The following is a 112536-nucleotide window of genomic DNA, read 5'->3' as shown; positions in this document are numbered from 1 at the left end:
CGCGGTGGAGGACATCTGGTTCGGCATGTTGGCGGGAATCTTCATGATGTGCCCGGTGATGTCGTCTGGGATCGCGACCCCGCTGGCACGGGCGACCGCGATCGCCTCCTGAACCGCGCGGGCGACGACATCCCTGGTGCCATCGACTTCCAGCATCGGTCCGTAGGAAATGCCGGCCACGGCGGACAGCGCGTTGAAGGCGCAGTTGATGATCAGCTTGCTCCACAGCGTGACTTCGATGTCGTGCGATATCGTAACGCCGACGCCGGCGGCTTGCAGCGTTTGCGCCAGCGCTTCGCTGGCTGCCGAGGCGCCGATCGCAAGATCGCCGCCGCCGTGATGCCGGACATGGCCGGGACCGGCCATCTCGCTGCCGACATAGACGACGACGGGAATTACGGCGTGGCCGGTGATGGCGGCGAGGCGCGGCGCGTTGTCGACGCCGTTCTGCAGGCTGAGCACGGAGGTTTCCGGCCGCAAGCGACCGGCCAGCGACCGGCCGGCCTGCTCGGTATCGGCCGACTTGACGCACACCAGCACCAGATCCGGGGAGGCGAGGGCGCCAGCGTCGGTTGCGGCTTTGGCGGGCAAATGTCCCTTGAACGCCTTGGTGTCGAGCAGCAGGCCGTTCGCGTTGATGGCGTCGACATGCGGCTGCCGGCCGATGAACGTCACCTCATGTCCGGCCCGCAGCAGCAATCCTCCATAATAGCAACCGACCGCTCCGGCGCCGACGACCGCGACTTGCATGCTGTTCCTAGCCCTTGAAGGTGGGCTGGAGTGGATGCACGTAATCCTTAAAACTGTCAAAGCCCTTCCACACCGGTTCGGGCGCCTCATATCCGGCGCGCGGCGCGTAAACCGAGGGATCGTTGAGCTGCATGTCCGGGATGTAGCGCGGACAATTCGGAAAGATCACGCGCGCGGCGACCCGGACGATCAGCTGCGCGCCGACGGTGCTGGCGAGCAGCGGATCTGCGCGGCTGACGGTTGCCGTGCCGTTGACACGCAGGCGCTGCGGCCTGCCATGCATGGCGATGAACAACAGGCCGACATCGGCGTTCACCAGAATATTGCCGAGGCTCTTGAACATGCCATTGCCGTCGTAATCGGGGAAAGCGAGTTCGGACGGCCCGGTGACGGCTACGAAGCCCGGCATGCCGCCCTTGAACGAGCAATCGGGCCGGCCCTCGGCGTCGGCGGTTGCCAGGAAGAAGTACGGCTGGTTCTCGATGAACACCCGGTCATCAGGTGTGAATTCCTCGCGGGAAAATTCCTCCAGACGGTCGGAAATCCGGCGGCTGTCGAACTGATCCTGCAGCCGGCGATTGCCCTCGTGAAACATGACGGTATCGGTCATCGCTTGCCTCCTCGGTCACAGGGCGGTCGGACAGGTGCTTACAGCAGCTTTGCCAGCACCGCGACCAGCTCGGCCTGCCGGTGCACGCCGGTCTTGGCGAAGATGCTCTTGAGCTGGCTCCGCGCGGTCTCCTTTCCGATCCCGAATTGATCGGCGACGTTTTCCAGGGACTCGCCGAGCGCCAGCTGGGTCGCGAGCCTGGCTTCCGCCTGGGTCAGGTGAAACACCGTTCGCAAGTTCGTTGCCGGCGTTGGAGACCGGCTATCGGGATCGATCAGAATGACCATGGCCTGGCAATCGGCCAGTGCATTGGCGGTCGAATTCGAGAGTCTCGCCGGGTACGCAAGCAGCGGCCGGCCGGTCGCACGAGGCAACGCGACCGGCGCGGAAAGTCCGCCGGTCGGACGCCACAGCAAATTGTGAAGGGCGCGGTTCAGGGCCGTCGTCGCCCGCGTATCTCTTGCGGTCAGCTGGCCGTTTACGATCCTGATATCATCCACCAGAAGGCGTTCGGCCGACGCATTGGCCTTGAATACATGGCCATGGCGGTTGATCAGGACCACCGCCGTGCCGCTCATTTCAAAAGCTTCCAGCGCGCCGGCGGCGGCGGAAGCGCTGAGCGCGCGGGCGATCGCGGCGCCGGTCGAAAGCCGGCTCGAGATCCGCGCCAGTTCGTCCTTTTCGTCCGCCGAAAAGGGTCCCTGATCGATCGTTCGCTGCAGCGCCACGGCCCAAAGGTCATCGCCGCAAGCAACCTTGATACCGGCATACCAGCGCAGGCCGTGCGGTGCGAGGAACTCCTGGTAGTAGGGATGTTTGGCGATCTCATCGGCGCTGTGGCCGTCGAAATCGTCGGCGACCCCGCGCTGCGTCAGGGTCGGGACGGTGCGCATTCGCTCATCCTGCGAGTGCCAACCGTCCCGGAAATAGTCTTCCATCACTCTGGAAACGTTTTCGGTATAGGGGACATTCGGGAGGGCATCGCCCGACAGGGGCAGCATGACGGCCCCAAAGCTCCCGGTGGCCGAGGCCACGGAAGTCAGCGCCTGGACCCAACGCGTAGGATCAAGGCCGGCTTCGGCAAATTCCTGTTCGGCGGGGCCGAAATTCCACGCTGGCAAGGGTTCTCCCGGTCGCAAGCTAGAATCTGAAGCTGCTCAGAAATACGCCGGGGTCACTGGGAAGGCAACAACCAGCCCAAATTTGCGGCGCTAACCTTACCCCGAGCGGATGCCTAGGCGCTACCCAGGATGTCGGACAGCGCGGACAACAACCGGTCGGTTTGCCCGTCGGTGCCGACGGTGATCCGCAGATAGTCTGATATCCGGGGCGCTGCAAAATGGCGGACGATGACCGCGCGCTGGCGCAGCGCCGCGGCCAACGCCGCGCCCTGATGCGCCGGATGACGCGCGAACACGAAGTTGGCGGAGGACGGCAGCACGTCGAAGCCAAGCCGTGCCAAGCCTTGGGTAAGCCGCTCGCGGCCTTCGATCACGCTTGCGCGGCTCTTCTGAAACCAGGCTTCGTCCTCCAGTGCGGCGATGGCGCCGGCCTGGGCGGGGCGGCCGAGTGGATAGGAGTTGAAGCTGTCCTTTACCCGCGTCAGCGCCTCGATCAGGCCGGCGTCGCCGATCGCATAGCCGACGCGCAAGCCCGCGAGCGCCCGCGATTTCGACATGGTTTGAACGACCAGCAGGTTCGGGTGCGAAGCGACCAGCGGGATCGCAGTCTCGGCGCCGAAATCGACATAGGCCTCGTCGATCACAACGGGCGCGTCGGGATGTTGCTCCAGCAAGGAAGCGATCTCGGCCCGCGACAGCGCCACTCCGGTCGGCGCATTAGGATTGGGCACGATGATCGCGCCGGCGGTGCGGCGATAATCGGCGAGCCGGATCCGCATGGCCTCATCGAGCGGCACGGCCTCATAGGCGATGCCGAACAGGCGGCAATAGACCGGGTAGAAGCTGTAGGTGATGTCGGGGAATAGCAGCGGCGCATCGTGCTTCAGGAGGGCAGCGAAGGCGTGGGCCAGCACCTCGTCCGAGCCGTTGCCGACGAACACCTGCTCGGGGCGCACCTTGTGGTAGGCGGCGAGGGCCGCGCACAGCGCGGACGCCTGCGGGTCAGGATAGAGGCGCAAGCTATCGGCGGCCTCGCGATGGATTGCCTCCAGCACGCGCGGGGAAGGGCCCAGCGGGCTTTCATTGGTGTTGAGCTTGACCAGATCCGCGATGCGGGGCTGTTCGCCCGGCACATAGGGTTTCAGGTCGTGCGTCAGGCGGCTCCAGAAACGGCTCATTTATTCTCCAGCGAGCAGAGAGCGAGTAGGTCGGATTAGCGAAGCGTAATCCGCCATCTTGGATAATCCAAAAACGGCGGATTACGCTATCGCTAATCCGTCCCACAGCGTCAGGCTCACTTCAAATTGGCGAACATTATCTTGACTGCGAGGATCTGTTCGTACTGCGCCTTGGTCACCTGAACGCGTGCCTTGCCACCCGACACGGCGTTGAGTTCTTTGTCGGAAAGCGCATCGGTCTGAGCGGTCTGGGCGTTATCGACTTTCATGGCATTCCTCCCTCTGGCAGGTGGGGCGCGACCACCGCGACCCTTTCTGTGATCTGGAGCATGTCTCGCGCCGAACGCGAGTTCCGTGACTCACATCACGCCTGAGCTTTTGAGGTTTGAACCTGATGACGATCTCCAGCGATGTCGTCATTCCGGGATGGTCCGCAGGACCAGACCTCAGGGGCGCAATTGCGCCCCGGGGAATCTCGAGATTCCGGGTTCGATGCTTTGCATCGCCCCGGAATGACGCTATCAACTGCGCACCGCGACCGCCTCGAACCGCCGCTTCGGGTGGACGAGCAGCTCCGCGGTCTCGACAATCCGCATTTCCTCCGTCCCGCGCGCCGCGGTGCGCTCCAGCACGGCTGATATGGCCGACGCCGCGTGGCCGAGCGCTTCCGGTGTGGCTTTGTTCTGAACGCGCGCGGAGGTGAACAGCGCGGCGAACAGGTCGCCGGTGCCGTTCGGGCTGATGGGAACTTTCGGCGTGCGCACGCGCCAGGCGTTTGACGGCTCGATGGCGAGGGTCTCGATCTCGCCGTCAGGCGTATCAGACAATTCGGCCGACGTGACGACGACCGTCGATGGACCGTGCGCCATCAGCGCGCGCGCTGCTTCGATCATTTGATCCGACGTGGAGGCCTTCGCCCCGCACAGCCATTCGAACTCGAAATGATTGGGGGTGATGATGTCGGCGAGGCCGCACAGCCGGTCGCGCACCAGCGGCGGGATGTCGGCTTTCACGAACAGGCCGCGGTCGCGATCGCCGAGCACGGGATCGCAGACATAGCAGAGGGCCGGGTTGCGGGCCTTGGCGCGCGCGACGAAGTCGGCGACGACAGCGGCATTGTCAGCCGAGCCGAGATAGCCGGACAGGATCATCTGACAGGTGTCGACCGCCCCGCGCTCCTCGATCCCGAGCAGGAGATCGGCGACCAATTGCGCCTCCAGCACCCGGCCGCGGATGGTTGGATAGCCCGGCCGGTTGCTCAGCAACGTCGTCGGCACCGCAATGACGTCGATGCCATGCATCTGCATCGGAAACACCGCGGCAGAGTTGCCGACATGGCCGTAAGCGACCTGGGACTGGATGGAGATGACGGTCATGGCATTGAATGTAGCCCGGATGAAGCGCAGCGCAATCCGGGATTGCGCAGGGTGGAGACGGTCCCCACGTCATTGCGAGGCATCGGGCGCGCATTCGCGCGATCCGGTGGCTCGCAATGACGGCGCATATACGTCCGCCTTCTCGCGGCGCGAAGCGTCCGAGGTTTGGTAGCCGGACCCTCCGTAACAGAGGAGAGCGCAGCGAAAGCCGGGTCAGCGCGCCGCGCTGCCGCATGCGTTCGCGCCGGCGTAAAATTTGGTCAAAAGACCGGCTCGCCGATCGCCACCTCGCTGCGCGGGCCGAGGACGATCACGCTGCCTCCGGCGTCCTTTGCGCCGAGGATCAGCAGTTCGGATGTGAAGCCCGCGATGTTCTTCGCACCCAGATTGCAGACGCAGACGACCAGCGAGCCGAGCAGGGCTGCGGGCTCATAGTTCGTGATCTGCGCGCTCGACCACATGATCCTGTCAGCGCCGACGTCGACGCCGACCTTGAAGGAGGGATTGCGCGCGCGGGGGAACGGCTGGATATCCACGACCTTGCCGATCCGGATGTCGAGACGGGCGAAATCGTCGTAAGTGGCCGGGGCTTTCAGAGGGGACATGTCTTGCGTATGGCACATTAGCGATGTCATCGGAAGTGAGTTGCGCAGGCAACCGACCGATGGACGTCTCGCGCAAGGCGGTGAGGCGCGGCGGATTAGCCGAAGACGTAATCCGCCGTTTTCGTATGAGCCCAGACGGCGGATTACGCCTTCGGCTCAATCCGCCCTCCAGGTTTCTTCGAAATTCTGATCGACACGGAGCCGCGGCGCATGTCAGTGATCCCTGACGATCTGAGAAATGCGCGCCGCTGGACGAAACCCTCATCGGGGTCTGCTGTAATACAGCCGTCCTGCAGCACATCGTCGAGGAATACGCGGACATCATAACCGTCCGCGATCAGCGCCAAATGATTGCGGTAGCCCGGATCGAACATCACTGACGATACACGGCCGAGGAAATGCTGTTGTACACAGCGGCGGAGTTCAAATGCGTCCGCGGTCATCACGCGTTGCTCCGAATCGATGCGTGATGCTGGCTGAATAATGCTGTAGCCGCGGAATTGTTCCTCAATAGAGGTTGCACACGGACCGGTTCTGCGGAAAATTGCAGACGATCTCGCAACTCGCGATATCTGTCACGGGCGCCGGTAAACAATGACCACCAACATTTCCATCTTCGACGGCCATAACGATGTCCTGCTGCGTCTTTACAAGTCGGCTTCCGGCGACGTGGTGTCCGATTTCCTTGATGGCGAAGACGCCGGCCATATCGACCTGAAAAAGGCCAGGGCAGGAACTTTCGTCGGCGGTCTGTTCGCGATGTACTCGCCATCGCCAGGCAACTTTGCGTCGCTCAGCAAGCAGATGACGGGCGGACAGTATGCGGTGCCGCTTCCTGATCCGCTTCCCATCGAAGAGGCACGGAAATCCGTCGCCGGTGAGCTGGCGATCCTGATGCGGGTTGTCAGGGGATCGCAGGGCGCCGTGGCGCTTTGCAAGACGACCGCCGAGATCCATTCGGCGATCGAGCGCGGAGCGCTGGCGGTGGTGCTTCATCTGGAAGGCGCCGAAGCCATCGACGGTGATCTGCATTTTCTGGAGGTGCTGTACGCGGCGGGCCTGCGCTCGCTGGGACCGGTCTGGAGCCGTAACAACATTTTTGGTCATGGCGTCCCGTTCCAGTTTCCCGGCGGGCCGGATATCGGCGACGGCCTGACCGCTGCCGGCGAAAAGCTCGTTGGCGCCTGCAACGAAATGAAGATCCTCGTCGACCTCTCGCACATCACCGAAAAGGGCTTTTGGGATGTCGCGCGCCTCTCCAAAGCGCCGCTGGTCGCGACGCACTCCAACGCGCATGCGTTGTGCCCTTCGCCGAGAAACCTTACCGACCGGCAATTGGCAGCGATCCGCGATTCCGCCGGCATGGTCGGTCTCAACTTCGCGACCTGCTTTCTTCGCCCTGACGGCAGCATGATCGCGGATACGGATGTCGAACTGATGGTGCGTCAGCTCGACTATCTCATCGACAAGCTCGGCGAGGACCACGTCGGATTTGGATCGGATTTCGACGGCGCAACCGTGCCGGCGAAAATCGGCTCGGCGGCCGGGCTGCCCGTGCTCATCGGGGCTCTCCGGCAAAGCGGATACTCCGAGCCGCTGTTGAAGAAGCTGGGCTCGACCAATTGGCTCAATCTGCTCGAACGCACGATTGGCTGAAACCGGGAGCCGTCGCTCTCCTGGCGACCACGCCTGCCGCCCGCGGCGAGCTTCGGCTGACACGTCTCTCTTTGCGCTCGCGCGTTCCTCGGAAAATTCGGGGTACTCCGAAAGAGTAGCTGTTGTTCGCGCAGTTTTGGAATGCGGACCTGCTTCAGGCGCGCGAACTTCACTTCTGGGGCGGACCCGTGTTTCCAGAGCCAGCCCTTGGCGAACCGCCCCACGATCCGTTATTCGAGATCGGGGTGATAAAATCCCTGTGCAGGGCGGTTGGTCTGTTGGCGCCATTGAACAACACGGTAACGCCCGTGTTGCTATGGCTCACTTCGACAACGATCCCAGTCTGCCCGGCCAGTTCCGGGCATCGAGCGGCTCCGAGTTCACTCATCTTAAAACGAGTGCCGGCGACCAATCTGGTGGTTTCCTGATCCATCCCTGAAGCTATTCAATAGTGAAAAGGTCTTTCCGGCTAAAATGCAATGATGCCAACTGGTTATAATAATTAATTGCGCGACTCAGGCAGCGGCTAATTTAAGTACGTTCCAGGTTCGGTCGTCTGTCCGATATCCGACATTACGGGGGCAGCTGCCACTTTTTCCCGGGAATCCGTATGAAGCGAGCGACCTCGAAACCGGGAAACCCGGGGCGTGTACGGCGCTAATTAATATTGGTCGCAGGCTGCGTTCTTTTGGTTCAAAGGGCGGCCTCAGCCAGCGCTTCTGACCGGTTGCCGCAGGATCGTCTTGAGCTTTTCCGGCGGCGTCCGGCGTGCATCGCTCAGATAGATCTCGTGATGAGGCCCTGCAAACGTCATCCCCATCGCAGGCATGATCTCGTGGTGAAGCCTGGCGAGCACCGGGCCTTCGTCGTCATAGCTGCCGACATGCAGCGTCTGCAGGCATCGCCCTTCGTCCAACGGCTCGAGGCGCAGCGAGACGGGAGGCTCTCCGAGCTTGTCCCGCGACCTTGCAAGGGCAGCCTCGTACAGGGGCCGCTCGACGAAGTCGGGCACCATGATCATCATCGTCCATTGCCACAGATGCTTCCGCCGCCCGACAAAATCGTCGGGATTGTCGGCCCACCAAAGGCCTTCGAGCGGCGGAACCACGTAGTCTTTTCCCGATGTGCTCTTGCTGGCAAATTTCATCGCGTAGCTCAGCGAATACAGCCACTCGATGGCGCGCTGATAGGCTGGATCACGATTGGGGTCGCCTTCGCCGTTGATCTTGACGAATTGCATGGCAGGCATGTTGATGGTGGCAAAGCTGCCTTTAGGCGCGCTGTAGAATGTTGCGAGCTGCTTCTTGAAATCGATCTTGTCCACGTTCGTCACGGTTCGCTGGATGCTGCGCTGTGCCGCGTTCCGGTCCAATCCGCCTGCGGTGGCGCGATCCGCCGCTTGAGACACGTAGCGGCGGATTGCGCACCGCGAATCCGCCGTGCAGGCTGGGAATGGTTGGCAGGCATGTCGCCAACGTCAAGCGCGACGTGGTGCGCTAGCAGGCGAGGGCGCCTCTCATCCGAGAGGCGGCGCATTGCATCATGCTTCGTCTTTGGGCACGTATTTGCCCGCGATGCATTTGTATCTCTGTAGTTTCCATTGGTGATACGGACCCTTGGCGAGCCAATCGGCAATGCCGATTTGCGCATTGACCATACAGGCGGTCATGGTGATGCCCGACTGCTCACTGTTGGTGACGACTTTCTCCAGGCATAGCTGGCCGTTGCAGAGAACGGCGACAAGAGTAACGAGCATGGCGTCCTTCGTTGATAGGAAATTCCCGGTCAACTAACTCCATGCAGGCTTCATGCCATGATTCTGCATGTTCCGTACGCAGCCAAAGGCTTTCCCGGTAGTACTACGGGCGCGCGAAACCAAACGCCGTAAGCGCGCTATTCGGTGGGAGATTAGCGCAACGGGTCCGTCAAATGCGCGGCCCGATAACAGGCTCCGGCGTAATGCGCCGCTTTAGAAAAATACGTAACGGCAGATTACGCCTACGGCTCACGGGCTGCGAGGCGACCATGGCCATGACACTGACGGTTGCGGTTTTTTGGCTTGCGGCCGCACCGGGGGCGCTGCCGGCTTTTGCGACTGGGCGACATTGGCTGATTGCCGCGGACGCGGCAGTGGTGTTCCGGGCATCACCTTTGGCTCTTCAGGGATCATCTTTGGCTCTTCGGACATCGCCTTTGGCTCTTCGGGCAGCGCATTTAACTCTGAAGCGCTGGCGATGATGCGGGCGAGTTGTTGCTGGCTTGCGTTGACGCGATCGGTCAGCGTCTGGCTTTCGCGCGCCATCTGGATCTGGCTCGCTCTGAGCTGGTCGATGACAGCGTTGTTGCGCGCTATTTCTTCCCGGCCCGCCGCGAGCTGGCTCGTGAGATTTTCATTGTCGCGGACCAATTGTTCTTGCCTCACCTTGAGGTGTTCGAGTGATTGCCTCAAGGCCGCGAGATCGCGCGCCATCGGTTGGAGTTGCTGCTCCAATCCGGCGGACGCGGCAACAGCAGCCGGTGCGGCGTCTTTCGGCGCAGCGGCTTCCGGTGCCGCCTGTGCCAAAGCTATCGGAGCTGAGGGGGCCGTCATCGCCGTATCAGGGGAGGATGACCACCACCAGGCGACGACACCAATGCATGCTGCCAACAGGCAACCGGCGACAGCCACATGGCGCCAATCCGCCAATCGAGGCTTCGCTGCTGGCGGGGCGCTCGACGTCTTCATGCTGGGCGGCGGGGCCGAAGCACTAAATCCCGCTTCGCGCGCCAGGTTCGAAAGCTGCTCCTCCAGGCTCGCGATCTGCCCTTCGGCGAGCCTGTCGCTCATTGTGGAATTCATTTGGTGCTCCGTATCAAATGCAATGGCACCCGCCTGAAAGTGGATCCGCACATCTGCGTTTTAACGCAGCCGAGGAGGCGGAACTATGTTCACGGCCGGAGAACTACGGAAGGAACTCTGACCCTTTGCGCGCGCTGCATTCATCGCCAGCTCGCGTAGCCCGCCGCGAAAGTTCCAGCGAACCTTCACGGCGTCTCGTGCGACCAACGCGCGGTTCAGCATTCCATGATCACCATCATCACATTCTTGTATCACGTTTTTGTGCGTCGCACCATTGAACCATTGCAGCGCAATAAACGACTACTAGATCCGCATTCCAAGCCATCGAAGGAGAATTGCCGTGAAGAAGATTACCCTGTCCGTCGCTGCCGCCGCCATGTTCGCGATCACGGCCGCTGGCGGCGCTGTCGCAGCCGAGTTGCCGTCTTATGAACGGTCAGGCTTGCCGGTCTCGGCCGTGCAGCTTCAGGTGCTCGGCGTTGAGGGCGTCCAGGAAGCGTCACCCGTTGCCACATCGGTCACGGCAGTTCAGCTCAGCGTCCTGACACCGCGGAGCAAGATCACGACCGCCCAAGGCCGCACCGAAACCGTCGGCCGCGCCATTCAGTGAGGACAAATGCTTGATCGGCGCTTCAACTGGCGCCGATGCACGAGCACCTTGTCGCGTTTGCAAGAAGCCCGCGATGTCGTCGCGGGCTTTTTTCGTGATGAGGGCGTACAAATGCGAAGCAACGTGTTGTTAGGAATTGACCCGCACTGATTTGCGCGACTCCGATTCGTTCCTTGCGAACAAACTGGAGTCGGATGGAGAACAAAGCCGCCTTGGCTGATCCATGCTGCGTAGGGGCTGGGCAGTAGGGCGCCTTTGTTGTGGCGATCATGACAACGATAGTCCATGCGTCCGCGATCTCGCGGCGTGAAGCGTCCGAGTTTTGCGACTTGCTGACCTCCTGAAGCGAGGAGGGCAGGAAAAGCCGGGTGCGCGCTGCACCCGCGGTCTCGTGCTAGAAACAACTAAGTGTACAAGATCGCTTCCCTTGCCGCGATCAATCGTTGCAGCCATCATGTCGAAACCAGTGCCGACGGCTGGGCCGATGATATCAGGCTCTCCGACATTGAGCCTGACTTCCTCTGTACCGCCTGCGGCAAGCGCGCGGCGCGGAAGTGGGACCGGTGTTTTCGCAGGCCATCCCCTTGTCAGATCGAACAGCGCCGGGATCGCTGCGGCGAACAACAACCAAATAACGGGCTAGTAACTTTGGTCGACTCGAAATGTGGCCCAGACAATCAGAGGTAAAGTAGCACGCGCCAGAATGAGCTTCGGGCAAATGCAGTGCTTGGCCGGCGCGAGAATGACAATCGTCATGCGCATTATGACCGAGGTTCGGGCCGAATGACTCACGTCCCAAAGCCTCTACGTCATTCTCCGATTTCAGGGGTTTTCGATGTGGGGTTGCGGTGGTAGTAATTCGGCGCTCACTCAGCGCCAAGGAAACGCCATGCCAGCTCAAAGTCGTTACCAGTCGTACCTAAGCGATCAGAGCAGGTTTTTTGATGAACTGATTACCGAGACTGGGACTCATACAAATCTGACGCGTGGGACCAGACGCGACGCTTTGAGGTTTCAGAACTATTCAAGTTGGTGCAGCCCAAGACCGTGGTCGACATCGGATGCGGCGTTGGCTTCCATGATCGTGAAATGGCGAACTATCCATTTGTCGATAGCGTCGATGCGATTGATCCATCAGCCGCGAGTGTAGAGAAGGCGAACGAACATTACCCGCACCCGAAAGTAACTCGATGGGTCAGTGGTTTTGATGAACTCTCATCGAGCAAGAACATGGAACGATGTAGTTTTGTCGTCTCCCGATGGATGGGTGTTTTCACTCTACGAGTGGCAGGAATTGATCCTGCCGGTTGAACGATGGGGCCTTCAAGAGCGTAGCTTCGGCGTAGAAAGGGACGGCAGAATTGTCGCGGTCGTGCCGCTCCAATACTCGAACACATGGAAGGTCACTGCTTCATCCGGCTGGGGCGGGAGCGGTCCGGTGTTGGTGCCAGGATTGTCTAGAGACGAGGAGAACGCGGTACTCTGCGAGGTAATCAATCAGATTTGCGCGAGTGCTCGCCACGATCACGCCGAGCGTATTTCCATGAGCATAAGCCCGATTACGAAGCGCTCCCTAACGAACCAGACTGGTGTGAGCCCGACATACAAGTTCGGCTTTGCCGAGACGTCCACCGACGCGATGGTTGTTGACCTTAGCCAAACCGAAGATCAGCTTTGGCTAGGTCTATCGCAGATTGCGCGCAGGAAAATCCGCAAAGCAAAGAGCGAAGGTTACTCCGCTGAACTTCTTGACTGGGTAAAGAACATCGACCCCTACTACGATATTCACTGCGAAACCTATTTCCGAACCGGCGTTGAACCACACCCCAAAGCGTATTTTGAAGGGATGGCACTCAAGATATCACCTCTCGGTTTTAACTTCTTGTTGGGCGGCAAAGCACCAAATGGAAGCGTGGTGGCCTTCCATAACTCTGCGAAGATGCCGCACTCTGCTGTTTACCACACCGGATGCTCGCGCACCGCTCACCAAAACTCTGGCGTCAACTATCTCCTGTTTTGGGAGGCTATGCTCCAAGCAAAGCGGCTCGGCTGCGAATGGTACGAGGTCGGCGAAATCTTCTCCGGATCGACGGATAAGAAAAGCCGGGGTCTTACGGAAATAAAAACCAAATTCGGCGGAGTCCCTCGGCGGTACTTCAAGGGCCACACCGAGCGATTGGAGCCCTTCTTCCTCTTCGATGAAAAATATGATTCTCAGACGTTCGAAGAATACGCCTTTATCGACGACGACCAGTTTCGTTGACACGACCAACCAGCTTCTACAGACAACGCTCGGGCCAATAATCGAGAATGAAAAGAACATTGCCAAGTCGGGTCGCGGCACGAAGAAAATGGGAACGATGTTTGCGCCCATTACGCATTCCGAATTTATCGAAGATTATTTCTGACCGCGGGCAATGATCGGATCGATGCCGGCGTCGCGCAGCTTCTTGGCCTCGCCGTGATCGATGCGCGCCTGCTTCAGCGACTTCGCCGGATAAGCGCCTGGTCCCATCTTGCGCAGCCGCTTGTAAATGCGGAAGCGGTACCGGCTACGGCTTCGCCTCAGCGCGGATCAGTCGGCGTCGGCGATCTGCCGCTCATAGTCGGAGGCATTGGATTTATCCGTCATGACCTGCGGACAGCGGAAGCAGGCCGCTTTGCCTTCCTGACGAAACCAGCGGCAGGTGGATCTGATCTGGCAGGCAGGCAGCGCGTTGACCACCACAGGGGTGCCCGCAACGATGCGTTCGGCCAGGCTGCACGCGTTGCCTTTGAAGTGCTTGCAGCCGCCGCTGGCGCCGGCGCACGGCGCCGCAATTCTGAAAAGTTGCGTGGGCTTGGCTGACCCTGCCAGCGCCAGCAGCTTTTCGGAAACCGGCAGGGTCTCGGTGAGATAGCCGACCCTGTGTTCTTCAGGCGTGCCTGTCATGACGCCAAAGACGCGCGCGCCATCAGCGGTTGCCTGGGCACTCGGGCAGTCGATTTCTTGGCTGGATCCTCGGGACATCAAACGACCCTCCGGTTCGCGGCTGGTGCCGATCGATCGCCTCACCCGCAGTTGGGATGCAGCGGGAAGCGCAATCCGCGGCTCTGCCTTGAACGCTCAGTCTCGCAAATGCTTATCTGAAAAGCCTTCGAGACGGCGTCCGGCGCGTCGCGCGCCAAACGCCATCCCGCATATGAAATCAACTAACTTGTCAGCTTGGTGGTGGTCGTCTTCGGCCCAACGGCGCCTGTCGTGGTCGTGCCGGTGCCCTTGGGATCGATGCGCCTAATCATGCCGCCTGCGACGGCTTCGAGTTGATCCGGGTTGAGCTGAACCGGCGCTTCGACCTTCTTGTCGGCGGACTTCTTGGAGTTCGTATCAGACTTTTTCATCTGCGCTTCTCCTCTGCCGAGACGAAGCGACCATCCGCTTCGACTGTGGAAGGATGCTATCACGGACTGGCTGGTTTACCAGCACCGCACAGCGGTGCTGCTGTGTGACCACATCACAGCGCGGCGCGAGCAGACGCGGAGCTTCGGCCCCGCGCCTTCGCTGCTTGCTTGTCTGCGAGGCCCAAGTGCTTTTCACTGTTTCATAACAGCGGTTATTTCAGAACAGCCATGGCAACCATGGCTCCGAGCATGAAGGACGTGTTCAACAGGCACGCCGCAGCGAAAACCTTGGTCGTCGTATCCATCCCGCCAGCGACCGAGTCCAGTTCGTCCATCGTCAGTTCAGTCGACGTTTCATTCGAATTTGCGCGTTCCATGTTGTCATCTCCTGTTGCCGTTCCGATGCACCATTGCATCGGCATGGACAGGACGATGACCGATCAACGAAGTCCGCGCTGTTACGCGGGGAACAGCGACGCGGTAGCTTCTTGCATGATGAGCGCGCACAACGACTAAGCAACGTGTTGTTAGGAATTGGTCCGCGCCGATTTGCGCGATTCCGATTCGTTCTTTGCGAACAAACTGGAGTCGGATGGAGAACAAAGCTGCGGTGCGGCGTGCTTCTCTGCGACGGTGTCTCAAGCGTCGGAGCTTACGTCTTTTCATGAACTGCGGCGGACAAGCCGCCTCCAAATCCTGCGCTCTATGAGACTTGCGACTCCCGTCCGGAGGTGATCAGTTTGGCCCGAGACAGGCGGGAGGCTGATATGAAACGAATTCTTTTGGCGGTTTTGTTGCTCGGGGGCTTTTTGGCGGCGCCGGCGCTGGCGCAAACCAAGGTTGGCGACTGGGAGGTCGAGAAGCGCAGCGGAGACGATCATTGCAATGCGGCCCGCGCCTATACCGACAAGGACGATGACAACAGCGACTACGTGATCGTGCTGAGCTACTCCAAGGAGGCGATCGTGGTGGCCGTGATCTACGACGGCTGGGAGTGGGACAAGGTCGGCAAGATCCTGCGGGCCGATGTCGGCACCGACGACAAGGACATCATGAAGAAGGCGAAATGGGAGGTGGTCGACAAGACCGCCGTCCGCGGCACGTTCGAATTCCAGCAATCGATCCTGGATACGCTCGCCAAGGCAAAACTGCTGACGATCGATTTCGAGGACGACGAGGACAACAGCGTCGAAATCAAGATCCCTCGCATGGGCGAGGCGCTGGCGGCGCTGAAGTTTTGCGAGGAGAACAAGAAGTAGCGGGCGGGGCCAGGCAAGCGGCTGGAGAAGGCGATGAAGGCGGGGAAGGTTTCGTAGCGCCATACACTCGGTGTCGTCCCGGGCTTGACCCGGGACCCATAGCCACCGGCGGCAATTGTTTTTCACGAGCGTCGTTATCTTTCTTTTTTATCAATGAGGGCCGCGGAGTATGGGTCCCGGCGTTCGCCGGGACGACGTGGATATAGTTTCGCGATCTCGCGGCGCATTGCGCCCGAGGTTTGCTAAAGAACTTCCCGCCCCCGAAATGAGAGGGCGCAGGGAAGGCCGGGTGCGCGCTGCACCCGCGGTCTCGTGTGCGATTGTGCAAACAAAGCTGCACACGAGCATACAGGGCAGCGGGGAACACCCAGCCTTCCCTGCGCAATGGCTTTACGGCTTATAACGCGCTCTCCCCGGTGAGACGGACTCTATTGCCACCGTCGCCCCTCGGAAGCGTTAGCTCCCGAAAGACTTGACGCCGTTACGGGCGCCAGGACCACACGCTTTCGCCGTACGCTTCAGTCACGACCGTCAATCGCAACTGTTACGTCCACCGCGACCCGCCCCTCGTCATGACGACGGCCGACGCCCCTCTGAGTGGGACGGGATAACGCAAATTCGTAGAGATGATTTGCCCGACGAGGAAAGCGGAATTTTGCCCGTCGGGTTAATTTGTCGCACTCGCATGTCGTCCCGGCCGAGTGCGCAATTGCGCACGGGGGCCGGGACCCATAGCCACCGTCGGCTGTTGTTTTGCGTGCCGGTCATTATCTTCTTTCCGAGCAATACAGGCCGCGGCGTATGGGTCCCGGCCCCCCGTGCGCAATTGCGCACTAGGCCGGGACGACAACTGAAACGCTGCGCTCCAAACCGCCCTACGGGTGCACTTGCTGCAATCCGAACAAGTGAATGAAGCCTTCGGCTACGGAGCAGCGGCAGCTATTGCACGGACGCGCGGCGGTGCCATTTCACGATCCGTCTGGCCACGAGGATGGCCGCAGCTGCATAGGCGACGCTTACGGCCATGAATGCGAAGGAGGGGAGCTGGAGTGCTCTCATGTGCACCAGAACAAGGGGAAAATAGAATGCGGCGCTCATGAGGACGAGGGCCGCCCAATGCGACATGAACCCGATTGCCCGGGAAATCCCCATGAAAAAGAACGGCATCAGAAACATGCCGACCGCGATCCCGCTTCCGATCGCCTGCCAAAGCGGCGGGGCCGGACGGGGGCCGAGATAGCTGGTCTGGCAAGCCATGAGGATGCCCCAGGCAATTGATGCTCCAGCCGCGGCGGCAATGAACGCGGGCTCATCGTTGCCAAGGAAAACCTTCGCAACGCGCATGGCAATCGATTTCCTGCGAGGTTCTGACATTGGTCGTGGCAAGCCCCTGTTCGAGATTGTCTCTACCGGCCGCAATCTGCCTTGAACCCGTGTTTCCCGGTGTGATGCCCCGCACAGTTCGTGGATTCATCCCGAAGCGAAATTCGAGGGACACTCGACGGCGGAGTACGCTCCGCTAATCCGCCCGACGAGCTACGGCGCATTCCGATGTCGTCCCGGCGTAGGCCGGGACCCATAACCACCGGCCGCAATTGTTTTTACGCGCTGATCGTTATCTTTCTTTCCAACAACATTGGCCGCGGCGTATGGGTCCCGGCCTTCGCCGGGACGACAACGGAAACGCTGCGCTCCAATCCGCCTTAGGGTCCACGGACCATTCACGTGATTCAAATCACGGAAATTGAATCGCCGTGGTCTCATCCTGACCCGATAAATCGAAGGATGATCCTTCTTTCTTATCCAACGGAGCAGAACATGAAGACGCGGAACGATGAACTCGGCGGCCAGGGCACGGTGGAATTGTCGGTTGCCGACCTCGACCAGGTGAGCGGCGGACGGCGGGCGATCGAAGGCGAGATCCAGTACCTGAATTGGGTCAAACAGTTTTATTCGCCATGGGCGAACATCAACTTCGGCGGCGGCCGGACGATGGTCGCCTAGAGTTGCGCTGTCGGGGCTGGAGCGGCCTCGTCACAAGATGACGTCATGCCGGGACGCGCCCCGGCATGACGAGATGGGATTGGACGCGCGCCTGTCAGCAAGCGTAGCCCGGATGAGCCAACGGGTCGCGCGAATGCGCGCCCGATGACTGGCTCCGCGACATCCGGGACCATTTCTGCACCGCCCCGGATATCGCTTTGCTCATCCGGGCTACGCTCGTTCATCGCGTTCGCGTCGCTAACCGTCAGCCATCACGCGAACAGCCCGGCGCCGGCCGGTTTCTGCCACGAAGTTCGGATATCAACGATTCGGTCAAACCGGCGCCCCTCAACCCCGCTTTGGTTTGACTGGCCCGGCGTGTGGTGGGACGCAGCGTTGCGCGTCGGGCCACCTGATCATGGAAATGCGGCGGCGGCGAACCCGATTCAAGTAACGCGTAGGGCGGATTGGAGCGAAGCGTAATCCGCCGCCTTAGCTTGATCCGAAAACGGCGGATTGCGCCTTCCGCCTTCGCTCTTCGAGCTACGGCGGACAGGTCGGCTTCAATCCGCCCTATGGGCCTCGCCAGTGTGGGGCCGGTGCACGAATGAGCGAAGCTTCGCCGCGAGCGTTAGGCCGCTTCAGTTGGTGGCCTCTTCAGGCAGTAGCTGCGACAAGGAGCGACACCAACGAACCCACGCCACAGACTGCCAAAATTGCCTCATACGAATAGTTCGACAATTCGGAAATAACACGCTCGGTCATGGCACACCTCACGCACTGTGATGATGACAGGCTATCGAAGGTGGGGAGAAAGGGCTGTCACCCAGGCGCAACACCGAGGGGTTTTCGGTCTGGTCGCGAACTGCGATCTCGTGCCGATGGTGCGCAGGCGGGTCACAGTGTGATGTTACTCACAGCGCCCGTCCCGGGCTCGCTCTAGTTGAGAGCACGGTCTGGATGATCCCGACCCCAACCAAACTGGAGGCTCGTCATGCAGACCCACTCTTCACATATGAACACGATGCCTGCTCTTACTGACAACGAACTCGACGCGGTGTCTGGCGGCTTTGTGTATATCGCCGTCATTGTAGGCTCGTTTGCTGTTGGAACGGGGATTCGGATGGGCCTCGACAAGATCACCGAGGGTGCGGAGGGCACGCTGAAGGGTCTCAGCATAAAGCCCAAGGGCGGAAAATAAGAGCATCGCGCTAAGAGCGCTGCTCTAGCCCCGCCCTAGCCGGCGGGGCTTTTCCTTTGTGACGCACGTCACGGTAAGCCTGATCGCCGCCCGGCATACTCGCTCCAGTTCAACGGCGCACAGCGCCACACAACACGGAGCGGGACAATGAAGGCCGAGCAGGTTCAAGCGAGCGACAAAATCTCCGACGAAGCACTGGATAACGTCACCGGAGGACGCAAATCCGGCGAAGGGCAGAAGGACTTCCTCGTAGTGAAGCTGAAAGAGGTCTTTGTGACGAGCTATAGCCTTTGATTTCAAGGCCGCCGGTTCACGCCGGCGGGGCTTTCATTGTCGATAATCTTTGAGCGCGGTAGGGCGCATTAGCGAAGCGTAATCCGCCGCCTTTGAGAATCCGATACGGCGGACTACGCTTCGCTCCAATCCACCCTACGAGCTCTGCGGCGGATTGCGCCCTCGGCTACCCTTTTTCAAGCACTGCTGAGACGCGAAAAGCATCTCGACAGAAAGCGACTGCCCGTAATCAATCCCTAGGCTCACGACTTCGTGCCCAAGCGCGTGAGCTTGGTACAAGCAAGTCGTTGAATCCATGCCGCCGCTATGAAGTACGAGAATTTTTTTCATCTAAATCTTCGCCCAAAACACGTGGGGACAGCCAAAGGCTGTCCCCACTATACTCTGCCGTCTAGTTCATTCTACCGCAAATGTAAGCTGGCTTGCCTGCGTTACCGCTTGATTGCGGAAAGCAATTATCAGCTGCACCCCGTCGTGCTCCCACACGTATCGCACTTCATGCACGTCCCGTTGCGGACGAGCGTGAAATTCCCACACTCCGAGCACATCTCGCCTTCGTAGCCGCGCGCCTTGGCTTCGGCGCGGCGTTCGGCTTTGGTCACGGTGGGCTGGGCGGCTTGCGCTGCGCCGGCCTTGCTCCATTGCAGGGCTTCCAGCTTTTCGGTCGGCGACAGGTCGTGCTGGGCTTCCTGCTTCAGGGCGACGGCGCCTTCGACGGCGTCGGCTGCGCGGGAGGTGGCGCCGTGGGCGGCGAGCGAGGTGACGCGGGAGCCGCCTGTCGGCGCCGATTCCGCGCCGGAGGAGACGGCGGTCGAGCCGCCGCGCATCACGACCAGATTATCCGTGCGCGAGCGGGTGAGGCCCTTGGACAGATATTTGGTGGCCTGGTGGTGGCCCTGGCTGCCGTCCGGCTCCTTGCCTTCCTCGACGCCCTTGCCGAGCGCGTCGAAATTCGACTCGGAGGGATCGACATGGGCGAGGTCGAAGCGGCTCATGTAGCTGACTGCGAGTTCCCGGAACACATAGTCGAGGATCGAGGTCGCGTACTTGATGCTGTCGTTGCCCTGCACCGGACCCGCCGGCTCGAAGCGGGTGAAGGTGAAGGCGTCGACATATTCTTCCAGCGGCACGCCATATTGCAGGCCGAGCGAGACCGCGATCGCAAAGTTGTTGATGAAGGAGCGCAGCGCCGCGCCTTCCTTGTGCATGTCGATGAAGATCTCGCCGATCCGGCCGTCGTCATATTCGCCGGTGCGGAGATAGACCTTGTGCCCGCCGACAACCGCCTTCTGGGTGTAGCCCTTGCGGCGATCCGGCATCTTCTCGCGCTCGCGCATCACGACGATACGCTCGACCAGTTTCTCGACGATCTTTTCCGAGACCTGCGCGGTGCGCGCGGCCATCGGCTTGTCGTAATACGCGTCGGTCGCATCATCCTCGTCGTCATCATCGCTGATGAGCTGCGAGTTCAGCGGCTGCGAAAGCTTCGAGCCGTCGCGGTAGAGCGCGTTGGCCTTCAGCGCCAGTTTCCAGGACAGCAGGTACGCGGACTTGCAATCCTCGACGGTGGCGTCGTTCGGCATGTTGATGGTTTTTGAGATCGCACCCGAGATGAAGGGCTGCGAGGCCGCCATCATGCGGATGTGGCTCTCGACCGACAGATAGCGTTTTCCAATTTTGCCGCAGGGGTTGGCGCAGTCGAACACCGGATAGTGCTCGGCCTTCAGGTGTGGAGCTCCCTCGACCGTCATCGCGCCGCAGATGTGCACGTTGGCGGCTTCGATCTCACGTTTTGTAAACCCGACGGCGGCGAGGAGATCAAAACCGGGGGCGGCGATCACTTCCGGCGCGAGCTTCAGCGTCTCGCGCAGGAATTCTTCACCAAAGGTCCACTTGTTGAAGGCGAACTTGATGTCGAACGCGGTCGGCAGCGCGGCTTCCACCTTGGCCAGGGCTTCGTCGGTAAAACCCTTGGCCTTCAGGGTGGAGACGTTGACGCCGGGCGCATTGGAGAGCGAGCCGTGGCCGACGGCGTAGGCCTCGATCTCGGCGATATCAGCTTCGCGGTAGCCGAGCGTGCGCAGCGCCACGGGGACGGCCTGGTTGATGATCTTCCAGTAGCCGCCGCCGGCGAGCTTCTTGAATTTCACCAGCGCGAAATCAGGCTCGATGCCTGTGGTGTCGCAATCCATCACGAGGCCGATGGTGCCGGTCGGCGCCACCACTGTGGTCTGCGCGTTGCGGTAGCCGTGGGCTTCGCCCAGCTGCAGCGCGAGGTCCCAGGCGGCCTTGGCGTGCTCGACGATGTCGGTCTGCGGCACGCTGGCGTAATCCAGCGGCACGGGGTTGACGGCGAGCGCCTCGTAGCCACGGCTTTCGCCATGGGCGGCGCGGCGGTGGTTGCGGATCACGCGCAGCATGTGGGCTGCGTTCTTCTTGTAGCCGGGGAAGGGGCCCAATTCCTTGGCCATCTCGGCCGAGGTCGCATAGGACACGCCGGTCATAACAGCGGTCAGCGCGCCGCACAGCGCGCGGCCTTCCTTCGAGTCGTAAGGCAGGCCCATGGTCATCAGGAGGCCGCCGATGTTGGCAAAGCCGAGGCCGAGCGTGCGGAACTCGTAGGAGAGTTCGGCGATCGCCTTCGACGGGAACTGGGCCATCATCACGGAGATTTCGAGCACGACGGTCCAGAGCCGGCAGAGATGCTCATACGCCTCGACGTCGAAGCGTTTTGTCGTGGTCGAGTAGAACGTGATCAGGTTCGCGGACGCCAGATTGCAGGCGGTGTCGTCCAGGAACATGTATTCCGAGCACGGATTGGAGGCGCGGATGTCGCCGGACGCCTTGCAGGTGTGCCAGTCGTTCATGGTGGTGTTGAAGTGCAGGCCGGGATCGGCCGACGCCCAGGCGGCGTGACCGATTTTTTCCCAGAGGTCGCGCGCCTTCAGCGTCTTCGTCACCTTCTTGCTGGTGCGGCCGATCAGGTTCCAGTCGCCGTCGGTTTCGACCGCGCGGAGGAAATCGTCCTTCAGCGAGACCGAGTTGTTGGAGTTCTGGCCTGATACCGTGAGGTAGGCTTCCGAATCCCAGTCGGTGTCGTAGGTCGGGAAGTCGATGTCCTTGTAGCCCTGCTTGGCGAACTGGATCACCCGCTTGATGACGTTGTCGGACACCAGTGCGCGGCGCGCGAGCTTGATCTCGCGGCGGAGCGCAGGGTTCTTCTCGGGATCGAAGCAGTCGTCGCCGGAGCCTTCGCAATTGACGCAGGCCTTGAGCACGGCTTTCAGGTGCTTCTGGTTGATCTTGGAGCCGGTGACCAGCGCCGCAACCTTCTGCTCCTCCTTCACCTTCCAGTCGATATAGGTCTCGATATCGGGGTGATCGGCGTCGACCACGACCATCTTGGCCGCGCGGCGCGTGGTGCCGCCGGACTTGATCGCGCCCGCCGCACGGTCGCCGATCTTGAGGAAGCTCATCAGGCCGGATGAGCGGCCGCCGCCGGACAGGCGCTCGCCTTCGCCGCGCAGGCGCGAGAAGTTCGAGCCGGTGCCGGAGCCGTATTTGAACAGCCGGGCTTCGCGGACCCAGAGGTCCATGATGCCGCCCTCGTTGACGAGGTCGTCATCGACGCCCTGGATGAAGCAGGCGTGCGGCTGCGGATGCTCGTAGGCCGATTTTGATTTTGTGAGTTTGCCGGTCTTCCAGTCCACATAGTAGTGGCCCTGGCCGGGGCCATCGACGCCGTAAGCCCAATGCAGGCCGGTGTTGAACCACTGCGGGGAGTTCGGCGCGACCATCTGTTTTGCGAGCATGAAGCGCAGCTCGTCGAAGAACGCCTGGGCGTCTTCTTCGCTCGAGAAGTAGCTGCCCTTCCAGCCCCAATAGGTCCAGCAGCCGGCGAGGCGGTCGAACACCTGCTTTGCCGAGAGTTCGCTGACGAAGCGCTCGTTCTCGGGGAGGAGGGCCAGCGCCTCGGTGTCGGGCACCGAGCGCCACAGCCAGGACGGCACGGTCTCTTCCTCGACCTTCTTCAGGCGCGCGGCGACGCCGGCCTTACGAAAGTACTTCTGCGCCAGGACGTCGGAGGCGACCTGCGACCAGAACTGCGGCACCTCGACGTTTTCCAGCCGGAACACGATCGAACCATCGGGATTGCGGATCTCCGATGTCGTTAATCTGAAATCAATCCCTGCGTAGGGTGACTGGCCTTGAGTCGTGTTGCGCCGTTCGATTCGCATGGTCGTGCCCCGTCTTCTTCTGACCGGTCCGCATTGTCGCGGGTTCCGGAATGTTATCCTTGAGCGGACCTCCCGAACCATGGCTGCGTCGGGACTATAAGAATAGCCCTGGCAACCCTGATCCCTTGATCCGCAGCTCAACCGGTGAACCCGGTCTGTCTCTCTGGCATTTCCTGGCTCCCGATCCGGGCCTTCCAGGTCATGCAATCAACGCCCCAACGCTTCACTTGCCGCGTCACTTTGGGCCTGTTCCGGCCCTCTTTTTTCGGGCCTTGCGGCCCCGTTTTCGCGCCCCGAACTACCCCCTTTTTTGAGGGCAAAAAGTCCTCACCCGCAGCCTTAACTGACGGGCGGAGTGGTCGTTTCGGAACCCTTTTGGGATGACCGGCGGGGACCCAAAACACACTCGCGCCGAACAGGAAGAAAGCTAGGCCAAGTCCGTTACGCCCGTCAAGGACTAGTACGAGTTCCTGAATCAAATACTAAATATGGTGGAAAGAGGGGGATAACAGGGGGTGATCTCGCGCCTGTGATCGGCCCAAGTATCAGTGAGTCCTCACAGATTCGACAAGGAAAAAAAAGTTGCCGGCCTGTGGAGTGGAGGCTTCTCCCGGCTGTTCACAGGACAAGTATTTATTCGCCTCTTCCGGGCCTTCCGGGATTGCGCTTTGGAGACTCACGTAAGGCTACGGAGAACTCCACCCTGGCATGCCGGCGAGCCGATGGTAGCTAGCCCCGATAAGGGCCAAAGTCGCCGCCGATTCCCTCCGGCTGATTCTTGAGCCGATTCCCTTTTCTCCGATTCTTTTTCGGTCCTTGCCGGTCGTTCATGACAGAGCCTGTGCCACCAGCTGCGCGTGCGCGTATCGCACCCGCCGGCCTTATGTTCCTCGCCATCACCTCGGTGGGGTGGGGCTTTAACTGGCCGGTCACAAAATTCCTGCTCGGCGAACTGCCGCCGCTGACCCTGCGCGGCGTCACGGGGGTGATCGGGGCCTTGCTGCTGGCGGCGCTGGCGCTGCTGCGGGGGCAGACTCTGCGGGTCGACCGGGCGCTGTGGCCGCGGCTGATGCTGGCTGCACTGCTCAATGTCACGGGGTGGATGGTGCTGATGGGGCTGGCGCTGCTGTGGCTGCCGGCCAGCGAAACCGCGCTGATCGCCTATACGATGCCGGTCTGGGCTTCGCTGTTGGCCTGGCCGGTGCTGGGCGAGCGGCCCACTTTATTGCGCACGGTCTCGCTGGTGATGGCGTTCGCAGGCTTGGCTGCCATCATGGGCGGCAATGGGGTAACGGCCTCCGCCGCCAAACTGCCGGGGATCGTGATGGCGCTGGCCGGCTCGATGGGGTTTGCGCTCGGCACGGTGCTGGCCAAGAAACTGCCGCTCGACATGCCGCCGATCCCGGCCGCCGCCTGGCAGATCGGGCTCGGCTGTTTTCCGGTCGCCATCGTCGGCCTCGCCATCGAGACCACGGATCTGGGCAAGGTCAGCCAGATCGGCTGGTGGCTGCTGATCTATTCCACCGTGATCCAGTTCTGCATCGCCTATGTGAGCTGGTTCGCCGCGCTGTCGCGGCTGCCGGCCTCGGTCGCCGCGATCGGCACCATGGCGGTGCCGGTCATCGGCGTGGTGGCCTCGGCGGCAGCCCTTGGCGAGCCGCTGGGCCCGGTCCAGGTCGTGGCGCTGCTGTTCACGCTGGCGGGCGTGGTGCTGGCGACGCGGTCGTAACGGCTTAGCAGCCTCGTATCACTTGTCTCTCACTTCTCGCGGCTCCACGGGAAGAGATTGGCCGGGAAATCCGCGGCGTAGCGGTGTCCTTTGCGCAGGTGAGGTTCTTCCTCCTGTGGAGGATTGGGATCCGGCTCCACCACTTTCCGGTACAGATGCCAGGTGGCGTGACCGAGCAACGGCAGAACGACGGCTAGTCCAACGAACAGCGGCAGCGAACCGATCACCAGCAGCGCCGCGACGATCAGACCCCACGCGGCCATCGCAACCGGATTTTTCATCACCGCCCAGATCGAGGTCCGGATCGCGTCTATCGCCGTCGCATGCCGGTCGAGCATCAACGGAAACGATACGACGCTGACGCACAGGGCCACGACCGCGAACACAAAACCGACGCCGCACCCGACGATGATGAGCGACCATCCTTCCGCCGTCGTCAGCACGCGCGTTGCGAAGTCAGGGATGCTCGCGGCCGGCGCGTGGCCGAAGATCGAAACGTAGATGGCGTTAGCGACGCCGATCCAGGCTCCGAACAGGACGAGCAGGAGTATGCCGAGTTCGATCATGGCGCCGAAAGCCGGCGCGCGCAGCACGTGAAGCGCTTTCGATACGTCGACTTCCTCGCCGCGCTCGCGGCGGCGGCTGAGCTCGTACAGGCCAATCGCGGCAAAAGGTCCAAGCAAGGCAAACCCGGCTGCCAGCGGAAACAGCAGAGGCAGCACCGAATAGCCAAGCACCATCCTGAACAGGGCAAGACCGAGAACGGGATAGATCACGCACACGACGACCGCGTGGCTTGGCATTGCCTTGAAGTCTTCCCAGCCCAGGCGCAGCGCCTCGTGCAGGTCGGATAGTCCGATTTTTCGGATCGGATATGAGGCGGCGTCCCCGAATACGTGCCGTCCAACTCTTGCGATGTTGTCGGAATACAGAGTGGCCATCGACGCACCTCCCGTGCTGAAAGTCGCGGCGCTGAAACGACGCGGTTTCCAGCCACGCGTGTCCGCCGCAAAGTGCGAGAAACGCGATCGAGCCGAGTACGGTAAACCCGAGTTCAACGAAGAGGAGCTTAGCCGGACGAAACTTGTCGCGACCTGCAGAGCCAGATTAACGCGATTGCGGTTAGGCAGCGCTCACGGTTCGGTGAAGTGTGCACGTTGGCAGTCATTTGGTGCGTTGCGTGCAAACGATTGTGCCGGCTGACGCGCGCTTGGCTGCGGCAGCCGTTTGGCGCACTCCGACGAGGTAGTCCTCTATTGATCTATTGACGCGCGGCTGGACAGGTATCATCTTAATTTCTGACGCCCCGGATCTGATGGTTAGCGGTCGTAACGTGTGCTCCGTGCCACGTTTGGATGTCGCGACCGGTCATATGGGCGAGGCAAGACACACTGCGATGGCGCATGTGAAGTCGGCCATCGAGATAGTGTGAGCTGCGCCCTTTAATCCCGTCTCCGTTGCCTTGAATGGCAAGGAGGGCTGAAGGATGGTTGTCGCACTCATACTGCTTCTGGTCGCAGTCGGCTCGGTGCTGTTTCACATCTACAGCCCGTGGTGGTGGACGCCGATCGCCACCAACTGGAGCTACATCGACCACACCATCAGCATCACCTTCTGGATCACCGGAGCGGTGTTCTTCGCGGTCATCGCGTTCATGGCCTATTGCGTCTTCCGCTTTCATCACAAGGAGGGAAGGCGGGCAGCCTACAATCCCGAAAACAAGAAGCTCGAATGGTGGCTCACCATCGGGACTGCGGTCGGCGTCGGAGCCATGTTGGCGCCGGGCCTCGTCGTCTGGCATCAGTTCGTCACGGTTCCGGCTGACGCCACCGAGATCGAGGTCATGGGCCAGCAGTGGCAATGGAGCTTCCGCCTGCCGGGGAAGGATGGCCGGATGGGCACAACCAATGTCCGCAACATCAGTCCCGAAAACCCGATGGGCTTGAATCGCGACGATCCGAATGGACAAGACGACGTCGTGATCGAAAGCGGCGACTTGCACCTTCCGATCGGGAAGCCGGTCAAGGTTTTGCTCCGCTCCCTCGATGTCCTGCACAATTTCTATGTGCCCGAATTCCGGGCCAAGATGGATATGGTTCCTGGCATGGTCACCTATTTCTGGATGACCCCGATCCGTACCGGAACGTTTGATGTGCTCTGCGCCGAGCTATGCGGCGTGGCGCACGCGCAGATGCGGGCCAAGGTCATCGTCCAGGAGGTGAGCGAATATCACGCCTGGCTGGAGACGCAGAAGACGTTTGCAGAACTGTCAGGCCGAAAGGCCGTGACGAAGGCGACGTACAAATCCGGCGGCAACTAACAAAGCGCCGCCGCGAAGATTGATCGGGCGCGTGAACTCATCGCCCCCGATGGAAACGACCAAGGAGGGTTTTCTATGGTCGACGTCCCATATGACGCACGCGCAGACGCGCCGCCTGCCGAAGTGCCGGAGGTTGAGCTTTATCACCCCAGAAGCTGGTGGACGCAGTACGTCTTTTCGCAGGACGCCAAAGTCATCGCCATCCAGTACTCGCTGACGGCGTCCGCAATCGGGCTGGTAGCCCTGGTACTGTCGTGGCTGATGCGACTGCAGCTGGGATTTCCCGGCACGTTTTCCTTTATCGATGCAAGCCAGTACCTCCAGTTCATCACCATGCACGGCATGATCATGGTGATCTATCTGCTCACGGCATTGTTCCTGGGCGGTTTCGGCAACTACCTCATCCCGCTGATGGTCGGCGCCCGGGACATGGTTTTCCCCTATGTGAACATGCTGAGCTACTGGATCTACCTGCTCGCAGTCCTGGTGTTGGCGTCGACCTTCTTCGTGCCTGGCGGGCCCACCGGCGCCGGCTGGACGCTCTACCCACCGCAGGCGGTTCTCTCCGGCACCCCCGGGCAGGATTGGGGCATCGTTCTCATGCTGGTCTCGCTGATCCTGTTCATCATCGGCTTCACCATGGGCGGGCTGAATTATGTGGTGACGGTGCTGCAGGCGCGTACACGCGGCATGACGTTGATGCGGATGCCGTTGACGGTGTGGGGCATTTTCACCGCCACCGTGATGGCGCTGCTGGCCTTCCCGGCGCTGTTCGTCGCCTCGGTCATGATGCTGTTCGACCGTCTGCTGGGAACCAGCTTCTTCATGCCCGCACTCGTCGAGATGGGCCAGCAGATGAAGTATGGCGGGGGCAGCCCGATCCTGTTCCAGCACCTTTTCTGGTTCTTCGGTCATCCGGAAGTCTACATCGTCGCCTTGCCGGCCTTCGGCATCGTTTCCGATCTGATCAGCACCCACGCGCGAAAGAACATCTTCGGCTATCGCATGATGGTTTGGGCGATCGTGGGAATCGGCGCTCTCAGCTTCGTCGTATGGGCGCACCACATGTATGTGAGCGGCATGCACCCGAAATTCGGGTTCTTCTTCGCCACCACGACGCTCATCATCGCCATCCCGACCGCCATCAAGGTCTACAACTGGGTGCTGACCCTGTGGCGCGGCGACATTCATCTCACCGTTCCGATGCTGTTCGCCCTCGGCTTCATCATCACGTTCGTGAACGGCGGGCTCACGGGCCTCTTCCTCGGCAACGTCGTCGTGGACGTTCCGCTTTCGGATACCATGTTCGTCGTCGCGCATTTCCACATGGTGATGGGCGTGGCGCCGATCATGGTCGTGCTGGGCGCGATCTATCATTGGTACCCCAAGGTCACCGGGCGGATGCTCGATGACTGGATGGGCAAGTTTCATTTCTGGGTGACGTTCCTTGGCGCCTATCTGATCTTCTTCCCCATGCATTACATTGGACTGCTCGGCGTTCCGCGCCGGTATCACGACATCGGCGATACGTCGTTTATCCCGGCATCGACCCATACGTTGAATGCCTTCATCACCGTCATGGCGTTGATCGTGGGCTTCGCCCAGATGGTGTTCCTGTTCAATCTTGTCTGGAGCCTGTTCAAGGGCAGGCCGTCGGGCGGCAATCCATGGCGGGCGACAACATTGGAGTGGCAGACGCCGGAAACCCCGCCCGGCCACGGCAACTGGGGCAAGGAGCTCCCGGTGGTCTACCGATGGGCGTATGACTACAGCGTGCCCGGTGCTGCGGAGGACTTCATTCCGCAGAACCAGCCGCGGGCGACGCCGGCCCTGCAGGGAGCTGCTCCGTGAGCGCCATCATCCTGTTCATGGCGGTGATAACGGTCATCGTCGGATGGTGGCTCTCGCAGCAACGGCTGACAGCCAAACCCTGGCTGGAAGAAGGTTCGATCGATGATTTCCCGGGCACGGGTGCAGTGACCTTGCCGGCAGCCAAGATCGGACTGGGCGTGTTTCTCGCTGTCGCCGGCTCGCTGTTCGCACTCTTCATCAGCGCTTACTCGATGCGCATGAACATGGCGGACTGGCGCACGATGCCCGTGCCTTCGCTGCTGTGGTTCAACACGGGCGTCCTGGTCCTGAGCAGTATTGCGTTGCAATGGGCACACGTCGCCGCGCACCGGAACAATATGGACGGTGTGATCGTCGGCCTCTGCGCAGGCGGCGCGTCCGCGGTTACATTCCTGATTGGGCAACTGCTGGCGTGGCAACAGCTGCGCGCAGCGGGTTATTTCGTCGCGTCCAATCCAGCCAATTCCTTCTTCTACATGATGACCGCGGCGCACGGGCTGCACCTGATGGGCGGTCTGGTGGCGCTCGGCAGAGCGACTGCCAGGGTGTGGCGCGGCGCCGAGATGGCCCAGGTGCGCCTGAGCGTGGAGCTCTGCACGATCTACTGGCACTTCCTGCTGTTGGTGTGGCTGGTCTTGCTTGGTCTGCTGACGGGCTGGACGGACGATTTCGTCGACATCTGTCGCCGGTTGCTCACCTAGGAGAGACTAGATGGCAGAAACTGTGCTGACAAACCCTGGAGAATCGCCCGCGCAGACCGCCGGCTTGCGGGGCATTGCCGACGACTGGTCCTCGGATCAGCGCGCGTTCAAGAATGTCTCTTGGGGGAAGGCCATGATGTGGATCTTCCTCCTGAGCGACACCTTTATCTTCAGCTGTTTTTTGCTGTCCTACATGACCGCGCGAATGTCCACGACGGTGCCGTGGCCGAATCCGAGCGAGGTGTTCGCTCTCGAGATCGCGGGGCACCATATCCCGCTCATCCTGATCGCCATCATGACCTTCGTCCTGATCTCCAGCAGCGGTACCATGGCGATGGCCGTCAATTTCGGTTACCGCCGCGATCGCGTCAAAACCGCCGTCTTGATGCTGGTCACAGCGGCACTTGGCGCAACGTTCGTCGGAATGCAGGCCTTCGAATGGACCAAGCTGATCATGGAGGGCGTACGGCCCTGGGAAAACCCCTGGGGCGCGGCGCAGTTCGGCTCGAGCTTCTTCATGATCACCGGCTTCCACGGCACTCACGTGACGTTCGGTGTGATTTTCCTGATCGCCATCGCGCGAAAGGTCTGGCGGGGAGACTTCGACGTCGAAAGGCGCGGCTTCTTCACGAGCAGAAAGGGACACTACGAGATCGTCGAAATCATGGGCCTCTACTGGCACTTCGTCGATCTGGTGTGGGTGTTCATCTTTGCCTTCTTTTATCTTTGGTGAGGTCGGCGCATGACAAACGTGGCGGTACATCTGGAAGCCCAGCAACCTTCGCTGCACGCGCATGTGCATGACGTGCCCGCATCAGGAGCCACGCACGCAAAGGGCCAGCAGCACCCGATCAAGCTCTATCTCGTGGTCTGGGGATGGCTGTTCGTCCTCAGCGCCTGCTCCTATCTCGTCGACTACTTTCACTTCCAGGGCTATCTCAGATGGTCGCTGATCCTGCTGTTCATGGTGTTGAAGGCCGGCTTGATCGTCGCCGTCTTCATGCACATGGCCTGGGAGCGGCTGGCGTTGAGCTATGCCATCCTGCTGCCGCCGGTGCTGGTGTTGGTGTTCGTGGCGATCATGGTGTTCGAATCCGACTATACGCACCTCATCCGGGTCTCGTTCTTCGCGCCTGCGACGTAGGCGCCGTTGCCTCGTGCCAAATGGAGGATGGCCATGACCACATATGTCATGCTTGCAAACTGGACCGAGCAAGGCATTCTGAAGGTGAAGGACTCGCCCAGCCGTCTGGACGCAGCAAAGAAAGCGCTCAAGGATATGAGCGGCGAGTTCAAATTCTTTTTCCTTACCATGGGCGACTTTGACATCGTCGCGATCTACGAAGCTCCTGATGACGCCGTGGCGGCGCGTTTCAGCCTGCAGCTGGGCCTGCAGGGAAACATCCGGACGCGCACGCTGAAAGCGTTTCCCGAAACGGCCTATCGGGAAATCATCAAATCGCTGGGCTAGACGGCACAACGGTATGCTCGTGAATTTTTCAGAGCTGGTTTTGCAAAGGGATCTTTCAGGACGATCGCATCGGTTTTTACGACGCAGACGTCGCCATGTCGCCGGCAAGAGGAGGCATTAATCTCATGCAGATCAATCGTTCGATTCTCCTTCGCGGGAGCTACGCCAGCATCGGGGACTATGTCGCGCTGACGAAACCGCGCGTTATGTCGCTGGTCGTCTTTACCGCACTGGTTGGTCTTATGGTCGCGCCAGGCGACATCGATCCCTTCGCCGGTGCCGTTGCTCTTCTTTGCATAGCCGCCGGGGCTGGCGCCGCAGGTGCGCTCAATATGTGGTACGACGCCGACATCGATGCGGTGATGGCGCGTACCGCCATGCGTCCGATTCCCAGCGGCCGTGTATCGCGCCCGGAAGCATTGGTTTTCGGATTGACGCTTGGAATGTGCGCCATCCTGGCCCTCGGCACTTTGCTGAACATGGCCGCGGCTGCGCTGCTGGCTTTCACAATTTTCTTCTATGTCGTCGTCTACACGATGTGGCTCAAACGCCGAACACCGCAGAATATCGTCATTGGCGGTGCGGCTGGTGCACTCCCTCCGGTGATCGGCTGGGTTGCGGCCACGGGAAGTGTCGGGCTCGAACCGCTCATCCTGTTCCTGATCATCTTCCTGTGGACGCCACCCCACTTCTGGGCATTGTCGCTCAATCTTGCCGGAGAATATGCCAGAGCCGGGGTGCCGATGTTGCCGGTCGTAGCCGGCAAGGCCGAAACAAAGCGCCAGATTCTTCTTTATAGCGTTGTTCTGGCTCCGATCTCGCTGACACCCTGGGCGCTGGGGTTTGCGGGCGCCATCTATGGCGCGGCTGCAGCGATGCTTGGCGCGATCATGATTTTTCTCTCATGGCAACTACGTCGGAGCGACGACGGCAAGGAAAGGCGGCCCGCTCGTCGCCTGTTCGTGTTTTCGATGCTCTATCTGGTCCTTCTTTTTGGTGTGTTGTTGATGAATGCTGTACCCTCCGCTCAGTCCCACTAGCCAACGCTGATCGAACAAAAAGGCCCCGGATCGCTCCGGGGCCTTTGGGTCATTTGAAGGACTGCAATCCGCACTTCACTGGTTCGACTTTGATGCCGCGGCGCGGCGCTGTTCATTGTTTGCAAGTGCACCCGTGGCGAGGCTAGAAACCGGACCCCGACACCAACAGAATTGCACCGATCACCATAAGGAGAATGCCCGGACAGTTCGTTCCCAGCCCCAGGAATCGGAGGCTGCGCCGTGGCGGCTCCAGAGTGCCGCGAACCGGCCGGGAGGAGTCCGGGCCGCTGAGCGATCCCCGCCAAATAGCGGTGCGTGCCATGTACAGCATTCCGCCGAGAACGAGCAGCGCGCCAAGTCCCATCAGGAACATTTTCGCCTCTCAGTTCATGGTTGCCACGTACAACAGAACCAGGATTCAAGCGCCAGGTGGTAGGATTCGTTCCGGGCTACGCGCTAATGAGTCCGCGCGGTTCTGCTTCACTCTGAACCGATAAGGCCTCTAGTCCAGCGCCTGGCGGATCATTTTTGCCAGCTGCGACTTGCGATAGGGTTTGCTCAGCAGCAAGACGCCGGGGTCGAGCCGCCCCTGGTGCACGATCGCGTTGTCGGTATATCCAGAGGTATACAGCACTCTTATACCGGGCCGGTGTTTGACGACTTCGTCGGCGAGCTGCCTGCCGGACATGCCGTTGGGCAGGATCACGTCGGTGAACAAAAGGTCGAACGGCAATCCGTTTTTCACGGCCTGCAGCGCCGAAGGGCCGTCCGATGTATCGAGGGTCTGGTAGCCGAGGGTCTGCAACTGCGTGGTGACGAAGTTGCGCACCAGATCATCGTCCTCCACCACCAGGATGGTTTCGGCGCCGCCGACCAGTGGCGCGGCCGCAACCACGGCCGCCGGCGCCTGGCTGCGGGCGGGCGGCAGATAAAGCTTGATCGTGGTGCCGTGGCCTTCCTCGCTGTAGATCCGGATGTGGCCGCCGGACTGCTTGACGAAGCCGTAGACCATGCTCATGCCGAGGCCGGTACCCTTGCCGACTTCCTTGGTGGTGAAGAACGGCTCGAACACCTTGTCCTGGATCTCCTTGGACATGCCGGTGCCGCTGTCGCTGACCGCCAGCATTACGTACGGGCCGGGCAGCACGTCGGGATTGGCCTGCGCATAGGCCTCGTCGAGCACGACGTTGCGGGTCTCCAGCAACAGCTTGCCGCCTTCGGGCATCGCATCGCGGGCATTGATCGCCATGTTGAGCAGCGAGTTCGCCAGCTGCGAGGGATCGATATGCGCGGCCGCAACCTCCGGCTCGAGGATCGAGTCGATCTCGATGTGTTCGCCGAGGGTAGGGCGCAGCAGCTTGGCGATGTCGAGGACGGTGCCGTTGACGTCGATATTGCGCGGCTGAAGCGGTTGCCGGCGCGCGAACGCCAAAAGATGCTGGATCAGCTCGATGCAGCGTTCCGCTGCCACGTCGATCAGCTCGGCGGTTTTCCGCAGCGCCGGCTGGTCCTCGAGTGCGCCGACCAGCCTTTCGGTGGTGCCGGTGATGACGGTCAGCATGTTGTTGAAATCGTGGGCGACGCCGCCGGTCAGTTTGCCGATGGCGTCGAGTTTTTGCGATTGCTGCAGCTTGCGCTCGATTTCGCGCGTCGCGGTGATGTCATGATAGAGCAAAGCCGCGCCGCTGATGGCGCGCGATGCGTCGCGCAGCGGCCGGCCGCTGATGACGAGGTGAACCGGCGCGTTGCCGCTCTTGGGCCGCACCACGATTTCGGTGGCGTCGAACTCCTCGCCGCGCAACGCACGCGCCGCCGGCATCTCCCGGGTGGGCAGCGGCGTGACGCCGTCGGCACGAAAGACGGTGCTCAGCTGCCGCAGCAGTTCCACGGTCATGCCCGGACGGTAGCGCAGCATCTTTTCCGCAGCCGGGTTGGAGAGCAGCACGCGGCCCTTGGTGTCGATGACAAGCACCGCCTCGGCCATGCTGTGAAAGGTGCTCTGCATCACTTCGGTCGAATGCCGGAGTTCCTCGTGGGCCGTGACCAGGTGCCCGGTGCGTTCCGCGACCGCGGCCTCCAGCGCCTCGTTGGTGGCCTTGGTTGCAGTGAGGGAGTCTTGCAACTCACGACGTGACCTGCCGGTCGAGCGCGTGAGGACGGTCGCAAGGATCAGGATCAGCAGCACGCAAGCCAGGTCAACCGCCAGCAGGAAGCCGCCGTTGGCTTCGGACTGGGTACGCCGGAGCGTGAGACGCCTTCGCTCTTCGGCGACGGTCTTTGCCAGATTTTCGCCGATCGTCTCCGTCGCCTTGCGGTCCTCGTCATTGGCCAGCAATGCGGCGATTCTCGTCTGGTCGCCCGCATTCTTGAGCCTGATCAACTCGCCACCCGTCACAATCTGGCGAGCCACCTGGGCCTTGGCTTCCTCGAGCAGCTGGGTTTGGCCGGGATTGCCCTCGATGGTCTTGATCAGGTCATCGAAGGCCGGCAGGATTGCGTCACTGGACTCGTTATATTCCTTCACGAAGTCCGGGTTGCCGGTGAGCGCAAAGCCGCGTGCAGCACTTTCGGCGCGGCGCAACAGCGGCCGGATGTCCGAGATCCTCTTCAGCACTTCCAGGGCATGGTCGACGGCAGCCGTATCGGCCCGCGACTTCAGGTCGAGACCAATGGAGGCAGCACCGATAAGGATGAGGATCGCGAGGCCGATTCCAAGGATGATACGCTGCGAGAGCATTGACGCTTTTATTTTCATCTTTTCGAGAGGCGCGCAGACTGTACCGGTTTCGTGAGGCATTCGCGGACGCTGGTCAACAGCGCGTTGGGCGTGAACGGCTTGCGCAGGCAGCATGCCGCGCCGAGTTCGATGGTCAACCGCAGCAAATCGGGCGCCCGGTCGGTATTGGCGAAGGCGTAGCCCGACATCGCAATGATCGGAACCTCGGGCCGGCGCTCGTGGAACGTCCGAATTGATTCAAACCCGTGCATGTGCGGCATGAAGACGTCGATCAGCATCACGTCGAAATCGGACGCTTCGAGCGCCTGCATCCCGGCCTCACCACCATCGGCAATGGTGACCTCGAAACCCTGGCTGTGCAGACAAACTTCGATGGCAACGCAAACCATCGGGTCGTCATCGACCACGAGAACGCGCGGCACGAGGATTCCTTTTGCTCAGGCTGCAGTCGGCGACTCGCAAAACCCCTGACGAGGATTAAGTCGGAACGTTGACTAGTCGTCTGTATGATAGAGTGCATATAAGATTTGCCTAGAGGCGAATTCGGTAGTCTGTGTCAGAACTAGAACAAATGCGTCCCCGGTTCCGGATCTAACCCGCCGTGTCCATACATCGCCCAGCGGGTGGTCCGCGAATGTCACCGCTCGGCCTCATCGTCCTGTCGATCGCCTCGGTGGGCTGGGGCCTCAACTTCCCGATCATGAAACATCTGCTGACCGAATGGCCGCCGCTGTCGTCGCGCGGCCTGTGCGGCATCGTCGGCGCTGCAGCCCTCGCGTTGATCGCGCTGGCGCGGCAGGAGACGCTCCGCGTTCCCAGGGGAATGTGGCTGCGGCTGTTGCTGGTTTCCGCGTTGTCGCTCGGCGGCTGGGTTGCGTTCATGGGGCTCGCATTGCTGTGGCTGAGTGCCAGCGAGGCTGCGGTGCTCGGCATCTCGATCCCGGTCTGGGTGGCGTTTCTGGCGTGGCCGATCCTCGGCGAACGGCTGTCGCTGCTGCGTGCCCTTTCCTTGACGGTCGCGCTGGCCGGCATTGCGGTGCTGATCGGCGGCAATGGCTTCGACGCCAGCGTCGAGAAGCTGCCGGGAATCCTGTGTGCCCTGGCGGGCGCCGTTTGCGTCGGGCTCGGCACCGTTCTGACCAAGCATTTTCCGCTTGCGATGCCGCCGCTGCCACTGGCCGCCTGGCAGATCGGCCTCGGCTGCCTGCCGATCGCGATCATCGGGCTCGCCGTCGAACAGCCGCAACTGGCGGCGCTCTCCGGGATCGGCTGGGCCTCGATGGTCTACATCACGCTGATCCAGTTTTGCCTGTGCTACGTCTGCTGGTTCGCAGCGCTGGAGCGGCTGCCGGCGGCGACCGCGTCGATCGGCACCCTGCTGGTACCGGTGGTCGGCGTGGTGGCGGCGGCGGCCATGCTGAATGAGCCGTTGGGCCTGCGCGAGGTCGCAGCCCTGGTGATCACGCTCGGCGGCGTCGCGGTGGCGCTACGCGCATGAAAAGAGCGGCGCATCGGAATGCGCCGCTCTCCCAATTCAGGTTAACTGGGCTCGCGTTACGGGCAGGGATGCCGCTGCCCGTCATAGCCGAGATAGGTTTGCGACCGGACATCGTAGGAGCGATATTTCGCCCTGCAGGAAGCAACCGTGTCGCCGCCGGGGACCACCGCCACCACGCCGTCATCGGCATATTCGTCGCCGTAGTAGTAGGGATCGTTGTAGTAGCCGTAGCTGCTGCCGTAGTAGCCAAGCCCGCTGCCGATAACGGCGCCGGCTGCGAAACCGGGGTAGAAACCGCCGTGGCGATGGCGATGATGATGGCGATAGCCGCCGCCTTGATAGACGCCGCCACCGCCGCTAAACCTCGGGCCGGGGGCCACACCGCCGCCGATGACGCCGCCGCCACCGCCGCCACGAATGCCGCCTGCCATCGGTGGGGGCGCACCGCCACCGCCGCGGAAGCCGCCGCCACCGCCACCAATCACCGCTCCGCCGCCGCCACCGCGGAAACCACCGCCGCCGCCACCGATAGCCGCTCCGCCGCCACCACCACCACCGATTGCGGCTCCGCCGCCACCGCCGCGGCCGCCACCACCGCCTCCGCCGCCACCCCCGGCGCTAGGCGGGGCTTGCGCGAAGCTTGGGTTGGGCAGCACGGTCGGTGCAACGAGTGCCGCGATCGCTGCGGCAGAACATAAAACTTTCAAACTGATCATTGTCGGCTCCATCTCCGGGATACGGACCTAACCATTTCAGGAGAAAGGCGTTCCCGAGCCAGCGCACGGATCGTGCGCAGCGCTGAACCTGTCAGGCAGGAACTGTATGCCAAATGAACGGATCGTTCTGATTCCGCGACAATTGGACGCCAAAAACGGGCGCAAAGACGGACACGCCACGATCTGGCCAAGGTCCGGCGGGGTCTGCCGTAATTGGCGATCGCGTCTGGACAATCGGGCGCGCCGATGGCATCACCGGCTCAGCCTTCTCGAACCGGCCGAGCCCTCATGAAGCTGTTTCTGCTCAAAATATTCACCTGGTGGAACGGCCAGACCTTCGGCACCCAGTTGTGGACGTGGCGCTTCGGCGAACTGGTCGGCCAGGACGAGCAGGGCAACACCTATTATCGCACCAAGGGCGGCAAGATCGATCCGACGCTCGGCTTCCAGCGGCGCTGGGTGGTCTACAACGGCTATGCCGAAGCGACGAGGGTGCCGCCGTCATGGCACGGCTGGCTGCATCACACCGTCGATGTCGCCCCGACCGAAGAGACGTACACCCCGCGCGAGTGGGAAAAGCCGCACCAGCCGAACCTGACCGGCACATCGGCTGCCTACCGTCCATCCGGCTCGACGCTGGCGAGCGGCCGCCGTCCGAAGGCGACCGGCGACTACCAGCCCTGGACGCCGGGAAGCTGATAGACAGCTGATCCACCGTTATGTTGAGCGCGGACGACCATGCGGCATGGCACGCGTCGTGAGCGTGGATGCGTCGTTCGCCTGTGAATAACGGGAACAGCGGGGACACCGGCTGCTGCGTGCTTGCGCACTTTCCCCGTTCGCCGTTCAATGAACCCATCTTACGGAGATGGGAAACCATCGCGTACGGTTCGGGCTCCAGTTCGCGACTGTCCCGATGAGCAGCGGCACCCGATCAGGATACGGCTGGGAGATAGGCCCCCGGTGCAGAGGTTCTGAAATCGCCCGTCAATGTGGCGCCGCCGTAGGAAAGGAAAGGCCGTCTGGGCAACCAGGCGGCCTTTTTCTTTTTGCATGACTGATGAAGCTAGCTTTCCGCTCAATGAGGCTGCTGGCAGGCGATGAGGCCGCGGCGTCAGGGCTCGGTCGTTCGAAAAGGTGACTCGTCCGCGAGCTTCCTGGTCAAGGCGCGCAGGCGCGGCATTGCCTTGTCCGTATCGATTCCCACGCCACGCGCGAGCCGTTCGGCTACAAATGCCGTCACGTCCGCTTGGGTCAAACGACCGAGCAGCAAATAAGGCGTGTCTGGTACGATCATGACATCGACCGCTGCCAGTGCATTCGTCATCTGTGCCACGCAATCGTCGAACCAAGGTTGATGTTGCTTCTCGGGAGGATGGTGGTTGCGCTCGTAAGCGGCTTGAAGTCCCTTGTCGCACGCGCCCATCATGATCGCCGCAACCTTCAGGACGGCCCGTCGGTCGGATCCCGCAGCGGGCGTTAATGCGCGGTCGCGACCGAAGGTCTCATCGAGATGGTCGACGATAGCACTGCTATCGACCAGCACGTCGCCATCATCGAGCACCAGCGCCGGGATGCGACCGAGTGGATTGGAGGCTCGCACCTCGGCGCGATCATTGAAGCCGGAGATTGGCAGCTGCTCGTACGGTATCCCGTAAGCCCTGAGCGTGATGGCCACGCGGCGGGTGAATGGCGAGCGATTAACCCCGATGAGCATCATTTTTCCGGCCGTCCGTTACGTCATCCTTGCGGCGGCGCGGCCGATCATTTCGCCGCGGCGGAGCTGCGCCGTCGCCATCCGCTCCTTCATCAGCGCGAGGATTTCCGGCGGCGCGGTGTCGGGCGAGCCTGAGTTGAACGGCGGCGCCGGGTTATATTCGAGCCGGAGCTGGATCGCTTCCGCGGTCCGCCGGTCGACCAGCAGCGACACCAGCGTCAGCGCGAAATCGATCCCTGCGGTGACGCCGCCGCCGGTGACGCGGTTGCGGTCGACGCAGACGCGGGTCCTGGTCGGCGTCGCACCGAACGCGGAGAGAAAATCCATCGCGGTCCAGTGCGTCGCCGCGCGATATCCCTTCAGCAGGCCGGCCGCACCCAGCACCAACGATCCCGTGCAGACCGAGGTGATGTATTTGGCGCCCTCGGCCTGCTTGCGCAGGAATGCCAGCATCTCCTCGTCATTGACCATGTCGTCGGTGCCGAAACCGCCGGGCACGCAGATGACGTCGAGCTGCGGGCAATCCGCAAAGGTCACCGTCGGCGTGATCGTCAGGACGGAGTCGCTGGGCACAGGCTCGGTGCGCTTCCAGATCAGATGCACCTGTGCGCCCGGCACGCTGGAGAACACCTGCAGCGGCCCTGTGAAATCGAGCTGGGTCACCTTTGGAAACAACACGAGACCGATCTGAAGCGGCGCCGACATGAGGACCTCCCTGATTTCACTTGACCCGTGCATCCTGACATGGTGGCTTGTTGTCAGAAATGCCATATTTCCCTCATTTAAGGACATAACCTCAAATGATCGGTGTGCTGATCTTTCCGGACTTTCAGTTGCTCGATGCCGCGGGGCCGATTTCGGTGTTCGAAATCGCCGCGCGCTTCGCAGGTGCGGCGCCTGCGATCAGGACTTTGGCGGCGACGCCGGGTCCGGTGCGCAGCACCTCCGGCGTCGAGATGCTGGCGCGTGGCTTCAAACCTTCCAACGCGATCACGACCTTGATCGTGGCGGGCGGCGAGGGCGTGCGAACGGCGGCGATCTGTCCAAAGACGCTGGCTTTCGTGCGTGCGTTGGCCAGGCGCGGCGTCCGCGTCGCCAGCGTTTGCTCCGGCGCTTACGTTCTGGCGGAGGCCGGCCTGCTCGACGGACGCCGCGCCACCACGCATTGGCAGCGCACGCGGCACTTCGTGTCGGCCTATCCGAAAGTGAAGCTGGAAGCCGATCGGATCTACACACGCGACGGCAATGTCTGGACCTCTGCGGGGATATCAGCGGGCATCGATCTGGCGCTCGCGATGGTCGTCGAGGATTACGGTGACGAGATCGCGCAGCGAACCGCAAAGCAGCTCGTGCTGTACCACCGCCGCAGCGGCGGCCAGTCGCAATTCTCGTCGCTGCTGGAATTGAAGTCGCCGACCGGACGGTTCGGACCGTTGCTGGCCTGGGCGCGCGAACATCTCGATGCGCCGCTCACGGTGGAGGACATGGCCGAGCAGGCCGGCATGAGTTCGCGGCATTTCACCCGCGCTTTCATTGCCGAGACCGGCACCACGCCCTCAAAGGCGGTCGAGCGGTTGCGGATCGAGGTGGCGCGGCAGCGCGTGCAGTCGTCCAGCGAGGCGATTGAACGCGTTGCCGAGACCACCGGCTTTCGCGATCCGGAGCGGATGCGCCGCGCCTTCATCCGCGCCTTCGGCCAGCCGCCGCAATCGCTGCGGCGTGCGGCACGCGCGGGGTGATCTTGTCGCTCTCCCGACAAGGGCGCGTCGCGGTACCGGACGTCAGGTTCATCCCGGCGGGCAGAAATTTTTGAAAGCCTCGCACTGAACCGCCCTGCACCTCGTGCCGTCGAAAGGGTATGCGGGCCATGACGGTTTCGCAAAAACCGGACAATGGAGATTCAGATGTCGGTGAAATCGAGACTCTTCGCGGCCGCTTCCGTTGCGTTCCTGGCAATGGGTGCGATGGGAACGACCAGCGCCAACGCGTTCATTTTCCTGGATACGCATTGCGCGCCGGGGCAGTGGGGTTGTGGAGTCACCTACACTCCCCAGGAGCAGAATCGTGCGCGACCGACTGCCGGTCGCCGTGACAGCAGCCCGGCCTACATGAAATACAACGATCCCCGCTACAACGACGCCATGTTGAATGCTGGTGGCGGTGGCGGTGGCGGTGGCGGTGGCGGTGGTGGCGGCGGTGGTCGCTAAGTCAAACTGACCTTTGCAGATTGGATTTGGCTCCGTCGGGGTGACCCGGCGGCGCCTGCCACGTCAGCGGCGTCACACGGCGCGAGCGGAATAGACGCCCCTATCTGCGGAAATCCAGGCGTCCCTCCGGAAAGCGGCCGTCGATCCGCCTGTCGTCCACGATTCTGCCGATCCAGGGACGAGTGATCGTCGGGCTGGTGAGGTTGATGTACTTTCCGACCAGCCGCTGCGGGCCTTGGCGCTTGGCATCGATCAATCCTTTGCGTGCGCCGGAATCCCAGTCGAAATAGAGATAGACGCGATCTGCTACCATTCTCGCTTCGCCTTGCCCCTGTTTCCATTTGTTGGCGGAATCGCAGGCGATGGTGGGATCGGCGCCGCCGTTCCAGCGGCTCGACCAACGGCCTTCGATTGTGCCGGACCGGCTGGTGCCGTCAGCCGTGCCCCAGCTCGCCGCGTTCACATCATCCGCGGATCCTTCCAGTGTCGCGCTGCCGGCGAACTGCGCCACGTCAGCGTCGTTGGGATCGGGGACGTCCATGACGCCGAATGGATTTCGCTTCGCCTGGTTTTCCGAATTCATTGGATACTCCATTGCAACAGCGAGGCCTTCACCGACAGGCGCGGGTTCGCGGTTGCAGTGTTGTCTCGCAGATTGAAGACTCCGCCGACACCCGATTCCCGAGGGATAGCGCGCGATGCGGCGTGGCAGCCGGTTCTTGCGCTCTCCGCTAATGCGGCGCGTCGGGATGCCAGCCGAGCACGGCAAGCATGACGAAAAATCCAACGACATAGGCGACCGCGATCGGCCAGCCCTGGGTGATCCATCGCCCGACAGATTTTGCCTCCGGGTACATGTTCGCCAGGGCGACGCCTGCGGACGAGCCGAACCACATCATCGATCCTCCGAAGCCGACGGCGTAGGCGAGATAGCCCCAATCATAACCGCCCTGTTTCAGCGCGAGCGCGGTCAGCGGAATATTGTCGAACACCGCGGAGACGAAGCCGAGTCCGAGCGTCGTCGGCCACGAGGCGGCGGGGAGTTTCTCGACCGGCATCATCGATGCCGCCGTCACCAGCGCCAGCAGGAAGATGGTGCCCTTGAAGGTTTCGGGCATCACCGACCAGTCCGGCTTGCGCAACGCCGCGGTTGAAAGGATCACCACCCAGACCGCGATGCCGAGCACCGGAAGGATGTCGAGCAGAGCCGGGAATTTCAGATTGGCGGTGATGTTGGCGGCCAGCGCCGCAATGAGAATGGCGGCGACGATCAGCACCCTGATCGTGTCGACCTTCAGGCCGCTCGGCGGATTCTTGACGATCGGCGAATAGCGCTGCTGCTGCAGCGACGCGGGCACGGCGAAGATCAGCATCGCGGCGATGGCGGCAATATAGGCCTCGACGACGGCGAGGGGGCTGACCCCGGCAATCCACATCATCGTCGTGGTGGTGTCGCCGACGACGCTGCCGGCGCCTCCCGCATTCGAGGCCGCGACGATGGCCGCGAGATAGCCGATATGGACCTTGCCCTGGAAAACACTGCGCGCCACGGTGCCGCCGATCAATGCGGCAGCGATATTGTCGAGGAAGCTGGACAGCACGAACACCAGCACCAGGAGGATGACGCCGCCCTTCCAGTCGTCCGGCAGCAGCGCCGGCATCTCCTGGGGAATCCGGCTCTCCTCGAAATGCCGCGACAGCAGCGCAAATCCCATCAGCAGCAGGAACAGATTGGCCAGCGTCACCCATTCATGCGCCATGTGGTGGCCGAGGCCACCAAGGCCGGCGCCGTATTTGAAGCCGGTGAAGGTCAGCTTGTAGAGGATGATGGCCGCAAGCCCCGTCAACGCGACGGGCAGGGTGTGGCGATGAAACAGCGCGACGCCGAGCAGCGTGAGCGCGAACAGGATGAAGTCGACGGGTATTCCGAACAGGAGCATGGTTGCCGTCAATTCCTTCGCGCGGGCGAATTTGTCAATTCAGCGCTTTCAGCCAGAGCGCGATATCGGTTGCCGCGACGTTGGCCTGCTGCAGCAGCTTGCCCATGGTGAAGAAGCCGTGGAACTGGCCGGGAAAGTGCTTGTAGGTCACGGGCACACCCGCTTCCTTCAACCGTGCGGCGTATTCGTCGCCTTCGTCGCGCAGCGGATCGCCGCCGGCGGTCAGCAGATAGGCCGGCGGCAATCCGGCCAGCGTTTTCGCGCGCGCCGGTGAAGCCTGCCAATTGTCAATGTCGGCGGGGCCGCTGAGGTAGTGGTTGCAGAACCATTTGATGACGGAATGCGTCAGCAGAATGCTGGTCTCGGGCTCGCTGTGCGAGGGATGCTTCATCGCAAAATCCGTCGCGGGATAGATCAGCACCTGGCCGGCGAGCTTTGGCCCATCGCCGTCACGCGCCGCGAGCGCAACGACGGCTGCGAGATTGCCGCCGGCCGAGTCGCCGCCGACCGTGACGCGCGCCGCGTCGATGCCGAGGTCTTTCGCATTGGCCGCGACCCATTTCACAGCCGTGACGGCGTCGTCGACGGCGGCGGGGAATTTGTGTTCGGGGGCGAGGCGGTAGTCGATCGAAATCACGATCAACTCGCCTTCATGCGCGAGCTTGCGGCAGACCACGTCGTGGGAATCGAGATCGCCGATCACCCAGCCGCCGCCGTGATAAAACACCAGGCAGGGCGCAGGGCCGCCGGTCTTTCGCAGCGTCTTCGGCGTGTAGATGCGGGCCGGGATCGCGCCATGCGGGGCGGGGATTGAGAGCGGTTTTGCGGATTCCAGTTCCGGCGGTTCTGGATTGGAGACGGGCCGACCGGCCAGATACATCGCACGGGCCTGGGTCGGTGTTCCCGACTCATAGGGCGGGCGTCCGGCTTCCTGGAAGGCCCTGTAGACGGCGGCGGCATCGGGATCGAGAACGACGGGCATGAGAGCGGAAACCTCTGGTGTTTTGTGTTTTCATTCCGGGGCGATGCGAAGCATCGAACCCGGAATCTCGAGATTCTCAGATGTGCAATTGCACATCATAGTTCACTCGCTTCGCGAATGACGAATGCTAGGCGGCGGTGCGGCCGCCGTCGACGGTGTAGGAAGAGCCGGTGACGTAGCTGGCTTCATCCGACGCCAGGAACGCCACGACGGAGGCGACTTCGGAAGCATGTCCGAGCCGCCGCGCCGGAATCCGGTCGACCATCTTTTCGATCGGCATCGGGGCATTGCCGCCGTTGCGCCCCTGATAGATCGTCGACAGCATCCGGCTGTCGATCAGGCCCGGGCAGACGCAATTGACGCGGACGCCGGTGCCCGTGCATTCCCAGGCCGCGGTCTTGGTGAGCCCGATCACCGCATGCTTGCTGGCGCTGTAGACGGCGATGTAGGGCGATCCCATCAGGCCGGCGATCGAGGCGGTGTTGATGATGCTGCCCTTGTTCTGTTTGAGCATCACCGGCAGCACATGCTTCATGCCGAGGAAAACGCCGACCACGTTGACGTCGAGCACTTTTCGAAAACTCTCCAGCGAATATTGCGGGATCGGCTTGATGTCGCCCTCGATGCCGGCGTTGTTGTAGAAGGCGTCGATGGTGCCGAATTTGTCGACGCTGGCGCGGACATAGTCGGCGACCTCGTCCTCCTGGGTGACGTCGGCGGCGATCGCGAGCGCCTCGGCGGAGGCCGGCAGGTCCTTGATGGCCGCCTTGAGGTCGGCCTCCTTGCGGTCGACGGCGACAATGCGCGCCCCGCGCTCGGCCAATAGCTTGATGGTGGCGGTTCCGATGACCCCGGCCGCACCGGTGACGACGGCGACCCGGCCGTCCAGGCGAATTCGATCGGTCATGTCTGGGATTTCCTCTGGCTCGTCCGGTTGTCCCGGATTTTCATGGTTTTCGCGACGGCAACCCGCGCGAAAGCTGATCGAAACCGACTATTTCATTTGTGGCAGGGGCTGACCAGTGGCCCCGGAGCGGGCGAAGCCCGTCCCCGGGACGGGGGTAACCGCCCTTTCCCCGCCGTATTCAGCGTGTTAACCGGTAGGCACGCGAGCGGCGGATAAGATTGTACTATGTCGCGAGCCCGATTCGCCCTTTAAAGCCGCGAGATGTTTCGAACCATTGCCCTGACTGGTATTGCGGCCCTGGTGGCCGCCTCGACAATCTCGCTTGCGCCACCCGCGCGCGCGCAGATCGGCAATATTTTTTCCGATCCGCCGCTGCGGCCGCCAGGCGCGATCCCGCGTGGCAACCAGCAGCAGCAACAGCAGCAACTCGACGACGACGAGGAAGTGCCCGAATTGCCGCGCGGCCGGCTGCTGCCGACGCCAAACCGCCCCGCTCCGGGGCAGGGCGTACCTCCGCCCGGAAGCGTGCAGACCCAGCCCCTGGCGCCGCCGCCCGGCACCACCGTCGTTCCACAGAATACCCAGCCGGGGATCGCGGTAACGCCGCCGCAGCCAGGTGCGCCGGGCGCCGTGCCGCCCGCGGCCAATGCGCAGCCGGGCCTGCCACCAGGGCAGCGCCAGCCCAAGGGACCCGTCCCGCCGGCCTCCGCCAGCCTGCAGCCGGGGGATGAGGTGGTGTCCGAGCCGCCTGCATCGAAGGTTACCAACAAGAAGGCCAGCTTCTCCGGCCTCGACAAGATCACCGGCCGGATCATCAATTTCGACGAGGACATCGGCGAGACGGTGCAGTTCGGCGCGCTGCGCGTGAAGACGTCGGCCTGCTACACGCGCCCGTCCACGGAAGCCGCCAATACCGACGCCTTTGTCGAGGTCGACGAGATTACGCTGCAGGGCGAGGTGAAGCGGATCTTCTCGGGCTGGATGTACGCCGCGAGCCCGGGGCTGCACGGCGTCGAGCACCCGGTCTACGATATCTGGCTGACCGACTGCAAAGTCCCCGACCAGACCATCGTCAGCGCGCAGCCTGAACTGCCGAAGCCGGCTCCGCCGCCGCCCGCCGCCAAGCGCCCGCCGGCGCCGAAGCAGGCCGCGCCGCGTCCGCCGCCGTCGGGGCTGCCGCCGCAGCCGCAGTTCCAGCAGCAACCGCCGCCACCGCCGCCGCAGCAACAACGGCCCGGTGGGCTGTTCGGTGGATTGTTCGGGAATTAGGCGGCGTCCTCGGCGCATCGGTTCTCGTCGATGCCAGCAGACATACGCCAAGGCGAATCTTCTCAGCCGGGATCGGGCAGGCGCCGCAATTCGCTCATTGCAGCGCGCCCTGATAGGCCGCCTGCGTCTTCGGCAGCACGGGCACGCTACGTGAAGCGGGAGCGGATGGCGCCGGCGCCGCGGCGGCCACCGGCTTCGGCGGCTGCGGGTTGAAGATCGACGTCACCACGCGCTCGCGCAGCAATTCGCTCTGTTCGGGAAACCACATGCCCGAGGGACCTGCGCTGTTGGCGCGTTCGGCGAAGGCGGCGCTGAGGCCGAACTTCTCAAGGCGCGCCTGCTCGCGGGCAATCGAGATGCGCTGTTCGTTCGCGGTCATGCCGCGGAAGTAAGGCTGGTGGAAGCCGAGCCGTGCGTTCGCGTGCAGATAACGCTGCTTGCCGCCGAGGAACATGATGGTGCAGGCGGAAGCGCATTGATGGGTAACGTAGGTCGACAGGCCTCGCGCCTTGATCAGGTCGGAGATCTTCTGCGCCTCCGCGACGCGCCCGCCGTTCGAGTTCAGCCGCACGGTGCGCACATTGTCCATCGCCTTCAGAATGGTCTCGAACTCCTTCGCCGTGCCGAACGAGATACCTCCGGAGAAATCCAGCATGGCGCCATTGTTCAGCACCTTGAACTGGTGTGACGCGAGGCGCGCATCGCCAGCCGCGATCTCGTAGATGCCGAGGCCCTGCGGAATCGCGACGTAGTAGACACTGTAAACGAGGTGGAGAGCGCCGAGCGCCATGGTCGCCTTGGCGGCGGTGCCCCAGAAGCGCTTTCCTGCGCGTCGGTAGGCGGTCGCCGCGCGCCAGACGCCGATCGCGCCCCAGATGGTGAACAGGATGATCGCGGTCCAGGTCAGGCCGTGCGAGATCAGCCAGCGCACCGGCTGTTCGCCGACGCGTGGGTTGATCGCAGCGCCCAGAACGCTGGACGCAAGCCCGAAGCTGGTGCCCAGCACCACATAATTGATCCAGTATGAGCGCGGCAGCGAGAGTTCGCCGCGCCAGTGCCGCGCGATGACGTTCTGCGCCGGGCGCTTGGGCAGCGGCGGCGGCAACCGGGCCGGCATGATGAAGCTGAGCGGGGGCGGCGCGCTGGTAACGGCCAGTTCGGCGCCGCCGTCCGCGGCGGAGTTTTCGACGGGCTCGGCCGCCAGTGCCGCTTGCAGCGCGTTGCTCATCTGAGCGATCCCTGTCGTTGTCGGAGGCGGAGCATTCCCACCAGCCGTGCAAACAGGGATAAGAGAGGTCGCGGGGAGGGGCTGTGACTGATGTCACAATCCCAATGAGGACAGGTCTTCAGCCGCGCGCCGCGATGATCGCCAGCGCGTCGGCGCCGCCGACCGGCCCATCGGAGGGCAACTTCAAAAAGTCCGCGGGCTCGCCCGCGATCGCCCTGTCGAGCATCGCGCGGTAGCGGCGCCTGGAAATTTCGACCGCGCCAAAGCTCTTCAAATGCTCCGTGACGTATTGGGTGTCGAGCAGCTCAAACCCTCCCGCGATCAACCGCGCCACCAGATGGACCAGCGCCACCTTAGAGGCGTCTCTGACGGTGTGGAACATGCTCTCGCCGAAGAAGGCGCGGCCGAGGCTGACGCCATATAGGCCGCCGACCAGATCGTCGTTCTGCCAGACCTCGACGCTGTGGCAGTGCCCGATCTGGTGCAGTCCGACATAGAGATCGCGGATCCGCTTGTTGATCCAGGTGTCGTCGCGCCCGGCCTGCGGCGCCGCGCAGCCGGCAATGACCGCCTTGAAGGCGGTGTCGACGGTGACGGTGAAGGCGTCCGAACGCACGGTGCGCGCAAGCCGCGAGGCGATGCGAAAGCCTTCGAGCGGGATCACCCCGCGCATTTCCGGCTCGACCCAGAACAGGGTGGGGTCATCGGCGCTTTCGGCCATCGGGAATATCCCGCAGGCATAGGCGCGCAGCAGCACCTCGGGCGTGATTTCGGAAACGGCGGACTCGCGCGATGTCATGGCCGGAGAATAGCAGGGAGCCGGTAGCCTATGCTATGCCTTGAAAAAAGCGGCGGCGCGGCCTGGATACCGGGAAAAAACGAAGTACGGCCGCCGGGACGACTGGAGGAAAGAAAATGAACCGACGCCGCTTCCTGCAATACTCGATTTCAACCGCTGCCGCCGCCGCATTGCCCACCGCCTCGCGCGCGCAGCAATACCCAACGAAAATCATCCGTTTTCTTGTCGGATTCCCTCCGGGCGGCTCAGCCGATTTGACGATGCGCCAATTTGCGCATCGCCTCGATGCGGTATTGGGTGCCAAGCACCTGATCGAGAACGTTCCTGGCGCATCTTCGACACTGGCGGCCGTGCAGGCCCTGCGCGCCGAACCGGACGGACATACGCTTTTTCTCGGCGCGAACGTCTCCCAGGTGATCGCGCCGACGATGCTGAAATTATCGTATGATCCACTGACGGCGCTTGCGCCGATTTCCCAGGTTACAACGAATTCGAGTCTGGTGGCCGTATCAGCCGGGTATGGCGTGAAGAACTGGGCAGAATTCCTGGCGAAAGCAAAAGGCGAGCGTGATGGCGTGTTCTACGGTACTTCCAACGTCGGCTTCCAGATACCGGCCGTCCAGATCTCCAAAATCGCCGGGATCAAGCTTGTCAATATTCCCTTCAAGGGCGGCGCTGAGACCGTTACCGCCGTTCTGGGTGGCAACATTCCGATGATCATCGGAACGCCGCCTACGATCCTGCCGCATGTCAACTCAGGTGCACTTGTAGCGCTGTGCGCAACGAGCGCGGAGCGCTCCTCCGTCATGCCGGATATTCCGGCAGCCAACGAACTTGGCCTCAAGGGATTGGATTCGGTTGGATGGTTTGGCCTCTTCGCACCCGCGAAAACCCCTGTAGCCGTCGTGACAAAGCTGCACGCGGCGATCCAATCGGTGATAGGGGACAAGTCGCTGCAACAGGCACTCGGCAAGGAGGGTTTAGAGCTCCGGGGCTCCGCCAGTCCGGAGGGCTTTGCGAGCTTCCAGAAAAAGGAATTCGAAGAGAACGCAGCGATTATACGCGAGGCCGGACTTGCGCCGAACTAGGCGCATCCGGGACGCTAGTTTTAGCAGGTCGCGGTTCAAATTCCGCAAACGGCATATTACCCAGCCGCGGCTTCACTCGGCCGCGGCGCAGGCTTGTTGACGCGGGCAAAGCGCAGCACGATCTTTGTGCCGGCATGGTCGGGATCGCGCGCGACGTCGGCTTCGAGCTTTGATGCCATGGCCGAGACGATGCGCTGTCCCATGCCGGTAGAACGCGGGTCGGCCTTGACGTTGAGGCCGACGCCGTCGTCGGTGATCGACAGCAGGAGTTCGTCGCCGAGAGGCTTGAGTTCGACGTGGATCGGGCCGGCGCCGTCGGGGTAGGCGTATTTGACGGCGTTCATGATCAGCTCATTGACGATGATGCCGATCGCCACCGCACGATCGGGGTCGATCTCGATTGGCTCGGCCTTCAGCGTCAGCCGTGACATCCGATTGCCCTCGGCCGAGCGCCGCAGGTCTTCCAGCAGCGCCTCGAGATACTGGTTCAAGAGCACGCTCTTCAGATCGTGCGAGGTGTAGAGCCGGCGATGGACCTGGGCGACCGCGGCAACGCGCCCCATCGCATTGGTGAGCGCCGCCTTGACGTCGTCCTGAACAGCGGAATTGGCCTGCAGGTGCAACAGCGAGGCGATGATCTGCAGAGAGTTGCCGACGCGGTGATTGACTTCGCGCAGCAGCACCTCGCGCTCGGCGGCCAGCGCCGCGTAGCGGTCGCGCGAGGCGTGGACTTCGGCCTCGGCCTCATCGCGGGCTCTTTGAATCTCCGCCTGCCGCAGCGCGCCGTTAACGGCGACCTGGAGCAGGGGAATGAACTCGCCCTGCACGTCCTTGACGAGATAGTCCGCCGCGCCCGCCTTCAGCGCGGTGACGGCAATCGCCGAATCCTGCGAGGCCGTGACGAACACCACCGGCGGCGCACCGGGGATTGCCAGAATCCGCTCCAGCGTTTCGAGGCCGTCGAGACCGGGCATGTACTGGTCGAGCGCGATGGCGTCAATGCCGCCCTGCGCCAGGCGGTCGAGGCCCTGCTGGCCATCGGCGGCATGCACCACCTTGAAGCCGAGCCGCGTCAGGCCGCGATCGACCAGCCGCGCCAATGCGGCGTCATCATCGATATACAGCAGTGTCGGCGTGGCTGTTGTCATGTGGCGGCTGGCGGTACCTGGATGACGGAAAAGAACAGGCCGAGCTGGCGAATGGCGTTGGCGAAGCTTTCGTAATTCACCGGCTTGGTGATGTACACGTTGCAACCGAGGTCGTAGCAACGCTTTATTTCATGGGAATCGTCGGTCGTGGTCAGCACCACGACCGGGGTCGCCTTGAGATATTTGTTGTCCTTGACCTGCTTCAGGATATCGATGCCCGACGCGTCGGGCAGGTTGAGATCGAGCAGGATCAATAGGGCGTTGCCCTTGTGAACAAGGCCCGTTCCATCCTTGCCGAACAGGTACTTCAGCGCAGCTGTACCGCTGGTGAACGGGATGATCTCGTTGTTGACGCCGGAACGGCGGATGTTCCGCTCGATCAGGCGGGCATGGCCCTCATCGTCCTCGATCATGATGATAGTGACTGGATTACTCATGACTGTGTGTTCCGGTTACGAATGGTCCAATTGATCGGCAGTGTAATCGTGAATGTGCTGCCGTTGTGAAGTTCCGAGGCGACCGACAGGGTTCCGCCGAGCCGCCGCACCAGCGCGCGGACGTGCGCAAGACCAATGCCTTGCCCGGGTTTGTCCTGGGTTCCGGCGCGGCGGAACAGCTCGAAAATGCGCTGATGATCCTTGGGGTCAATACCGCGCCCATTGTCGGTGATCTCGAAAATGGCAAAGCCGAGCTTGGTGCGGCCGCGCACCTGGATGTCGCCGGGAACGCCGGTCTTGAGGTATTTCAGTGCATTTTCGATCAGATTGGAGAAAATCTGCTCCAGCGCCAGACGGTCGCTGACGATGTTCGGCAGCGGTTCGATCCGGATCTGCGCCTCGGCTTCAGCGGCCTGGTGCGCCACCGTTGCGACAATGCCCTCGATCAGTTCGCGGGTTTCGATCCGCACCGGTTCGAATTCGCGCCGGCCTTCGCGGGTGAGGTTGAGGATGGCCGAGATCAGCCGATCCATCTTGGCGATCGAGGATTTGATGAAGCCCAGCGCCTCGGTGAAGTCTTCCGACAATTGCTTGTCGGGTCCTTCGAGGACGGGCTCGGCGCTATCGGTGGCGTTATCAGCTGTCGCCGGCGTGGCCGATTGCACGCGCGCCAGGGTCGCAATCCGCTTGAAGATGTCGCCGCGCAGTTCCTCAAGTTCGCTGGTAAAGCCCATTATGTTCACCAGCGGCGAGCGCAGATCGTGGCTGACGATATAGGCGAAGCGCTGGATCTCGTCATTGGCCTCGCGCAGATCGGCGGTGCGCTCGTCGATCGTGGTTTCGAGGTTGATATTGTTGTCGCGCAATTGGGTTTCGGCATCGTCGCGGGCGCGCGAGGAGCGGCGCACCTGCAAGATCGCGATGCCGAGGAGCGCGATCACGAGGCCGGAGCCCGCCACCGTCACTGCCGATGCCAGTTGCTGCGTGCGGTCCGCGGTCGCGGTGCGCAGAGCGAACAGCCGGTCTTCCTCGGCGCGCATCGCGTTGCTGAGCTCGCCGATCTTCTGGACGGAGTCGCCGGCGCCGGCCTCACGCAGCATCGCGATGCCGCCGGCAAGATCGTTGCGTTTGACGAATGCGATGGCCCTGGCAAATTCGGCAAGCCGGGCTTCGACCGGCGGGCGCAGCTGCCGGGCGTTCTCGGTCTGGACCGGATTGTCCGAAGTTAGCCGGGTCAGCTTGTCGATATCGGGGAGGATGGTCGCGGTGGCGGACTCATGCTCGGTCAGGAAGCGCGGCTCTGAGGTCAGGAGATAGCCGCGCGCCGAGCTTTCGGCGCGACGGATCTGCAACAGCAAGGTCGAAAGCTGGTTCTCGACCTCGACCGTATGCACGACCTTGCCGCTGTCCTTGCGGGCCTCATGAACGAGAATGACCGATAAGGCGCTGATCGCCACCAGCACCGAAAAGCCCGCCGCAAGCAGCAGGATTTGCCCCAAAGCGCGGCGGCGCTGGGCTTTAGTGTTCACAATGATCTCGCGTTATGAACAAACGAAACAAACCGCCCCTGCCAGACAGGCCCCCAATACGGCTCAACGCCCGAGGGAACGATTGGTTCCACGGGCAGCAGGGCCGGTTCAGGGCATGGCTAGGAACTTTTGGTCTTCGCCGCCTGGCCGGCGAGGTACTGCTCGAGCCAATGGATATGGTAGTCGCCGTCGATGATGCCGGGCTCGCGGACCAGGGCGCGGAACAGCGGCAGGGTGGTCTCGATACCTTCGACCACCATCTCGTCCAGCGCGCGGCGCAGCCGCATCAGGCATTCGCCGCGGGTCTTGCCGTGAACGATCAGCTTGCCGACGAGCGAGTCGTAATAGGGCGGGATGACGTAACCCTGATAGACGGCGGAATCGATCCGGACGCCGAGGCCGCCGGGTGCATGGAATTGCGTGATCTTTCCCGGCGAGGGACGAAAGGTCTCCGGGTTTTCCGCATTGATGCGGCATTCGATGGCGTGGCCGATGATGGCGACTTCGTCCTGCGTCACCGGCAGGTCGCCGCCGGCGGCGATGCGGATCTGTTCCAGCACGAGATCGATATCGGTAATGCTCTCGGTAACGGGATGCTCGACCTGGATGCGGGTGTTCATTTCGATGAAATAGAACTCGCCGTCCTCGTACAGAAACTCGATGGTGCCGACACCGAGATATTTCATGTCCTGCATCGCCTTGGCGCAGGTGGCGCCGATCTTGGCGCGCGCGGCGGCAGAGAGAACCGGTGAGGGGCCTTCTTCCCAGACCTTCTGGTGGCGGCGCTGCAGCGAACAGTCGCGTTCGCCGAGATGGATGGCGCCGCCGCGGCCATCGCCCAGCACCTGGATTTCGATGTGGCGCGGCTTGGTCAGGTATTTCTCGAGATAGACCGAAGCGTCGCCGAACGCGGATTTGGCCTCGTTGGAGGCGGTCGAAAGCGCCATCAACAGCTCATCAGCGGTGTGCGCGACTTTCATGCCGCGTCCGCCGCCACCGGCAGCGGCCTTGACCAGCACCGGAAAGCCGATCGCCTCGCCGATCGCCATCGCGTCGTCTTCGGGGCCGACCGCGCCGTCGGAGCCGGGCACCACGGGAATGCCGAGTTTCTTGGCGGTCTTCTTGGCTTCGATCTTGTCGCCCATCAGGCGGATGTGCTCGGCCTTCGGACCGATGAAATGCAGATTGTGCTCGGCGAGAATCTCGGCGAAGCGGGCGTTCTCGGACAGGAAGCCGTAGCCGGGATGCACGGCATCGGCGCCGGTGATCTCGCAGGCCGCGAGCAGCGAGGGGATGTTGAGATAGCTGTCCTTTGACGGCGGCGGCCCGATGCAGACGCTTTCGTCGGCAAGCCGCACATGCATCGCGTCGGCGTCGGCGGTGGAATGCACGGCGACAGTGGAGATGCCGAGCTCCTTGCACGCGCGCAGCACGCGCAGCGCGATCTCACCGCGATTGGCTATCAGGATCTTGTCGAACATCGCAGCGCCTGACGTTGACGGATTCTATTCAATGATCACCAGCGGCTCGCCGAATTCGACCGGCTGGCCGTCCTCGACGAGAATCTGCGTCACGGTGCCCGCGCGCGGCGATGGAATCTGGTTCATCGTCTTCATGGCTTCGATGATCAGCAGGGTCTGTCCCACCGACACCTTGGTGCCGACCTCGATGAACGGCTTGGCGCCGGGTTCGGGCGCCGAATAGGCGGTGCCGACCATCGGCGAGGGGACGGCGCCGGGATGCTTGGCCAGATCGGCGATCGCCGCCGGGGTCACGTTCGCGGCCGATGCCGCGTGCGCCGACGGGGCCTGCTGGTAATTGCCCGGCATCGAAGCTGTGACGGTGATGTTGCGCGCCACGCGCACCCGCAGGCCGGCGCGCTCGATCTCGATTTCGGTGAGGCTGGTTTCATCCAGCAGCAACGCCAGTTCGCGGATCAGCGCACTGTCGTCGCTCTTGAAATTTGCGGCTGATTTGGTGTCAGGCTTGCTCGCCATATGCGGGGTCCGGAATTCTCTGGGTGATGACGGCTGAAGCGCCAGGCTTTGATGCGGGCTCTTGATGCAGGCTCTTGATGTCAGGCTTTTGCCTTGACGCCGATTTTGGCGGCAAGGCCGTTGATTGCGAGCCGGTAGCCGTCGATGCCGAATCCGCACAGCGATGCGAAGGCGGCTTTGGCCGTGAACGAATGGTGCCGGAAACTCTCGCGGGCGTGGATATTGCTGATGTGCACTTCAACGGTCGGGATCTTCACCCCGACCAGCGCGTCATGCAGCGCGATCGAGGTGTGGGAATAGCCGCCGGCATTGATGATGATGCCGACCATTTGCTTGGCGCGGGCCTCATGGATGAAATCGATCAGCTCGCCTTCGCGGTTGGACTGCCGGCAATCGGCCACGAGGCCGAATTGAGTGGCCGTCTCCGCGCACAATTTCTCGACATCGGCGAGGGTGGCATGGCCATAGGTCTCGGGCTCGCGCGTCCCCAACAAATTGAGGTTCGGGCCGTTGAGCACAAGGATTGTCGGGGTTGAGGCTTTTTCAGCTAAGGCCTGGGCCATCCGGATTCCAGCAAAAGGGGGCAGGTAGGTCGCGGGGTTATAGGTAACAACGCGGCCAAGGGGAAGCCTGATGGGGGTTTTGAACACCCCTCAAATGCCTCATCCGGTTCGTAAAAAGGCCTATGGAACCTACGGAAATTGCTCGTTAACCAAGGTTAAAGAGCGGTCGGCCCGGTCTCCGCCCAGCCGTCGGTCCCATTACCAGCGATTCTGCAACCGCAGGCTTTCGGCGAGGTCGCCGCGGAAATTGTGCTGGCCGAGATGCATCAGCTTGCACTGCAGGTCGATCCAGACCTTGCCGCCGATGTCGATCCAGCGCCGGCAGAACGCGTAATCCTCCGACAAATAGCGGCCGGAATCCGGATCATGCAGTCGAAGAACAGCCAGTGCAGATGTGCCTCCGGATGGCCCGGCGGCCCGTCCGGCGTGTATTTCAGCTCGGGATACTTTTCCATCATGCGCGTGAAGACTTCGCGCTTGATGCACATGAAGCCGGTCGGCGCCTCCGCGACCTCGACGAAGCCGTCGGCGTCGGCATAGCTTGAGACGCGCTCGGTGCCATGGCCGACCGGATTGAACGGATACTCGGTATAGCGGTCCTCGAATTGCGCCCGCGTGGTGCCATGCGGCAGGCCGGCGGCGGGCCAGTTGAAATTCTTCATCGGATAGACGCCGGCGGCGACGTCGCGGTCGATCAAAAGCAGGCGGCAGACTGACTGCGGCGAGAAGGTGATGTCGGAGTCGATCCAGAACAGATGGGTCAGCGTCTCGTCGGACAGGAACTTGCGCACCATGTTGTTGCGCGAGCGGGTGATCAGGCTTTCCGAATGCATGTGCAGGATGCATTCAAGTCCGAACCGGTTGCAGTGATGGGTCAGCTCGAAGATGCTGGTGACGTAATGCATGCTGACCGCAGAGATGTAGCAGGGCGTTGCGAACATCACCTTCATCGATTTCAGGGCTTCGTCGGGTAGCATGGTCGGTCGCTCGCTGGCTCGTGGGTCGGTCTACTTGGGCTGGCCTTCGGCCGGCTTGTTCTCCGGCGGCGTGAGCCTGACCGCGGGTGCGGGCTTTGCCGCCGCTGGCGGCTTGGCGGCATTGGCGTTGGAGCCATTGGGAGCTTGCTGCTTTTGCGCCGATGGTTGAGGCGAGGGTGGTGCGGGCGGTGTCGGTGCGGCGGACCAGGAATTTTTTTCTTCTTCCACACGCCGCCCGCGAGCTGCGCGCCGGGGCCATCCTTACTTTGCAAGGGGTTGTTTTCGCGATTTTGTGTCGTGACCGTGCGGCCGCCGATAGCGCGCATGCTCTACACGGGAAAAAAACGGGGCGGGCATTGCTGCCCGCCCCGAAGTCGGGGGATCGTTGGCTATCGTCAGCCGTTAGCCTTCGATGATGTAGACGATCTCATGCGTTGTCGGGCGCACGATGACGTAGCGGCCGCCAACCAGGATCACCTGATAGCCGCGCCACTCCGGATAGATCTCGACGATCCGGGGCGGAAGCGGGTGGAAGCGGACGGTCGAAGGCACAGTGGCGCCAACCGAGATGTTGAAGTTGACGTTGGTGGTCTCCTGGATCTTCTCCGTCTTGATGGCGGAGACGATCTGCGTACGCTTCTCGGCTGGCGGAGCCGCGGTCGCCGAGGTGGCGGCGTTGCCCGTGGTCTGCGCCTTGGTGTCGGCCGCGCCCTTGGTCTGGGCGGTGCCGGTCTTGCTGTCGGCAGCGCCCTTGCTGTCGGTTGCGCTCTTATCCATGCCGGTCTTGCTGTCGCGGCCCTCGGCCTTCATGTCCTTACCGCCCTTGGTTTCGGTCTCGGAGCTCATGCTCTTCGACTTCTCACCCGCCGGCGACTTGGTGTCCTGCGCGCTCTTGCTGGACGGCATCTTCTCGTTGGATTCCGCGCCCTTTGCGCCCTTCATGTCGGAAGCGCCGCCGGGATCACGCTGCATCGATCCAGCCCCGCCGGGAGACGGCGCGGTCTGCTGGGTCGCGGCGCCACCCTGGTTGCCCGTGCCTTGCGCATTCGCAAACCCGGTGCCGGCGATCAGCGCCGCTGCTGCTACGGAAATCATAAAGCGATTGGTCATACGTTTCTCCTCACGTGGATGCATTGCCCGCACCGACAACGAAGGGAGATGTGCGATGTTCCTGTCTATTCGCGGTTCCATCAGGTTTGTTTGATGAACGCGCGGTGAATTTGAAACCCAACTTGGCAAGCCGCGTTTTCTTGCCCCGTACCGGTTGCCCACCCCGCATCAAGTGCGGGGCAGGCTTTTGCTCGAAAACGCCGTTAACCGCAGGCCCAGTCGAACTCCATCGTTTCGAGATCGAGCTGCGCGTTGCCGCCGCCGAAATTGAAGCCACCAAAGTGCTCTTCGATCTCGAGATAGGTCGCGCTGTATTTCGGCGTCCATTGGCAGGGAAACATCGTGCCGCCGAGATGATTGCGCCCCGACAGCCGCTCCAGTTCGAACCGCTCGCCGCCCTTGCTGTAGGGCGCGATGTAATTGCCGAGTTCATCCTTGTGCAACAGCTTGTCGCGCGGCGCACGGCCGACATTGGGATCGCCGTCGCGCACAGCGAGCGCAATGCCGTAGGCGTGGTGGCCGATCTCGGGCACGCGCCCGAACAGCCGGTACCAGTACTTGTTGACGATTTCGTCGACGTTGTCATAGCGGCCGATCTGAAGATCGAACACCGCGCGCGCCGAACCGCTCTCAAACCAGGGCGGCGGCGGATTCGCGTGCAGCAGCGCGTTGCCGGCGAGGCGAGGGGGCTGACACAGCGGTCCTGCGAACTCGGCTTCCGTCAGCCAGATCGCTGCGAAATTGTGGTCGATCTCGTCCTTCATCCGGAATTCCATCCGGTGCCGGTTCTGCTTGTAGAGCCAGTACGGCAACAGATCGGGATCGGCCGGACGGTCCGATGCCTCTGAGGCGAGATATTCGGCCACGGCTTCGACTTCGCGCGGCTCGTCATGCTGTTGATCGGCAAACATCGTGAGCGCGACATAGTCCGCGCCCTTGGTGCGATATTGTTCGGGCAGTTTCAGCGTGAAGCCCGGCTGCATCGGAAAGCCGTCCCATGGGCTGAGCGGCCATTGGCTCTCGGTGATTCCGGGCGGCAGCCCGTAGCACCAGCCGTGATCAGTAGCGGTGCCGCGGGCGGGCGCGGTCTTGAGCAGTTCGAGGTCGTAAGCGGTGGTTGGCGGCGCCAGGCTCATGCGGGGGTCCTGTTGGTTGGAGCCCTCTTAGTGGCTGGCGGCGTCGCCGCGGTTCAGTCGCAGCAAGCGTGCGGGCAAAAAAAATCCGGCTGCGATGCAGCCGGATTTTGTCCGTCGAATGATCCGCGTCTGGCTTCAGCAAGTCGCCTTGCCGCAGCGGGCGATGCCGATCTTTTCCTTGAGGGTCTCGACGCCGACCGCGCCGATCACGACCTGCTTGCCGATCACATAGCTCGGGGTGCCGTTCATGCCCATGGCTTCGGCGAGCTTCATGTTCTCCTCGAGCGTTGCGCGGATTTCGGGGCTCGCCAGATCCTTTTCGAGTCTGGCCATGTCGAGGCCGGCTTCCTTGGCGACCGCCATGGCACGAGCCTTGTCGGCGGCCCCGCGGCCGGTGAGCAGCTTCTGGTGGAAGTCGAGATATTTCTTTCCGGTCGGATCCTGCATCCGCACCGCGACGCCGACCTGGGCGGCTTCGACTGAACCTGTGCTCAGCACCGGGAATTCCTTGAGCACGACCTTCAGCTTGGGATCGCCCTTCATCAATTCCATCATGTCGAGCATCGCGCGCTTGCAGTAGCCGCAATTGTAATCGAAGAACTCGACGAAGGTGACGTCGCCGTCCTTGTTGCCGAGCGTCACGTTGCGCGGCGAGTTGAAGATCGCATTGGCATTCTTGGCGATGCCGGCCTGATGCTTCTCGGCTTCGGCGGCGGACTGGCGCCTGGTCAGTTCGGCCATCGCCTCTTCCAGCACCTCGGGATGGGCGATCAGGTACTCCCGGACGATGGTCTCGATGTCTTTGCGCTGGACATCGGAGAAGCTCTGCGCGGAAGCCGGCAGCGACGCGCCGCACAGGGCGATCGCAAGCAGGGCGGAAGCAAGGTAACGGAGCAAAGGCATCGGTAAATCCTTGGGTGGCGAGTTCCGGGCCGTTCGCTTGAAGGCCGGCTCTTGGAATACGCTGGGTGTTCAGGTTCGGTTGTAGTGCAACTCAGTTTATTTCCGGTAGCGGCGCTAGTTGCTTCTTTGGCCGGGAAGCGGTTTGGCGCTCACAATATCGTCAGCTTTGACCCATCCCGGGGTCCCGATCGCGAACCGCGTCTTGGCCCGCGAGGCGAGGTCGCGCGCGGTCTTGTTGTCGCCGCGCAGGTACGCGGCTTGGGCCGATGCCAGATCGGCCTGCGCGTAGTCGCCCTTGCGGCCATAGGCCATCGCGAGCTGCATGTAGCCGATCGGGGCTTCGGTCTCGCGCGCCAGTGCCGAGCGCAGGATCGCGATCGCCTCTTCGGTGTAGGCCTTGTTGTCGGACGCCACCAGCGCCTGCCCAAGTAACATCTCGATGAGCGGGGCGTTGTTGGAAAGCTGTGCGGCCTTGCGCAGCGGCGCGATGGCCTCGGCCGGCTTGCCGCCTTCCAGCAAAGCCTGGCCGCGGAGTTCGTAGAAATAGGCATTGGCCGGTTGCAACTGGATCAGGCCGTCGATCTGGGCCAGCGCGCTGCGCAGGTCGCCATGCAGATAGGTGGTGATGGCGCGCGCATAACGCGCAGGCACGCTGGTGTTGGACAGCGGATAGCGCCGGAACACGGTGTCCTGCCGCTCCATGAAGCCGGAGATCTTGGCGCGCACCATGTCGTGGCGCATTTGCAGGGCCGGGTCGTCCTTCTTGTCCCAATAGGGGCTGGAACGCGCGAGCTCCTCCAGGGCGCGGACGCGCTCGGCCGGCATCGGGTGCGACTGCACGTAGGGGTCTGCGCCACGCGCCGCGAACAGGCTCTCGTCGGAGAAGCGCTTGAAGGTCTCGTACATGCCGCGGGCCGACTGGCCGGTGGCATTGAGGAATTTCACCCCGGCCTTGTCGGCATTTTCCTCCTGCTGCCGCACATAGGAAAGCAGGGTGCGCTTGATCACCTCGGCGGGTGCCGACATCGCGGCGGCGCCGGCATTGGCCAGGCCGTTATTGCCGCCACCGCGCGTGCCCGCCACCATGGCGCCGGCGCCGAGCAGCATCGCGATGATCATCTGGGTCTGCGCTTCCGCCAGCCGCTCGCGAAGTTTTGCGAGGTGACCGCCGGCCAGATGGCCGGTCTCGTGCGCGAGCACGCCGATGATCTGGTTCGGCGTCTCCGATTGCATCATCGCGCCATAGTTGACGAAGATGCGGCGGCCGTCGGCGACGAAAGCGTTGAAGACGCCTTCGTTGATGATCACCATCTGGATGTTCTGCTTCTCCATGCCGGCGGCGCGCAGGATCGGCCTTGTGTAGTCGCGCAGCAATTGCTCCGACTCGGTATCGCGCAGCACCGGGGGGCCCTTATTCTGGGCCGCCGCGAGCGTCGGCGTCATGACAAGCGCGGCCGCCGTGGCGAGGGCGGTCAGTTTCAACGTCGTTTTGCGGTGCGCGAGGCGGAACAGCATGAAGCAATCTATTGGGCGTTGGCGGCGGAACTGGCGGTCAATCGGCGGTCGGGCCGGGCAGCCCTGATTAAATCAGAACCGAACGCCAGTCTCTTGTTTTGACGCTTTTTTCTTCCCGCGGACCGGTATCCACTTGGCTTGAAAGCGCTATAAGGAGCCACCGAATACGGCCAGTCTGGGGCGTTAACGGGTGCCGGAACTCGAAATCGGCGCGAGCCGATCAAATTGCAGATAGTGATGCTCGAATCGACTCTTAGAGACGCTGCGAAAACCCTGCTAACGGCTTCCAGCCGGAGCGATGTTCCACCTTTCATGGTGATGGACGTGATGGCGGCGGCGGCCCGCATCGAGGCGGCCGGCGGCCACGTCATTCACATGGAGGTCGGCCAGCCGGCTGCGTCAGCTCCAAAGACCGCGCTGGCGGCGGCGCGTCTCGCGCTCGACGACGGCCGGATCGATTATACCTCCGCGCTCGGCATTCCGTCTCTGCGCGCGCGCATCGCCCGGCACTACCGCGATACTTACGGCTGCAGCGTTGATCCCGAGCGGATCGTGGTCACCACGGGCTCGTCGGGCGGTTTCATCCTGGCCTTCCTTGCGATGTTCGAACCGGGCGACCGCGTGGCGGTGACCGTGCCCGGTTATCCGCCGTATCGGCACATCCTCACCGCGCTCGGCTGCGAGCCGGTGCTGATCGAGACCACGAGCGAGACGCGCCACGCGCTGACCGGCGAAGCGTTGCTGGCGGCGCATCGCAAGACGCCGCTCAAGGGCGTGCTGGTCGGCAGTCCCGCCAATCCGACGGGAACCATGATGTCCCGCGAAGCGCTCACGAGCCTGATGGCGGCGGCCGACAGCGCCGGCATTCGCTTCATCTCGGACGAGATCTATCACGGCCTCGATTACGCATTTCCGGCGGTGTCCGCCGCCGAGTTGTCGCCACAGGCCTTGGTGATCAATTCGTTCTCGAAATATTTCTGCATGACCGGCTGGCGTGTCGGCTGGATGGTGGTGCCGGAGCCGCTGGTGCGGCCGATCGAGCGGTTGCAGCAGAACCTGTCGATCTCGGTGCCGACGCTGTCGCAGATCGCAGCCGAGGCCGCGTTCGAGGGGGCCGCGGAAATGGAAGCGATCAAGCGCGGCTATCAGGAGAACCGTCGCATCCTGATCGATGGATTGCCGAAGGCCGGCCTGACCAATTTCCTGCCGGCCGACGGCGCGTTCTATCTCTATGCCGACGTCTCGCAATTCACGTCCGACAGCTTTGAATTCGCCGGCCGGATGCTGGAGAAGGCGCACGTCGCGGCTACGCCGGGCGTCGATTTCGACCCGATCCACGGACGCGCCTTTGTGCGCTTCTCCTATGCACGCTCTTCCGACGAGATGCGCGAAGCCGTGGGCCGCATCGCGAAGTGGCTCGGGTAGAGCGCATCAGCCACCATCACTCATCCATATCTGCCATCTAAATCGGGGAACCATCTTGTCCGACACATCTCAGCCTGCCGTTGCACCGCATTTTCCGCTCGCCGCCGTTCTGTGGCCGCATCCCGTAAATCGATCCGGACTGATGCGCGGCGTGATCCTGATTGCATTGGGAACCGCGCTGCTGACCCTGTCGGCGAAGGTCAATCTGCCTTTGCCCTACGTGCCGATGACGCTGCAGACGCTGGTCGTATTGATGATCGGGGCGGCCTATGGCTGGCGCCTCGGCAGCGCAACGGTTGTGGCCTATCTCGCCGAAGGTGCGATCGGATTTCCGGTGTTTGCAGGCCCCGTCGGCGGTCTTGCGCCGTTGCTCGGTCCCACGGCCGGATATCTTTACGGCTTCGTGGCGGCGGCCTTCGTCACGGGATGGCTGAGCGAGCGTGGCTGGGATCGGTCAGTACCCCTGCTTTTCGTCGCCATGGGACTCGGCCACGTCATCATTCTTGCCGCCGGGTTTGTCTGGCTGGCATTTGGCATCAAGCTCGGCGTAGAAAAGGCATGGCTGGTCGGCATAGCGCCGTTCATCGCGGCGTCGCTGATCAAGAACGCGCTCGGCGCTACGCTCGTACCTTTGTTCCGCCGCCCATTCGACCGCCGCTGACCGATCCCGTTCGGACACCGGCGCAACGCCACCGATTTCCGCTGGCCGAAATAATTTGGCTGTGCTAGCGGGCGGGGGTGTGGCAGAACGCCGCAGGTCGAACGGGAGTAGACGTCATGGCGGCAACGATTGCGGCTGAAGCGCCGGTGAGCGCAGGCAGGCCCTGGTACAAGATTCTCTACGTCCAGGTGCTGATCGCCATCGTGCTCGGCGCGCTGACCGGCTGGCTGTGGCCGGCGCTCGCGACCAACGACTGGATCAAGGCGCTCGGTGACGGCTTCATCAAGCTGATCAAGATGGTGATCGCGCCGATCATCTTCTGCACCGTGGTGTCGGGCATCGCCCATATCCAGGACGCCAAGAAGGTCGGCCGCATCGGCATCAAGGCGCTGGTCTATTTCGAAATCGTCTCGACCTTTGCGCTGATGATCGGGCTGCTCATCGGCAATGTGGTCAAGCCGGGCCATGGCTTTGGCGGCGCGATGGCTGACGCGGCCAAGGTCGCCGGCTTTGCCAAGCAGGCCGAGGCCCAGAAGTCGGTCGATTTCTTCCTGCACATCATTCCCGACACCGTCGTCGGCGCCTTCGCGCAGGGCGAAATCCTGCAGGTGCTGCTGTTTTCGATCCTGTTCGGCTTTTCAGTCATGGCGCTCGGCAAGCGTGGCCATAGCCTGCGTTCCTTCATCGACGACGCAGCGCATGCGGTGTTCGGCGTGATCGCGATCGTGATGAGGGCCGCGCCGATTGGCGCGTTCGGCGCCATGGCCTATACCATCGGCAAGTTCGGCACCGGCGCCATCGTGAACCTGGTCGGGCTGATCGCGACCTTCTATGTCACCGCGGCGCTGTTCGTCTTTATCGTGCTCGGCACCATCGCCCGCACGGTCGGTTTCTCGATCTTCAAGTTCCTGTCCTACATCAAGGATGAGCTGCTGATCGTGCTCGGCACCTCGTCGTCCGAGAGCGCGCTGCCTTCGCTGATGGAAAAGCTGGAGCGGCTCGGCTGTTCGAAATCGGTCGTCGGCCTGGTGGTGCCGACCGGTTATTCGTTCAACCTCGACGGCACCAACATCTACATGACGCTGGCGACGCTGTTCATTGCGCAGGCGCTCGGTTTCGATCTCACGATGGGCCAGCAGATCACCATCCTGTTGGTGGCGATGCTGACCTCGAAGGGCGCCTCGGGCATAACAGGTGCGGGCTTCATCACGCTGGCGGCGACGCTCGCGGTGGTCGATCCGCGGCTGGTGCCCGGCATGGCCATCGTGCTTGGCATCGACAAGTTCATGAGCGAGTGCCGCGCGCTGACCAACCTCTGCGGCAATGGCGTCGCCTGCATAGTGGTGTCGTGGTGGGAGGGCGAACTCGACCAAGAGAAGCTGCACGCCAATCTCGACAGGCAGATCGATCCGGCGGACATGGCGACGGCGCTGACGACCGATTGACGGTCGGCGTCTTCGGGACCGTCCTGATGCAATAAAAAACCGCCCGGTTTTGCCGGGCGGTTTTTCTTTTGGGTTCAGTTCGCTTACTCGCCGCTGCCGAAACGCCGTGACCACCAGCCGGCCTTGCGCGGCGCGGCTTCGCTGGTTGCGGCAGGCGCGGGTTCAGCGGGCGCGGGAGCAGGGGCCGTTGCCGCCGGCTCCGCCTCGCTATGGCTGACGGCCGGTGCTGGCTCGGACGGGGCGCTGGTCAGGAACGAGACTTTTTCGCGCACCGTCGAACGCCGCCGCGCGGCGGCCCGGTCGGCCTCCTGTGCGGTTTCCTCGGGCGTCGGCGTCGGCGCGCTGCTGACGGTTTCGGGCGAGGCGTGCTCCGCGGGCTGCCACTGCGGTTGCGGCGGCTGCGAAACGGGCTCGGGTTCAACCAATGTCGGAGCCGGCTCAGCCGAGGGGCCGTCGAAATCGGCAACCGCGCTGGTGACTTCCGAAACCGGGGTCGGTCCGAGTTCGTCGGAGATCGATCCGGCGAGACCGTCTTCCGGTCCGCCGCCACGCCGGCGGCGTCCGCCGCGACGTCCGCGACGGCGCGGGCGCCGCTCGCCGTTTGGTCCCTGTTCGCCGCGCGCAACAGCTCCCTGTTCGTCGCCCTCGTCGTCGTCGGCTTCGGCTTCGCCGTCGTCGGCAACCGCGACCGCGCCATCAGCGCTTTCGGGTGCAACGCGCAGGGCGTCATTGTCCTCGCGCGGGGCGCCGCCTTCACGCGGCTCACCACGGCCGCGGCGGCGCCGGCGCCGCTTGCGGCGGTGGCCGTCGGCTTCGCTTTCACCGGCGACTTCTTCGCCGCCTGCGGCTTCCTCGGTCAGACCTTCGGTCTCTTCGGTCTCGACTTCACCTTCGATGTCGAACGGCTCTTCGTCGTCATAGGCTTCCTCGACCTGGGACGGGGAGGCCGCGGCCTGCGCTGCGAGCAAGGCCTTGGCTGCTTCCAGCGTGTGCACCTGTTCGCCGCGATCGATGATGAACGATTGCTGGCCGGCCACGGTGGGATCGGCGACCACCGCAAGCGTGACCTTGAAGGCGTTTTCGAGATCGCGCAGATGTCCGCGCTTGTGGTTGAGGACGTAGAGCGCGACGTCGGTGCGGGTGCGCACCACCAGATTGTGGGTCGCGCCCTTCATCAGAATTTCTTCGATGCCGCGCAGCAATTGCAGTGCCACCGACGACACCGAGCGGACATGGCCGCTGCCGCCGCAATGTGCGCAGGGCTCGGTCGAACTCTCCAGCACGCTGGCGCGGATGCGCTGGCGTGACATTTCCAACAGGCCGAAATGCGAGATGCGGCCGACCTGGATGCGGGCGCGGTCCTGCCGCAGGCAGTCGCTCAACTTGCGCTCGACCGCGCGGTTGTTGCGCTTCTCGTCCATGTCGATGAAGTCGATGACGATCAGGCCTGCGAGATCGCGCAGACGCAGCTGCCGCGCGACTTCCTCGGAGGCTTCGAGGTTGGTCTTGAGCGCGGTGTCCTCGATGTGGTGCTCGCGGGTCGAACGGCCGGAGTTGACGTCGATCGAGACCAAAGCTTCGGTCTGGTTGATGACGATGTAGCCGCCCGAGCGCAATTGCACCGTCGGCGAGAACATCGCATCGAGCTGGCTCTCGACGCCCATCCTTGAGAACAGCGGCTGGCCGTCGCGATATTGCCGGACCGCCCGCACGTTCGAGGGCATCAGCATCTTCATGAAGTCGCGGGCTTCATCATAGCCGGCCTGGCCGGCGACCTGGATTTCGTCGATTTCCTTGTTGTAGAGGTCGCGCAGCGAACGCTTGATCAGCGAGCCTTCCTCGTAGACCAGCGTCGGCGCCTGCGACTTCAGCGTCATGTCGCGCACGGTTTCCCACATGCGGATCAGATATTCGAAGTCGCGCTTGATTTCGGGCTTGGTGCGCGAGGCACCGGCGGTGCGCAGGATGATGCCCATGCCCTCGGGCACGTCGAGATCCTGCACCACTTCCTTGAGCCGCGAACGGTCCTGGGCCGAGGTGATCTTGCGGCTGATGCCGCCGCCGCGCGCGGTGTTGGGCATCAACACGGCGTAACGGCCGGCCAATGACAGATAGGTGGTCAGCGCCGCGCCCTTGTTGCCGCGCTCTTCCTTGACGACCTGCACCAGCATGACCTGGCGGCGCTTGATGACTTCCTGGATCTTGTACTGGCGGCGCGGGCGGAAGGCGCGCTCCGGCACTTCCTCGAGCACATCGTCGCCACCGACGGATTCGACGACTTCCTCTTCGGCATCGTCGCCATCGTCTTCATCGTCCTGCGCTTCGTCGTCTTGCTCGTCGCCTTCCGGCGCGGGGGCACGATCCTCGTGGGAGGCGGCGGCGTATTCCTCGCCGGCATGCTCGGCGCGCGGCGCATCATCGGCATGGGCGGCGTTTTCGAGCGCGTGTTCGTCGTCGTGCCGTGCGTCATGCGCCGGCTCGTCGTGATGCGCATGATCCTCGTGGCTTTCGGCGCTGGCCGTTGTCTCTGCCGGCGCGGCGACGGCCTCAACCGGTGCCGCATCGGATTGCAATGAGGCTACCGGGGCTTCGGCCGCGGCATAATCAGGGGCGTGATCTTGGACGTGGTCTTCCTGGGGACGACCATGTTCATGCGAATGATCGTCGTGATCATGCGCAACGTGCTCATGATCGTGGCCGGCTGTATCGGCGGGATGGTGATCGGCATCATGGGCGTGGGCTTCGTCGGGGTGCGCGCCTTCATGCAAGCGCTGCGCCTCGCCTTCATAGGGCTGGGCGGCCTGCGCCGGATCGATCGCGGCGTTGTCGACGACGTCGCTCTGGACTCGCTCGCCATGGCCGCGGCGGCGGGCGTTGCGGTGGCGCGAACGGCCGCGGTGACGGTTGGAGGAGCGGTTCTCGCTCTCTTCCTCGGCCTCGCGATGGGCGCGTTCGTCGGCCTCGATCAGTGCCTGCCGGTCGGCGACCGGGATCTGGTAATAGTCGGGATGGATTTCGCTGAAGGCTAGGAAGCCGTGGCGGTTGCCGCCATATTCGATGAAGGCCGCCTGCAGCGACGGCTCTACGCGCGTGACCTTGGCGAGGTAGATATTGCCGCGCAGTTGTTTGCGCTGGGCGGTCTCGAAATCAAATTCTTCGACGCGATTGCCGCGGACCACGACGACCCGGGTCTCTTCCGGGTGGGTGGCATCGATCAACATCTTGTTGGGCATTTTGGAGCTCTTGACGGCGGCGGGCGCGGTGCAAGGCGCGCGCATATTGCGCGGCCCGGTGACGCGACGGTCCACCTGATTCGGGGGTGAGGGGAAGGCCAAAACGCAAACCTTGGCGCCGCGCCGAACGGGGACCCACCGGAACAAGGCGACGCGCGAAGCTTTCGCTTCGCATCGGCGCGATCGATCCGTGGATCCTGGTCGGCAACACAGTCTGGCGCATCAAGCGTCGGCCCGTCTGAACATGTTGGCGGCAAAATTGACCGCCTTGTCTATCGCTGAAGGCCCGGCGCGGCGCCAAAGCGCTCGCCGGCCATCGCATATCGGACCGTTTGGGGGTCCGGATAATCGGTTCTGCCGTGTTTTAAACCGTCCCTGGAGCAAGATAGTACCTTGCAAGTTAGTACCTGGGAGCGGACGCCGCTCGGGCTCGAAACCGCCACTCCGTGTCAGCCGCGCGCAGCGCTGGCTGTGGAGGGGATCGGGAAAGACGCAGGAAACTTCGGCTTCGAAGGTTCCGGCGCTGCACCGGGAGGCTGAACGCGACACAACCGGGAGTATTAGCCGTCAGCACCTCGTACATACGTGGATTGCCCGCCCGGTGCAAGGGAACTCAAGGGAAGCGTCGCAGCACGGCAACACTCATCCCTTTTCGCTTTTGGGTCCTTAAGGTTCGATTAACCCTGTGGTCCTAATGCGGTAAGAGAGCTGCTCGGAGGCGTCGAATCGTTGGCTAACCGCGCAAATCACCGGGTTTTGCTGGGGCGCGGCCTGTTGTGCGCCGCAGCATTGCTGTGTGCCAATTTCATCACCCCGAGCGCGGCGCAGGGGCCTGCGCCTGGTCCCGCTGCGGCAAGTGCCCCCAGTCCAACCCCGGTCGCCGCCTCGAATTTTCCGGTCGCCTCCGATGCAAGGCTGGCCGGCGATAGCAAACAAACCCGCTTCGTCCTCGATCTCGACAGGCCGATCCAGTTTCGCGCCTTTGCGCTGGCCGATCCCTATCGCGTGGTCGTTGATATTCCCCAGGTCAGCTTCAAGCTGGCCGCGGGCACCGGCAGCACGGGGCGCGGGCTGGTCAAGGCGTTCCGCTATGGCCTTGTCATGCCGGGCGGTTCGCGAATCGTGTTCGACCTGACGGGACCGGCCAAGGTCGCGAAATCCTATGTGCTGGAGGCGGCCAACGACCAGCCGCCGCGGCTGGTGCTGGAGCTGGAAGAGGTAGACCGGACCGCCTTCGTGCAGTTGCTGGCGCCCGAGAATCGCCCTGAACTGAGGCCCGCGATTGCGGCGGCCAATGCCGCGGTCGGGCCGGACGATGCCGCGGCGGCGGCAAAGCCCGCACAGGCGCAGGATACCCGTCCCCTGATCGTGATCGATCCCGGTCATGGCGGCATCGACAACGGCACCCAGGCCGGCGGCGAGATGGAAAAGAATCTGGTGCTCGGATTTGGCCTCGCGCTGCGCGATCGCATCGAGAAATCGGGCAAATACCGCGTCGTCATGACCCGTACGGACGATACGTTCATTCCGTTGAACGACCGCGTGAAGGTCGCACGCACCCAGTCGGCCGCGCTGTTCGTCTCGATCCATGCCGACGCCCTGCCGCGGCGCGAGGGCGATGCCCACGGCGCCACCATCTACACCTTGTCTGACAAGGCCTCCGATGCTGAAGCCGAGCGGCTGGCCGAGGCCGAGAACAAGTCGGACGCCATTGGCGGCGTCAATCTCACCGACGAGCCGACCGAAGTGGCCGACATCCTGATCGACCTGGCGCAGCGCGAGACCCGAACGTTTTCAAACCGGTTCGCCCGCATCTTGATGGGCGAGATGAAGACCACGGTGCGGATGCACAAGCACCCGTTGAAATCTGCCGGCTTCCGCGTCTTGAAGGCGCCGGACGTGCCCTCGGTGCTGGTCGAACTCGGCTATGTCTCGAACAAGGGCGACCTCGAACTCCTGATGTCGGAGAACTGGCGGAACAAGACCGTCGGATCGATGGCGCAGGCGATTGATGCATTTTTCGCCAAACGGCTGGCAACCGCCGGGCCCGGCAAATGAAAAGCCGTATGAAAATGCTGATTAAATGCACGCGATGCCATGGAGGAAGCCCTAGTTTGGCCACAGCGGCAGCGGTATAGAAAACGACCGCAGGGTCTTCGGAATCGGCCATTATTGTCCGTCGGCCCGTTTTGGTACGCGCAACGGCCGTCCGTTGGGCGAGGGCTTGAGCGCTTGGATTTTGATGGCAAGGCAGACGCCGAAAGTCACGGCGCAAGGGTTGGAACGGAACTTCGATCATGCGCTTGCTGGTGCGGTTTTTGGGTTTCTTGTTCGCCGCCGGAACCGTGGTGTTCCTGGTTGGCGTCGCCGGCGTTGCCGGCGCGATCTGGCATTTCTCCAAGGACTTGCCGGACTATTCGCAGCTTCAGGATTATGAACCGCCCGTGATGACGCGCGTGCACGCCTCCGACGGCGCGCTGCTCGGCGAGTATTCCAAGGAGCGTCGGCTCTATCTGCCGATCCAGGCGGTGCCGAAGCTCGTCATCAACGCGTTCCTCGCGGCCGAAGACAAGAACTTCTACGAGCATGGCGGCATCGACTTCACCGGCATGGCGCGCGCGGCGGTGCTGTATGCGCAGAACTACGGTTCCAACCGCCGGCCGCAGGGTGCGTCGACCATCACCCAGCAGGTCGCAAAGAATTTCCTGTTGACCAACGAGGTCTCCTTCGCCCGCAAGATCAAGGAAGCCTTGCTGGCGATGCGCATCGAGCGCGCCTATTCGAAGGACCGCATCCTCGAACTCTATCTCAATGAAATCTATCTCGGCCTCGGCGCCTACGGCATCGCCGCGGCGTCGCTGGTCTATTTCGACAAGTCGGTGAACGAACTCACGATCTCGGAAGCCTCGTATCTGGCGGCGCTGCCGAAAGCGCCGGCGGCGCTGCATCCGGTGCGCAACCGCGACCGCGCGATCGAGCGCCGCAACTACGTCGTCGATCGTCTCGTCGAAAACGGCTGGATCAAGCAGGCCGATGCCGACAAGGCGCGCAAGGATCAGCTCCTCGTCACCAGCCGCGGTACTGGCGCGCATATCTTCGCCGGCGAATATTTCGCCGAGGAAGTCCGGCGCGACATCTTCGAACGCTACGGCGAAAAGAAGCTCTATGAAGGCGGCCTCTCGGTCCGGGCGACGCTCGACCCGAAGATGCAGGTGATGGCGCGCAAGACCATGGCGGCCGGCATGGTCAATTACGATGAGGCGCAGGGCTGGCGGGGTGCGCCAAGCAAGCTCGACATTTCCGGCGACTGGGGCGTGAAGCTGGCCGACGTCAAAGCGCTGGGCGATATCGCGCCCTGGCGGATGGCTGTGGTGCTGGAGACCAGCGACCAGTCGGCGCGGGTCGGGTTCCAGCCGGGCCGCGAGCTTGGCGGCGCCGTCGCCAAGCAACGGCAGACCGGCATCATCACGATCGATGGCGTCAAATGGGCCAAGGCGGCGTCGGGGCCGACCAAGGGCAGGACGCCGACATCGGTCGCGCAAGTGCTGGCGCCGGGCGATGTGATTTATGTCGATCCCCTGTTCGGCAAGGACGGCAATCCGGTTGAGGGGCAGTACCGGCTGCGCCAATTGCCTGAAGTGTCGGGTGCGATGGTGGCGATGGACCCATGGACCGGCCGCGTGCTGGCCATGGTCGGCGGGTTCTCGTTCGACCAAAGCCAATTCAACCGCGCGACGCAGGCCTACCGGCAGCCGGGCTCCTCGTTCAAGCCGCTGGTCTATTCGGCGGCCATGGATAATGGCTACACGCCGTCGACCGTCGTGGTCGACGCGCCGATCGAAATCGATCAGGGGCAGGGCGCCGGCGTGTGGCGCCCGGAAAACTATTCGTCCGGCAAATACAACGGTCCGGTGACGCTGCGCAACGCGCTGCGGCAATCGCTCAATACGGTGACGGTGCGGCTGGCGCAGGACATCGGCATGCCGCTGATCGGCGAATATTCACGGCGCTTCGGCGTTTACGACGAACTGCCGAACTATCTGTCCTATTCGCTCGGCGCCGGTGAAACCACGGTCATGCGCATGGTCACGGCCTATTCGATGTTCGCCAATGGCGGCCGCCGCGTGAAGCCGACCTTGATCGACCGCATCCAGGACCGTTACGGCCATACGATCTTCAAGCATGACGCGCGCGAATGCCGTGGTTGCGACGCGCCCGGCGGCTGGAAGAATCAGCCCGAACCGCAACTGGTCGACCGCCGCGAGCAGGTGCTCGATCCGATGACGGCGTATCAGATCACCTCGATGATGGAATATGTCGTGCAGGCCGGCACCGCGACGGTCGTGAAGGAAGTCGGCAAGCCGATCGCCGGCAAGACCGGAACCACCAACGACGCCAAAGATGCCTGGTTCATCGGCTTCTCGCCGGACCTCGTGGTCGGCATCTATGTCGGCTACGACAAGCCGCGCACTCTCGGCGGCAAGGCGACCGGCGGCGCGCTGGCCGCGCCGATCGCGCGCGACTTCCTCAAGCTCGCGCTCGCCGACAAGGCCGCGATCCCCTTCAAGGTGCCTGCCGGAATCAAGCTGGTTCGCGTCGATGCCAAGAGCGGCATGCGCGCAGGTCCCGGCGAAGGCGGCCGGACCATCCTGGAGGCCTTCAAGCCGGGTACCGCGCCGCCGGACAATTACTCCGTCATTGGCGTGGCGGATGCCGATGGGCGCGCCCCACAGGGATATCCGGCCGGATATCAGGGGGGATATCAGTCGCCTGACACCGGCCACATCATGCGGCCCGGCGGGCTGTACTAGGCTTGTTGGTGTGAAGAAACCGCTTGGGACCAAACCCCAGGCGGATTGCGCTTTGTGAGAGACGCCGCTACATCCCTGCGAGCATCTATAGTTAGCGGTTTGCACCGCAGATCAGAGACACCATGCGCGCCGAAGTCGAACGCCTCGTTGAAGAGATCAAGCAGTCAGTCGGGCTGCTGAGGAGGCATCTTTGACGTCGAACAGTCCACGGCACGTCTAGCCGAGCTGAACAAGCTCGCCGAAGATCCCAATCTCTGGAACGATCCGCAGAAGGCCCAGAAGCTGATGCAGGAGCGCACCTCGCTGGAGGATGCGCTGCAGGGCATCGGCAAGGTCGAGCGCGAGCTCAACGACAATGTCGAGATGATCGAACTCGGCGAAGCCGAGAACGATGCCGGTGTCGTCACCGAAGCCGAGAACGCGCTGAAGGCGCTGAAAAAGGAAGTGGCGCGCCGCGAACTCGAGGCGCTGCTGTCGGGCGAGGCCGACCGTTTCGATTCCTATCTCGAAGTCCATGCCGGCGCGGGCGGCACCGAAAGCCAGGACTGGGCCGAGATGCTGCTGCGCATGTATACGCGCTGGGCCGAGAAGCACGGCTTCAAGATCGAATATCTGGAAGAGACGCAAGGCGAAGAAGCCGGCATCAAATCCGCCACCATCCAAATCTCGGGCCACAACGCCTATGGCTGGCTCAAGACCGAGGCGGGCGTGCACCGGCTGGTGCGGATATCGCCGTATGATTCCAACGCGCGCCGTCACACCTCGTTCTCGTCGGTCGCGATCTTTCCCGTGGTCGACAACAGCATCAAGATCGACATCGCGGAGTCCGACGTGCGCACCGACACCATGCGATCGGGCGGTGCCGGTGGTCAGCACGTCAACAAGACCGAATCCGCGGTGCGGCTGACGCATATTCCGACCGGCGTCGCCGTGGTCTGTCAGGCCGGCCGCTCGCAGCACAAGAACCGCGCGCAGGCCTGGGACATGTTGCGCGCGCGGCTCTACGAAATCGAGCTGAAGAAGCGCGAGGAGCAGGCCGCCGCCGATCAGGCCGCCAAGACCGATATCGGCTGGGGCCACCAGATCCGCTCCTACGTGTTGCAGCCCTATCAGATGGTCAAGGATTTGCGCACCGGTGTGCAGACCTCGGACACGTCGGGTGTGCTCGACGGCGATCTCGACGAGTTCATGGCCGCGACGCTGGCACAGCGTGCGTTCGGCACCGGACCGGGCTCGGTCGAGGATGTGGATTAACCCATGGCCAGAGTTGCTTTCATCGGATTGGGACGGATGGGCCACGGTATGGCCGGCCGTTATCTCGACGCGGGATTCACCGTCTCGGTGTGGAATCGCAGCAAGGCCAAGGCGGAAGATCTGATCGCACGCGGCGCACGATGGGCAACGTCGCCGGAGGATGCCGCGATTGACGCCGATGCCGTCGTGACCATGGTCGCCGACGACAACGCGTCGCGCGAGGTATGGCTCACCAAGGATGGCGCCGCCGCCAATATGAAGGCCGGCGCGCTGGCGATTGAATGCTCCACGGTGTCCCACCAGCACGCGCTTCACATGGCGGGTGTGTTGGGCGCGCGTGGACTGATCTACATCGATAGTCCGGTGACCGGCCTGCCGGATGCGGCGGCCGCGGGCAAGCTGACGCTGTTGGTGGGGGCTGATCCCGCCGATCTTGAATTAGCGCGGCCCTATCTGGTGCCGCTCTCGACCACCATCCGTCATTTCGGCGCCGTCGGTTCCGGCACCGTCTACAAGCTGATCAACAATCTGATGGGCGCGATCCAGATCGCCGGCATTGCCGAGGGGCTGGCGATCGCCGAGCAGGCCGGGCTCGACATGAAGCTGGTGCTGGAAGCGATTGAGACCGGCGTCGCCGCAAGCCCGCAGGTGATCCGGCATTCCAAGCGGATGGCGGAGCGCAATTTTGCCGGTGCGACCTTCACCGCGGCATTGCGCCAGAAGGATGCAGCCTACGCGGTCGCGTTGGCCGAAAGCCTGCTGTCCGCGCCGCCGATCATGGGACGCGCGGCGGTGCAGTCCTACGACCGCGCCAAGGCCTACGCGCCCGACGACGACGAAGGCAAGATGATCGAGATCGTGTCGCGCCCGAAATAGGCGCGCCTCCGTTCGGGAATCGGGTGGGAAAGACTCGCGCGCTGGAATAGATCTGCAGCAAATGCAGATATGAGCCGCAATGACCGCTAATGATGTCAGGATCGATGCCCGCGACTGGTCGCTGCTCGGCGTGCTTTCGATCCTGTGGGGCGGCTCGTTCTTCTTCAACGGCGTGGTGCTGCGGGAATTGCCGCCGCTGACACTGGTGCTGCTGCGCGTGGCGCTGGCCTCGATCATCCTGCTGCCTTTGCTGTGGATCTATCGGATCGATTTTCCCAAAGGGGTTTCAGGCTGGAAGCCGTTCTTCGCGATCGGGCTCTTCAACAACGTATTGCCGTTCTCGCTGATCGTGGCGGGGCAGACGACTATCCCGAGCGGGCTGGCCTCGATCCTCAACGCCACCACGCCGTTGTTTACCGTTGTGGTGATGGCGACGGCCGGCGAGGAGAAGCTGCAGGCGCGGCGGATCGCCGGCGTCGTCGTGGGGCTGATCGGCGTCGTGATCCTGCGCGGCTGGAATTTTGACGGCGACGGATTTTGGAGCGGGCAGGGCATCGGCATCCTGCTCTGCCTTGCGGGCGCGTTCAGTTATGGTTTGGCGGCGCTGCTGGCGCGACGGCTGCTATCGAACTCGCCGCCGCTGGGAACGGCGACGTTCCAGTTGCTGGCCTCGAGCATCATGATGATGGTTGTCGCCGGCTTCGTCGAACGTCCCTGGCAATTGTCGATGCCAGGCGTTGCGACGTGGTTCGCGGTGATCGGTCTGGCTGTCCTGTCGACGGCGCTAGCCTATATCGTGTTCTTCCAGATCCTGCGGCGCTCCGGCGCTACCAACGTCATGCTGGTGACGCTGTTGATTCCGGTCACCGCTATCGTGCTCGGCTATTTGGTGCTGGGCGAGGAGATTTCGCTGCGCGAGATCGCGGGCGCGCTGGTGATCGGCAGCGCGCTTCTGTTGATCGACGGGCGGGTGCTCGGGTTATTTCGACGGCCGGCTGTTATCGGATAGATGGCGCTTAGCCGGTGTGTTCGGTGTATTTCTTGTAGATCCAGCGCCTTCCGTCATGACGCCGCCAGACCTGGCCGGTCAGCAACCGTCCGGTGATGGATCGCCGCGGAATGAAAATCTTCCGCAAGTGCCAGACTTCGGCCCAGGCGGGCTTCGGACTGAGGCTCAATATTCGTAACCGCTCCTGGCTTTCAACATGCATGGCGCGCGCTCACGATTTAACGAGGCTGCCGGGCGGAATATGATCGCCCGACGGCGAAGTTAACAGGGGTTGGGACGAACAAATCGTCCACTGCATGCACGATAGCGCGCGGCGGTCGTGACGCAATCGCAGTCGCTGGTTAAGCTAACCTGTCAACCTTACCGGCGGCTCTTCCACTGCGCTAACCAGCCGGAAAATCGCCCGCTGTCGCGCTCGCCGCCGTGCCAGGCGGCATAAACCGCGCCGTCATCTGCGACCAGCACGACGGCATCGAGCCCCTTGGAGCGGCGCAGCGTGTCGATGGCCTGCTGCGGCGTCTGCGCGATTGGACCGGCGACATTGAAGGACGTGTTGACGGATATCTCGACGCCGACGTGACGGCCGAGCGCCTTCAGATAAGCATGGGTGAGGGGATCGTCATCCGCATTGACGATCTGGATCCGGCCGGTGCCGTCGGCATGGATCACCGCCGGAATTTTGTCACGCGCGCCCGGCTTCGATTGCGCCGTCAGCACCATGTAATTGTAGGCGTTGTAGCCGGCATCGGAGGCGCCCGGAAGCAACTCAAAAAATTCCCGGGCAGCTTCCAGCGTTGCCATCGGCGCCAGCGGGCGGATCGCCTCGCGGTATTTGACGCGCTCGTTCAGCCGCTCGCGCGCCAGCGGATCGCAGGGGTTGGCAAGAATTGAACGGTGGCCGAGCGCGCGCGGCCCGGTCTCGGCGGCGCCCTGATACAGCGCGATCACGCCGCCCTGCGCGACCATGAACGCCATCAGGTCGGCGATGGCGTCGCGTCCATCAGCGGTCGAGAGATCGCCGATGCGCTGCGAGGCGATGTCATCGGTTTCAAGCGCGCTCGCAATGGCTTCGTTTGACGGCGGCAAGCCGCAATAGAATGCATGCGTCATCGGCGCGCCGCGCGGGGCGCCCGCCAGATGCGCGAACAGCCAGGCGGCGCCGATGGTGACGCCGGGATCGCCGGGCACCGGAGGCACCCACAGGTGTAGGCGCGCGTTGCGCTGCTGGGCGCCGGCGAACCACGCTTCATCGAAATGTTCGAGCAGGCGCATGTTGCCGATCGCGTTCAGCGCCACGCCGCCGGTGAGCACCAGCCGGCTCGCGCCCGTGATGCGCAACAGGTGATCGACGACGTGGATCATGGCATCCTCGAACACCAATTGGGTCGCGGCCGCCTTGTCGAGGCGATCCTTTGTGTCGGGACGGTGATGGATGTCCTCGACACGCAGCACCGCGTCGGGATTCCAGAGCTGCTCTGGCTTGAGCGGTGGCCCAAGGATGTCGGTGAGGGCCGTCTTGTAAGGGTTATCGAACGGGTCGCAATACCAGTTGGCCATCGCGCGGTTGAGCCTGACTTCGCCGGCTTCGCCGAAATGCAAGACGTTTCGCAGCCGCGCGTAGTACGGATTTGTCGCGCGGTTCATGTCGCCCCAGGCAGCCGCGCCCATATAACGGCCCTCGCTGGAGAGCCAGGTCCAGCCGCCCTGCGTGGAAGAGATCACGCTGTAGAACGCGCCCAGTGAATCGAACATGCTGTCGTTGCAGTACAGCCGGCGCATCTTGCCGTTCTCAGCGACATAAAGCGAGATCGACCCCTGATCGCCGGTGCCATCGAGCACCGCGACCGCAACCGGCTCGCCATCGTCGGGGAAGGGCGACGCCGCATAGGAAAACCAGGCATGGTTGTCGTGGTGCGGCAGGCAGATCAGCGGCACGCGTTCGGAAAGCCCCAGTTGTTTCGCAAGGATCTTTGGCGTGCGCGTCATCTGGTCGAGACGCCGCCCGTCGAAGCCCGCGGCTTCGGTGGTGCGCAGCAGCTTGAGGCTTTGCGGGAGTTCTTCCAGCACCGAGCGCGCCAGTGTTCCCGCCAGTGTCGGGTAGTCCCAGCTGGTCAGCCAGGCGTCGACATCGCCGATGTCGCGCCTGATCCCGCGCAAGGCTGCAACCATCGCATCAACAGAGGCGCGCGGATATTCCGTCGTGTGCTTGTTGCCGGAAAAGCGTTCTTCCTCGTTGTTGAGGATCAGGCGGGGGCCATGGGCCTGCGTCACCTCGACCAGCGCCACGCCTGAATTGTGCGTGCCGGGCGCGCCGAGGCCGGCGAGATAAACCGTTTCCCCGCGCGTCAGCTTCTCCCGCACATGCGCGATCCGCGCGTCGGTGAATTTCGAGCCGAGCTGGTGAAAGCCGGCCGCGCCAAACGTCTTCGCAGCCAGCCATCGCGCGGCTCGGAATCCGCCGGCGGCGAGCTTCGGATGTCGGGGGCCAATGCGTGTCGTCGGGTTCAATTCTAAGGAAGCCTTGCAGAGATGCGTGTCGCCGCCATGCATCAAACACAAAAGACGGCGCGCAACAATGCTGTTTCATCCTGCGGAATAAGCAGCGCCTTGCCAGCCTGCGCGCGGCTTGCGACACTTCGTCAAAACAATAAGCGCGTGGGAGAGAACGATGACGGCTCGAATCCGAACCCTGGTTGCCATGACGGCGATCGCCGCGATGACCGCGACCGCAGCCAGCGCACAGAAGAAATACGATCCGGGCGCCTCCGATACCGAAATCAAGATCGGCAACATCATGCCCTATAGCGGCCCGGCCTCCGCCTACGGCACCATCGGCAAGGCCCAGGCCGCCTATTTCAACAAGATCAACGCCGAGGGCGGCATCAACGGCCGCAAGATCAATTTCATCAGTTATGACGACGCCTACAGTCCGCCGAAGGCCGTCGAGCAGGCGCGCAAGCTGGTTGAGAGCGACGAGGTTTTGCTGGTCTTCCAGCCGCTCGGCACGCCGTCGAACTCGGCGATCCAGAAATACATGAACGCCAAGAAAGTCCCGCAGCTTTTCGTGGCGACAGGGGCCACCAAATTTGGTGACCCGCAGAATTTTCCGTGGACCATGGGCTGGCAGCCAAACTACCAGAGCGAGGGCCGGATCTACGCGGCCTACATCCTGAAGAATTATCCGAACGGCAAGATCGCGGCGATCTGGCAGAACGACGACGCCGGCCGGGATCAGATGAAGGGATTGCGCGACGGCCTCGGTGCCAAGGCCAACATGATCATCGCCGACAAATCATACGAGGTTGCCGATCCCACTATCGATTCGCAGATCGTGGCGCTGAAGGATTCCGGCGCCGACATCTTCATGACCTGGGCAGCGCCCAAGGGCGCGGCGCAGGCGATCCGCAAGGTGGCGGAACTCGGCTGGAAGCCGGTCTACCTGCTCGGCAACGTCTCGACGTCGGTGGCGACCGTGCTCAAGCCCGCCGGATTGGACAACGCCAAGGGCATTATCTCGACGGCCTATATCAAGGATCCGACCGATCCCGTGTGGAAGGACGATCCCGGCATCAAGGCGTGGGCCGCCTTCATGGACAAGTATTTTCCGGACGGCGACAAGACCAACAACAACAACGTCTATGGCTACGCGACGGCGCAGACCATGGTGCAGGTGCTGAAACAATGCGGCGACAATCTCACGCGCGAGAACGTGATGAAGCAGGCCGCCAGCCTGAAAGGCTTTACCAGCGACGTACTGCTGCCCGGCATCCAGATCAACACCGGCCCGAACGACTTCTTTCCGATCGAGCAGATGCAGCTGATGAAGTTCAACGGCGCAAGCTGGGAGCTGTTCGGCGACATCATCGCGGGTGAGGTCGGGCATTAGAGCGTTTTCGAGCGAAGTGGATGCCGGTTCGCGTGAAGAAAACGCGTCAAAACAAGAATCTAGAGCTTCGGTTCTGATTCAATCAGAACCGAAGCTCTAGGCCAGTGCCCGGATTGCTTCAACTCATCCTGCGCAGGGTCGAGGACGGCGTCTCGCCGAATTTCTTGCCGTAGGCGTGCGCCATGCGGCTGAGATGGGTAAATCCGAGATCGAACGCGATCTCCGTGATGCTCTCGCCGGGGCAGGCGCTGGTCAGGCGGGCATTGAGGTGCGCCAGCCTGATATCGAGCAGCATCTGCGAAATCGACGTGCCGAAATGGCGGCGGAAGCCGATCTGCAGCGCGCGGATGCCGATGCCGGTGATGTCGGCGAGCTGGGCCAGATCGAGCGGCTCGGCGGCGTGGGCATGCAGGCAATCCCGCGCCTGCCGCAACGGCCGTGGTAGCGTTTCGGCGCGGCCGCCGAACACCAGCATCGCTTCGCTCCGGCTGTGGCGCTGACCATGGAGGAGGGCGCCGAGCAGGGTTTCGCGCAGTTCGGCCGCAGCCAGCGGTGCCAGGCGGCGGTTTGGTCCGAGACGCTCGGCCAGATCGACGAGGTCGGCGGCCCGTGACTGCAGCTCGCGCCCGCAGGCCTGGTTGAGATTGATCGCCGGCGTAAACTCGACCGCGCCGGCCGGCTTGCCCGAAAGCGCTGCGGCCCGCTGTTCGACCAGCCGCCGGTCCACCAGAAGGATCAGCTGGGCGCAATCGCCGTCCCATGTCATCTGCGTCGGGATCGTCGGGGACAGCAGCGAAGCGCGCGTGCCCGGGCTGCTCTCGACCTCGCAGGCTGCGGTGGCTATTCGCGCCGATCCGTGCAGCGGAATCTGCAGCAGAAAGAAGCGGTCGAGACAGCCCGGATCGATCGATACCGATCCGCCATAGGCGACGTAGTTGATGGAGAACCCGTCGAAGGCGGCGCAATTGTGCAGGGCGTAGAAACCCGGCGCCGACGGGCGATTGGGCGTCAACTGATGGGGGCAGAAGATGCGTCCGATCGCCTCGGCAGCGGCATCGACATCGCCGGTCGATACGCGGTTGAACGCGGCCAGTCTGGCGTCTCGAACCTTCTCCGCAACGGCTGCGCCCATCGTCGTCACACGGCCTTCGGGTTTGTTTGAACCCTATAATATCTCCGGGACGGGTGCTTGGAAAGGCGATTTGGCAGCGGATTGTGCCCGATCGTTGCGCAGCCGGCGACAACAGCGTCACGATGATCGTGCGCCGCAGCATCGCCTGTGCGGCCAAAAGAAATCCTTCGGCGCCGATGGCGGATTCGTTTTGCGGCTAGACGGCCCGGCGGGATCGCCGCAGCCTGTGCAAACACGACGGATTGATCCGGACGGACAAATTATCCAACAGGAGGCGGCACATGACGGCGCTCGAAAAGGGTATCACCGCTGATGGCACCGGCTACGGCGGCGTGACCTGGAATATCCTCGGTCAGGTCTATTTCCCGAAGGCGGTGACCGATTCCACCTTCGCCTTCGAGACCAACAGCGACCCCGGCCAGTTCGTGCCGGTCCATATCCATCCGACCCAGGACGAATTCATCCTGGTGCAGGAAGGCGAACTCGATCTCAAGCTCGACGGCGTCTGGGTGAAGGCGAAGGCCGGCGACCTGGTGCGTCTGCCGCGCGGCATTCCGCACGGCTACTTCAACAAGTCAGACAAGCCCGCGCGTGCGCTGTTCTGGGTTTCGCCGATGCAGAAGCTCGAAGCGCTGTTCAACCGGCTGCACAATTTGACCGACCCCGCGGAGGTGGTCCGGGTTTCCGCCGAGCACGAGGTGAACTTCTTGCCGCCGGAGGCCAACGAATAGCGGCGCGAGCTTTCACCTTCACGACGGAGACAAATCCATGGTCAAGCAAAAGCTGGTCTGCATCATCGGCGCCGGCGTGTCCGGGCTTGCCGCGGCCAAGGCGTTTTCGTCGCGCGGACACCGCGTCACCATTGTCGAGCGCAGCGGCGATCTCGGCGGCGTGTGGGAGCCGGCCAGATCCTATCCCGATGTGCAGACCCAGAGCCCGAAGGAGCTTTACCGCTACACCGACAAGGCCATGCCGGCATCTTATCCGGAATGGCCGAAGGGTCCGCAGGTCCATGCCTATCTTGCCGAATACGCCCGCGATTACGGCCTCGATCGATTGATCCGCTTCAATACCGAGGTGGTGCAGATGAATGGCCGCCCGGACTCACAGCCGGGCTGGCGGCTCGACCTTCGCAGCCCCGCCGGCAGCACGCAGGAGGATTTTGACTTCGTCGCTGTTTGCATCGGGCAGTTCAACGAACCGCAGACCCTGAGGCTGGGCGGCGAGGAAGCGTTCAAGGCGCAGGGCGGGCGCATCCTGCACTCCTCGCAATACAACGATGCCGGCCTCGCCAAGGGAAAACGGGTGGTCGTGCTGGGCGGTTCGAAATCGGCCACCGACATCGCCGTCAACGCGGTCAATTCCGGCGCCAGCGACGTCACGCTGGTGTACCGCGAACCGGTGTGGCGGATTCCCTACTTCATCGGCGGCCTGATCAACTTCAAGCGCATCCTCTACATCCGCGCGCAGGAGGAGATGTTCAAGAGCTGGGGCATTGGGGCGCTGTCGCGGTTCAAGCACGCGGTGGCGAAGCCGTTTGTCTGGGCCAACTGGCGCGGCCTGGAAAGCATGCTGAAGCTGCAGCTCAAGCTGAAGAAGTGCGACATGGTTCCGAAGCAGCGCATCGAGGACGGCGTCAATTGCTCGGTGCCGATCGCCACGCCGGACTTCTTTCCGATGGTGGCCGATGGCCGGATCAAGCCCATCCGCGGCAGCTTCGACCACTATAACGGCAACAGCATCGTGATGACCGGCGGCGAGCGCGTTGCAGCCGACCTCGCTATCCTGGCCATCGGCTACAAGCTCGGCGTGCCGTTCCTGCCACCGGCGCTTCGTGACCGGCTGGTGGATGCCGACGGCCAGTACAGGCTCTACCGGCTGATTGCCAACCCGGACCTGCCAGACATGGGTTTTGTCGGCTTCAACTCCAGCTTCTGCACGGTGCTGTGCGCCGATCTGGCGGCGAACTGGCTGGTTCGCTACGCCGACGGCCAGCTTGCGCAGCAGCCGAGCCCCGCCGAGATGCGCGACAACATCGAACTGATGCTCAACTTCAAGCGCGTGGAGCGACCGGCCGCCGGCGTCTATGGCGGGCTGTGCGTGGCGCCCTACCATTTCAAGCATTTCGACGAGTTGCTGGCTGACATCGGAACAACAACACGCCGGCGCAGCGCGCTGGCGGAGAAATTTACCCCGCCGGATGCGGATGCATATGCGCGGTTTCTCGCTTCTGCACCGGACTACAAGGTCTCGGCATGAAGCGGGGAGACGGTCAGTAACCGAGCTAGGCCGCACTCCGGCTCGCAGGAGTTCCCAAAGATCGGGGGCGCCGGATGGTCGCGCGCAGCGATAGTCCGCCGGCGACGCCCACGCCGAGTACGTACATCCAGCCCTCGTGAAAATCGAACAGATGCGAGTTCAGGAGCGAGCTGACGAAGTTCTGCACGACGGTGACGAGCCCGATCCAGACCGCCAGGCCTTCACCGCGGAACAGCAGGAGATGGCTCAGCCACATCCCGTACAGCGTCATGACGCCGAGCAGTCCCCATTGCACGGCAACGTTGAGGGTCTGGTTGTGCGGATTGCTGACCACCTCGGCCGACAGCCCGGTTTGCCCGGCGGCTGCGCGCGCGAACAGCTGCCTGGTCGAGCCGGTGCCGTGGCCGAACAGCGGAGCATCGGCAAAGAAGCCGAGCGACTTGCGCCAATAGTGCAATCGTTGCGCCGTCGACACCACGGTGTTGGTTTCATAGCCCTGATACTCGGTCGCGATGTCGGCGATGCGCTGCCGCAGGTAGGGCGAGGTCGACCAGACGATGGCGGCGGCAACGATGGCCGCCGCAAACAGCGCCGGCATGGTGCGCCGGCTCAGATGCAGCGCGGTGAACAGCACCAGCAGCACCGGCATGTACACCAGCGCCGTCCGCGCCGAGGCCACGAACATCATGTTCGCAACGAACGCCACCGACAGCACCAGCCAGCCGATCGCCGTGGCCAGCCGCCGCTCGCGAAGCGCGATCAGCGCCGGCAACGCCAGTGCAAACGCGCACAGCGCGAACTCCTGGCTCTGGTCGATATAGTTCTTGACCGGGACACCGTCCGAAACGGTCCGCGTGAGCTTGAACGCCGGATAGAACAGTACGATCCAGGACAGGATCATCATCAGGGTGCATGAAACGAGGAACGCTGCAAAAACCCAGCTGCCGCGCTGCGACCGCTGAAAGTGATAGAGCAGAAACGGGATCATCAACAGTTTTGCGACTGGTTTGATGCCGTGCAGGGCCGCCGACCATGTGCCATCCGTCCAGAACACGCCGAGAATGGCGAGCGCGACGAACGCGTAGGGTAGGGCGCAGGCCGGATGCGCCAGATGACGAACGAAGGCGTCCCGATCGATGGTCGGGACAAGGACGACGAGCCAGAGTACGATGAGGATGGCCGTGGCGGAGGTCGACCACGGCAACGCCGCCGCGGTCAGGGCCGCCAGGATATCGGCATTGCGGACATCGACCGCCAGACGGCGTAGCGTGCCGCGCCATCCCGCTTGGCCGGCCGGTCCGGCATGGTCGCACAGCACATTACGCTCGACGCTCGTCATCGCAGCATCCCAAGGTTCTGCAAGGTTTTCTGAAGGTCTCGTCCGGGCCGTCGCCGAAACGGCGTCGGCGTTCCCGGCAGTGTCCTATTGCGCGGCGACCAGGTACTCGACGGTTCTGGGGGGAGCGAGAAGGTCGCGGGCCTGGGTCTGGTGGCCGAAGCGTTCCACCAGTTCGCCGCGGCGCTCGCGAATTTTGCGGCGCCATTCATCCTGACAGGACAGCACCCGGGTGACGGACGCACAGATGGATTCGGTCGAGAACGGATCGAAATAGTCGGCAAGTTCGCCCGCCACTTCGCGAAACACCGGAATGTCCGAGCATAGAACGGGCGTATTGGCTGCCAGCGCTTCGATGATCGGTACGCCAAAGCCTTCGGCCAGGCTCGGCATGATCAGGCCGTGCGCATCCGATATCAGCGTGGCCTTGTCATGTTCCTCGACATAGCCCGCAAACCGGACGTTCGGCGGCGGATTGCGCATCAGGCTGGTGCCGCCGGCGTAACCGATCACGACGAGGTCGGCATGGGGCATCTTCCGGAAGGCGCGGACCACCGCGTTGAGGTTCTTTCGCGGTTCCGCCGAAACGATCACGACGAAGGTCGGTTGTCCCGGCCGTGCGGTCGAAACCGGCACCGGCACCGGCGCGAGCCGGAACGGTTCGAAGCGCGTACGCGGGTAGACCACCCGCGCCGGAAGGTAGAAGAATTGCGGCAGCAGATCGCGGAAGCGGTTCATGCTGTAGTTGGAAACGAAGGCCAACTCGTCGGCCTGATGCAGGCTGGTCATCAGGCGCGACAGGAACAGGCGCGTCGCGACGTCGCTCAGTTTCAGATCCGTGAGCGGCAGCAGGTCATGGACCACGCAGATGACCTTGGCGTTGGGGCCACGCTTGATCGCAACCCGCGTCGGCGTATCGACCAGGATGACGTCATAATCGCGGGCATCGATCTGCGGCGGTGGCAGCTGGGTCAGCGCCGAAGCATCCTGGTAGCTGTAAAATCCGGGCTCGAGCAAAAAGTCGCGAAACAGTTCGAGGTGGCGCAAATCGGTCGGGATGTATTCCAGCCCGGCGGTCTTGTTCTCGATCAGCTTGACCCGCAGGGGCAGAAGCCCGATCGCCCGCAGCAGGCACGCGCCGAATTCCCACGAGGTGCACGCGCGGATCCGGTGTTTGACCCAGTCGACCGTGCGCCGCACCGCGCTCCGCGCCACCGGCTCGTTCATGTCGGCTTCGTCGAGGAACCGGTAGAGCGCCAGCAGTTCGATCAGGCGCGAATCCGCCGGGAACAGTTGCGCGCGCCGCTGCCGGGACCGCAACTGACGATAGCGGCGCGTCGTTTCGACGAGCAGCGTCAGGTCATGGCCTTCGGCGGCGAGCGACCGGATCAGCTCGCGCGTGAAATGAAAAATGCCGCGCTTGTGGTTCGGCTCGCCGAGCGCCTCGCTGATAACCAGGATCTTCATGCTCTCTTCTCTTCCAGTTCGAATGGGCGTTCGGAATATCTGTCGAGCGGTACCGCGCGGACGATGCGCCCTTGATCGAGGTTGATGACGCTGGTGCAGGTGCGGCGCAGCAGCGCCTGGTCGTGGGACGCGATGATCACGATCGCGGCCATCGAGACCAGCTTGAGCAGCCTTTGCTCGGCCTTCGCCGAGAATTTTTCGTCGACCACGCTTAGCCATTCGTCGAGCAGCAGGATGTCGGCCGGAAACGCCGTGGCGGTGGCGAACAGCACCCGCATCAGCATGCCCGAGGAGAACATGCGCAGCGGCATGTGCCGCATGCGCGCTTCGAGCTCGGTGAACCGCCAGATCTCGTCCACAACGGCCTGCGTCGGCGTGTGTCCGCTGATCCGCAGCAGCAGGCGGATATTGTCATCAGCCACGAAATCCATGTTGGCGCCTGCGTTCAGGCCGATCAGCGGCACGACATTGCCTGAGATCTCCATGCGGCCGCGCGTCGGCGGATAGACGCCGGCAAGCAGCCGCAGCAGGGTCGATTTTCCGGAGCCGTTCGGTCCGGCGAGGCCGATGCGCGCACCGGCGGTGGCTTCGATCGAAATATTGTCGATGGCGCGGATCGTGCGCGTCTCGCTCCGCTCGTTGAGCAACCGTCCGAGCAGGCGGCGCTTGACCGAGAAGTCGTAGGCTCCATAGAGCGGATATTCGAGGCTGACGTCGTGGAGGCTGATGCTGACCATGATTCAGATCCAGAACGCGGCTTTGCGCAGCTGCTTGACCGTCACGACGCTCGCGACCGCCAGTACGGCAACGCACACCAGGGCGTAAACGATGCTGATCATGCTGACATGGCCGGTCGCCAGCGGTTCGCGCCACACGGCGAACAAATGCGTCAGCGGATTAAGCCGCATGACCGTGGAATTCGGATTGATCATTTCCGCCGTCCAGATCACCGGGGAGGACAGGAAAGCCAGCGTCAGCGTCGATTCGATGATCGGCTTCATGTCGCGAAATCGCGTCGCCAATGCGCCGAGGACCAGGCCGAGGCCAAGCGTGCAGGCGACGAACAGCGCAAGTCCCGGCAGGGCCGCGATACAGCCTTCGATATCGGTCCGGGACAGGGCCAGCCAGAGGAGCAACGGCACGCTGGCATTGTGGAGCGCGAACAGCGCCTGCCGGAACAGGCATTGCAGCAGGAAGGTCACTGGCGGCAGCGCGCGATCCTTGATCAGGCCGGCCGAATTCTGCAGCGCCGTCGTCGCATCCAGCACGACGTTGTTGAGAAAGGTCCAGGCCGTCAGGCTGATCGCCAGCATCGGAAGCCGCGCGACGGCATTGGCGTTGGACAAATGTCCGATCACCGAGCCCAGCACCGCGACCATGATCGCCATCTGGATCGACATCCAGAACGGACCCAGCAGCGAGCGGACGTAACGGTGACGCATATCCGACCAGGCGAGGGTGGCGGCGATCCTGACAGCGCCGACGAGCCCGGCGGTTTCGGATCGCATGGCGCGGGCGGACCGCACCCCCTCCTTGCTGGTGACGGCATCGAGATAGATCGCTTCGATCGCCTGCTTGAATTGTGTGGTGGAGTATTTCGACATGGCGCGCCGGCGGGCGGCAAGCCCCATGCGCTGCCGTCGCTCCGGGTCGCGGATCAGGACGTCGATCGCTTCTGCCAGCTTGCGGTGGTCGCCCGGCGGCACGGTGATGGCCTCGATCCCATCACGTGCGACGTGTGGAACGGCGGTGTCGAGCGAGGTGTTGATGACCGGGCGACCTGCCGCCATCGCTTCCAGTTGAACCAGTCCGAAGGTTTCCGCCGACGTCACCGACGGCATCACGAAGACATCAGCGATGTACATCAGTTTGACCAGTTCACTGTCGGGAACGGAGCCGAGCAGCCGTACGCGATCGGCGACGCCGAGGCTCTGGATCAGCTGCTCCAGCCTCGCGCGTTCGCGGCCCTCGCCAACGATCCAGACCTCGAAGGTCTGGCCGACAGCGGCCCGGATCAGCACGTCGAAGCCCTTATAGGGAACAAGGCGGCCGCAAGCGAGCACCAGCCGCCCGCGATCGTGCCCGACCTTGAGGTCGGGGTGACGCGGGACCGGCCGCTCATACTTCGAGACATCGATGCCAAAGGGGACGACGTGGCATTTGTCGGCGAATTCGCGCAGCAACGGGGTTTCGTCCAGGAGGGCGCGGTCGGAGACGATGATCGCTTCCGCCCGCGAGAGGGTCCGGCGCATCAGCGGCTCGACGAACCGCCTGAGTCTGGCGTGCGTGACGATGTCGGCATGCCAGTGCACGACGAGCGGCCGCTTGCGGCCAAAGCCGAGCGCGAACACGAGGTCGGCCAGCGGAAAAGGCGCATGAAGCACCAGCAGATCGTGCTGTGCGATCCGGCGCCACAGCCGCAACGGATAGGTCGGCGCAAACGGCAGTGACAGGATGTCGCCGAACGAGCGCACGCGCTCGACCGGCACGTCGTGCACGACGATCCGGCGGCGTCCATTCGCGCTGGAACAGGCCAGCACGGCGAAGGCGAAGCTGGCCTTCAGTCCGGTGCAGATGTCGCGGATGACGGTGAGAGTCCCGCCGAACAGGTCGGGATAATAAACCTTGAAGATGTGAAGCACCGACAGGCGGCGGGCGGAAGCGTCGATCGAAGTCATCATGCAGCTCGCGCCGGTCAGCGGATCAAAAGGGCAGCGACGAACGGCGTCGCCAGCGCGGCAAAAAAGGTCACGCAGCGGATCAGCGCCGGCAGCACGGGCACGACGACCGCCGGCCTCGCGCTTTGGGCGAGGTGATGTGCCGCCGGGAGGGATGGAGCGGAATTGCGGGGCGAAAGGACGTGCATGGTTGGGTTCCCCTGGTTGGATGATTTGCGTATATGTGGGAAAATTTCACACGTCAATAACCAACCGCAAAAAAGTGGGATTGTGTCCCACGCCGGGCGCGGCTACAATTCGCCATGAGTGCTAACCCGCCGCCGCCAAAGCCGGCCTCGCATCAACCGATCGCCGCGGACCGTCTGCAGGCGCCGCTGGCGCGCCTGCTGCGTCCGCTGGTGCGGTTATGCATCCGCGGCGGCATGACGTTTCCCGCGCTGGCGCAGCTGCTGCGCGAACTCTTCGTCAATGTCGCCGAGCATGACTTCGCGCTTGATGGCAAGGAGCAGACCGACAGCCGGGTCAGTCTGCTGACCGGGATCCACCGCAAGGAAGTGGCCCGGCTGCGCGGTGCCGGCACGCCCGTCAACGAAACGCCGGCCACGCTGTCGCGTACCAGCGCGATCATCGCCCGCTGGATGGCCGCGCCCGAATTCACCGACAAGGCCGGCGACCCCTTGCCATTGCCGCGCACCGCTGACGGTGACGCGCCGTCGTTCGAGGCGCTCGTCGAATCGGTCACCAAGGACGTCCGGCCACGCGCGGTGCTGGATGAATGGCTCGACCGGCAACTTGTCAGCATCAACGCGAATGAAGAGATCGTGCTGGTCGATACCGCCTTCGTTCCGCGCGGCGACGACGACCGCAAATGGCACTATCTCGGCCGCAATTTGCACGACCACGTCGCCGCGGCGGCGGACAACGTTTCGGCCGTCACGCCGCGCTTCCTCGAGCGCGCGGTGCATTACGACGGTCTGTCGCCCAAATTGGCAAAGCGCCTCGAAGCTCGTTCGCGCGAACTTGCGATGGATGCGCTGAAGACCGCCAACCGCGAAGCCAACCGCGCGGTCGCCAAGGACAAGGGCGGCGACGCCAGGTGGAATTTCGGCGTCTATATCTACCACGAGGCGCCGGACGGCGATGACGCCAAAGAAGGCGGCCAATCATGAGCAAACCGCCGATCGTCACCCGTCGGGCGCTGCTGGCGGGGTTTTGGCTTGCGGGCGTGTCCTCGGCCTGGGCACAGGTCCGGGGCGGCCGCAGCGGCGACGATCAGGGTATCGGCGGCACCGGTGCCGCGAGAATCGGCGACGATCACGGTATCGGCGGTACCGGTATTGTCGGGGTCATCCAGCGTTTCGGCAGCATCTTCGTCAACGGTGAACGCATCGGCTATGCGCCTGACGTGCCGGTGCGGATCAACGGCGAGTCGGCGTCGGTGAAGGCGCTGCGGATCGGACATGTCGCGCGCGTCGTGGCGATGCGCCAGGCCAATGGCGCGCTGACCACCCGCGGTATCTCGGCCGTCAGCGAAGTGATCGGACCGATCCAATCCGTCGGGGCAGGCGAGATGTCGGTGCTGGGCCAGCGGGTGACGTTCATGGGGCGCGAAACCTGGCGGCCCGGTACCTACGTCGCGGTGTCCGGATTGCGCCGAACCGACGGCGTCATCGTCGCCAGCCTCGTCGAGAAGCGCCGCGACAACGCCACGCGAGTCACAGGATTGCTGGAACGCGATCGCGACGGGGTGCGGATCGGTGGCTTGCGTCTTGCCGGTGCGGATCCGGCGCTGATCGGTCAGCGCGTTCACGCCGACGGGCAGTTTGCGCAAGGCGTGATGCAGGTCGCGCACGCGCGACGGGACGATTTTTCCGATCTGACCGGGGCCAGCCGTTTGTCGATCGAAGGCTACGTACGGCGTGTCGGCGACAATCTGCAATTCGGGTCGGGCTATGTCGCGCGCGATGTGTCGCGCTTCCAACCCGCGGCCGGCGACTCACGCGTGGTCGTCAACGCCGTGCTCGACAGCTCGCGCGGCCTGCGGGTCGAGTCCGTTCAATCCGTCAGCCAGTTCCCGGGTGCGTCGATCGGAAATCCGGCTGGTCCCGCCAGAGCTCCGGGCTCAGCGCCCGGTCAGGGCGGCACGCACGTTCCCGGTGGTTCGCCTGCGCAAGGACCCGGTTCTTCGGGTCCGGGTCGCGCCAGCGATCCCGGTGGTCCGGCGTCACCCGGCGGCCCCGGATTCCCGGGCGGTCCTTCAGGACCCGGAGGATTCGGTGGTCCCGGTGGCGGTGGCCCAGGCGGCTTCGGCGGAGGCGGAATGGGAGGCGGTGGTCGACGGTAGTTGGTCCGCCGATGCGATATACACCGGCGTCATCGCATCCGGTTCTAGCCGGCGCTGAGCCGCACGCCAGCGCGCAAAAACTTCTGCGGGTCGACCGCGTCGCCGTCGATCCGTGTTTCGTAATGCAGATGCGGACCGGTCGAGCGGCCGGTCGAGCCGACCGCACCGATCACCTGTCCGATCTTGACGACGTCGCCGACCCTGACGTGGATCTCCGACAGATGGCCGTAGCGGGTCGATAACCCATTGCCGTGGTCGATCTCGACCATGCGGCCATAGCCGCCCATCCATCCCGATGAAGCCACTTTGCCGTTCGCGGTCGCGCGCACGGGATCGCCGGTCGCAGCGCGGAAATCGAGGCCGGTATGCATCGCCGGCCGACCGAGGAAGGGATCGCTGCGAACACCGAAGCCGGAGGTGAACTCGACTTCGCCGACGACGGGTTTGCGATAGGGCACCAGTGCCAGCGTGCGGTTGAGCCGCTCGACCTGGGCACGGGTGGCGTTGATCCGGTTGAGCTGGCGCTCGAACGGGCCGGCATCGGCCCCAAGCTTCACCGGAACGAAGGGGCCGCCGACGCCCGAACGTGGCGTCGCGGCTTCGAGTTGCGCCATGTCGAGACCGAGATCGGTGAACACGCCGCGCATCCGGCGGACGCGCGATTCCATGCTGTCTTCGACCGAGCTCAGCGCCGCCATCTGGCGCCGCTCAACCTGGTCGAGCGAGGTCTGCAGGCGGACCAGGACGTTGTCGACGCCCTGAACCTTGGCGTACTGGTTGGCTTGCTGCTTGACCACGACCGGTGCGCGCGACTCCAGACGGGCTTCACGATCCGGCGGCGCCACAAAGATCACGGTGTCGCTGATCGGGCTGGGCTTCGGTGTCCCGGAAGCGGGGGTCTCGGCGGCGGCGCCGCGTGCCGGCGGCCGGATCGATCCGGTGGCCGTGCTGTCCGGAATCGAGCCGAGCGCGGTGGCGCGGGATTCCAGCGCGGTCTGGCGCTTCATGATCTGGTCGAGCTTCTGGTCGAACTGTTCCTGGTCGAGCAATTGGCGGCTGGTGGTGCGATCGACCTTGGCGCGCAGCTCGGCGATGCGGTCTTCATAGGCGTATTGCATCTCGGCCTGGCGGGCGATCAGCCGGGTCAGGACGTCGTCGCGAAAGGCGAAATAGGTGGCGGTCGCCGCCGACCACATTCCGAGCACGATGATCGTGCCGACGACGATCCAGAACACCACGGGCCCGAACCGCACCTGCTTGCCGGCATGGACAATGGCATAGCCGTCATTGGCCGGGGGGAGTGCCGCGGCCTGTGCCACGGGACGTCGCGTCCGGCTGTCATGGGGATGATGGTGCTGGTGGTACTCGGAATGATGACCGGAACGGTACGACATCGGCTCTCCCGCGCCGGTCGGACAGGGGTTCCGTACGGCTCAATTTGCGAGGCCGATTTGACCCACTCATGGTTAATTTTTGGGAAATGGAACCTGGAAAACTATAATCCTTGCGCTGTGGCCAATACCTCGTCGGCGTGGCCATCGACCCGCACGTTGCGCCAGATTTTGGCGATCTTGCCGTCCTTGCCGATCAGAACGGTCGTGCGAAGAATCCCGAGGAAGGTCCTGCCATACATGGATTTTTCGCCCCAGGCGCCATAGGCCTCCAGCATCTCGTGTTTTTCATCCGAAATCAGAGGAATCGAGAGCTGGTGCTTGTCGCGAAAGGACTCCTGGGCCTTCACGGTGTCGGCGGAGATGCCCAAGACGGCCGTTCCGCTTTCGGCGAACGCGTCCTTGAGGCGGGTGAAATCGATTGCCTCCCTCGTGCAGCCGGGAGTATCGGCTCGGGGGTAGAAGAACAGTACCAGTTTCCGCCCGGCGTAATCGGCCAAGGATACGCTGTCGCCACCATCCCGGGGCAGCTGGAAGCTGGGCGCTTTGGCGCCTTCAACCCGACCCGAGACCAAGCCTGGTTTGCTGTCCGGCTTCGCAGCGGCCTCGGGAATGGGTGTCAAATCAGGCTTCGGTGCCGTCGATGGCTTGGATTTTAACGATTTCGATGCGGGCTTGTGGGATTCTTTGGTCAAGGCGCCCTTGGCTGCCGTGCCGGACTTCTTCGCGACCACCTTGCCGGCCTTGGCCGCGGGCGTTTTGACTGGAGCTTTCGAGCCACTGCGGGCTGCCTTCGCCGGGATCGTTTTGTGGGCGGATTTCTTGGCAGGTGTCTTCGCGGGTGACCTGGCTGGTGTCTTTGCGGGTGTCTTTGCGGATCCCTTGGAGGATTTCTTGCGCGTTTTCTTGGACATACGCCTTCCTTTCGTCGCTTTCGGCGGATCAACCAATAGGGTATTGCGGGTCTTGTCCCGGCCTATCGGATTCGCTCCGGCCGCTGGGCAAGTTTGATGACCTCGGAGTATGGTTACAAGGAATTCGACGCACCACCCGTCCGCTCGTTGAAGGTCCGTTTGATTGAGTCGGCGATTGAGTCCTTGGGCCTGGCTACGAGTAACAGTATTAATCGAGGATTGGCAGCGATGCCGACACAGGAGCGCTCGATACAGATCGATGGGCGCGCCTGCGGCGACGATCAACCTCAGCGCCAGCACCGAGAGGCAATGGCTAGGAATAGTTCGCCCCAAAGTCCTGGGCTCCAAGGTTCTGGGCTCAAAGGTTCTGGACCCCAGGGTTCCGGACCCCAAGGGTCGAATCCGCGTGCTGAGGCTCATATCTCGCAATGGGATGACGAGGCCGGCTGGGATCCCGACCAGGACGAGGCGGCGCGCCACCGGGCACGACGGTTGTTGTCCCGTTCCAATTCCCGTTTTCACCGGTTCAGCGACAATGTCTCGGCGCTGAACCGATGGGTCACCGGCGAACGTTGGGTCAAGCGCCTGACGGTCGTAATTGCGGTGCTGGCCGTGATCTTTGCCAGCTGTTTCGGCGGGCTTTGGTGGCGGCTCGGCGCCGGGCCGATCAATCTCGACCTGGCGACGCCCTGGCTTGCGGCGGCGATCGAGGAAAATATCGGGCACGGCAATACGGTCGAGGTCGGTGGCACGCAAATCGAGCGCGCCGGCAAAATTCGAATCGCGGTGCGTATCCGCGACATCGTGGTCAGGGATCGCGACCAGGCGATTGTCGCAAGCGCCCCGAAAGCCGAAGTGAGATTATCCGGCACCGCGTTGTTGATGGGGCGGCTTCGCGCCGAGAGCCTCAATTTGGTCGATGCCGAACTCGCGGTACGAATCACACCGGATGGCCAGGTGACGGTATCCGCCGGTGACACGGCCAAACCATTGGCGACCGGCGTAGCCTCGAAGCGCGACGCTGGCTTGGCGCCCACATTCCCGCGGCCGGCACCGCCCCCTGGCACGTCGGCGCCCGAGACGGCACAGAACGGATTGCTGGCCGGCCTCGATTGGCTCGACAGCCTGAGCCTGACCGGTCTCGACGGACAAAATCTCAACGAGATCGGCTTGAAGAACGGCAATCTGGTCGTCGACGACCAGCAGCGCGGCAACAAATGGACGTTCGACAATATCAGCATGAGCCTTCGCCGGCCGAGCGCCGGTGGCGTGGCGCTGAGCGTGGGCGAGGAGGGCGCCCGACCATGGTCGCTGCGGGCGGTGATCGGGCCGCCGACCAACGGCGTGCGCTCGGTCGATCTGCGTGCCGACAAGGTGCCGACGGCCAATATTCTGCTGGCGATGCGGGTCAAGGATCTCACCTACAGCGCAAACCTGCCGCTATCGGGCGAGCTGAAAGGCGAACTCGGCCGCGATGGCCTGCCGACCTATTTCCGCGGCAAGCTGACCGCCGGTGCCGGCCACATCATCGACAGCGATACGCCCGATTATCCAATGGCGATCGATGCGGCGGAAATGAACGTCGAATGGGATTCCGCGCGGCGCGTGCTGGTCGCCCCGTTCAAGATCGTTTCCGGTGCAAACCGGGTAACTCTGCTCGGCCATCTTGAGCCGCCGAATGGAACCACGACCGAATGGCAGGCCGGGTTGAGCGGCGGCACCATCGTGCTGGCCGGCAATGAGGGCGAACAGCCGCTGATCTTCAATCGCATCGCGATCGGCATGCGCTTCGACACCGAAAGGAAGCGCTTTCTGCTGACGCAGGCCGATATCAGCAATGGCGAGATCGGCGTCGCCGGAACCGGCAGCGTCGATTATTCCGGCGAGGCGCGGCTCCAGCTTGGCTTTGCCGGTACGCCGATGTCGGCCTCCGCGCTCAAGCGGATGTGGCCGGTTCTGATCGTGCCGGAAGTGCGCGAGTGGGTGATCGAGCGGATCGAACGCGGCACGCTCCAGCGCATCGAGGTCGGCGTCAATTCGCCGGTGCGAAATTTGTCGCGCAAGGGCCCGCCGATTCCCGACGACGGCCTGGCGGTCAATATCACGGCAACGGGCGTGACGGTGCGCCCCGTCGATGACATGCCGGTCGTGCGCGACGCCGACCTGAAGGCGCGGGTGACGGGTCGCACCGCCACCGTCAACATCGGCCAGGGCATCGCCGATACGCCGGCCGGTCGCAAGGTCACCATTTCGGATTTCACCTTCGAGGTGCCGGACATGGCGCCGAAGCCATCGCCGGCAAAGGTCAAATTCCGCATCGACGGCACCATCCCGGCGGCGGCCGAGATTCTGGCATCCGATCGCCTCAGCGACGTATCCGCCACCTTCGTCGATCCGAACGCGAGCAAGGGAAATGTGACGGCCACCGTCATGCTCGGCATGCCGGTCAAGGGCGTGCTGACCAAGGCCGATACCACTTATTCCGTGACCGCCGATCTCGGCGGGGTTTCCATCGACAAGCTGGTGATGAACCAGAAGCTGGAGGCCAACACGCTGAAGGTCGTTGCCAACAATAACGGCTATCAGGTCAGGGGCGACGTCAAGATCAACGGCCAGGCTGCGTCGCTGGATTATCGCAAGCCGAACGAAGGTGACGCCGACATCAAGCTGTCGGCGACACTGGATGACGCCAGCCGCGCGCGGCTTGGGCTCGATCTTGGTCCGGCCGTCAGCGGCGCAATCCCGATCAAACTGATCGGCAAGATCGGTGAAAACGACAGCCGCGTCGGTATCGAGGCCGATCTCACCGCGCTCCGGCTCGACAACATCCTGCCGGGTTGGGTCAAGGTACCGGGCAGGTCCGGCAAGGCGACCTTCAGCGTCGTCAAAAAGGAGCAGTCGACGCTGTTCCAGGACATCGTCGTCGACGGTGGCGGCGTCTCGATCAAGGGCTCGCTGGAAGTCGACGCGAATGGCGAGCTGATGACCGCGAACTTCCCGACCTACTCGCCGTCGGAGGGCGACAAGACCTCGCTGAAAGCCGAACGCAACGCCGATGGCGTAGTGAAGGTGACGATGCGCGGCGACGTGTTCGACGGCCGCGGCTTCCTCAAATCGGCGATCTCGGGCAAGGAAGCCGACGCCAAGAAGACCAAGAACATCGATCTGGACATCGACGTCAAGCTCGGCGCGGTCGCCGGCCACAATGGCGAGGCGCTGCGCAGCGTCGACGCCAAGATGTCCCGGCGCAATGGCGTCATCAAGACGTTTGCGATGACGGGCAAGGTCGGGCGCGATTCGCCGGTGTCCGCCGATTTGCGCGGTCGCGTGCAGGGGCAGGGGCGTGACCTGATCATTCTGCAGACCAATGACGCCGGGGCGTTCCTCCGCTTCACCGATACCAACTCGAAGGTCTTCGGCGGTCAGCTCTCACTCGCGATGGAACCGCCGACGGTCGAACCATCAGCCAAAGAGGGCCTGATCAATATCCGCGACTTCTCCGTCAAAGGCGTTCCTGAACTGGAGCGCGCGGCGGCGGGCGGACCGGCAGGCGTACAGAACGGCGTGTCGTTCTCGGCGTTGCGCGCGGAATTCACCCGGCAAAGCGGACATCTCACGATCCGGGACGGCGTCGTGAAGGGCCCGACCATCGGCGCCACCATCGAAGGCACTCTCGACTATATCGGCAACTCCGTTCGCATGAGCGGGACCTTCGTTCCGATGTACGGGCTCAACAACATGTTCGGCCAGATTCCCGTGCTCGGCCTGTTCCTCGGCGGCGGCAGCAATGAGGGCTTGATCGGCGTCACCTATGAGGTCGTCGGTACTCCGGCCGCGCCGGTACTGCGCGTCAATCCGATTTCAGCGATGGCGCCCGGCGTGCTGCGCAAGATCTTCGAATTCAACACCGGCAAGCAGAACAACCCGATCGAATTCCCGCCGACCAATAATTAGGGCGCGAGCGGTTGAGGGATTTTGCCATCAGCGATTGATCTGGCCAATCGGCATCGTCTCGCGCTAGCTTTCAAAAAAGGGAGGCTGGCGTTATGCTGATCACCGACGTCCGTGCGCATCACATTCGCATCCCCTATGACGCCGGCGTGGCGAGCTTCAAGCAGGGCGCGTCAGCGATATCTGCGCTCGAAATCGTTCTCGTCGAGGTCTCGACGGATACAGGATTGACCGGCTGGGGTGACGCCTTCAGCTATGTGTGCCCGCGATCCTGTGCCACCGCCATCGATGAAATGATTGCGCCGCAGGCCCGAGGTCTCGAGGTCCCCGACGCCGCTGATATTCCCGCCTTCATGGATCGTATCCAGCGCAATCTGCATCTGTTCGGCCGCTACGGCATCACGATGTTCGCGATCTCCGCCCTCGATATCGCGTTGTGGGACCTCGCGGCGCGCATGCAAGGCGTCCCGCTTCACCGCCTGTTGGGCGCGCGCAAGCGGGCGCGGATTCCGGCCTATGCCAGCCTGCTGCGGATCGGAACACCCGATCTCGTCGCCAGCGAATGCGAGACGGCGCTGCGGCGGGGTTACACCGCCATCAAGCTTCATGAGACGACGGTATCAGCCGTATTCGCCGCACGGCGCGCGATCGGCGACGGCATCCCGCTGATGGTCGACATGAACTGCCCGATGACGTCGGCGGAAGCCATCGCCTTCGCGCATGAATGCAAGGCGGCCGCGCCGATGTTTCTGGAGGAGCCGGTATGGCCGCCGGAAGATTTTGCCGCGCTGGCGGAGACCCGCACGAAGGGCGGGCTCGATATCGCCGCCGGTGAGAATGCCTGCACCGTCAATCAATTTCGCCTGATGATGGATGCGGGCGCGGTCAGCTACGCGCAGCCCTCGGTGACCAAGGTCGGCGGCATCACTGAATATTTGAAGGTGGTCGATCTGGCCGACGAAAGGGGCGTCAGGCTGGCGCCGCATTCGCCCTATTTCGGTCCGGGCCTTCTGGCGACGCTGCACTTGCTGTCGTTGCGGGACGACAAGACCTTCGTCGAGTTCTTTTATATGAACCGTGCCGCGTGCCTTTGGCGCGGTGCGATCGATGTCGGAGCCGATGGCGCGGTCGCGGTGCCGGAAGGGCCGGGGCTCGGTTACGAGCCGGACCGCGAGGTTATGGAGCGTTATCGGGTCTAGCGGGGGCTTCACCCGGCCGTACGGCCCTTGTTGTGGCCCTGTACCGCGGTCGAAGGCGGTGTCAGGAACGCATCGAAGCGCTCCTTGACGATGGCGTAACATTCGCATGACGCCTTCTCTAAGCCCGCTCGGTCAAGTACCTGGATGGTGCCGCGGCGATAATGGATGAGACCGGCGGTCTGCATCGACTGCGCGGCAAGCGTTACGGATTTCCGGTTCGCGCCGAGCATATGCGAAAGAAACTCGTGTGTGTAAGGCAGCGCTTCACCGCCGGCGCGGTCGTGCATCATCAATAGCCACCTGCACATGCGCTCTTCCGTCGTGTGCATGGAATTGCAGGCAACCGTCTGCTGAACCTGTGAAAGCAGGGTCTCCGAGTAACTCACGAACAGATCGCGCACGTGTTCGCTGCTTTTGAATTCATATCGCAACAGCTCGATCGGGCAACGGACTGTATGACCTGGGAGTTGCACGAGACAGCGGTTGAACGAGACGCGGCTGTACATGGCTGCAAAGAGGCCGAACGCACCTTCGCGACCGATGTTGGCAGTCTCGATGGCGGCGCCATTTTCCAGAACGGTCAATAGCGACAGAACCGAGCCTTGCGGAAAATAGGCGTGCTTGAGCAGACCGCCGGCATCGCAGACCATTTCTTCGAGCTGGAAATCGATGGGCTCGAGGTAGGAATCTATTCTCTTGCGGCTGTCCGGCTCCAGGGCGCCGAGCAGTTGATTGCTTCGCGGGTCATGGTCCATTTGTGCTTGGGACATCGCTTTTGGCAGCGTGTTGATGCGAGTGCTTCGGGCCGATCATCACAAGAGTAGAGTCTATGAGATTGGGCAGGTTAGATTTGCACGAATATGGTGCGCACGTCTGAGCAAAGCAGCTCAGTGGACATTGCTGGGTTCCCGATAGGGATGGCCCAAGGGAGGCGCCAGCGTACACAGCGCCTCGACCAGTGCCGCAGTCTGGTAAGGCTTTGCGAGAAAGAAGCTGTCCTGCGGAAGTTCGAAGGGCTGTAGCCGCACGTGTCCCGATACGACGAGAATTTTGATTGGCGGCCACCGGTTGCGCGCCGCGTGGGCCAATTGCAATCCGTTCATGCTGCCGGGCATGTCGATATCTGTGAGCAGCAACGCAATGTCTAAGCGGGATTCCAGCAGGGCCATCGCTGCGTCTGCATCAGCAGCTTCAATGACTGCAAAGCCTGCTTCCTCAACAATCTCTGCGGCACACATCCGCAGCAGTGTGTCGTCCTCTACGATCAGAACGATGGTCGGTGATTTGCTGGGCAATTCTGCAGCCATGTTGACGGGAACTTTCCTAAACGGGCTACTGCCTGCCGTGTCCCTGATTCGCCTGCTCGGTCAATTCGGCTGCCATCCGCAGACACTGCGCCTTCAAGTCCGGGGTGAGCGACATGGATGCGAGTTCAATGAGGTCCGATGCCAGGCGCAGGCACTCAAGGTCGCGGTTTCGGTCGCTTTCGGAATCGAGCATGCCCACCTCCTGGAAAGTGTGAGTGATCGCACGCCGCCTTTCGTGCTGTCGGTGGTCCACACCACAGACCATGACCCACGTATTCGTGATGCTGCAGGAGCGGGCGCTCACGCACCGGGGCGCTGAAGTGAGCTGTTTTGCTCAGACTGACCAACGCCGGGCTGCCATAATGCTCTGAAAGCACTGGCTGAAATCTGAACTGATCCCTGGCGAAGGCCGTGCTCGGGAGGTCCGCGATTGCATATGCCGTCTGACGCAGTTCAGGAACTATTCAAGTTTCCTGCAGAATCGCCTGATCGGGACGAGCTTCCATACCGACTTCGGCAGCAATCCCTGCTCGGCGAGTTCGGCCGCATCGCTATGCAAACCCGCGACTACCGACAAATCCTGCAGCGGGCCACCGAGCTTTGCGCCGACGGGCTTCAGACACGATTCGCCAAAGTCTTGGAATATGTGCCGGAAGAGGACCACCTGAGGGTGCGCGCCGGCGTCGGCTGGGACCTCGACACCATCGATAGCGTCTCGCTCACCGCCGATCTCGGATCGCCGGCCGGATACGCCTACCAAACCGGGGCCACGGTTATCTCGAATCACCTGGAGGTGGAGACCCGTTTCCGCACACCCCAGCTCCTGAAGGATCACGGCGTCAGGCGCGCGATCAACGTGCTGATCGAAAAGGGCGGGGAGGGCAAAACGTTCTTCGGCGTATTGGAGGTCGATAGCGCCGATCCCGGCCAGTTTGACGAGGCGGATGCCGACTTTCTGGCCGGCTTTGCTGGCCTGCTCGGCGTCGCCATCGAACGTCAGCAGGCGGACGCCAAGCTGCAGGAGGCACTTGAGCACCAGGCGCTGCTGACGCGGGAGATGAGCCACCGCGTCAAGAACAGTCTGACTTCCGTGGTCGGATTGCTGCGCGTGCAGGCCCGTACGGCTCTATCCCCGGATGTCAGAAATGCGCTTGAGGATGCAAGCCTGCGCGTCGACACCATCGCCCAGGTACATGATCATCTATGGCGTAGTTCGCACGTCGGTTTTGTCGAACTCGTAGACTTCATGAACGAGCTTTGCAAAAAGCTGCAAGGTACGACGGATGGCCATACGCTGCGCTGCCATGCCGACCCAATGCTGCTTTCGGCTGACCATGCCATTCCATTGGGGCTCCTGATCAACGAACTCGTCACAAACGCGGTGAAATACGCCTACCCCGAAGGCGGTGGCGTTATCGAGGTCAGTGCGCGGGAAATCGACGAACATCTTCATGTCGAGGTTTCCGACCATGGCGTCGGCCTTCCGGACGGCTTCGACATTGATCAGCCGCAAACCAGTCTGGGGTTCAAGGTGATCGTCGGCATGGTGCGGCAGCTTCAAGGCAACCTGACGCTCACCTCCGGAAATCCCAAAGGGGCACATTTCCTGCTCGACCTGCCTATCCTGCCCCGAGTCAAAGAGTAGATTCTTGCCTCTCGCGCCGTTTGATCTAGGCAGAACACGTGAAGATGTCGCAGGAACCAACGGGCCACCGGCCTATTGGTCCCCTGACACATCAACCCCCGGAGAAAAAATGAAAACGCTCACCCTCGCGCTGGCAGCCGGCGCTGCGGCGTTGTTCGTCACTGCCGCCTCGGCGGCTCCGCTTTCGATTGGCCCGGTCGCATCGGACAGCCACATTCAGAACGTACGCATGGTTTGCGACGAAGACGGCCGTTGCTGGCGTGAGCGCGGTGAGCGCCGCGTCATCCTTCGCGAGTCTCGCGACTCGTATGGCTATGCGCCGCGCGAGCGCTATATCGAGCGCCGCGGCTATGAAGAGCGCGGACCGGGTATTGGAATTCATGCGCCCGGCGTGAGCATTGGTGTCGGCGGCGGTCGATACTGAGCCACGCGCTACGAACGACCAAAGATCTGCCCGGCCGGCTTTGTTCGGTCGGGCATGATCAATCTTATACAGACAGATGCGGACCAGCCTGCAATGCTGGCCCTGCGGCCAACCGCTGAGGTGACGATATGCATATGTCGGGCGAGAGTTTGCTGGTCATCTTGTTTGTCGGTCTCGTGGCCGGCTGGCTCGCGGGCCAAATCGTGCAGGGGACCGGATTTGGGATCGTCGGCGATCTCCTTATCGGGATTGTGGGCGCCTTTATCGGAAGTTGGCTTTTGCCGCAGCTCGGCATTCATCTCGGAACCGGAATCATCAGCGCAATCATCAATGCGACCATCGGCGCGATATTGCTGCTTGTCGTCGTGCGGCTGGTTCGTGGCGGCGGCCGATGGCGAAGGAGCTGGTGGCGCCCGTGATGACAATTGCGCCGTCCCTGGATTGTATTGTCACCGCCGCAGCGCCGGCACCACCAGGAACGGGATCAATCCCAGCACCACGTTGACCAGCGCGAATACGAACAGCGCGTTGTAGCTGTGGGTCCAATCATGGATCAGGCCGCCGGCCCACGAGCCCAGCCCTGATCCGAGGCCGCTGCCGATCGAAATCGTGCCGAAGATGGTGCCGACCCGTTTGCCGCGGAAAATGTTCAGCGCAGTCGCGGTGATCAGCGGCCCACGCGAACCGATCATGCTGCCGAAAGAGATGATGAAGCCGGTCAGCAGCCAGTAGTTCGGATAATATTGCAGCAGCCAGAGCAGGATGATGCCGACGATCGAGACGCCGTAGCTGAACAGCACCGACGGCCTGCGGCCGATGATGCCGTCCAGCGTCGAAATCCCGAGCATGCCGAACAGCAGCACCACGCCGGAAAAACCCCAGGCCGTGGCCGCTTCCAGGGGAGGGAAGCCGGCGTCGATCAGATACGCCACGATCTGCGCCGTTATGGCGTACATCGCCACCGCGGTGAAAAAGAATGTCGAGAACAGCGCCCAGAAGACGTGGTGGAGCATCGCGCTCTTCAGCGTCCAGCCGTCATCGACGAAGCCGTCGTCGGTCTTCTTGACGACATGCGGTGAGCCGGTCGCGAACAGCCGCCACGGCATCAGCAGCAGCGGCAGCAACAGACACAGCGCCACGATCCCGAACCATTGATAGGCATCGCGCCAGCCGATGCGGTCGATCAGCAGCTGCGAGGCCGGCAGCAACACCAAAATGCCCGCGCCGGTCGCCGAATAGAGGATCGCCATCGCGGTTGGCAATCGCGGTCCGAACCAGCGGCCGAGCAGGATCGAGTTCGGCACCACGCCGATCAGCGCGATGCCGATGCCGACGCACAATCCCGTGGAGAGCTGGAACTGCCAGAGCGCCTGCGCGCGCGAGGCAACCAGAAACGAGCCGCCGAGCAGCAGCAATCCGAGCGAATAGACGAGGCGCGGCCCGGAGCGGTCAAACAGCCGGCCAACGAACGGCGCCATCAGTCCGCCCGCGAGCCAGGTCAGCGAATAGACCGAAACCACTTCGGCGCGGTCCCAGGCGAAACTCTCCGCGATCGGTTTCAGGAAAACCGTAAAACTCTCGCCGAGGCCGCGGCCGACCACCGACAGCGCAAAGCATAGCGCCAGCACATTGAGGGCCGTGCGCGCCGGTCTTGGCGGCGTCGTCAGCGCGTCTCCCCCTGGCGTCTTTTGATCCATGGAAGGCAGGGAGCGCGCTTCTGCGCCGCCGAGCAAGCGCGTAAAGCGAATACGCCTATGCAGGCTTGAGCAGGACGTGCTTCTTCTTGCCCATCGACAGCTTGATAACGCCTTCCTGCGTGAGGTTTGCGGCGTTCAGGACCATCTTCTCGTCGGTCACGGCAGCATCATTGACACGAAGGCCGCCGCCCTTGATCTGGCGGCGTGCCTCGCCATTGGATGCGACGAGGCCGGCTTTGACGAATGCCGCGAGGACGCCGATGCCGGCATCAAGTTCGCCGCGCGGAATTTCCACCGTCGGCAGGCTTTCCGCGATTGCGCCTTCCTCAAAGGTCTGCCGCGCGGTTTCGGAGGCGGTGTTGGCGGCTTCGCGGCCGTGCAGCAGCGCGGTTGCTTCCGTCGCCAGCACCTTCTTGGCCTCGTTGATCTCGCCGCCTTGCAGCGCCGCAAGCTTGTTGATCTCGCCCATCGGCAGGATCGTGAACAGCTTTAGGAATTTCACGACGTCGGCATCCTCGACGTTGCGCCAGTATTGCCAGAAATCGTAAGGCGAGAACGCGTCGGCGTTGAGCCACACCGCGCCTTGCGCGGTCTTGCCCATCTTGGCGCCCGATGCGGTGGTGAGCAGCGGCGTGGTCAGCGCGAACAACTGTTCCGTGCCCATGCGGCGGCCGAGATCGACGCCGTTGACGATGTTGCCCCATTGGTCGGAGCCGCCCATCTGCAGCCTGCAGCCGGTGCGGCGCGCCAGTTCGACGAAGTCATAGGCCTGGCAGACCATGTAATTGAACTCGATGAAGCTCATCTCCTGCTCGCGTTCGAGCCGCAGGCGCACCGAGTCCATCGTCAGCATGCGGTTGACCGAGAAATGCCGGCCGATGTCGCGCAGCATTTCGATCCAGTTCAGCTTGGTCAGCCATTCGGCGTTGTCGAGCATGATGGCGTCGCTGGCGCCGTTGCCGTAGCGCAGCACTTTGGCGAACACGCCGCGGATCGAGGCCTTGTTGGCCTCGATTTCCGCGATGGAGCGGATCGCGCGCGACTCGTCCTTGCCGGAGGGGTCGCCGACCATGGTGGTGCCGCCGCCCATCAGGGTGATCGGCTTGTTGCCGCTTTGCTGCAGCCAGTGCAGCATCATCATGGTGAGGTAATTGCCGATATGCAGCGACGGCGCGGTACAATCGTAGCCGACATAGGCGGTCGCCTGGCCCTTCGCGGCGAGCGCGTCGAGGCCTTCGAAATCGGAACATTGGTGGATAAAGCCGCGTTCCTGTAAAATGTTCAGGAAATCTGATTTAAATGCGGTCATTGGTCTGCGACTCTGATCATTCTATTTTCACGGTAATTGTAACGAGTTGCGGAACCATAGCGGAATGGCCTGCCGCAAGCGCGTGCGGTGTGGCATTATAAGATGTCCGTGTTTGGCACAAGCTGGTCGTCGTCGGCGGGACGATTCGAGCAGGGCGTGGCGAAGGCACGATTACTATGATGTTGACGGCAATAGGTTTGATGAGCGGCACCTCGCTCGACGGGGTCGATGTCGCCATGATCGAAACCGATGGCCGGAAAGTCCGGGCTTTTGGGCCATCCGGATATCGTCCCTACAGCGAAATGGAGCGCCGCCTGCTGCGCCAGGCGCTGTACGAGGCCGTCAACCTGCCGCAGCGCGATGCGCGGCCGGGTGTCCTGCGGCAGGCCGAACAGGCCGTCACTTTGGCCCATGCCGAGGCGGTGGCCGCCTTTACCGCGCAACACCGCATCTCCGCCCAGGACATCGACATCGTCGGCTTTCACGGCCAGACCGTGCTGCACCGGCCTGAGCGCCGATTGACGGTACAGATCGGCGATGCCGCAGCCCTGGCCAAGGCGATCCACATTCCCGTCATGCATGATTTCCGCGCCGCCGACGTCGCCGCCGGCGGGCAGGGCGCGCCCTTTGTGCCGGTCTATCACCGCGCGCTGGCCCAGTCGCTGGAGCGCGAGGGGCCGATCGTTGTGGTTAATATCGGCGGGGTCTCCAACATCACCTATATCGACGGCACCGATACGCTGATCGCCTGCGACACCGGTCCCGGCAACGCGCTGCTCGACGACCACATGTACCGTGTCCTGAACCAGCGCTTCGACACCGCGGGCCAGACCGCCGCGCAAGGCAAGGTCGATGACGCCTGGATCGCCCGCGCGCTGGCGCTGCCGTTCTTTGCCAAGCCGCCGCCCAAATCGCTCGACCGCAATGACTTTGCCGCGCTGAAGGTTGACGGGATGTCGCCTGTGGACGGCGCCGCGACCCTGACCGCGTTCACGGCCGCGTCGATCGCCCGGATCGTGCCGCTGCTGCCGAAGGTGCCGAAGAGCTGGATCGTGGCCGGCGGCGGCGCCCGCAACCTGACCATGCTCCGGATGCTGCGCGACCGGCTGGCGCCGGCAACCGTCGAGGCCGCGGATGGGCTGGGCTGGGCCTCGGATGCGATCGAGGCGCAGGCTTTTGGATTTCTGGCGGCGCGGGGCTTGAAAGGCCTGCCGCTGAGCTATCCGGCCACCACCGGGGTGCCGATCCCGATGACCGGGGGGCTCATGGCCCGGCCGTAACGGCCGGGATCAAGATATGTTGATGCAATTGCATCGACCTTGACGACTGCATGCAATCGCATCTAATTTGATGCAGGTGCATGAAGCGAGCCGTTCGGCTTTGCCTTCAGTTCTCTTTGGAGGTCGTCATGACGGCAAAACTGACTTTGATCAGCCACAAGCTTTGTCCCTATGTGCAGCGCGCGGTGATCGCGCTGAACGAGAAGGGCGTCCCGTTCGAGCGCGTCGACATCGACCTCGCCAACAAGCCGGACTGGTTCCTGAAGCTTTCGCCGCTCGGCAAGGTGCCGGTGCTGATCGTGCGCAGCGATGCGGGCGAGGTGGCGCTGTTCGAGAGCAACGTGATCTGCGAGTACATCGAGGAGACGCAAGCGGGCGCAAAACTGCACTCGCAGGATCCATTGCAGCGGGCGCAGCACCGGGCCTGGATGGAATTCGGCTCGACTATTTTAAGCGAGCTGTGGGGCCTCGAAACCACCGGCGATGCCGCGGTGTTTGAAGCCAAACGCGTCGCGGTGGCCGCGAAATTTGCGCGCGTCGAGGAGGCGCTGGGTTCGGGTCCATTCTTTGCCGGCGAAAAATTCAGTCTCGTGGATGCCGTGTTCGCGCCGATTTTCCGGTACTTCGATATGTTCGACGAGTTGATCGACCTCTCGATCTTCGCACAGACGCCGAAGGTGCGCGCATGGCGGATGGCGCTGGCAACGCGGGAAAGTGTCCGCAACGCCGTCGGCGCCGACTATCCGCAATTGCTGCACGCGTTTCTGGTTCGCCATAACGCGCACATGCTGAAACTGGCGGCATAACCATGTCGCCGCCGGTCGCCTGGATCGCGCTGGTGACGGCCGGGCTGCTCGATGTCGGCTGGGCGATCTCGATGAAATACGCCGAGGGTTATACGCGGCTGGGCTGGAGCATCGTCTCGCTGGTGCTGCTGGCGGCGTTCGTGTTTTTGCTCGGGCGTGCGCTGCAGGTGCTGGAGATTGGCGTCGCCTACACGGTGTGGACCGGCATCGGCGCGGTCGGGACCCTGACCATGGGCGTGCTGCTGTTCGGCGAGGCGCTCAATCCGGTGAAGATCGCCGGCATCGTGCTGGTCATGACCGGCATCGTCGCGTTGAAGATGGCGCCGGCGTAAGCGGTTACAAATCGCTCGCCATCTTCACCAGCGCCGCAATCGTATTCGTGTTGCGCGCCGTTCCCGCTTTTGCGGCAGGGATCACCAGTTTCGATTGCCCGATGCCGTCGCCGTAATGGACATAGATCTCGCGCGCGCCCAGTCCGATTTCTTCGTCCTTGCGGTGTCTGACAGCGGCAAGCGTATCCGCCGGCGGCTTGGCGTCGAGAAAGATCGCGAGCGTCCGATTGCCCGGCGCCTTTGGAAACGGATTGTTGTTCAAGACGGCCTGCATCTCGGCGGCGGTGCGCACCATCACGCCGACAGCCTTGCCGGCATAGGCTTCAAGTCGCGCTTCCAGCGCCTTCTTCACGGCGGGTTCGGATTTGCGGCTGGTGAACACCACATTGCCGCTGGCGATGTAGGTGCGGACGCCCTCGAAGCCGAGCGCCTCGCACATTGCTTTCAGCTCGGTCATCGGTAGCTTGCCGGTGCCGCCGACATTGACGGCACGAAGGAGAGCGACGAAGGCGGTCATCGCGCGCCGCCTCGTTTACCGGACGTTGGCGAGCCGCATGTCGAGATAGCCGGTCACCGTCTCCATCAGCGGCTGCAATTTGCCGTCGAAGAAATGGTTGGCGCCGGGAATGATCTGCTGGTCGATCACGATGCCCTTTTGGGTCTTGAGCTTCTCGACCAGCGTGTTGACGTCCTTCGGCGGCACCACCGCATCCTTCTCGCCATGCACGATCAGGCCCGACGACGGGCAGGGCGCGAGGAAAGAGAAGTCATAGAGGTTGGCGGGCGGCGCGATCGAAATAAAACCTTCGACCTCCGGCCGGCGCATCAAGAGCTGCATGCCGATCCAGGCGCCGAACGAAAAGCCGGCAACCCAGCAGGCGCGCGCTTCGGGATTGATGGTCTGCGCCCAGTCGAGCGCGGATGCCGCATCCGACAACTCGCCGGTGCCGTGATCGAACGAGCCCTGGCTGCGGCCGACGCCGCGGAAATTGAATCGCAGGACCGAAAAGCCGCGATGCGCGAACGCGTAGTAGCACTGGTAGACGATCTGGTGGTTCATCGTGCCGTGAAACTGCGGATGCGGATGCAGGATCATCGCGATCGGCGCGTTCTTCTGCTTCGCCGGATGGTAACGGCCTTCGAGGCGGCCCGCAGGACCGGTGAAAATAACTTCAGGCATTGATGATCCTTGGAAGTCTTCCTTGGCAACGGACGTGATCCGGCAGAAACGATGATCGGACGTCGTTGGGGCGATGCGCGGACAGCGCTCGGTGAACTTGTGGCCGCGTTCTAACATGACGCGAGGGGCAAAAAGCAAGGACTTTATGCACCCAGGGCCGCGCCAATGCGAATTCAGCGCCCGGGATAAGTATTTGAAGGATTTAGCAGATCTGTTTTCGTCTCAAGCGAGGCGATGGCGTTGCGGTAGCGCCGGCTGCCCACAGCGGTCTGGCCGGTGTCGAAGGTAAGCTCGAAATCTCCCGATGGCTTCAACGCCACGGCGGTCACCCGGTCGAGATTGGCGAGCCGGGTGCGGTGGACGCGCGCCAGTTTGAATCGCGCAAGCTCAGCCTCGGCCGCTGCCAGCGTTCCGCGGACCAGATGGCTGCGACCATCGGCGAGGCTGTATTCGACATAGTTCCCGGCCGAACTGATCCAGATAATCTCTTTGGGTTCGATGCGGATACGGGTGGTGCCGTCGCGCAGCCAGACCATATGCGGCAGCGCTTCCGCTGCCGTGGCGGGGGCCGCCGTCGCAACCGCCCCGACCTCGCGGCGGCTGTCGATCAGCCACATGCCGCCACCGATCAACAGGCAGGTGACCGCGTCCTTGCGGGCCTCATAGAGCAAGGTCGCAAGCGAGAGGTGGAAATCATAGCTGCCGCCGAGCAGCCACAGCACGAGTTTACGCAAGGCCACCATCCCGGTGATGTGTACGGCGGAGAAGACGATGATTGCCGCGATCACCAGCGCGATACGGACCAGCCGGCGAGGTTCCCGGCGGATTCGCCTGACCGCGGCGAACAGGGCCGGCGCCAGCAGGATGATGACGGCAATGCTGGTCATCTCCCAGAGCAGCGGCGTCTTGAGGTTATACGAGCCGCCGCGCCGGGCGATGTCGTCCGCGGTCGACAGCGCGTTGACGCTGCCGATCGCTAGCGCGACCGCCGCGACCGCGGCGTAGACCAGCCAGTCGGCGCCGGTTATCCCGCGAAACAGGCCGCTGGTCCCACGTGGGGTCGTTTCGTCCCAAGCAGGCTGGTTTTGATCCCAAACCGGCTCGACGCCACGGCCATCAGGCGCATTTTTGACGTCGGTCATCCAACTTCGTCGCGCATTGAGGGATCAAGCCATGTGGCAGCAAAGCATATCACAACCACCGGATTCCGCTTCCGGCTCCGAGCGGCGCATCGATCTCGACTGGGTGCGGATCGCAGCCTTCGGCCTGCTGATCTTCTACCATGTCGGCATGCTCTACGTTTCCTGGGGCTTCCACATCAAGAGCGCGCATCGGATCGCCGCGCTGGAACCGGTGATGCTGGTGCTCAATCCGTGGCGGCTGGCGCTGTTGTTCCTGGTTTCGGGCGTGGCGACCCGCTTCATGCTGCGGAAATACAAATTGGAGCCGCTGCTGCGGTCACGGTCGGCGCGGCTATTGATACCCTTGGTGTTCGGCATGCTGGTGATCGTGCCGCCGCAGGCCTATGACCAGATCGTCGAGGCGGTTGGCTATCCGGCCGGCTTCGTCGATTTCTACCAGCGGCATTACCTCGCTTTCGGGCCGCAATTCTGCCCAACCCCCTGCATCCTGCTGCCGACCTGGAACCATCTCTGGTTCGTGGCCTATCTGTGGGTTTACACGATGGCGCTGGGCGGCGTGCTGGCGCTGGCTCCCGGACTTCTCGGCTGGATCGAACGGCGGCTGGCATCGGCGCTATCGGGCGTGCTGCTGCTGGTCGTGCCGCCGCTGCTGCTTGCGGCCTATCGTCTGGTCCTGCTGCCACACTTTCCATCGACGCACGCGCTGTTCGGCGACTGGTACAATCACGCGCTGTTCGCGACCGTCTTCCTGTTCGGCTTTGTGCTGGCCCGCGCTGCGGCCATCTGGGAGGCGATGGAGCGTCTGCGCTGGCTGGCGTTGTCGCTGGCGGCCGGGTTCTTTCTGTCTTTTCTGGCCGTGCGGGCGACCAGGTACGGCGGCATGCCGCTGAAGATCTATGCCGGTGTGGCTTACGCTTTCTATCAATGGCTTTGCATGCTCGCGCTGCTCGGCTTCGCGCGGCGATGGTTGACCGCGGATTCGCCGGTGCGGCGCTATCTCACCGATGCGATCTTCCCGTATTACATCGTGCACCAGACCGCGATCATCATGATTGCGCATGCGTTGCACGGACAGGGCCTGCCAGCCTGGCTTGAGGCGGGGATCGTCATTTTTGGCACGATCGCGGCCTGCGTGGCGACCTATGAGATCGTCCGGCGCGTCACTATCTTGAGACCCTTGTTCGGATTGCGGATGGCATCCGAACCGGCCATGCCGGTGCGGGCGCGGAGCCAGCCCGCGCAATGATTGGCCGCCTCGCAAAAGGTGTTAAGACGGCGCATGCCCGACCGGATCTATCTCGACTGGAACGCGACCACGCCGCTTCGCCCGGAAGCCAAGGCGGCGCTGGCGGCGGCCTGGGAGCTAGCCGGCAACCCGTCCTCGGTCCACACCGAGGGCCGCCAGGCGCGCCGGCTGGTCGAGGACGCCCGCGCCACGGTCGCCGCGGCGGTCGGCGCCCGGCCGCAGGATGTGGTCTTTTCATCAGGTGGAACCGAGGCCAACGCGCTCGCTCTGACGCCGGGCTTGCGGCGGGGCGCAGGGCAGCCGGTTCAGCGGCTCCTGGTGTCGGCCATCGAACACGCCTCCGTGCTATCGGGCGGACGGTTTCCACCCGACGTGATCAAGACCATCAAGGTCACGGCCTCGGGCCTTGTTGATCTCGACCATCTGCGCGAGCTGCTGAACGGCCCTCCCGCGCTGGTGTCGGTGATGCTGGCCAATAACGAGACCGGTGCCATTCAGCCCGTGGCGGAGGTGGCCCGGGTCGTCCATGAGGCCGGCGGGCTGCTGCATGTCGATGCGATCCAGGCATTCGGGAAAATAGCCTTTGATATCAACTCGATCGAAGCCGATCTGATCACCCTTTCTGCACACAAGATCGGCGGCCCCAAGGGTGTCGGTGCGGTTGTTTTGGCCGGGGACGTGCAGGGGCTGGAGCCGCTGCTGCGCGGCGGCGGGCAGGAGCTGGGACGCCGGGCGGGTACCGAGAACGTCGCGGGGATTTCAGCGTTTGGCGCAGCTGCCAAGGCCGCCATGGCAGCTCTGGAAGTGGACGCCGGCCGGCTGGCGGGCCTCAAGAGCAGTCTTGAGGACGGTTTGAAGCAGACGCCCAGGATGATTGTGTTTTCGGAAGCAGCGCCGCGGTTGCCCAATACCACACTGTTCAGCGTTCCCGGCCTAAAGGCCGAAACCGCCGTCATTGGCTTCGATCTCGCCGGTATTGCGGTATCGTCGGGCTCGGCCTGCTCCTCCGGCAAGGTCCAGCCATCGCATGTCCTGAACGCCATGGGGCAGGGCCGGGAACTGGCTCAGGGAGCTGTGCGGCTCAGTCTGGGGTGGTCTACATCACAGACAGACATTGAATTAGCCCTCAAGGCTTGGCGAAAGCTCTCCAATACCTTACTTAAGGGCGACGAAACACAGGTTGAACGGTTCTAAGCAATCGGTTCTGAACCAATCAGGATCGATCAGGCTCTAGAACCGCCGGATTGATCCACCGCGGTCCTTGAAACCGCGAGCGGAGGATGGAATGGCTGCCGTACAGGAGACGGTCGATCGCGTCAGGCAGATCGACGTCGACCAATATCGATATGGATTTGAGACGCTGATCGAGTCCGACAAGGCTCCAAAAGGGCTGTCGGAAGACACCGTCCGCTTCATCTCTGCGAAAAAGAACGAGCCGGCGTGGATGCTGGAATGGCGGCTGGAGGCCTATCGCCGCTGGCTGACCATGACCGAGCCGCAATGGGCCCGCGTCAACTATCCCAAGATCGACTATCAGGATCTCTATTACTATTCAGCGCCGAAGCCGAAGAAGACGATCGGTTCGCTCGACGAGATCGATCCCGATATCCTGAAGACCTACGAGAAGCTCGGTATTCCCTTGCGCGAGGTCGAGGTGCTGGAAGGGGTCGTGCGGCCCGAGGGCCAGCGCAAGATCGCGGTCGACGCTGTCTTCGATTCGGTCTCCGTCGCGACCACGTTCCAGAAAGAGCTGAAGCAGGCCGGCGTGATCTTCATGCCGATCTCGGAAGCGATCCGCGAACACCCTGAACTCGTGAAGAAATATCTCGGCACGGTCGTGCCGACCTCGGACAATTATTTCGCGACGCTGAATTCGGCTGTCTTCTCCGACGGCTCGTTCGTCTATGTGCCGCCGGGCGTGCGCTGCCCGATGGAGTTGTCGACTTACTTCCGCATCAACGAGCGCAACACCGGCCAGTTCGAGCGTACGCTGATCATTGCCGACAAGGGTTCTTACGTCAGCTATCTCGAAGGCTGCACCGCGCCGCAGCGCGACGAGAACCAGTTGCACGCCGCGGTCGTCGAACTCGTCACGCACGACGATGCCGAGATCAAATATTCGACCGTGCAGAACTGGTACCCCGGCAACTCCGAAGGCAAGGGCGGCATCTACAATTTCGTCACCAAGCGTGGCGACTGCCGCGGCAATAATTCCAAGATATCGTGGACCCAGGTCGAGACCGGTTCGGCGATCACCTGGAAATATCCGAGCTGCATCCTG

General features: G+C 62.9%; 107 protein-coding genes (2 of these 107 only partly in view). 46 read left to right on the top strand and 61 right to left on the bottom strand.

All coding sequences use genetic code 11. The features are described from left to right. The 8 genes from JQ600_RS21150 to JQ600_RS21115 all read right to left on the bottom strand — a co-directional run. Positions 1 to 750, bottom strand: the 5' portion of a protein-coding gene (locus tag JQ600_RS21150; RefSeq protein ID WP_212389655.1) for a ketopantoate reductase family protein. 162 nt of this gene lie to the left of the window's left edge; the window shows 750 of its 912 coding nt (coding positions 1-750); its start codon is at positions 748 to 750; its stop codon lies beyond the left edge, outside the window. Between the two features lie 7 nt (positions 751 to 757). Next, positions 758 to 1360 (bottom strand): pyridoxamine 5'-phosphate oxidase family protein, encoded by a 603-nt coding sequence (locus JQ600_RS21145; protein WP_212389656.1) that lies wholly within the window; start codon positions 1358 to 1360, stop codon positions 758 to 760. Positions 1361 to 1398: 38 nt separating this feature from the next. Next, a complete protein-coding gene (locus tag JQ600_RS21140) occupies positions 1399 to 2481 on the bottom strand; it encodes a helix-turn-helix transcriptional regulator (protein WP_212490080.1) in 1083 nt (360 codons plus the stop codon). A 113-nt stretch (positions 2482 to 2594) separates the two neighbouring features. Further along, complete coding sequence (gene hisC, locus JQ600_RS21135) at positions 2595 to 3659, bottom strand: histidinol-phosphate transaminase (protein ID WP_212262106.1); 1065 nt, start codon at positions 3657 to 3659, stop codon at positions 2595 to 2597. Positions 3660 to 3775: 116 nt separating this feature from the next. Further along, positions 3776 to 3928 (bottom strand): bacteriocin, encoded by a 153-nt coding sequence (locus tag JQ600_RS21130; protein ID WP_212262103.1) that lies wholly within the window; start codon positions 3926 to 3928, stop codon positions 3776 to 3778. A gap of 252 nt (positions 3929 to 4180) precedes the next feature. Next, complete coding sequence (gene pdxY, locus JQ600_RS21125) at positions 4181 to 5035, bottom strand: pyridoxal kinase PdxY (protein WP_212389658.1); 855 nt, start codon at positions 5033 to 5035, stop codon at positions 4181 to 4183. Between the two features lie 260 nt (positions 5036 to 5295). Beyond that, the gene (locus JQ600_RS21120; protein WP_212262097.1) at positions 5296 to 5640 is read right to left on the bottom strand and encodes a tRNA-binding protein; all 345 of its coding nucleotides are present in this window, start codon (positions 5638 to 5640) and stop codon (positions 5296 to 5298) included. 143 nt (positions 5641 to 5783) lie between these two features. Next, the gene (locus JQ600_RS21115) at positions 5784 to 6083 is read right to left on the bottom strand and encodes a hypothetical protein (RefSeq protein ID WP_212262094.1); all 300 of its coding nucleotides are present in this window, start codon (positions 6081 to 6083) and stop codon (positions 5784 to 5786) included. A 151-nt stretch (positions 6084 to 6234) separates the two neighbouring features. Here JQ600_RS21115 and JQ600_RS21110 point away from each other — a divergent pair, with 151 nt between their 5' ends. Then, complete coding sequence (locus JQ600_RS21110) at positions 6235 to 7296, top strand: dipeptidase (RefSeq protein WP_212389659.1); 1062 nt, start codon at positions 6235 to 6237, stop codon at positions 7294 to 7296. A 706-nt stretch (positions 7297 to 8002) separates the two neighbouring features. Here JQ600_RS21110 and JQ600_RS21105 read toward each other — a convergent pair. From JQ600_RS21105 to JQ600_RS21095, 3 genes are all read right to left on the bottom strand, one after another. After that, a complete protein-coding gene (locus JQ600_RS21105) occupies positions 8003 to 8620 on the bottom strand; it encodes a GyrI-like domain-containing protein (RefSeq protein WP_212389660.1) in 618 nt (205 codons plus the stop codon). A gap of 216 nt (positions 8621 to 8836) precedes the next feature. Further along, positions 8837 to 9052 carry a hypothetical protein gene (locus tag JQ600_RS21100; RefSeq protein ID WP_212389661.1) on the bottom strand — a complete coding sequence of 72 codons (216 nt, stop codon included), beginning with the start codon at positions 9050 to 9052 and terminating at the stop codon, positions 8837 to 8839. A gap of 249 nt (positions 9053 to 9301) precedes the next feature. Next, positions 9302 to 10186: a hypothetical protein gene (locus JQ600_RS21095; protein ID WP_312011025.1), complete on the bottom strand. Its 885-nt coding sequence runs from the start codon at positions 10184 to 10186 to the stop codon at positions 9302 to 9304. Between the two features lie 289 nt (positions 10187 to 10475). Between JQ600_RS21095 and JQ600_RS21090 the strand changes: the two genes are divergently transcribed. The 3 genes from JQ600_RS21090 (at position 10476) to JQ600_RS37420 (ending at position 13008) form a co-directional block, all read left to right on the top strand. Continuing rightward, complete coding sequence (locus tag JQ600_RS21090; RefSeq protein WP_212262083.1) at positions 10476 to 10745, top strand: hypothetical protein; 270 nt, start codon at positions 10476 to 10478, stop codon at positions 10743 to 10745. Positions 10746 to 11777: 1032 nt separating this feature from the next. Then, complete coding sequence (locus tag JQ600_RS21085; RefSeq protein WP_212389662.1) at positions 11778 to 12056, top strand: bifunctional 2-polyprenyl-6-hydroxyphenol methylase/3-demethylubiquinol 3-O-methyltransferase UbiG; 279 nt, start codon at positions 11778 to 11780, stop codon at positions 12054 to 12056. Then, positions 12013 to 13008 carry a GNAT family N-acetyltransferase gene (locus JQ600_RS37420; protein WP_212389663.1) on the top strand — a complete coding sequence of 332 codons (996 nt, stop codon included), beginning with the start codon at positions 12013 to 12015 and terminating at the stop codon, positions 13006 to 13008. The genes JQ600_RS21085 and JQ600_RS37420 overlap by 44 nt, the downstream gene beginning before the upstream one ends. A gap of 135 nt (positions 13009 to 13143) precedes the next feature. Here JQ600_RS37420 and JQ600_RS21075 read toward each other — a convergent pair whose 3' ends face one another. The 4 genes from JQ600_RS21075 to JQ600_RS21060 all read right to left on the bottom strand — a co-directional run bounded on the left by JQ600_RS21075 (position 13144) and on the right by JQ600_RS21060 (position 14503). Further along, positions 13144 to 13314: an integrase arm-type DNA-binding domain-containing protein gene (locus JQ600_RS21075; RefSeq protein WP_283814739.1), complete on the bottom strand. Its 171-nt coding sequence runs from the start codon at positions 13312 to 13314 to the stop codon at positions 13144 to 13146. Positions 13315 to 13320: 6 nt separating this feature from the next. Then, positions 13321 to 13800, bottom strand: a complete 480-nt coding sequence (locus JQ600_RS21070) for a hypothetical protein (RefSeq protein ID WP_312011026.1) — start codon at positions 13798 to 13800, stop codon at positions 13321 to 13323. Positions 13801 to 13937: 137 nt separating this feature from the next. After that, a complete protein-coding gene (locus JQ600_RS21065; protein WP_212262075.1) occupies positions 13938 to 14126 on the bottom strand; it encodes a hypothetical protein in 189 nt (62 codons plus the stop codon). 212 nt (positions 14127 to 14338) lie between these two features. Further along, the gene (locus JQ600_RS21060; RefSeq protein WP_212389664.1) at positions 14339 to 14503 is read right to left on the bottom strand and encodes a hypothetical protein; all 165 of its coding nucleotides are present in this window, start codon (positions 14501 to 14503) and stop codon (positions 14339 to 14341) included. 390 nt (positions 14504 to 14893) lie between these two features. Between JQ600_RS21060 and JQ600_RS21055 the strand changes: the two genes are divergently transcribed. Continuing rightward, positions 14894 to 15385 carry a hypothetical protein gene (locus JQ600_RS21055; RefSeq protein WP_212262070.1) on the top strand — a complete coding sequence of 164 codons (492 nt, stop codon included), beginning with the start codon at positions 14894 to 14896 and terminating at the stop codon, positions 15383 to 15385. Positions 15386 to 16324: 939 nt separating this feature from the next. On the opposite strand, the gene JQ600_RS21050 is transcribed toward JQ600_RS21055, so the two are convergent. Continuing rightward, entirely contained in the window at positions 16325 to 16729 is a 405-nt protein-coding gene (locus JQ600_RS21050) for a hypothetical protein (protein WP_212389665.1), read from the bottom strand. Positions 16730 to 17203: 474 nt separating this feature from the next. Here JQ600_RS21050 and JQ600_RS21045 point away from each other — a divergent pair, with 474 nt between their 5' ends. From JQ600_RS21045 to JQ600_RS21035, 3 genes are all read left to right on the top strand, one after another. Beyond that, positions 17204 to 17389: a hypothetical protein gene (locus JQ600_RS21045; protein ID WP_212262065.1), complete on the top strand. Its 186-nt coding sequence runs from the start codon at positions 17204 to 17206 to the stop codon at positions 17387 to 17389. 973 nt (positions 17390 to 18362) lie between these two features. After that, positions 18363 to 18569, top strand: coding sequence for a hypothetical protein (locus JQ600_RS21040; protein ID WP_212031404.1), 207 nt, complete (start codon positions 18363 to 18365; stop codon positions 18567 to 18569). Between the two features lie 147 nt (positions 18570 to 18716). Further along, positions 18717 to 18863: a hypothetical protein gene (locus JQ600_RS21035; protein WP_212389666.1), complete on the top strand. Its 147-nt coding sequence runs from the start codon at positions 18717 to 18719 to the stop codon at positions 18861 to 18863. A gap of 135 nt (positions 18864 to 18998) precedes the next feature. On the opposite strand, the gene JQ600_RS21030 is transcribed toward JQ600_RS21035, so the two are convergent. Both JQ600_RS21030 and JQ600_RS21025 read right to left on the bottom strand, forming a co-directional pair. Then, positions 18999 to 19193: a 7-cyano-7-deazaguanine synthase gene (locus tag JQ600_RS21030; RefSeq protein ID WP_212490079.1), complete on the bottom strand. Its 195-nt coding sequence runs from the start codon at positions 19191 to 19193 to the stop codon at positions 18999 to 19001. Positions 19194 to 19321: 128 nt separating this feature from the next. Next, a complete protein-coding gene (locus JQ600_RS21025) occupies positions 19322 to 23101 on the bottom strand; it encodes a vitamin B12-dependent ribonucleotide reductase (protein ID WP_212389668.1) in 3780 nt (1259 codons plus the stop codon). Positions 23102 to 23930: 829 nt separating this feature from the next. Between JQ600_RS21025 and JQ600_RS21020 the strand changes: the two genes are divergently transcribed. Then, positions 23931 to 24830, top strand: coding sequence for a DMT family transporter (locus JQ600_RS21020; protein ID WP_212389669.1), 900 nt, complete (start codon positions 23931 to 23933; stop codon positions 24828 to 24830). A 29-nt stretch (positions 24831 to 24859) separates the two neighbouring features. Here JQ600_RS21020 and JQ600_RS21015 read toward each other — a convergent pair whose 3' ends face one another. After that, complete coding sequence (locus JQ600_RS21015) at positions 24860 to 25771, bottom strand: DUF2189 domain-containing protein (protein WP_212389670.1); 912 nt, start codon at positions 25769 to 25771, stop codon at positions 24860 to 24862. A 545-nt stretch (positions 25772 to 26316) separates the two neighbouring features. Here JQ600_RS21015 and JQ600_RS21010 point away from each other — a divergent pair. The 7 genes from JQ600_RS21010 to JQ600_RS20980 all read left to right on the top strand — a co-directional run bounded on the left by JQ600_RS21010 (position 26317) and on the right by JQ600_RS20980 (position 32213). Then, positions 26317 to 27150, top strand: a complete 834-nt coding sequence (locus tag JQ600_RS21010) for a cytochrome c oxidase subunit II (RefSeq protein WP_212389671.1) — start codon at positions 26317 to 26319, stop codon at positions 27148 to 27150. Positions 27151 to 27225: 75 nt separating this feature from the next. Further along, positions 27226 to 29001 (top strand): cbb3-type cytochrome c oxidase subunit I, encoded by a 1776-nt coding sequence (locus JQ600_RS21005; protein WP_212389672.1) that lies wholly within the window; start codon positions 27226 to 27228, stop codon positions 28999 to 29001. Further along, positions 28998 to 29702 carry a cytochrome c oxidase subunit 3 gene (locus tag JQ600_RS21000; RefSeq protein ID WP_212389673.1) on the top strand — a complete coding sequence of 235 codons (705 nt, stop codon included), beginning with the start codon at positions 28998 to 29000 and terminating at the stop codon, positions 29700 to 29702. The genes JQ600_RS21005 and JQ600_RS21000 overlap by 4 nt, the downstream gene beginning before the upstream one ends. 10 nt (positions 29703 to 29712) lie before the next feature. Beyond that, a complete protein-coding gene (locus JQ600_RS20995) occupies positions 29713 to 30435 on the top strand; it encodes a heme-copper oxidase subunit III family protein (RefSeq protein WP_212389674.1) in 723 nt (240 codons plus the stop codon). A 9-nt stretch (positions 30436 to 30444) separates the two neighbouring features. After that, complete coding sequence (locus JQ600_RS20990) at positions 30445 to 30846, top strand: cytochrome C oxidase subunit IV family protein (protein WP_212490078.1); 402 nt, start codon at positions 30445 to 30447, stop codon at positions 30844 to 30846. 33 nt (positions 30847 to 30879) lie between these two features. Continuing rightward, complete coding sequence (locus tag JQ600_RS20985) at positions 30880 to 31173, top strand: GYD domain-containing protein (RefSeq protein WP_212389676.1); 294 nt, start codon at positions 30880 to 30882, stop codon at positions 31171 to 31173. 125 nt (positions 31174 to 31298) lie between these two features. Continuing rightward, on the top strand, positions 31299 to 32213 hold the full coding sequence (locus JQ600_RS20980) for a heme o synthase (RefSeq protein WP_212389677.1): 915 nt from the start codon (positions 31299 to 31301) through the stop codon (positions 32211 to 32213). A 502-nt stretch (positions 32214 to 32715) separates the two neighbouring features. Here JQ600_RS20980 and JQ600_RS20975 read toward each other — a convergent pair. Continuing rightward, positions 32716 to 34950, bottom strand: coding sequence for a CHASE3 domain-containing protein (locus JQ600_RS20975; RefSeq protein WP_212490077.1), 2235 nt, complete (start codon positions 34948 to 34950; stop codon positions 32716 to 32718). A gap of 14 nt (positions 34951 to 34964) precedes the next feature. Further along, entirely contained in the window at positions 34965 to 35372 is a 408-nt protein-coding gene (locus JQ600_RS20970) for a response regulator (protein WP_212262025.1), read from the bottom strand. Between the two features lie 212 nt (positions 35373 to 35584). On the opposite strand from JQ600_RS20970, the gene JQ600_RS20965 reads away from it, so the two are divergent. Further along, positions 35585 to 36448: a DMT family transporter gene (locus JQ600_RS20965; protein WP_212389679.1), complete on the top strand. Its 864-nt coding sequence runs from the start codon at positions 35585 to 35587 to the stop codon at positions 36446 to 36448. A gap of 56 nt (positions 36449 to 36504) precedes the next feature. Here the strand turns inward: JQ600_RS20965 and JQ600_RS20960 are convergent, their stop codons facing one another. Further along, positions 36505 to 37164 carry a BA14K family protein gene (locus tag JQ600_RS20960; protein WP_212490076.1) on the bottom strand — a complete coding sequence of 220 codons (660 nt, stop codon included), beginning with the start codon at positions 37162 to 37164 and terminating at the stop codon, positions 36505 to 36507. Between the two features lie 288 nt (positions 37165 to 37452). Between JQ600_RS20960 and JQ600_RS20955 the strand changes: the two genes are divergently transcribed. After that, entirely contained in the window at positions 37453 to 37863 is a 411-nt protein-coding gene (locus JQ600_RS20955; RefSeq protein WP_212206654.1) for an NADH:ubiquinone oxidoreductase subunit NDUFA12, read from the top strand. Between the two features lie 415 nt (positions 37864 to 38278). Here JQ600_RS20955 and JQ600_RS20950 read toward each other — a convergent pair whose 3' ends face one another. Continuing rightward, positions 38279 to 38881, bottom strand: a complete 603-nt coding sequence (locus JQ600_RS20950; protein WP_212389681.1) for a glutathione S-transferase family protein — start codon at positions 38879 to 38881, stop codon at positions 38279 to 38281. 18 nt (positions 38882 to 38899) lie between these two features. Continuing rightward, complete coding sequence (locus tag JQ600_RS20945; RefSeq protein ID WP_212389682.1) at positions 38900 to 39586, bottom strand: DJ-1/PfpI family protein; 687 nt, start codon at positions 39584 to 39586, stop codon at positions 38900 to 38902. A 95-nt stretch (positions 39587 to 39681) separates the two neighbouring features. Here JQ600_RS20945 and JQ600_RS20940 point away from each other — a divergent pair, with 95 nt between their 5' ends. Together JQ600_RS20940 and JQ600_RS20935 are read left to right on the top strand one after the other, a co-directional pair. Next, complete coding sequence (locus JQ600_RS20940) at positions 39682 to 40620, top strand: GlxA family transcriptional regulator (RefSeq protein ID WP_212389683.1); 939 nt, start codon at positions 39682 to 39684, stop codon at positions 40618 to 40620. 165 nt (positions 40621 to 40785) lie between these two features. Continuing rightward, on the top strand, positions 40786 to 41088 hold the full coding sequence (locus JQ600_RS20935; protein ID WP_212490075.1) for a hypothetical protein: 303 nt from the start codon (positions 40786 to 40788) through the stop codon (positions 41086 to 41088). Positions 41089 to 41188: 100 nt separating this feature from the next. Here JQ600_RS20935 and JQ600_RS20930 read toward each other — a convergent pair whose 3' ends face one another. The 4 genes from JQ600_RS20930 to JQ600_RS20915 all read right to left on the bottom strand — a co-directional run bounded on the left by JQ600_RS20930 (position 41189) and on the right by JQ600_RS20915 (position 44917). After that, entirely contained in the window at positions 41189 to 41671 is a 483-nt protein-coding gene (locus tag JQ600_RS20930) for a hypothetical protein (protein WP_212389685.1), read from the bottom strand. 148 nt (positions 41672 to 41819) lie between these two features. Beyond that, complete coding sequence (locus JQ600_RS20925) at positions 41820 to 43028, bottom strand: citrate transporter (protein ID WP_312011027.1); 1209 nt, start codon at positions 43026 to 43028, stop codon at positions 41820 to 41822. 34 nt (positions 43029 to 43062) lie between these two features. Continuing rightward, entirely contained in the window at positions 43063 to 44010 is a 948-nt protein-coding gene (locus JQ600_RS20920; RefSeq protein WP_212389686.1) for an alpha/beta hydrolase, read from the bottom strand. Between the two features lie 127 nt (positions 44011 to 44137). Further along, the gene (locus tag JQ600_RS20915; RefSeq protein WP_212389687.1) at positions 44138 to 44917 is read right to left on the bottom strand and encodes an SDR family NAD(P)-dependent oxidoreductase; all 780 of its coding nucleotides are present in this window, start codon (positions 44915 to 44917) and stop codon (positions 44138 to 44140) included. Between the two features lie 261 nt (positions 44918 to 45178). Here JQ600_RS20915 and JQ600_RS20910 point away from each other — a divergent pair, with 261 nt between their 5' ends. Continuing rightward, positions 45179 to 46186 (top strand): DUF2155 domain-containing protein, encoded by a 1008-nt coding sequence (locus JQ600_RS20910; RefSeq protein ID WP_212261994.1) that lies wholly within the window; start codon positions 45179 to 45181, stop codon positions 46184 to 46186. A gap of 94 nt (positions 46187 to 46280) precedes the next feature. Here JQ600_RS20910 and JQ600_RS20905 read toward each other — a convergent pair whose 3' ends face one another. Beyond that, positions 46281 to 47414 carry an ATP-dependent Clp protease proteolytic subunit gene (locus JQ600_RS20905; RefSeq protein WP_212389688.1) on the bottom strand — a complete coding sequence of 378 codons (1134 nt, stop codon included), beginning with the start codon at positions 47412 to 47414 and terminating at the stop codon, positions 46281 to 46283. Positions 47415 to 47532: 118 nt separating this feature from the next. Beyond that, positions 47533 to 48213, bottom strand: a complete 681-nt coding sequence (aat, locus tag JQ600_RS20900) for a leucyl/phenylalanyl-tRNA--protein transferase (RefSeq protein ID WP_212261988.1) — start codon at positions 48211 to 48213, stop codon at positions 47533 to 47535. 116 nt (positions 48214 to 48329) lie between these two features. Between aat and JQ600_RS20895 the strand changes: the two genes are divergently transcribed. Next, positions 48330 to 49301, top strand: coding sequence for a tripartite tricarboxylate transporter substrate binding protein (locus tag JQ600_RS20895; RefSeq protein WP_212261985.1), 972 nt, complete (start codon positions 48330 to 48332; stop codon positions 49299 to 49301). A gap of 56 nt (positions 49302 to 49357) precedes the next feature. Here JQ600_RS20895 and JQ600_RS20890 read toward each other — a convergent pair whose 3' ends face one another. From JQ600_RS20890 to JQ600_RS20835, 12 genes are all read right to left on the bottom strand, one after another. Further along, the gene (locus JQ600_RS20890; RefSeq protein WP_212261981.1) at positions 49358 to 50449 is read right to left on the bottom strand and encodes a sensor histidine kinase; all 1092 of its coding nucleotides are present in this window, start codon (positions 50447 to 50449) and stop codon (positions 49358 to 49360) included. Then, positions 50446 to 50886, bottom strand: a complete 441-nt coding sequence (locus JQ600_RS20885) for a response regulator (protein WP_192739821.1) — start codon at positions 50884 to 50886, stop codon at positions 50446 to 50448. Before JQ600_RS20885 ends, JQ600_RS20890 begins: the two co-directional genes overlap by 4 nt. Then, complete coding sequence (locus JQ600_RS20880; RefSeq protein ID WP_212389690.1) at positions 50883 to 52415, bottom strand: CHASE3 domain-containing protein; 1533 nt, start codon at positions 52413 to 52415, stop codon at positions 50883 to 50885. The genes JQ600_RS20885 and JQ600_RS20880 overlap by 4 nt, the downstream gene beginning before the upstream one ends. Before the next feature lie 119 nt (positions 52416 to 52534). After that, the gene (accC, locus tag JQ600_RS20875; RefSeq protein WP_212389691.1) at positions 52535 to 53896 is read right to left on the bottom strand and encodes an acetyl-CoA carboxylase biotin carboxylase subunit; all 1362 of its coding nucleotides are present in this window, start codon (positions 53894 to 53896) and stop codon (positions 52535 to 52537) included. Positions 53897 to 53920: 24 nt separating this feature from the next. Next, positions 53921 to 54412 carry an acetyl-CoA carboxylase biotin carboxyl carrier protein gene (accB, locus tag JQ600_RS20870; protein WP_212031368.1) on the bottom strand — a complete coding sequence of 164 codons (492 nt, stop codon included), beginning with the start codon at positions 54410 to 54412 and terminating at the stop codon, positions 53921 to 53923. An 80-nt stretch (positions 54413 to 54492) separates the two neighbouring features. Beyond that, on the bottom strand, positions 54493 to 54975 hold the full coding sequence (aroQ, locus tag JQ600_RS20865; RefSeq protein ID WP_212389692.1) for a type II 3-dehydroquinate dehydratase: 483 nt from the start codon (positions 54973 to 54975) through the stop codon (positions 54493 to 54495). Positions 54976 to 55241: 266 nt separating this feature from the next. Then, positions 55242 to 55952 carry a hypothetical protein gene (locus JQ600_RS20860; RefSeq protein WP_212490074.1) on the bottom strand — a complete coding sequence of 237 codons (711 nt, stop codon included), beginning with the start codon at positions 55950 to 55952 and terminating at the stop codon, positions 55242 to 55244. A 30-nt stretch (positions 55953 to 55982) separates the two neighbouring features. Then, on the bottom strand, positions 55983 to 56180 hold the full coding sequence (locus JQ600_RS20855) for a hypothetical protein (RefSeq protein WP_212389694.1): 198 nt from the start codon (positions 56178 to 56180) through the stop codon (positions 55983 to 55985). A gap of 174 nt (positions 56181 to 56354) precedes the next feature. Then, positions 56355 to 57062 (bottom strand): DUF1236 domain-containing protein, encoded by a 708-nt coding sequence (locus JQ600_RS20850; protein WP_212261956.1) that lies wholly within the window; start codon positions 57060 to 57062, stop codon positions 56355 to 56357. 203 nt (positions 57063 to 57265) lie between these two features. Next, positions 57266 to 58198 carry a hypothetical protein gene (locus tag JQ600_RS20845; protein ID WP_212389695.1) on the bottom strand — a complete coding sequence of 311 codons (933 nt, stop codon included), beginning with the start codon at positions 58196 to 58198 and terminating at the stop codon, positions 57266 to 57268. Positions 58199 to 58333: 135 nt separating this feature from the next. Then, positions 58334 to 59101 carry a DsbA family protein gene (locus JQ600_RS20840; RefSeq protein WP_212261949.1) on the bottom strand — a complete coding sequence of 256 codons (768 nt, stop codon included), beginning with the start codon at positions 59099 to 59101 and terminating at the stop codon, positions 58334 to 58336. A gap of 114 nt (positions 59102 to 59215) precedes the next feature. Then, positions 59216 to 60616, bottom strand: a complete 1401-nt coding sequence (locus JQ600_RS20835; RefSeq protein WP_212389696.1) for a M48 family metalloprotease — start codon at positions 60614 to 60616, stop codon at positions 59216 to 59218. 237 nt (positions 60617 to 60853) lie between these two features. Between JQ600_RS20835 and JQ600_RS20830 the strand changes: the two genes are divergently transcribed. From JQ600_RS20830 to JQ600_RS20820, 3 genes are all read left to right on the top strand, one after another. Beyond that, positions 60854 to 62041 carry a pyridoxal phosphate-dependent aminotransferase gene (locus tag JQ600_RS20830; RefSeq protein ID WP_212389697.1) on the top strand — a complete coding sequence of 396 codons (1188 nt, stop codon included), beginning with the start codon at positions 60854 to 60856 and terminating at the stop codon, positions 62039 to 62041. Positions 62042 to 62183: 142 nt separating this feature from the next. After that, complete coding sequence (locus JQ600_RS20825) at positions 62184 to 62702, top strand: biotin transporter BioY (protein WP_212389761.1); 519 nt, start codon at positions 62184 to 62186, stop codon at positions 62700 to 62702. Positions 62703 to 62818: 116 nt separating this feature from the next. Then, positions 62819 to 64147: a dicarboxylate/amino acid:cation symporter gene (locus tag JQ600_RS20820; RefSeq protein ID WP_212389698.1), complete on the top strand. Its 1329-nt coding sequence runs from the start codon at positions 62819 to 62821 to the stop codon at positions 64145 to 64147. 83 nt (positions 64148 to 64230) lie between these two features. Here JQ600_RS20820 and JQ600_RS20815 read toward each other — a convergent pair whose 3' ends face one another. Further along, positions 64231 to 67380, bottom strand: a complete 3150-nt coding sequence (locus JQ600_RS20815; RefSeq protein ID WP_212389699.1) for a ribonuclease E/G — start codon at positions 67378 to 67380, stop codon at positions 64231 to 64233. A gap of 729 nt (positions 67381 to 68109) precedes the next feature. On the opposite strand from JQ600_RS20815, the gene JQ600_RS20810 reads away from it, so the two are divergent. The 5 genes from JQ600_RS20810 (at position 68110) to JQ600_RS20790 (ending at position 75330) form a co-directional block, all read left to right on the top strand. After that, a complete protein-coding gene (locus JQ600_RS20810) occupies positions 68110 to 69438 on the top strand; it encodes an N-acetylmuramoyl-L-alanine amidase (protein ID WP_212466740.1) in 1329 nt (442 codons plus the stop codon). A gap of 239 nt (positions 69439 to 69677) precedes the next feature. After that, positions 69678 to 72191 carry a penicillin-binding protein 1A gene (locus JQ600_RS20805; protein ID WP_212261932.1) on the top strand — a complete coding sequence of 838 codons (2514 nt, stop codon included), beginning with the start codon at positions 69678 to 69680 and terminating at the stop codon, positions 72189 to 72191. 122 nt (positions 72192 to 72313) lie between these two features. Beyond that, positions 72314 to 73445, top strand: a protein-coding gene (prfB, locus tag JQ600_RS20800; RefSeq protein ID WP_212261929.1) for a peptide chain release factor 2 whose coding sequence is annotated in 2 segments (ribosomal slippage) — positions 72314 to 72382 and positions 72384 to 73445 — 1131 coding nt in all. Because the reading frame shifts where the segments join, the coding sequence is not laid out codon by codon here. Between the two features lie 3 nt (positions 73446 to 73448). Then, positions 73449 to 74321 (top strand): NAD(P)-dependent oxidoreductase, encoded by an 873-nt coding sequence (locus JQ600_RS20795; protein ID WP_212261926.1) that lies wholly within the window; start codon positions 73449 to 73451, stop codon positions 74319 to 74321. Positions 74322 to 74400: 79 nt separating this feature from the next. After that, on the top strand, positions 74401 to 75330 hold the full coding sequence (locus tag JQ600_RS20790) for a DMT family transporter (protein WP_212389701.1): 930 nt from the start codon (positions 74401 to 74403) through the stop codon (positions 75328 to 75330). Positions 75331 to 75337: 7 nt separating this feature from the next. Here JQ600_RS20790 and JQ600_RS20785 read toward each other — a convergent pair whose 3' ends face one another. Then, entirely contained in the window at positions 75338 to 75499 is a 162-nt protein-coding gene (locus JQ600_RS20785; RefSeq protein ID WP_312017258.1) for a hypothetical protein, read from the bottom strand. A gap of 191 nt (positions 75500 to 75690) precedes the next feature. Further along, positions 75691 to 77838 carry a carbamoyltransferase C-terminal domain-containing protein gene (locus JQ600_RS20780; RefSeq protein WP_249135993.1) on the bottom strand — a complete coding sequence of 716 codons (2148 nt, stop codon included), beginning with the start codon at positions 77836 to 77838 and terminating at the stop codon, positions 75691 to 75693. Positions 77839 to 77998: 160 nt separating this feature from the next. On the opposite strand from JQ600_RS20780, the gene JQ600_RS20775 reads away from it, so the two are divergent. Next, positions 77999 to 79216 carry an ABC transporter substrate-binding protein gene (locus JQ600_RS20775; RefSeq protein WP_212389702.1) on the top strand — a complete coding sequence of 406 codons (1218 nt, stop codon included), beginning with the start codon at positions 77999 to 78001 and terminating at the stop codon, positions 79214 to 79216. A gap of 118 nt (positions 79217 to 79334) precedes the next feature. Here JQ600_RS20775 and JQ600_RS20770 read toward each other — a convergent pair whose 3' ends face one another. Beyond that, positions 79335 to 80348, bottom strand: a complete 1014-nt coding sequence (locus JQ600_RS20770; protein WP_212389703.1) for an AraC family transcriptional regulator — start codon at positions 80346 to 80348, stop codon at positions 79335 to 79337. Between the two features lie 281 nt (positions 80349 to 80629). Here JQ600_RS20770 and JQ600_RS20765 point away from each other — a divergent pair, with 281 nt between their 5' ends. Together JQ600_RS20765 and JQ600_RS20760 are read left to right on the top strand one after the other, a co-directional pair. After that, complete coding sequence (locus JQ600_RS20765) at positions 80630 to 81079, top strand: cupin domain-containing protein (RefSeq protein WP_212389704.1); 450 nt, start codon at positions 80630 to 80632, stop codon at positions 81077 to 81079. Between the two features lie 37 nt (positions 81080 to 81116). After that, a complete protein-coding gene (locus JQ600_RS20760; RefSeq protein WP_212490073.1) occupies positions 81117 to 82607 on the top strand; it encodes an NAD(P)/FAD-dependent oxidoreductase in 1491 nt (496 codons plus the stop codon). A gap of 25 nt (positions 82608 to 82632) precedes the next feature. Here the strand turns inward: JQ600_RS20760 and JQ600_RS20755 are convergent, their stop codons facing one another. The 5 genes from JQ600_RS20755 to JQ600_RS20735 form a co-directional block, all read right to left on the bottom strand. After that, on the bottom strand, positions 82633 to 83946 hold the full coding sequence (locus JQ600_RS20755; protein ID WP_212389706.1) for an O-antigen ligase: 1314 nt from the start codon (positions 83944 to 83946) through the stop codon (positions 82633 to 82635). Positions 83947 to 84030: 84 nt separating this feature from the next. Next, positions 84031 to 85410 (bottom strand): glycosyltransferase family 1 protein, encoded by a 1380-nt coding sequence (locus JQ600_RS20750; protein WP_212389707.1) that lies wholly within the window; start codon positions 85408 to 85410, stop codon positions 84031 to 84033. Next, a complete protein-coding gene (locus JQ600_RS20745; RefSeq protein WP_212389708.1) occupies positions 85407 to 86147 on the bottom strand; it encodes an ABC transporter ATP-binding protein in 741 nt (246 codons plus the stop codon). The genes JQ600_RS20750 and JQ600_RS20745 overlap by 4 nt, the downstream gene beginning before the upstream one ends. 3 nt (positions 86148 to 86150) lie before the next feature. Then, positions 86151 to 88088: a glycosyltransferase gene (locus tag JQ600_RS20740; RefSeq protein ID WP_212389709.1), complete on the bottom strand. Its 1938-nt coding sequence runs from the start codon at positions 88086 to 88088 to the stop codon at positions 86151 to 86153. 17 nt (positions 88089 to 88105) lie between these two features. Next, positions 88106 to 88276, bottom strand: a complete 171-nt coding sequence (locus JQ600_RS20735) for a hypothetical protein (protein ID WP_212389710.1) — start codon at positions 88274 to 88276, stop codon at positions 88106 to 88108. Between the two features lie 114 nt (positions 88277 to 88390). Here JQ600_RS20735 and JQ600_RS20730 point away from each other — a divergent pair, with 114 nt between their 5' ends. Both JQ600_RS20730 and JQ600_RS20725 read left to right on the top strand, forming a co-directional pair. Next, the gene (locus JQ600_RS20730; RefSeq protein ID WP_212389711.1) at positions 88391 to 89257 is read left to right on the top strand and encodes a DUF6502 family protein; all 867 of its coding nucleotides are present in this window, start codon (positions 88391 to 88393) and stop codon (positions 89255 to 89257) included. Beyond that, the gene (locus JQ600_RS20725; RefSeq protein ID WP_212490072.1) at positions 89254 to 90432 is read left to right on the top strand and encodes a DUF5666 domain-containing protein; all 1179 of its coding nucleotides are present in this window, start codon (positions 89254 to 89256) and stop codon (positions 90430 to 90432) included. Before JQ600_RS20730 ends, JQ600_RS20725 begins: the two co-directional genes overlap by 4 nt. Positions 90433 to 90476: 44 nt before the next feature. Here JQ600_RS20725 and JQ600_RS20720 read toward each other — a convergent pair whose 3' ends face one another. Then, entirely contained in the window at positions 90477 to 91826 is a 1350-nt protein-coding gene (locus tag JQ600_RS20720; RefSeq protein ID WP_212490071.1) for a peptidoglycan DD-metalloendopeptidase family protein, read from the bottom strand. 101 nt (positions 91827 to 91927) lie between these two features. Continuing rightward, positions 91928 to 92737, bottom strand: a complete 810-nt coding sequence (locus JQ600_RS20715; protein WP_212490070.1) for a peroxiredoxin — start codon at positions 92735 to 92737, stop codon at positions 91928 to 91930. Between the two features lie 228 nt (positions 92738 to 92965). Between JQ600_RS20715 and JQ600_RS20710 the strand changes: the two genes are divergently transcribed. Together JQ600_RS20710 and JQ600_RS20705 are read left to right on the top strand one after the other, a co-directional pair. Continuing rightward, positions 92966 to 96691: a DUF3971 domain-containing protein gene (locus JQ600_RS20710; protein WP_212389715.1), complete on the top strand. Its 3726-nt coding sequence runs from the start codon at positions 92966 to 92968 to the stop codon at positions 96689 to 96691. 92 nt (positions 96692 to 96783) lie between these two features. Then, a complete protein-coding gene (locus JQ600_RS20705; protein ID WP_212261898.1) occupies positions 96784 to 97887 on the top strand; it encodes a mandelate racemase/muconate lactonizing enzyme family protein in 1104 nt (367 codons plus the stop codon). A gap of 8 nt (positions 97888 to 97895) precedes the next feature. On the opposite strand, the gene JQ600_RS20700 is transcribed toward JQ600_RS20705, so the two are convergent. The 3 genes from JQ600_RS20700 to JQ600_RS20690 all read right to left on the bottom strand — a co-directional run bounded on the left by JQ600_RS20700 (position 97896) and on the right by JQ600_RS20690 (position 99387). Further along, entirely contained in the window at positions 97896 to 98657 is a 762-nt protein-coding gene (locus JQ600_RS20700; protein WP_212389716.1) for a Crp/Fnr family transcriptional regulator, read from the bottom strand. A gap of 117 nt (positions 98658 to 98774) precedes the next feature. Next, positions 98775 to 99194, bottom strand: a complete 420-nt coding sequence (locus JQ600_RS20695) for a response regulator (RefSeq protein ID WP_212389717.1) — start codon at positions 99192 to 99194, stop codon at positions 98775 to 98777. Positions 99195 to 99219: 25 nt separating this feature from the next. After that, positions 99220 to 99387 carry a hypothetical protein gene (locus JQ600_RS20690; RefSeq protein ID WP_212389718.1) on the bottom strand — a complete coding sequence of 56 codons (168 nt, stop codon included), beginning with the start codon at positions 99385 to 99387 and terminating at the stop codon, positions 99220 to 99222. 243 nt (positions 99388 to 99630) lie between these two features. On the opposite strand from JQ600_RS20690, the gene JQ600_RS20685 reads away from it, so the two are divergent. From JQ600_RS20685 to JQ600_RS20675, 3 genes are all read left to right on the top strand, one after another. Further along, positions 99631 to 100839: a sensor histidine kinase gene (locus tag JQ600_RS20685; protein WP_212389763.1), complete on the top strand. Its 1209-nt coding sequence runs from the start codon at positions 99631 to 99633 to the stop codon at positions 100837 to 100839. 109 nt (positions 100840 to 100948) lie between these two features. Next, positions 100949 to 101263: a hypothetical protein gene (locus tag JQ600_RS20680; protein ID WP_212389719.1), complete on the top strand. Its 315-nt coding sequence runs from the start codon at positions 100949 to 100951 to the stop codon at positions 101261 to 101263. A gap of 128 nt (positions 101264 to 101391) precedes the next feature. Further along, positions 101392 to 101682, top strand: a complete 291-nt coding sequence (locus tag JQ600_RS20675) for a GlsB/YeaQ/YmgE family stress response membrane protein (protein ID WP_211994952.1) — start codon at positions 101392 to 101394, stop codon at positions 101680 to 101682. Positions 101683 to 101712: 30 nt separating this feature from the next. On the opposite strand, the gene JQ600_RS20670 is transcribed toward JQ600_RS20675, so the two are convergent. Beyond that, entirely contained in the window at positions 101713 to 102960 is a 1248-nt protein-coding gene (locus JQ600_RS20670; protein WP_212389720.1) for an MFS transporter, read from the bottom strand. A 55-nt stretch (positions 102961 to 103015) separates the two neighbouring features. Beyond that, a complete protein-coding gene (gene tyrS / locus JQ600_RS20665; protein ID WP_212389721.1) occupies positions 103016 to 104269 on the bottom strand; it encodes a tyrosine--tRNA ligase in 1254 nt (417 codons plus the stop codon). A gap of 176 nt (positions 104270 to 104445) precedes the next feature. Here tyrS and JQ600_RS20660 point away from each other — a divergent pair, with 176 nt between their 5' ends. The 3 genes from JQ600_RS20660 to JQ600_RS20650 all read left to right on the top strand — a co-directional run bounded on the left by JQ600_RS20660 (position 104446) and on the right by JQ600_RS20650 (position 106687). Then, positions 104446 to 105549, top strand: coding sequence for an anhydro-N-acetylmuramic acid kinase (locus tag JQ600_RS20660; protein ID WP_212389722.1), 1104 nt, complete (start codon positions 104446 to 104448; stop codon positions 105547 to 105549). 128 nt (positions 105550 to 105677) lie between these two features. After that, entirely contained in the window at positions 105678 to 106355 is a 678-nt protein-coding gene (locus tag JQ600_RS20655; RefSeq protein ID WP_212490069.1) for a glutathione S-transferase family protein, read from the top strand. Between the two features lie 2 nt (positions 106356 to 106357). Continuing rightward, positions 106358 to 106687: a multidrug efflux SMR transporter gene (locus JQ600_RS20650; RefSeq protein ID WP_212389724.1), complete on the top strand. Its 330-nt coding sequence runs from the start codon at positions 106358 to 106360 to the stop codon at positions 106685 to 106687. 4 nt (positions 106688 to 106691) lie between these two features. On the opposite strand, the gene JQ600_RS20645 is transcribed toward JQ600_RS20650, so the two are convergent. The 3 genes from JQ600_RS20645 to JQ600_RS20635 form a co-directional block, all read right to left on the bottom strand. Further along, positions 106692 to 107204, bottom strand: a complete 513-nt coding sequence (locus JQ600_RS20645) for a DUF1697 domain-containing protein (protein WP_212389725.1) — start codon at positions 107202 to 107204, stop codon at positions 106692 to 106694. 15 nt (positions 107205 to 107219) lie between these two features. Further along, complete coding sequence (locus tag JQ600_RS20640; protein ID WP_074829094.1) at positions 107220 to 107867, bottom strand: alpha/beta hydrolase; 648 nt, start codon at positions 107865 to 107867, stop codon at positions 107220 to 107222. 173 nt (positions 107868 to 108040) lie between these two features. Then, positions 108041 to 109009 carry a LytTR family DNA-binding domain-containing protein gene (locus JQ600_RS20635; protein ID WP_212389726.1) on the bottom strand — a complete coding sequence of 323 codons (969 nt, stop codon included), beginning with the start codon at positions 109007 to 109009 and terminating at the stop codon, positions 108041 to 108043. A 31-nt stretch (positions 109010 to 109040) separates the two neighbouring features. Between JQ600_RS20635 and JQ600_RS20630 the strand changes: the two genes are divergently transcribed. From JQ600_RS20630 to sufB, 3 genes are all read left to right on the top strand, one after another. Next, positions 109041 to 110255: an acyltransferase family protein gene (locus JQ600_RS20630; protein WP_212490068.1), complete on the top strand. Its 1215-nt coding sequence runs from the start codon at positions 109041 to 109043 to the stop codon at positions 110253 to 110255. A gap of 33 nt (positions 110256 to 110288) precedes the next feature. Then, positions 110289 to 111449 (top strand): cysteine desulfurase family protein, encoded by a 1161-nt coding sequence (locus JQ600_RS20625; protein WP_212389728.1) that lies wholly within the window; start codon positions 110289 to 110291, stop codon positions 111447 to 111449. Positions 111450 to 111540: 91 nt separating this feature from the next. Continuing rightward, on the top strand, positions 111541 to 112536 hold the 5' portion of the coding sequence (gene sufB / locus JQ600_RS20620; RefSeq protein WP_211994964.1) for a Fe-S cluster assembly protein SufB. The gene runs 486 nt beyond the window's last position; only the first 996 of its 1482 coding nucleotides appear in the window; it begins with the start codon at positions 111541 to 111543; its stop codon lies beyond the right edge, outside the window.

The organism is Bradyrhizobium sp. AUGA SZCCT0176, assembly GCF_018130145.1.
GTDB lineage: Bacteria > Pseudomonadota > Alphaproteobacteria > Rhizobiales > Xanthobacteraceae > Bradyrhizobium.
This window is presented reverse-complemented; position numbering and strand designations above follow the sequence as displayed.

Coding starts and splice junctions, on each gene's coding strand:
- JQ600_RS20895 (WP_212261985.1), top strand. CDS start 48,330: ATGAACCGACGCCGCTTCCTGCAATACTCGATTTCAACCGCTGCCGCC.
- JQ600_RS20690 (WP_212389718.1), bottom strand. CDS start 99,387: ATGCTCGATTCCGAAAGCGACCGAAACCGCGACCTTGAGTGCCTGCGC.
- JQ600_RS20950 (WP_212389681.1), bottom strand. CDS start 38,881: ATGCTCATCGGGGTTAATCGCTCGCCATTCACCCGCCGCGTGGCCATC.
- JQ600_RS20910 (WP_212261994.1), top strand. CDS start 45,179: ATGTTTCGAACCATTGCCCTGACTGGTATTGCGGCCCTGGTGGCCGCC.
- JQ600_RS20675 (WP_211994952.1), top strand. CDS start 101,392: ATGCATATGTCGGGCGAGAGTTTGCTGGTCATCTTGTTTGTCGGTCTC.
- JQ600_RS20695 (WP_212389717.1), bottom strand. CDS start 99,194: ATGGCTGCAGAATTGCCCAGCAAATCACCGACCATCGTTCTGATCGTA.
- JQ600_RS20755 (WP_212389706.1), bottom strand. CDS start 83,946: ATGACGAGCGTCGAGCGTAATGTGCTGTGCGACCATGCCGGACCGGCC.
- hisC (WP_212262106.1), bottom strand. CDS start 3,659: ATGAGCCGTTTCTGGAGCCGCCTGACGCACGACCTGAAACCCTATGTG.
- JQ600_RS20805 (WP_212261932.1), top strand. CDS start 69,678: ATGCGCTTGCTGGTGCGGTTTTTGGGTTTCTTGTTCGCCGCCGGAACC.
- accC (WP_212389691.1), bottom strand. CDS start 53,896: ATGTTCGACAAGATCCTGATAGCCAATCGCGGTGAGATCGCGCTGCGC.
- JQ600_RS20995 (WP_212389674.1), top strand. CDS start 29,713: ATGGCAGAAACTGTGCTGACAAACCCTGGAGAATCGCCCGCGCAGACC.
- JQ600_RS21040 (WP_212031404.1), top strand. CDS start 18,363: ATGCAGACCCACTCTTCACATATGAACACGATGCCTGCTCTTACTGAC.
- JQ600_RS21060 (WP_212389664.1), bottom strand. CDS start 14,503: ATGGAACGCGCAAATTCGAATGAAACGTCGACTGAACTGACGATGGAC.
- JQ600_RS21035 (WP_212389666.1), top strand. CDS start 18,717: ATGAAGGCCGAGCAGGTTCAAGCGAGCGACAAAATCTCCGACGAAGCA.
- JQ600_RS20925 (WP_312011027.1), bottom strand. CDS start 43,028: ATGCTCCTGTTCGGAATACCCGTCGACTTCATCCTGTTCGCGCTCACG.
- JQ600_RS20790 (WP_212389701.1), top strand. CDS start 74,401: ATGACCGCTAATGATGTCAGGATCGATGCCCGCGACTGGTCGCTGCTC.
- JQ600_RS20830 (WP_212389697.1), top strand. CDS start 60,854: ATGCTCGAATCGACTCTTAGAGACGCTGCGAAAACCCTGCTAACGGCT.
- JQ600_RS20860 (WP_212490074.1), bottom strand. CDS start 55,952: ATGCTACCCGACGAAGCCCTGAAATCGATGAAGGTGATGTTCGCAACG.
- JQ600_RS20940 (WP_212389683.1), top strand. CDS start 39,682: ATGATCGGTGTGCTGATCTTTCCGGACTTTCAGTTGCTCGATGCCGCG.
- JQ600_RS20955 (WP_212206654.1), top strand. CDS start 37,453: ATGAAGCTGTTTCTGCTCAAAATATTCACCTGGTGGAACGGCCAGACC.
- JQ600_RS20815 (WP_212389699.1), bottom strand. CDS start 67,380: ATGCCCAACAAGATGTTGATCGATGCCACCCACCCGGAAGAGACCCGG.
- JQ600_RS20730 (WP_212389711.1), top strand. CDS start 88,391: ATGAGTGCTAACCCGCCGCCGCCAAAGCCGGCCTCGCATCAACCGATC.
- JQ600_RS21055 (WP_212262070.1), top strand. CDS start 14,894: ATGAAACGAATTCTTTTGGCGGTTTTGTTGCTCGGGGGCTTTTTGGCG.
- JQ600_RS20920 (WP_212389686.1), bottom strand. CDS start 44,010: ATGCCCGTCGTTCTCGATCCCGATGCCGCCGCCGTCTACAGGGCCTTC.
- JQ600_RS20635 (WP_212389726.1), bottom strand. CDS start 109,009: ATGACCGACGTCAAAAATGCGCCTGATGGCCGTGGCGTCGAGCCGGTT.
- JQ600_RS20845 (WP_212389695.1), bottom strand. CDS start 58,198: ATGAGCCTGGCGCCGCCAACCACCGCTTACGACCTCGAACTGCTCAAG.
- JQ600_RS21100 (WP_212389661.1), bottom strand. CDS start 9,052: ATGCTCGTTACTCTTGTCGCCGTTCTCTGCAACGGCCAGCTATGCCTG.
- JQ600_RS21020 (WP_212389669.1), top strand. CDS start 23,931: ATGACAGAGCCTGTGCCACCAGCTGCGCGTGCGCGTATCGCACCCGCC.
- JQ600_RS20765 (WP_212389704.1), top strand. CDS start 80,630: ATGACGGCGCTCGAAAAGGGTATCACCGCTGATGGCACCGGCTACGGC.
- JQ600_RS20660 (WP_212389722.1), top strand. CDS start 104,446: ATGATGTTGACGGCAATAGGTTTGATGAGCGGCACCTCGCTCGACGGG.
- aroQ (WP_212389692.1), bottom strand. CDS start 54,975: ATGGCCCAGGCCTTAGCTGAAAAAGCCTCAACCCCGACAATCCTTGTG.
- JQ600_RS21045 (WP_212262065.1), top strand. CDS start 17,204: ATGAAGACGCGGAACGATGAACTCGGCGGCCAGGGCACGGTGGAATTG.
- JQ600_RS21015 (WP_212389670.1), bottom strand. CDS start 25,771: ATGGCCACTCTGTATTCCGACAACATCGCAAGAGTTGGACGGCACGTA.
- JQ600_RS20725 (WP_212490072.1), top strand. CDS start 89,254: ATGAGCAAACCGCCGATCGTCACCCGTCGGGCGCTGCTGGCGGGGTTT.
- JQ600_RS20795 (WP_212261926.1), top strand. CDS start 73,449: ATGGCCAGAGTTGCTTTCATCGGATTGGGACGGATGGGCCACGGTATG.
- JQ600_RS20710 (WP_212389715.1), top strand. CDS start 92,966: ATGCCGACACAGGAGCGCTCGATACAGATCGATGGGCGCGCCTGCGGC.
- JQ600_RS20960 (WP_212490076.1), bottom strand. CDS start 37,164: ATGATCAGTTTGAAAGTTTTATGTTCTGCCGCAGCGATCGCGGCACTC.
- JQ600_RS20715 (WP_212490070.1), bottom strand. CDS start 92,737: ATGTCCAAGAAAACGCGCAAGAAATCCTCCAAGGGATCCGCAAAGACA.
- JQ600_RS21110 (WP_212389659.1), top strand. CDS start 6,235: ATGACCACCAACATTTCCATCTTCGACGGCCATAACGATGTCCTGCTG.
- JQ600_RS21030 (WP_212490079.1), bottom strand. CDS start 19,193: ATGAAAAAAATTCTCGTACTTCATAGCGGCGGCATGGATTCAACGACT.
- JQ600_RS21025 (WP_212389668.1), bottom strand. CDS start 23,101: ATGCGAATCGAACGGCGCAACACGACTCAAGGCCAGTCACCCTACGCA.
- JQ600_RS20965 (WP_212389679.1), top strand. CDS start 35,585: ATGTCACCGCTCGGCCTCATCGTCCTGTCGATCGCCTCGGTGGGCTGG.
- tyrS (WP_212389721.1), bottom strand. CDS start 104,269: ATGACCGCATTTAAATCAGATTTCCTGAACATTTTACAGGAACGCGGC.
- JQ600_RS20820 (WP_212389698.1), top strand. CDS start 62,819: ATGGCGGCAACGATTGCGGCTGAAGCGCCGGTGAGCGCAGGCAGGCCC.
- JQ600_RS20655 (WP_212490069.1), top strand. CDS start 105,678: ATGACGGCAAAACTGACTTTGATCAGCCACAAGCTTTGTCCCTATGTG.
- JQ600_RS21010 (WP_212389671.1), top strand. CDS start 26,317: ATGGTTGTCGCACTCATACTGCTTCTGGTCGCAGTCGGCTCGGTGCTG.
- JQ600_RS20645 (WP_212389725.1), bottom strand. CDS start 107,204: ATGACCGCCTTCGTCGCTCTCCTTCGTGCCGTCAATGTCGGCGGCACC.
- JQ600_RS20885 (WP_192739821.1), bottom strand. CDS start 50,886: ATGAGTAATCCAGTCACTATCATCATGATCGAGGACGATGAGGGCCAT.
- JQ600_RS20630 (WP_212490068.1), top strand. CDS start 109,041: ATGTGGCAGCAAAGCATATCACAACCACCGGATTCCGCTTCCGGCTCC.
- JQ600_RS20775 (WP_212389702.1), top strand. CDS start 77,999: ATGACGGCTCGAATCCGAACCCTGGTTGCCATGACGGCGATCGCCGCG.
- JQ600_RS20735 (WP_212389710.1), bottom strand. CDS start 88,276: ATGCACGTCCTTTCGCCCCGCAATTCCGCTCCATCCCTCCCGGCGGCA.
- JQ600_RS20750 (WP_212389707.1), bottom strand. CDS start 85,410: ATGAAGATCCTGGTTATCAGCGAGGCGCTCGGCGAGCCGAACCACAAG.
- JQ600_RS21005 (WP_212389672.1), top strand. CDS start 27,226: ATGGTCGACGTCCCATATGACGCACGCGCAGACGCGCCGCCTGCCGAA.
- JQ600_RS21115 (WP_212262094.1), bottom strand. CDS start 6,083: ATGACCGCGGACGCATTTGAACTCCGCCGCTGTGTACAACAGCATTTC.
- JQ600_RS20760 (WP_212490073.1), top strand. CDS start 81,117: ATGGTCAAGCAAAAGCTGGTCTGCATCATCGGCGCCGGCGTGTCCGGG.
- JQ600_RS20685 (WP_212389763.1), top strand. CDS start 99,631: ATGCCGTCTGACGCAGTTCAGGAACTATTCAAGTTTCCTGCAGAATCG.
- JQ600_RS20985 (WP_212389676.1), top strand. CDS start 30,880: ATGACCACATATGTCATGCTTGCAAACTGGACCGAGCAAGGCATTCTG.
- JQ600_RS20945 (WP_212389682.1), bottom strand. CDS start 39,586: ATGTCGGCGCCGCTTCAGATCGGTCTCGTGTTGTTTCCAAAGGTGACC.
- aat (WP_212261988.1), bottom strand. CDS start 48,213: ATGACATCGCGCGAGTCCGCCGTTTCCGAAATCACGCCCGAGGTGCTG.
- JQ600_RS20670 (WP_212389720.1), bottom strand. CDS start 102,960: ATGGATCAAAAGACGCCAGGGGGAGACGCGCTGACGACGCCGCCAAGA.
- JQ600_RS20680 (WP_212389719.1), top strand. CDS start 100,949: ATGAAAACGCTCACCCTCGCGCTGGCAGCCGGCGCTGCGGCGTTGTTC.
- JQ600_RS20650 (WP_212389724.1), top strand. CDS start 106,358: ATGTCGCCGCCGGTCGCCTGGATCGCGCTGGTGACGGCCGGGCTGCTC.
- JQ600_RS20840 (WP_212261949.1), bottom strand. CDS start 59,101: ATGCCTTTGCTCCGTTACCTTGCTTCCGCCCTGCTTGCGATCGCCCTG.
- JQ600_RS20705 (WP_212261898.1), top strand. CDS start 96,784: ATGCTGATCACCGACGTCCGTGCGCATCACATTCGCATCCCCTATGAC.
- JQ600_RS20905 (WP_212389688.1), bottom strand. CDS start 47,414: ATGAGCAACGCGCTGCAAGCGGCACTGGCGGCCGAGCCCGTCGAAAAC.
- JQ600_RS20930 (WP_212389685.1), bottom strand. CDS start 41,671: ATGAATTCGGAAAACCAGGCGAAGCGAAATCCATTCGGCGTCATGGAC.
- JQ600_RS20835 (WP_212389696.1), bottom strand. CDS start 60,616: ATGCTGTTCCGCCTCGCGCACCGCAAAACGACGTTGAAACTGACCGCC.
- JQ600_RS20935 (WP_212490075.1), top strand. CDS start 40,786: ATGTCGGTGAAATCGAGACTCTTCGCGGCCGCTTCCGTTGCGTTCCTG.
- JQ600_RS20975 (WP_212490077.1), bottom strand. CDS start 34,950: ATGCTCTCGCAGCGTATCATCCTTGGAATCGGCCTCGCGATCCTCATC.
- JQ600_RS20740 (WP_212389709.1), bottom strand. CDS start 88,088: ATGACTTCGATCGACGCTTCCGCCCGCCGCCTGTCGGTGCTTCACATC.
- JQ600_RS20980 (WP_212389677.1), top strand. CDS start 31,299: ATGCAGATCAATCGTTCGATTCTCCTTCGCGGGAGCTACGCCAGCATC.
- JQ600_RS21145 (WP_212389656.1), bottom strand. CDS start 1,360: ATGACCGATACCGTCATGTTTCACGAGGGCAATCGCCGGCTGCAGGAT.
- JQ600_RS20745 (WP_212389708.1), bottom strand. CDS start 86,147: ATGGTCAGCATCAGCCTCCACGACGTCAGCCTCGAATATCCGCTCTAT.
- JQ600_RS20720 (WP_212490071.1), bottom strand. CDS start 91,826: ATGTCGTACCGTTCCGGTCATCATTCCGAGTACCACCAGCACCATCAT.
- pdxY (WP_212389658.1), bottom strand. CDS start 5,035: ATGACCGTCATCTCCATCCAGTCCCAGGTCGCTTACGGCCATGTCGGC.
- JQ600_RS20915 (WP_212389687.1), bottom strand. CDS start 44,917: ATGACCGATCGAATTCGCCTGGACGGCCGGGTCGCCGTCGTCACCGGT.
- accB (WP_212031368.1), bottom strand. CDS start 54,412: ATGGCGAGCAAGCCTGACACCAAATCAGCCGCAAATTTCAAGAGCGAC.
- JQ600_RS20825 (WP_212389761.1), top strand. CDS start 62,184: ATGCGCGGCGTGATCCTGATTGCATTGGGAACCGCGCTGCTGACCCTG.
- JQ600_RS20990 (WP_212490078.1), top strand. CDS start 30,445: ATGACAAACGTGGCGGTACATCTGGAAGCCCAGCAACCTTCGCTGCAC.
- JQ600_RS20770 (WP_212389703.1), bottom strand. CDS start 80,348: ATGGGCGCAGCCGTTGCGGAGAAGGTTCGAGACGCCAGACTGGCCGCG.
- JQ600_RS21050 (WP_212389665.1), bottom strand. CDS start 16,729: ATGCGCGTTGCGAAGGTTTTCCTTGGCAACGATGAGCCCGCGTTCATT.
- JQ600_RS20640 (WP_074829094.1), bottom strand. CDS start 107,867: ATGCCTGAAGTTATTTTCACCGGTCCTGCGGGCCGCCTCGAAGGCCGT.
- JQ600_RS20700 (WP_212389716.1), bottom strand. CDS start 98,657: ATGTCCCAAGCACAAATGGACCATGACCCGCGAAGCAATCAACTGCTC.
- JQ600_RS20625 (WP_212389728.1), top strand. CDS start 110,289: ATGCCCGACCGGATCTATCTCGACTGGAACGCGACCACGCCGCTTCGC.
- JQ600_RS21130 (WP_212262103.1), bottom strand. CDS start 3,928: ATGAAAGTCGATAACGCCCAGACCGCTCAGACCGATGCGCTTTCCGAC.
- JQ600_RS20850 (WP_212261956.1), bottom strand. CDS start 57,062: ATGACCAATCGCTTTATGATTTCCGTAGCAGCAGCGGCGCTGATCGCC.
- JQ600_RS21065 (WP_212262075.1), bottom strand. CDS start 14,126: ATGAAAAAGTCTGATACGAACTCCAAGAAGTCCGCCGACAAGAAGGTC.
- JQ600_RS20890 (WP_212261981.1), bottom strand. CDS start 50,449: ATGACAACAGCCACGCCGACACTGCTGTATATCGATGATGACGCCGCA.
- JQ600_RS21120 (WP_212262097.1), bottom strand. CDS start 5,640: ATGTCCCCTCTGAAAGCCCCGGCCACTTACGACGATTTCGCCCGTCTC.